Source organism: Ruania albidiflava DSM 18029, assembly GCF_000421225.1.
GTDB lineage: Bacteria > Actinomycetota > Actinomycetes > Actinomycetales > Beutenbergiaceae > Ruania > Ruania albidiflava.
Genome location: NZ_ATWL01000008.1, coordinates 57,672 through 173,014, shown reverse-complemented (window position 1 = coordinate 173,014; position 115,343 = coordinate 57,672). Strand labels below are relative to the sequence as shown.

Genomic DNA, 115,343 nt, shown 5'->3' with positions numbered 1-115,343 from the left:
GGGCGTGCGCTGGTTCCCGCTGGTGCAGTGGGCCGAGCGCGGCGGCTACCTCGCTGGCGGGCACGGCAACACCCTTCCGCGGTTCCATGTCACCTGGGGCACCGGACCGGGTGTGCTCGCCCCGTTCCTCAGAGCGGCTCGATTCGCCAAGTCCGAGGGGCTGCTGGAGATCCGGTTCCGGCACCGGGCCAGGGAGCTGGTAATCACCGACGGTGCGGTGACCGGGGTGCGCGCCGACGTGCTCGCACCCACCACTGCCCGGCGCGGCGAGCCGACCAGCCGGGAGGTGACCGACCAGGTGGAACTGGCCGCGGGCGCCGTGGTGATCGCCACCGGCGGCATCGGTGCCAACCACGACCTGGTGCGCTCCTCCTGGCCGGAGGCGGCCGGCACCCTGCCGGCGCAGCTGCTCTCCGGGGTGCCGGACAGCACCGACGGCTCCGGGCTGTCCCTCGCCCGAGAGGCGGGTGCCGCGGTGGTGCACGCCGACCGGATGTGGCACTACCCGGAGGGCATCCCGATGCCAGAGGGGATCTGGTCCCGGCACGGGGTGCGCATCCTGCCCGGGCCGAGCTCGCTGTGGCTGGACTCGGAGGGGCAGCGGCTGCCGGCACCGCTGTTCCCCGGGTTCGACGCGCTCGGCGCCCTGGAGCACCTGACCGCCGGCGGGCACGACCATTCCTGGTTCGTGCTGAACAAGGCGATCATGGAGACCGAGTTCGCCCTGTCCGGCTCGGACCAGAACCCGGACCTGACCGGGAAGGACCTGCGGTTGCTCGCCCAGCGGGTGCTGCCCGGAGCGGTCGGGCCGGTGGCGAAGTTCGCCGAGCAGTCTCCGGAGTTCGTCTGGGCCGAGACGCCGGCCGAGCTCGCTGCGGGGATGAACGCCCTCACCGGCAGCCAGGACATCGATGCCGCCGACCTGGCCCACCTGATCGCCCTCCGTGATGCGCAGATGGCCTCCGGTCTGGGCAAGGACCCACAGGTCGCGGCGATCCACCACGCCCGCGGGTACATCGTGGACAAGCGGATGCGGGTCGCCCCACCGCGGCCGCTGACCACTCCGAAGGACGGCCCGCTGCTGGCGGTGCGGCTGCAGCTGCTCACCCGCAAGACGCTCGGCGGGGTGCACACCGACCTCTCCGGCCGGGTGCTCGGCCCCGGCGGCAGCGTGATCGATGGGCTGTACGCCGCCGGGGAAGCAGCCGGGTTCGGCGGCGGCGGGGTGCACGGGCGCCGCGCCCTGGAGGGCACCTTCCTGGCGGGGTGCCTGTTCAGCGGACGGGTGGTCGGCGCCTCGATCTGAGCGTCCGGTGCTCGACTCCGGCGGGCGAGCGGGCGGGCCGGGCCGGATACAGTGTGGGCGTGAGTTCTGATGCCCCCACTGCCGACATCCTGCCCGAGGCCGACGAGAACGAGCTGAGCACCGAGGCGACCGCCCACCGCAGCCTGGACCGGGCCGTGGCCCGCAGCGCCGGCATCGAGGCGGACCTGACCGGCAACGCCAGTGCCTACCGCGTGCTCACCGGCGACCGGCCCACCGGGCGGCTGCACCTGGGCCACTACCTGGGCACGCTCGCCAACCGGGTGCGGCTGCAGGACCTCGGGGTGCAGACCATGCTGCTGGTGGCCGACTACCAGGTGATCACCGACCGGGACGACGCCGGCCCGGTCGCCGAGCGGGTCCGCGACCTGGTCACCGACTACCTGGCCATGGGCATCGACCCCGGCCGCACCACGATCTTCGCCCACTCCGCCGTACCGGCGCTGAACCAGCTGATGCTGCCGTTCCTGTCCCTGGTGACCGACTCCGAGCTGCGCCGCAACCCCACGGTGAAGGCCGAGCTCGAGGCGAGCGGCGGGCGGCCGATGAGCGGGCTGCTGCTCACCTACCCGGTGCACCAGGCCGCGGACATCCTGTTCTGCAAGGCGAACCTGGTGCCGGTCGGCAAGGACCAGCTGCCGCACCTGGAGCTCACCCGGGTGATCGCCCGCCGGTTCAACGAGCGCTACGCCGGCGGGAAGACCGTGTTCCCAGCCCCGGATGCGCTGCTCAGCCAGGCCACCAACGTGCTCGGGGTGGACGGGCACAAGATGTCCAAGTCCCGGCACAACACCATCGACCTGGCGATGACCGAGGACGAGACGGCCAAACAGCTCAAGCGCGCGGTCACCGACTCCGACCGGCACATCACCTACGAGCCGGATCGCCGCCCCGAGGTGGCGAACCTGCTGCTGATCGCTGCGGAGATGACCGGCCGGGCGCCGGAGGAGATCGCCGCCGAGGTCGGCGACGGCGGCGGTGGCGGGCTGAAGAAGCTGGTCACCGAGGCGGTGAACGAGCGGCTGCGCCCGATCCGGACCCGCCGCCGCGAGCTGGAGGCCGACCCCGCCGTGGTCGAGCAGGTGCTCGCGGCGGGCAACGCGCGCGCCAACGAGATCGCCGACGCCACCCTGGCCGAGGTCCGCTCGGCGATGGGCATGGTCTACGCGTCCTGACCGAAGGAGCCCAGCATGTCCGAAGCACCCCAGCAGATGGTGACGGCGGAGGGCCACCTGGTCTCCGCCGTCGGGCAGGGCACGTGGTACCTCGGGGACGACCGGGAGGCCCGCGAGGAGGAGGTGGCGGCGCTGCGCGCCGGCATCGAGGCCGGGATGACCCTGGTGGACACTGCCGAGATGTACGGCGGCGGGCGCTCCGAACGGCTCGTCGGTGAGGCGATCGCTCCGGTGCGGGAGAGCGTGTACCTGGTGGACAAGGTGCTGCCGAGCAACGCGTCCGCAACCGGCACGATCGAGGCCTGTGAGCGGTCGCTGCGGGCGCTGGGCACCGACTGGATCGACCTGTACCTGCTGCACTGGCCCGGACCGCACCCGGTGGCCGAGACCGTGGACGCGTTCGAGTCGCTGGTGCAGCGCGGCTGGATCCGTGCCTGGGGGGTGAGCAACTTCGACCCTGCCGACCTGGCGAGCCTGCCGGCGACGCCGCTGGTGAACCAGGTGCTGTACAACCCGTCCCGGCGTGGGGTGGAGGTCGACCTGCTGCCCGCGCACCGGGAGGCAGGGATCACCACGATGGCCTACTCCCCGATCGAGCAGGGCCGGCTGCTGGCCGACCCGACGCTGACCGCAGTGGCCGAGCGGCACCAGGTGAGCGTGGCGCAGGTGCTGATCGCCTGGGCGGTGCGCGAGCCGGGCACGATCGCGATCCCGAAGGTCTCCTCGGTGGCGCACGCGGAGGAGAACGCCGCCGCGCTGGAGGTCGCGCTCACGGCCGAGGACCTGGCCGAGATCGATGCCGCGTTCCCGGTGCCGACCGACCCGGTGCCGCTGGAGATGCTCTGAACCTGCCGGTGGTCGACCCCAGGCGGTAGCGTCCAGGTCATGAACCACGAAGACATGATCGCCGCGGAGTCCGAGCAGCTGGCGAGCGTGCTGGCCACCGCCCACCCGCGGGCGCAGGTCCCCACCTGCCCGGAGTGGAACGCCGCCGACCTGCTCTGGCACCTGACCGGGGTGCAGCGCTTCTGGTCCGCCGTGCTGGAGCAGGACGTGCGTACCGATGACGCGGCCGAGTCGCTCGAGAGTGCCGCCCCACCGCAACCCTCGGCCATCTCCGAGATGCTGCCGGTCCGCAAGGTGGCCACCCAGGAGCTGGTCGATCAGCTGCGCCAGCTGGGCGACGACGAGCCCCGCTGGACCTGGTGGGAGGCCGACCAGACCGTGGGCTTCACCCGCAGGATGCAGGTGTGCGAGGCGGTGATGCACCGGATCGACGCGGAGCTGACCGCCCAGATGGACGTGGGGCCGATCGCCGCGGAGGTGGCGACGTTGTGCGTGGACCACTGCGTGGACGTGATGTGGGGCTGGATGCCGGACTGGGCCACCTGGACCCCACAGGCCGTGGTGGAGCTCGTGGCCGAAGACACCGGCGGCCGGTGGCTCATCGAGGTGGGCCGCTGGCGCGGTACCGGCCCGGAGTCCGGCCGGAACTTCGACGTGCCGCGCGCGGTCCGCGCCGGCACTGACGCTCCCGCGCCCACCGCCCAGGTGAGTGCCCCGGTCGACCACCTGGCCCGGTGGGCCTGGACCCGCCGGGGCGAGGCGGAGGTGACCGGCCAGACCGAGGCGACCTCCGCCGTCGAGCAGCTGCTGGCCCAGGGCATCCAGTAGCAGCCGCCCCCTCCGATACTCGCCGAGGGTGTGGTTGACGTCGGTTATGGCCGGAAAAACGACGGAAACTCCACCGCCGGTACTCAGGTCGGCTCGGTCACTCGGCCAGAGCGCGCCGGACCGTGGCGACCGCCACACCGTTGGTCAGGTCCCTGCCGGTGAAGCGAAGCATCGTCACCCGTCCGCGGGTCTGCAACAGGTTCTGCCGACTCCGGTCCCGGTAGACGGCTTCTGGCGCCGCATGCACATCGCGACCATCCAGCTCGGCGATCACCCAGGAACCGTCCGGTCTTCGCCAGCCCATGTCCCCTCGCGCCACCAGCACGCCGGCCCGGTCTCGAAACGCCACCTGGAGTGTCGTGGGCGCCAGACCGGCATCGCTGAAGCACAACCGCGCCCGGGTCTCCAGCGGTGACTCCGCTCGACCGTCGGCCAGTGCCAGGTAGGTGCGCGCCCTGGGCGCGCCCGGCCGGCGGGCGAGGAGCCGGTGCACGGCCACCAGGTCGTCCGGAACGGCTCGGCCCAGGTGCAGCGCGGAGTCGAGAACAGCAACGCCGTGCTCCCGGTCCAGCTGGGGCAGCGCCTGCACGAGCGCCGGCACCACCTGGGCCACCGGGAACCCGTTGACCATGACCGCCGGGATCGGCCGGCGATAGCGACGCACCCGGACCCCCGTCGGACCCTGGACGCTGCTGCCTCCGGGCACGCAGACCTCGCTGGGAATCCGGGTCGGCAGCCCCCAGAGGCCGTGCAGCGCGAGCGCGCTCATCCCTGTGGCCATCGCTCCCGGGACCGCGAGGAGCCCCGCCCACGCCGCTTGCTGACGACGCTCGTCGAACGCGTCCAGGCGGGTGTCCACCGGTGTCCGGTACACGGCCCGGGTCACCCGGTGCCACTCACCTCGGCCGACCAGCGTGCGCACTGCTCGTTCGGTCAGACCTGCAGCCAACGCCTGGGACAGGCTGATCAGACCGGCCTGGCGCCCGGAGAGCGCCTCGGCACGGACAAGGACCTGTCGTTGGGGCACCCCTCGATCGGACCACAGCAGCGCCGGACCGGTGAGTGGCCCTGTGGACAGCGCTGAGCGCCCCGCCGGCGGTGTGGTTGACGTCGATTATGGCCGGAAAATCGACGGTAACCGCACCCCCGGCGGGCTTGGTTAGGTGCCGGCGGGCTTGGTTAGGTGCCGGCGGGCTCGGTCAGGCGGTCGCGACCAGGCCTAGCTCGGTGTAGCCCGCGAGTCCGGCGTGCACCGGCACGATCCGCACGGTGTACCCGAACGGTCCGGACCGGCCCAGGGTCAGCGTCCGGGAGAACTGGTACCGGGAGCCCTCGTAGGTATCGGTCAGGCTCAGCGGCTCGGTCTCGAACTCGTCGATCTGGTCGTCGTCGCCCACGCGCCCGTGCACCACCTGCACCTGCACGTCCTCCGGAGAGAGCCCGTCGAGGCTGACGAAGGCGCGCACCGTGACCGCGTCCCCGACCTGCACGACCTCGTGCAGCCCCTCGGACTCCACGTGCTCCACCCGCACCGCCGGCCACGCCTGCTGCACCCGGGCCTTCCAGTCCGCCAGCGCGATGGCCGCGGCGCCGCCGTCGGCGTTCAGCTCCCGGGAGGACTCGGCCACCGGTGTGTACAGCTCGGTGATGTACTCCCGCACCATCCGGGTGGCCTGGACCTTCGGACCCAGGGTGGCCAGAGTGTGCCGCACGTTCGCCAGCCACTGCACCGGCAGCCCGTCGGTGCGGTCGTAGAACCGCGGGGCCACGGTGTTCTCCAGCAGGTCGTAGAGTGCCGCAGCCTCCAGGTCGTCGCGCCGGTCGGCGTCCTGGACCCCGTCGGCAGTGGGGATGGCCCAGCCGTTCTCACCGTCGTACATCTCGTCCCACCAGCCGTCCAGGATGGACAGGTTCAGGGCGCCGTTCAGTGCTGCCTTCATCCCCGAGGTGCCACAGGCCTCGAGCGGCCGCAGGGGGTTGTTCAGCCACACGTCGCAGCCCGGGTAGAGCGTCTGGGCCATCTCGATGTCGTAGTTCGGCAGGAACACGATCCGGTGCCGCACGTCCACGGCATCGGCGAACTGCACCAGCTGCTGGATCAGCCGCACGCCCTGCTCGTCGGCGGGGTGGGACTTGCCGGCCACCACGATCTGCACCGGCCGCTCCGGGTGCAGCAGCAGCCGCCGCAGCCGGTCGGTGTCTCGCAGCATCAGGGTGAGCCGCTTGTAGGTGGGTACCCGGCGGGCGAAGCCGATGGTGAGCACGTCCGGGTCCAGGATGCCGTCCACCCAGCCGAGCTCGGCCGGGGAGGCACCGCGCTGCAGCCAGGACTTGCGCGACCGCACCCGGGCATCGGCCACCAGCCGCTCTCGCTGGGCCCGGCGCAGCTGCCAGAGGGTGGCGTTGTCGATGCCGCCGTCGGTCTTGTACCAGCCGGAGCCGTCGGCGATCTCGGCGGGGGTGAAGTACTCGGCCTGCGCCTCGGCGAACTCCGGGTCGGTCCAAGTCTCGGCGTGCACGCCGTTGGTGATCGAGGTGATCGGCACCTCGGCGGTGTCGAACCCGGGCCAGAGTGCGGCGAACATCCCGCGGGACACCTGTCCGTGCAGCTGGGCCACACCGTTGGCACGCTTGGCCAGCCGCAGCCCCATCACCGCCATGTTGAACACGGCCGGGTCGCCGCCGGCATAGTCCTCCCGGCCCAGGGCCAGCACCTGATCCACGCTGATACCCGGCACCTCGTTGCCGCCGCCGAAGTACTCGGCGATCAGGTCCGCCCCGAACCGGTCGATCCCGGCCGGCACCGGGGTGTGCGTGGTGAACACCGTGCCGGCGCGCACCGCCTCGCGGGCGGCGTCGAACCCGAGCTCGCTGCCGGCGAGCAGCTCCCGGATCCGTTCCACGCCGAGGAACCCGGCGTGCCCCTCGTTGCAGTGGTACACCTCGGGCTCCGGGGCGCCGGTGAGCCGAGAGTGCAGCCGCAGCGCCTTCACACCGCCCATACCGAGCAGCAGCTCCTGGTTCAACCGGTGCTCGCTGGTGCCGCCGTAGAGCCGGTCGGTGACGTGCCGGGCCAGGTCGTCGTTCTCCGGCACGTTCGAGTCCAGCAGCAGCAGCGGCACGCGGCCCACGTCCGCACGCCAGACCTGCGCGTGCAGCATCCGCCCACCGGGCAGCGGCAGGGAGACCCGCGCCGGGGTGCCGTCGGTCTCGCGCAGCAGCGACAGCGGCAGGCTGTCCGGGTCGAGCACGGGGTAGGTCTCCGCCTGCCACCCGTCCCGGGTGAGCGACTGGCGGAAGTAGCCGGCACCGTAGAGCAGACCGACGCCGATGATCGGGGCGCCCAGGTCGGAGGCGGACTTCAGGTGGTCGCCGGCGAGGATGCCGAGCCCTCCGGAGTACTGCGGCAGTGCCCCGGTGATGCCGAACTCGGCGGAGAAGTAGGCGATCGCACCGGGCAGCGCTGCCGCGCCTTCTGATTCCCGACGGCGTTGCTCGCCCTGGTACCAGCGCTCGTCACTCAGGTAGGTGCTCAGGTCCGCGCCCAGCTCACGGACCCGGGCGACGAACGCGTCGTCGGCGGCCAGCTCGGCCAGCCGCTCCGGGGAGAGCGAACCGAGCAGGCGCACCGGGTCGCCGTGCACGTCCTTCCACCGCTGGGCATCGATACCGGCGAACAGCTCCCGGGTAGGGGTGTGCCAGGACCAGCGCAGGTTCAGTGCCAGGTCGTCCAGTGCTGCCAGCGGCTCGGGCAGGACAGTGCGCACAGTGAATCGTCGAATCGCTCTCACGTCGCGAGCATAGGCCACTGTGCCGGGCCCGCTGCACACCGGGATCGGCCCCGGATGAGACGCTCACCACCAGCCCGGGAGCCCATCGAGATGTACTGCACCGCCACGATCGGTAGGTTCGACCTGTGACTACTCCCAGCCCCACTCCCGCTGCCCCGATCGGTCGCATCCCGGTGCTCGACGTCGGCCCGTCCGCGGAGAACGGCCGCTGGCCCACCAAGGCCGTGGTCGGCGAGGCCGTGCCCGTCCGGGCGACCGTGTTCCGAGAAGGACATGAGGCGGTGGCCGCCACCGCTGTGCTCGTCGCCCCGGACGGCACCGACCACTCCTGGGCTCCGATGGTGGACGTCTCCCCCGGTAACGACCGGTACCAGGCGCACCTGGTACCGGATGCGGAGGGGAGGTGGGGCTTCCGGGTGGAGGGCTGGTCCGACCCGTACGGCACCTGGCGCCACGACGCGGTGCTGAAGGTGCACGCGGACGTGGACACCGAGCTGATGCTCACCGAGGGCGGCCTGCTGCTGCAGCGTGCGCTGGCCGAGCTGGAGCTGTCCGAGGCCCAGGCGCAGGTGCTGCGCGATGCGGTCACCGCCCTGGACGACCGGTCCCGGCCGGCGCTGGCCCGGCTGGCTGCCGGCACCTCACCGGAGGTGCAGCAGGTACTGGCCGAGGTGCCGTTGCGCGAGTACGTCTCCGCCTCGGCCACCTACCCGCTCGTCGTGCACCGGGAGCGGGCACTGTACGGCTCCTGGTACGAGCTGTTCCCCCGGTCGGAGGGTGCCTACCGGGACGAGCAGACCGGCCAGTGGGTCTCCGGCACGTTGCGCACCGCGGCCGAGCGGCTGCCCGGGATCGCGGCGATGGGCTTCGACGTGGTCTACCTCACCCCGGTGCACCCGATCGGCACCACGAACCGCAAGGGCCGGAACAACACGCTCACCGCCGAACCAGGCGATCCGGGCTCCCCGTACGGGATCGGCTCGGCCGAGGGTGGGCACGAGGCGATCCACCCGGACCTGGGCACTTTCGATGACTTCGACCACTTCGTGGCCCGCGCCCGCGAGCTGGGCATGGAGGTGGCGCTGGACATCGCGCTGCAGGCCTCCCCGGACCACCCGTGGGCGAAGGAGCACCCGGAGTGGTTCACCACCCGCGCGGACGGGTCGATCGCGTACGCGGAGAACCCGCCGAAGAAGTACCAGGACATCTACCCGCTGAACTTCGACAACGACCCGGAGGGCATCTACGCCGCGGTCCGGGACGTGCTGCAGGTGTGGATCGACCACGGCGTGACGCTGTTCCGGGTGGACAACCCGCACACGAAGCCATTGACGTTCTGGGAGCGCATCCTGGCCGACGTCGCCGCCAGCCACCCGGAGGTGATCTTCCTCGCCGAGGCGTTCACCCGGCCGGCGATGATGCGCACCCTGGGCATGCTCGGCTTCCACCAGTCCTACACCTACTTCACCTGGCGGCACTCCAAGGAGGAGCTGACCGAGTACTTCACCGAGGTCAGCGGCGACCTGGCGGCGGTGATGCGCCCGGCGTTCTGGCCCACCACGCACGACATCCTCACCCCGTACATGCAGCAGGGTGGCCCGGCGGCGTTCGCGATCCGGGCGGTGCTGGCCGCCACCGCCTCCCCCACCTGGGGCATCTACTCCGGGTACGAGCTGGTGGAGAACGTGGCCCGGCCCGGTGCCGAGGAGCAGATCGACAACGAGAAGTACGAGTTCAAGCCACGGGACTGGGAGGAGGCCGCGCGCACGCACGGGATCACCGAGCTGCTCACCCGGCTGAACCAGATCCGCCGCGCGCACCCGGCGCTGCAGCGGTTGCGGAACCTGACCGTGCACCCGACCACGGACGACGCCACGTTCTGCTTCTCCAAGCGCGTGCCCGCCGAGCACTCCCCCACCGGGCAGGCGGACACGGTGATCGTGGTGGTCAACCTGGACCCGTACACCACCCGGGAGTCGCTGGTGCACCTGGACATGGCTGCGCTCGGTCTGGATGACCAGGACGAGTTCACTGCGCACGACGAGCTCACCGGGGAGACCTACGCCTGGGGTCCGGTGCCGTTCGTGCGGTTGGACCCCTACGGGCGGTGTGCGCACATCATCACCGTGAGGCACCGGTGAGCACCGCGTTCGCCGGGACGTTCACCGGCGCCAGCCCGTTCACCGAGACTGCCCGGCCGGGACTGAGCGAGGACCCGCAGTGGTACCGCACCGCCGTGTTCTACGAGGTGCTGCTGCGGGCGTTCGCCGACTCCGACGGGTCCGGCACCGGCGACCTGCGCGGGCTGATCGACCGGCTGGACTACCTGCAGTGGCTCGGCGTGGACTGCCTCTGGCTACCGCCGTTCTACCCCTCCCCGCTGCGGGACGGCGGCTACGACGTGTCCGACTACACCGCAGTGGCCGACGAGTACGGCACCATCGAGGACTTCACCGAGCTGGTCGAGGCGGCGCACGCGCGCGGCATCCGCATCATCATCGACCTGGTGATGAACCACACCAGCGACCAGCACCCATGGTTCCAGTCCTCCCGGTCCAACCCGACCGGCCCGTACGGGGACTTCTACGTCTGGGCCGACGAACCGGACGCCTACGCCGACGCCCGGATCATCTTCGTGGACACCGAGGTGTCGAACTGGACCTTCGACCCGGTGCGCCGGCAGTACTTCTGGCACCGGTTCTTCTCCCACCAGCCGGACCTGAACTACGAGAACCCGCGGGTGGTGGAGGCGATGTTCGACGTCATCCGGTTCTGGTTGCGCACCGGCGTGGACGGTTTCCGGCTGGATGCGGTGCCGTACCTGTTCGAGGAGGAGGGCACCAACTGCGAGAACCTGCCCGCCACGCACGAGCTGCTCGCCCAGGTGCGGGCGATGGTGGACGCGGAGTTCCCGGGCCGGCTGATGCTCGCCGAGGCGAACCAGTGGCCGCAGGAGGTGGTCGCCTACTACGGCAGCGAGGACGCGCCGGAGTGCCACATGTGCTTCCACTTCCCGGTGATGCCGCGGATCTTCTACGCGCTGCGGGAGCAGTCCGCCCGCAGCATCGACCAGATCCTGGCCGACACCCCGGCGATCCCCGCCGGCGCGCAGTGGGGCACGTTCCTGCGCAACCACGACGAGCTCACCCTGGAGATGGTCAGCACCGAGGAACGTGCCGCGATGTACGGCTGGTACGCCCCGGAGCCACGGATGCGCGCGAACGTGGGCATCCGCCGCCGGCTCGGCCCGCTGCTGGACAACTCCCGGGCGGAGGTGGAGCTGGCGCACGCGCTGCTGCTGTCCCTGCCGGGCAGCCCGTGCCTGTACTACGGCGACGAGGTCGGCATGGGCGACAACATCTGGCTGCCGGACCGGGACGCGGTGCGCACCCCGATGCAGTGGACCCCGGACCGCAACGCCGGCTTCTCCCCCGCCACCGACCCCGGGCGGTTGTACCTGCCGGTGGTGCAGAACCTGACGAACCACTACAACCACCTGAACGTGGAGGCCCAGCTGGCGATCCCCACCTCGCTGCTGCACTGGGTGCGCGGGATGCTGGAGGTGCGCCGTGCCCACCCCGTGTTCGGCATCGGCGACTATGTGCCGCTGGTCTGCGACAACGAGGCGGTGCTGGCATTCCTGCGGCGCAGCGAGGAGGAGACGATGCTGTGCGTGGCGAACCTGGCTGCCACCCCGCGCTCGGCCACCGTGCAGCTGCCCGGTCTGGCCGGGTGGGGCGTACGGGACGTGTTCGGGGGCGGGCAGTTCCCAGCCGTGGGGGTGCAGGGCACCGCTGCCAGGTCCAGGCCGACGACGGCGCAGCCTCCGGGCGAGAGCTCCTCGCCTGAGCCGGGTTCGGCTGGGCAGCACGCCCCTGGTCTCGACCCACCCGGTCACGATGCGGTCACCGGAGCTGCGTCTCTGGCCGACCCTGGTGCGGTCACCCCGCCCGCAGCCAGCGCTGCCGACGATGCTGACGTCGACGGTGAGCTCACCCTCACCCTCGGCTCCCGGGACTTCTTCTGGCTGGCGCTGGAGCCACGATGAACCGGCCGGACCGCTCCCTGCTGCTGGACCTGATCGAGGGCTGGGTGCGCAGCCAGCGCTGGTTCCCAGCGAAGGACGACCCGGATGCCACACTGCACACGCTCACCTCGATCGACCTGCCAGATCCGCAGCAGGAGGCGGCCTGCACGGTGGTGCTGCTGGAGCTGCGCCGCACCGGCACCGCCCGCACCGTGCTGCAGGTGCCGCTGGTGGCGACCACCGCGTGGCCGCTGGACCAGGGGGTGGTCGCCCGCCTCGGTGCGGACGAGGTGCTGGTGGACGGGCCGCACCACCCGGCGTTCCTGCGCGGCTGGCTGGCGGCCGCCGCACCGCGGCCGGGAGCGAGCATCACACCAACGGACCTGGACCCGGCCGCCGGTCAGGTGCACACCGGGGAGCAGTCGAACACCTCGGTGCGCATCCCGGGACGCGATGCCGGGCCGGCGGCACAGCTCAAGCTGTTCCGGGTGCTCGCCGCGGGACCCAACCCAGAGATCGAGGTCGCTACGGCGCTGCGCGACGTCGGCTGGCGGCACGTCCCGGACGTGCTGGCCACCCTCGACGGCACCTGGCCCGGTACCGACACCGGGCAGGTGCACGGCGACCTGGGCGTGCTCACCGCATTCGTCGCAGGCGCCCGGGACGGGTTCGAGCTGGCCTGCGAGCATGCCCGCACCGGACGGGACCTGACCCCGCTGGCGGCCGACCTGGGCACCTGCGTGGCCGAGCTGCACACCCACCTGACGGCCGCGCTGCCGACTGCAGGCAACCACAACGGCGCCGGCGGGGACGCGGCGGACGCAGCATCCCTGGCCGACCAGCTGCGCGAGCGCGCCCGGTGGGCACTCGCGCAGGTACCAGCGCTGCAGGTGTTCGCTGCGGGGATCGAAGCAGTGCTCGCACGCGTACCCGATACACCGACCGGGTCCGTCCAGCGCATCCACGGCGACCTGCACCTGGGTCAGGTGCTGCACGCTGACGGCACCTGGTACGTGCTCGACTTCGAGGGCGAACCGCTGCGCCCGCTGGCTGAGCGGCGCCGCCGCGACCAGCCGCTGCGGGACGTGGCCGGGATGCTGCGTTCGTTGGACTACGCCGCTGCGGTGGGTCGCGCGGCCGCCCCCGCCTGGGCGGAGGAGGCCCGGGGGGCCTTCCTCGCCGGATACCGTGCCGCCCGCGGTGATCTCGACCAGACTGTGCTCAGAGCGCTCGAGCTGGACAAGGCGCTCTACGAAGCCGTGTACGAACAGAAGAACCGTCCCGACTGGCTGCCCATCCCGCTGGGCGGCATCCGTCGACTCACCGAGGAGCAGACTGTGGCCGAGAACTCCCCGCCGGACGGCGAGCGGCTGCTCGCCGGCATCTTTCCCACCCCGGGCCCCCGCCCCGGCGGACCGGACAGACCCGCCCCGGCTGCGCCGTCATCGGCAGAAGCACGACCGGCACCTGTGCCGCAGAGCGTGCTGGTGGCCCTCGCGGACGGCTCCCACTTCGCCCCGCACGACGTGCTCGGACCACACCTGGACACCCAGACCGGGGTACTCACCATCCGGATGGTGGCCCACCTGGCCACTGCGGTGACCGTGCGCACGCCCACCGGTGAGCACCCCGCGCAGCACGTCTACGACGGCATCTGGGTGGCCGCGTTCCCCGCCGAGGAGGTGCCCGACTACCGGCTGCGGGTGAGCTACGCCGACAACGAGGTGGACCGGGACGACCCGTACCGGTTCCTGCCCACGCTCGGGGAGGTGGACCAGCACCTGATCGCCGAGGGTCGGCACGAACGGCTCTGGCAGGTGCTCGGCTCCCGGGTGCGCCGCTACCCGTCGGTGCTCGGGGAGGTGGCCGGTGTCTCGTTCGCCGTCTGGGCCCCGAACGCGCGGGCAGTGCGGGTGGTCGGGGACTTCAACGGCTGGGACGGTCGCGGTGCGATGATGCGCTCCCTGGGCAGCACCGGGGTGTGGGAGATCTTCATCCCCGGCCTGGTGGCGGGCCAGCGGTACAAGTACGAGATCTGCCTGTCCGACGGGTCCTGGCACATGAAGGCCGACCCGATGGCCCGAGCCACCGAGGTGCCGCCGGCTACCGCGTCCGTGGTCACCGAGAGCAGCTACGAGTGGGCCGACCAGGACTGGATGGCCGCCCGCGCCGACACCGACCCGCACTCCGGCCCGTTGAGCATCTACGAGGTGCACCTGGGCTCCTGGCGGCAGGGGCTGGGCTACCGGGAGCTGGCTGAGCAGCTCGTGGAGTACGTCACCTGGATGGGCTTCACCCACGTGGAGCTGCTGCCGGTGGCCGAGCACCCGTTCGGCGGCTCCTGGGGCTACCAGGTGACCTCCTACTACGCGCCCACGTCCCGGTTCGGCAGCCCGGACGACTTCCGGTACCTGGTGGACCGGCTGCACCAGGCCGGTATCGGGGTGATCGTGGACTGGGTGCCGGCGCACTTCCCGAAGGATGCCTGGGCGCTGGCCCGGTTCGACGGCACCCCGCTGTACGAGGACCCGGACCCGCTGCGCGGGGAGCAGCAGGACTGGGGCACCTACGTGTTCAACTTCGGCCGCAACGAAGTGCGCAACTTCCTGGTGGCCAACGCGCTGTACTGGCTCACCGAGTTCCACGTGGACGCCCTCCGGGTGGACGCAGTGGCCTCGATGCTCTACCTGGACTACTCCCGGGAGGCCGGGCAGTGGCGGCCGAACGTGCGCGGCGGTCGGGAGAACCTGGAGGCGATCCAGTTCCTGCAGGAGGCGAACGCCACCGCCTACCGGGTGGCGCCGGGCACGATGATGATCGCCGAGGAGTCCACGGCGTGGCCGGGTGTGACCACCCCGACCTCCCACGGCGGCCTCGGTTTCGGGCTGAAGTGGAACATGGGCTGGATGAACGACACGCTGCGGTACCTGGCGGAGGAGCCGATCAACCGCCGCTACCACCACGGGGAGCTCACGTTCTCGCTGGTGTATGCGTTCTCCGAGCAGTTCGTGCTGCCGCTCAGCCACGACGAGGTGGTGCACGGCAAAGGGTCGCTGTGGCAGAAGATGCCCGGTGACCTGTGGGCCAAGCTCGCCGGGGTGCGGCTGCTGCTGGCCTACCAGTGGACCCACCCGGGCAAGAAGCTGCTGTTCATGGGCGGCGAGTTCGCGCAGAACACCGAGTGGAACGAGGCGCAGTCGCTGAACTGGGAGCTGGGTGACACCCCCTCCCATGCCGGGGTGCGGCAGATGCTGCGGCAGCTGAACCGGGTCTATCGCGAGCACCCGGCGCTCTGGGCCGAGGACTTCACCCCGGCCGGGTTCGAGTGGTTGGAGGCCAACGACGGTGACCGCAACGTGCTCGCCTACCTGCGCAAGGGCGGGGACGAGGAGCTGGTGGTGGTGGCCAGCTTCTCCGGCACCCCGCACGAGGGGTACCGGGTGGGTGTGCCTGGGCAGGGCGACTGGGTGGAGCTGCTCAGCACCGACCATCCGGACTTCGGTGGTTCCGGGGTGGTGAACACCGGTGCGCTGACCGCCGAGCCGGTGCCCTGGCACGGCCGCACCCACTCAGTGCAGCTGCGGGTGCCCCCGCTCGGGGTGACCATCCTGCAGCGCGCCTGACTGAGGCGCCGGGTGGGCGGTCAGTACAGGGCGATCGCCAGGTCGCGGCGGGCCTTGACCACCGCCGGGTCGTCGTCCGGGGCGATCCGGAACAGCTCGAGCAGCCGCACCCGGGCCCGCTCCCGGTCGTCCCCAGCGGTGACCCGCACCGCCTGCAGCAGCCGGGCATACCCCTCGGCGAGCCGGCCGCCGGCGACCTCGAGGTCCGCAGCAGGGAGCTGGGCGTCCAGGTCACCGGCCTTCGCCTCGGTAGCGCGCTGGAGCACCTGTGCCGGGTCCAGGCCGGCGATCCGCTTGAGCAGCTGCACCTGGGCCAGACCGGCCGCGGCCTCAGCGTCCGCGGGGTTCTCCTTGATCGCCTGCTCGAACGCCGCCACTGCACCGTCTAGGTCGTCGGCCTCGATGGCGTCGTAGGCGGCCTGCAGGTGCGGCGGCAACGGCGGCTCCGCCGGCTCCTCGGACTCCTCCGGCTGCTCACCGGCGTCCACCTCGCCGGTGACCCCGTTCTCCTTCGCCAGCTGCAGCAGCTGGTCCAGCACCGGGCGGATCTGCTCGGCCGCAGGTGCCCCTTGGAACAGCGGCACCGGCTGGCCCTTGATCACCGCCATCGCGGCGGGCACGGCCTGAACCTGGAACGCCTGCGCCAGTCGCGGGTTCGCCGCCACGTCGATGCGGGCCAGGACGAACTTGCCGCGCTGCTCGGTGACCAGCGTCTCCAGCGTGCTGTTCAGCTGGATGCTCTGCCCTTCCCCGACCTGCCAGAGGAGCACCAGGACCGGGACCTGGTTCGACTGCTGGACGACGTCGTTGAAGTTCTCCTCGGTGACGTCGGTGACCAGACCCTCGGGGGTGGCCGCGTTCGGCGGCGGAGGTGGCGGGGCGGCAAGTGCGGACAGGTCCACGGCGCCGTGCAGGTTGATCGACGGAGGGGGCTGCTGACTCATGCTCTCGATCCTAGTTCGCAGTCAGGGGTCTCAGGCACACCGGTCCGGATCCCGAGGACACTCCCGGGAGACACCGGTGAGCACCCGTTCAGCACCCAGCACGGTCACCTGCCCGTCCTCAGCGTCCTCACCGGGCACGTACATGGCGACCATGGTGCGGAACGAGGCGATCAGCGAGTCCTCGAGGTAGACCAGGGTGCCGTCCTCGTCGTCGAGTGCATCGATGTGCGGAGACGGGACGGTGATCTCCGACTGGGAGACGGTCTTGGTGAACTTCTGCCGGGTGCGCATCTCTCCGACGACGATGTAGCCGCCGTCCTCGGTGGCGAGGGCGATGACCGGGGAGTCCGAGGGATGGGTCCGGTGCGCGAAGGTCCCGGCCTCGTCCACCACGTCCAGGTTCTCCGCCTCGTCCCGGAACAGGGTGTAGAACTCGTCGTCCTCGAGGGCGAAGCTGTCCGCGAAGTCGCTGTCCTCGCCGTTGGTGAGGACGTCGGCGTACTCGGTGATCGCCTCGCCCGGGGCGACCAGGAAACCGGAGGCATCGTCCGGTATCTGCTCGGTGCCGGTGGCCGGCACTGCAGTCGGGGGCATCTCGGTGCCCGGCAGCAGCCGCACCCAGTGGTGCAGCTTGTACGGCGACCGCGGGTCCTCCTGCTCCAGGGTGAGCAGCAGCGGCACGTTCGCCCCGTCGGGGATCTCGGTGACCACCAGCATCGTGCGCGGCCAGTCCTGGGAGACGGAGACCACCTCAGCCTGCGGGGAGGTGATCAGGGTGCGCGGGCTGTACGCGCTGTCCCCGTCGGCGGTCGCCTCGGCCAGCCGGTACTCGGCGCCTCGGATCCGCAGCGCGGGGTTGGCCACTCGTGGGGAGAGCAGGTCGGTGTCCTGCTCCTCGTCTGCTGCGGCGACCACCTCGTCCAGGTCGGCGAGGATCCGGTCGATACGTGGTTCGTCGAGCACCGGCATGGTCTCCGGTGCCTCGGGCTGAGCCTCCGGTGACGGCACCGGGATGGCGCACCCGGCGAGGAGGCTCAGCGCGGCCAGTGCGGTGAGCCCTGCGCTCGCGCGGCGGGTGGTGCTGCGCTTCATCGGTCTCCCTCCTCGTCGCCCGGGGCGGGGTCGGTCTCGGTGCGGTCCGGCTCCGCGTCGGCGGGCATCGGGCTGACGGCGGTCGTCAGACCCCAGGTCTGCCGCCACGAGGCGCCGGAGGCTTGTGGGTTCGGTTCGTCGACGGCGTCGCTCGCCTGGCCAGCATCGCCGCCGCTGTGGTCGTCGGCCGGGTCGTCGTTCGCCACCGGCGCACTGCCGTGGGTGGGTCGGGCGGCACGGGCTCCGGCGTCCTTCCGCTTGCGGCGCTGCCACCAGCGGCGGGGTTGTCCCGCGGCGGCGTCGGCTGCTTCGCTGGGGGTCTCGTCCGGTGCGGTCTCGTCGCCGGACGTGGGGGTGCCCTCCCAGGTGCGGCCGAGGTCACCGGCAGGCTCAGCACCCAGCCCGCGGCCGGGGGCCGGGGACTCGTAGGTGCTGACCGGGCCCGCCTCGTCACCGGTGCGGCCGCTGCGGACCCACTCGTCCAGGTCCGTGGCACCCGAGCCGGCTGCTGTGCTGTCACCCTCCCCGGTCTGCTCGGTCTGCCCGGTCTGCCCAGGCTCCTGCGGCGGCTCGGTACCCGCTCGCGGCTGGTCACTGTCGGCGGACCCGTCGGCTGCCTGGCCGCTGATGATGGCGCTCCAGTCGCTGGGCGCCTCCTCGTCGGCCGCGCCGGTCCCCGGGGTGGAGGTGTCCTCCGCAGAGGGCGCCGTGGCGCTCGTCGCGGACGGGGCACCGCCCTTACGAGCCGCTGCCCGGGCGGCTTCGCGGATCTCACGGCGGGTCAGCGGGGTACCGTCCTCAGCAGTGGTGGGCACGACCGGCGTCTGCTCCTCACCGGAGTCGGCCGACCGCGCTCGGCGCGCGCGCCGCTCCTCCCGGTGCACGAGCAGCTCGACGATCAGCCAGACCAGACCGATGAGGAAGAGCACACCACCCACGATGAGACCAGGGACCACCAACGGGGTGGTGACCTCGCGGGTCCAGGTCATGGAGACGTCCGGCGCCGGCTCGGTGCCGTCGGTGGCGACCAGCATCATCCAGCGGCCCTCCACCTGGGACCAGTCGTAGGTCAGCTCGCCGGTGCCGGTGACCTCCTCGATCCACAGGTCGGACCCGGCCGGGTCCGGCACCGTGGCATCGGCCGGAGTGTCCTCGGCTCCCTCGTCCCCGGTGGCGTCCTCGGTCGGTTCCGCGCTGGCGTCGTCCGTGGCGCTCTCGTCGTCCGTGGCGCTCTCGTCCTCGGTGGCGCTGGGCTCCTCGCTCTCCGCCGGCCCTTGCGCGACCGCCAGCGTCTCCCAGTCGGTCAGCCCGGTGACCTCTTCGTAGGGAGAGCCGTCCAGCCAGGCGCGCACGTCTGCCTCCCGGCCCATGGCGAGCACCAGCGGGGTGTCCGCGTCAGGCGCGGTGAGCGTCACCGTCACGTTCGGGTTCACCGTGGCCAGCACGTTGCCGCCGGCGACCACGACCGGGACGTCCGGTTCCTGTGGCAGAGTGGCAGTGACCACTTCAGCAGGCCGCCAGATCGTGCCGGAGGCGAGTGCGGCGCCGGCCGTGCCAAGACCGAGCACGATGAGCACGATGGCGAAGATCCGTCGTAGCACCAGCTCTTGAGCCCTTCTCGTCGAGGTCGACCGTTCGCCGACGACCCCCCAGAGTACGTGACCTTTCCGTAACATCTCACGTCGTGGGTGATCCAGCACACCTGCGGAGGGGCTCGCAGCACCAGTTACGCTGAGTGCGTAGAGCGGTCCGTCATGTGCCGTCGGACTCTCTCCGGCGGAAGACCGAGCCTGGTCTTCGCCCCCAACTACACCCCCAAAGCTCATCGCGAGGAGCACCCGTGGCTGACGACTCATCGACCTTCCCCGTAGTGATGCGTGGGTACGACCGTGCGCAGGTCGATCAGCGGATCCACTCCCTGGAGCGACAGCTCAAAGAGGCGCGCACCCAGGTGGAGTCCCTGGATGCGAGCACGATGCAGATCTCTGGCGAGCTGGCCGATGCCCAGGCGCAGCTCCGGGAAGCGGAGAAACCGAGCTATGCCGGGCTCGGCGCCCGGATCGAGCAGCTCCTCCGCTCGGCTGAGGAACAGTCCGCGGACGTGCTCACCCAGGCGAACCGGCAGGCCAAAGACATCACCGCTCGGGCCCAGGGTGCTGCTGACGAGCTGACCTCCCAGGCGGAGAACGAGGCTGCCGAGCTGCTGGCCAACGCCCGACGTGATGCCGACAGCACCATGCAGGCGGCGGCCAGCCAGGCAGAGGGCACTCTGCTCGCCGCCCAGCGGAAGGCAGAAGAGCTGGTGGCCTCCTCAGAGCGGGAGGCCGCCCGGATCTCCAGCGTCGCCCGGACCGAGCAGAGCGAGAAGCACGCCAGCCTGGAGCGAGAGCTCGGCACCGCCCGGGCCGCTGCGGAGAAGGAGATCGCCGAACGAAAGGTCGCCTCCGAGCGCGCCGCTCGAGAGCTGAAGGCCAGCAGTGAGGCCGAGGCCGAGGAGATCCGCAACCGCACCAGGAGCGAGGCGGAGGCGCACCGGGAGGAGGCTCGCCGGGAAGCGGCCACCACGATCGCGCAAGCGGAGGAGGAGGCGGCCGAGCTGCTCCGGCAGGCCAATGCGGACGCCGAGGAGATCCGTCAGTCGGTGGCGCAGCTGCGAGAGGACGCCGAGCTCGAGATCGCCCAGCGACGAGCCGCCTCGGAGGAGTCGGACGCCGCGCTGCACGCGCAGGCGAAGGCGGACACCGACGAGATGATCGCCCGTGCGCAGGCGCACGCCCAGGAGGCGGAGGCCCGGGTCGCAGAGGCGTTGACCAAGGCGGAGGAGCTGCGCTCGGCCGCCGAGGCCCAGTCGGCCGAGATCCTGGCCGACGCTCGGTCCAGTGCGGACCGGATCACCCGGGAGGCGCGCGAGGCGGCGGACCGGCTGCGTTCGGACACTGCGGCCGAGACCGACCGCGACCGCCGCACCGCGCAGCGGCAGGTGGACGAGCTGAACCAGCAGCGCGAGTCGATCACCGGGTACCTGGACGAGCTGCGCACCCTGCTCGGCTCCGGGCAGATCGCCGATGCCGCCACGCTGGTTGCCCAGGCAGAGGCGGCGGACGGCGACACCGATGAGATCGATGCGTCCGAGTCCGACGACGTTGAGCTGGGCGAGGCCACCCCGGCAGACGCTCCGGAGGACCGCAGCCCCCAGACCCCGCAGGACGCGCAGGAGCCGGCGACGCCCGAGACGGACAGCAGCGACAGCGCCGAGAGCGCCCCAGAAGCTGTCGAGGGATCGCAGGACGCCCAGGACGATGGTGCGCAGGACGCTGCAGACGACGCCGCGGCCGCTGCTCCGGCCGACGCGGAGGATGCCGCCACCGGCGACACCGAGGTGCTGGACGCCGTCACCGACGAGCAGCGCGTGGGCCCGAACCCGCGCTGATCTCGGTCAGCGCACCATCCGGACGGTCGTCAACCCGCCCCAGTGCGCCACAGTCTCGGTCGACCCGTCCGGCTCGAACCCGTGCTTGCGGTAGAACGCCAACGCCCGCGGGTTCTCCTCCGCGACCCAGAGGAAGCACGGTGCGTCGCCGACCGCCAGCTGGAGCAGGTTCGCCGCGGTGCCCTGCCCGTACTCGCTGGTGCGCACGTACAGCGCCTGCAGGCACAGCGGGCGCGGCCCCTCGGTGCCGGCGGCGTGCGCAGTGGCGAAGCCGACCGGCACCCCGTCACGGTGGGCCAACCAGACGGCATCACCGGCAGGGTCGCTGAGCCTCTCCAGCCAGTGCCCGGAGCCCCGCTCCTCCCGCTGCCGGAACACCGTCTCGGGCACCAGGCCGGCATAGGCCTCCCGCCAGGTGACGCAGTGCAGCTCGTGCAAGGCGTCGGCGTCGCCCGGGTGGGCTTGTCGGATCCGTGCAGCGGTCATGGTCGCCCAGCATAGGAGCACCGCCGCGGGCCGCGAACCTCGACGCCGAGCGGTCGCACCAGGCACGTTGTCGGTGCACCTACCCTGGGACGGTGAGCACTCCCGCTGACTGGGCCGCACAGCGTACTGAGGCCGCCCGCGAGCACGAACGCCGGCTGGCTCAGCGCCGGCAGGCGGAGGTGGACCGGGCCCGGCAGATGCTGCACACCTTCGCCGCCGCCGCCCGCGCCGCGGACCTGCCCACTGAGCCCTTGGTGGTCAAGGGCTACGGCAGCCGCGGTTCGGCGCGCACCCCGCTGCGCGGCTGGTACCTGCGGGTGGACCGCACCGCCGCGCTCACCCCGGACGGGCAGTTCTACGTGCTCACCGCCCCGTTGACGGCGTGGGAGCGGCTGCGCGGCACCAGACCTGAACCTGCCGACCCGCCGCTCGTGCTCGGCGCCGGCGGCAAGGACGGCGACTCCATCCCGCTCGTAGATGCGCTCACCCGTCTGCTGCCCGACTGGGATGCCGCGCCGAGCTGACGGTCAGCGCGATACCTGCTCCGCGGGTGCGATACCCGGGAGCACGACTGCGCGGGCCAGGTATCGCCTGCATCGATTCACGCGACGGCGGGTGCGGGTGAGGGGGGAATGGGTCAGCGGGCGCGGGCGTGCAGGTCGGCGAGGGCGGTCGCCACCTGGTCCGGCGCCTCCACCGCGCTGAGGTGGCCTGCACCGTCCACCTCGACCACGTCGGTGCCCAGCGCGGCGGCCATCTCCTCGTGGTCGGCCAGGCTCGCGGTGGCGTCCTGAGCACCGCGCAGCACCAGCGCCGGCACGTCCAGCTGCCGCAGCGTGGCGAGCCGGTCCTCTCGTGCCGCCATCGCTCGTTGCGCCCAGGCGATGCCCGACGGCGGAGCCTGGGTGAGCCATCCGCTCACCTCGGTCCGCACTTCTTCCGGCGGGGTCTGCCCGAGCAGGGTGTCGATCATCGGTGCGACCACCTGCGCGCCCTGCTCACCCAGTGCCGCCTCGGCCATCTGCAACCGCGCGGCCCGTGCCTGCGGCGGGTCCACCCGTGCCTTGGTGTCCAGCAGCCCGATCCCAGCCAGGAGCCCGGGCTGCCGCTCGGCCAGCGCCAGGGTGGTGTAGCCGCCCATGGACAGCCCGGCCACCACCGCCCGCCGTACCCCGACGGCGCCGAGTGTGCCGGCGACGGCGTCGGCGTACTCCTCCAGGCCACCGCCCAGGTCCGGGGAGTCCCCGAAGCCGGGCGCGTCGATGGTGAGCACCGGCACCTGCGGCAGCGCCGCGATCGTGTCCGTCCACATCCGCGAGTCCAGCGGAAACGCATGCAGCAGGACCAAGGGTGGGCCGCCGCCGTCCGACCCCGGTCCGTACCGACGCCAGGCAAGCTTGTGCACGTCTGCCTCCTTCGTCCCTGCTGAGCCTACCCACCGCGCACCCCTGCACCGCCGAGCAGCTGCGGATCCGAACCTGTGGCGGAGCCAGCCCAACGATGGTGGGATAGGCCTCATCGCCGCCGCCACACCCGGCCCCGCGCGCAAGGAGACGCCTGTGGGAGATGAGATCAACACCCAGACCTTCAGTCGGGAGCAACGGCTGCGCTACCGGCAGAAGGTACGTCGGTGCCTGGACGTGTTCTCCGAGATGCTCGCCCACCACCACTTCGACTCCCACCCTGCCCTGACCGGCCTGGAGATCGAGCTGAACCTGGTGGACTCGGCGATGCAGCCGTCGATGAAGAACGCCCAGGTGCTCTCCGAGATCGCCGACCCGGCGTTCCAGACCGAGCTGGCGCGGTACAACATCGAGCTGAACGTGCCCCCGCAGCCGTTGCCCGGGGAAGCGGTGCTGGACCTGGAGCGGGACCTGCGTGATGCGCTGAACCACGCGGACGACCGGGCGAAGCAGCATGGCGCGCAGATCGCGATGATCGGCATCCTGCCCACGCTGCGGCCCGAGCACCTGTCCGGGGACTGGATGAGCCCGAACCCGCGGTACCAGGCGCTGGAGGACGCGGTGTTCGCCGCCAGGCGCGAGGACATCGAGCTGGACATCTCCGGTCCGGAACCGCTGCGGATGCTCACCGCCACGATCGCCCCGGAGTCGGCGTGCACGTCGGTGCAGCTGCACCTGCAGGTCTCCCCCAGCGAGTTCGCCCCGCACTGGAACGCCGCGCAGATCCTCGCCGGCCCGCAGCTGGCGCTCGGTGCGAACTCCCCGTTCCTGTTCGGCAAACAGCTCTGGGCGGAGACCCGCACCGAGCTGTTCCTGCAGGCCACCGACACCCGCTCCCCCGAGCTGCGCAACCAGGGGGTGCGCCCGCCGGTGTACTTCGGCGAGTCCTGGATCACCTCGATCTTCGACCTGTTCGAGGAGAACGTGCGCTACTTCCCCGCCCTGCTGCCGGAGACCACCGACGAGGACCCGGAGGCGGAGCTGGCCGCCGGACGCACGCCGAGGTTGCAGGAGCTGCGGTTGCACAACGGCACGGTGTACCGGTGGAACCGGCCGGTCTACGACGTCGTGCACGGCAAACCGCACCTGCGGGTGGAGAACCGGGTGCTCCCGGCTGGGCCGACAGTCAGCGACATCCTCGCCAACGCCGCCTTCTACTACGGTGCGATGGAGATGCTCGCCCACGAGGACCGGCCGATGTGGTCACGGATGAGCTTCTCCGCCGCCGAGGCGAACTTCACCGCCGGCGCTCGGGACGGTGTGGAGGCCACCATGTACTGGCCCGGGTACGGCGAGGTCGGTTGGGACGAGCTGGTACTGCGGCACCTGCTGCCACTGGCTGCCGAAGGTCTGGCGCGGCGACATGTGGCCAGCACGGTGGTCGACCGCTTCCTGGGCATCATCGAGGCGCGGTGCAAGCTCCGACGCAACGGGGCCTGGTGGCAGACCGAGACCGTCGCGGCCCTGGAGGCTACGGGCATGGACCGGGATCAGGCGCTCACCGAGATGCTGTTGCGGTACATGGACGGGATGCACTCCAACCAGCCGGTGCACACCTGGGAGCTGCCGGGCTGACCTCAGCGGCGCGGGCCGCGCCGGTCCCGGGCGCGCCAGCAGGACGTGTGCCAGTGCCGCCGGTCCGCGAGCGCGGCATCGGCCCCGAACAGGTGCTCTTCGCTCCAGGCGACCACGTGCGCCACACTGGGCGGGATGGTCTGCTGGCAGCCGGGGCAGGTGTAGCTCTTCGCCGAGCCGGCCACGCTCCGCACGTTCCAGCGCCGCCCGTCGGCCCCGGACTCGCGCCGGGCGCCACCGCGCAGCACGGCGTCGACGTCGAGCTCCGGGTGGGGCTCGCCGTACGGACGCTTGCGGGATCGACGGGCCATCAGGCCATTATGCGTGCGGGACGGCGGAGGGTTGCCTGCCCGGCTGCTCCCCCGCCGGCAGCGCTCCGGCAGCCACCACCTGGGCGTACCAGCGGGCAGAGTCCTTGAGCACCCGCTCCTGGGTGTCGTAGTCCACGTACACCACCCCGAACCGCCGGTCGTAGCCGAACGCCCACTCGAAGTTGTCGAACAGGGACCAGACGAAGTAGCCGCGCACGTCCGCCCCGGCCGCGCGCGCCTCGGCGACGGCCTCCAGATGGCCGCGGAGGTAGTCGATCCGCTCCGGGTCGTGCACGGCCCCGTCTGCCGAGCACACATCGTCGAAGGCGGCCCCGTTCTCGGTGACCATCAGCGGCAGCTGGTACTCGGTGTGCAGGCGCAGCAGCAGCTCGGTCAGCCCGCTCGGGTCGATGTTCCAGCCCATCGCGGTGTGCGGGCCCGGTTCGGGCAGGAACTCCACGTCCTCAGCGCCCACCCACGGGCTGTGCGCGGAGTCGCCGTGCTGGGTGGAGGCCGGCAGCGGGTCCTCCGGTCGTGGCGCCCGCGCCCGGGAGGTGCAGTAGTAGTTCACCCCGAGCAGGTCCACGCGCTGGCCGATCAGCGCCTCGTCGCCGGGCTGCACGAAGGAGAAGTCGCTCAGGTGCGCCACGTCCGCCCGCAGGTCGGCCGGGTAGGCCCCGCGCAGCATCGGGTCCAGGAAGATCCGGTTGCCCACAGCGTCCAGGCGACGCACCGCGTCCCGGTCTGCCGCCGAGTCCGGGTCGGCCGGACGGTGCACGTGCGTGTTCAGCGTGACCCCGACCTGTGCTTCCGCACCCAGCTCCGCGCGGATCGCGGCCACGGCCAGCCCGTGCGCCAGGTTCAGGTGGTGGGCGGCGCGCAGCGCAGCCACCGGGTCGGTGCGGCCCGGTGCGTGCACCCCGGAGGCGTAGCCGAGGAAGGCCGAGCACCACGGCTCGTTCAGCGTGGTCCACAGCGCCACCCGGTCACCCAGGGCGCGGGCGATCGCCCGGGCGTAGTCGGCGAACGCGAACGCGGTCTCCCGCACGGTCCAGCCACCGGCCTGCTCCAGCTCATCAGGCAGGTCCCAGTGGTAGAGGGTGACCACCGGGCGGATACCGCGCTCGATCAGCCCGTCCACCAGGTCGGAGTAGAACGCCACCCCCTCCGCGTTCAGCTCCCCGGTGCCACCCGGCTGCACCCGCGGCCAGGAGATGGACAGCCGGTAGGCACCCAGGCCGAGGCCGGCCATCAGGTCCAGGTCCTCGCGCCACCGGTGGTAGTGGTCGATCGCCACGTCCCCGGTGTCCCCGTTCAGCGTGCGGCCCGGGGTGTGGGAGAAGGTGTCCCAGATCGACGGGCCGCGACCACCCTCTCGCGCTGCCCCCTCCACCTGGTAGGCGGCAGTGGCCGCACCCCAGAGGAACTCGGGCGGAAAGGTGCTCACCGCATCGGTCACGTCGCGTCCTCCTCCAGGTCGATCGAGACGGTCTGCCCGTGCGCCGGATGGTCGCGGCCCCGCCAGTACAGCGACCACGGTGCCACGCCGGAGTCGGTGCTCGCCTCCAGGCGAGACCCTACCCGCCGCACCGTGAACTGCCCGGCCGAGCCTGCGCCGTCGGCGGTGGGGACCTCCAGGACCACCTGCTCGCCCTCGGCGAGCTCGTACACCCGCAGCTGCACACCCTCGGCATAGTCGTAGTCCGGGCGGTCGGTGCGGGCACCGAACGGGACCACGCTGCCGGGTCGGGCCAGCAGGGGCACCGAGTCGAAGCCGTGCTCCTCGCGCACCCAGCGCGGTCCGTGGACCACCTCGTCGGTGAGCACCTTGGTCCACGCCCCCTCGGGCACGTAGTACTCCACCCAACGCTCGTCGAACACCGGCGCCACCAGCAGCGAGGAGCCCAGCATGTACTGCGTGTCCGCGGCGGCCACCGACCGGTCCCGCGGGAACTCCAGCATCATCGGGCGCATCACCGGCACCCCGGTGCCGCTGGCCTGCTGACCGGCCGCGGCCAGGTAGGGCATCAGCCGGTACTTCAGCTGGGTGAAGAGGCGGGTCACCTCCACCGCCTCCTCGTCGAACGCCCAGGGCACCCGGTAGGAGTCCGACCCGTGCAGCCGGCTGTGCGAGGAGAGCAGCCCGAAGGCCACCCACCGCTTGAACACTGCGGGGTCCGGTGTGCCCTCGAAGCCGCCGATGTCGTGGCTCCAGAAGCCGAACCCGGAGGCGGCCAGGGACAGCCCACCGCGCAAGGACTCGCTCATCGCGGAGAACGTGGACTCGCAGTCCCCGCCCCAGTGCACCGGGAACTGCTGCCCGCCGGCGGTCGCCGAGCGGGCGAAGACCACTGCTTCCCCGGTGCCCCGCTCCTTCTGCAACAGCTCGAACACGCAGGCGTTGAACAGGTGGGTGTAGTAGTTGTGCATCCGCTGCGGGTCCGACCCGTCGTGCCAGCGCACGCTGGTGGGGATGCGCTCGCCGAAGTCGGTCTTGAACGCGTCCACCCCCTGGTCCAGCAGCGTGCGCAGCTTGTCCTGGTACCAGGTCCAGGCGTCCGGGTTGGTGAAGTCCACCAGCGCCATCCCCGCCTGCCACATGTCCCACTGCCACACGTCCCCGTCGGGTGTGGTGACCAGGTAGCCACGTTCGGCTCCTTCGGCGAACAGGTGCGAACGCTGGGCGATGTAGGGGTTGATCCACAGCGAGACCTTCAGGTCGCGTGCGTGCAGCCGGTCGAGCATCCCCTGCGGGTCGGGGAACGTGGCCGGATCCCAGACGAAGTCGCACCAGTGGAACTGCCGCATCCAGAAGCAGTCGAAGTGGAACACGCTCATCGGCAGGTCCCGCTGCGCCATCCCCTCGATGAAGGAGGTGACGGTCTCCTCGTCGTAGCGGGTGGTGAACGAGGTGGACAGCCACAGCCCGTAGGACCAGGTGGGCACCCGGGCGGGCAGCCCGGTCAGGGCGGTGTAGCGACGCAACGCGTCCTTCGGCTCCGGCCCGCCGACCACGTAGTACTGCAGGTGCTGACCGGGCACGGAGAACTGGGCCCGGGAGACCACCTCGGTGCCGATCTCGCAGGAGACGCGTTCCGGATGGTCCACGAACACCCCGTACCCGCGGTCAGAGAGGTAGAAGGGTACGTTCTTGTACGCCTGGTCCGAAGCGGTGCCGCCGTCCTGGTTCCAGATGTCCACCGACTGCCCGTTCTTCACCAGCGGCCCGAACCGCTCCCCCAACCCGTAGACGCGCTCGGCCACGTCCAGGGTGAGCTGTTCGCACACGTACGGTCCGTCGTCGGCCACGGAGATGATGCCCACGGACCGGTCGGTCGAGGAGGTGAGCACGCGACCGGACTCGTCGACGAACTCCACCTGCCAGGACCCGCGGGTGCGCACCCGCGCGGTCAGCGACCCGGAGGTCAGCGAGGCCACGCCGTCCCCGATGTGCACCTGCACCGGTGCCTGCGCCCGGTGCAGCTCGAAGTGTGGCCCACGGTCGCGCACCCCCTGGAAGTGCTCGATCCGCACCCCGATCACCCCTTCAGCCGGGGAGTCCAGCCGCACGGTGATCATCGGCCGGTTCAGCGTGTCCCCGCGGGTGCCCAGCGGTGCGGTGGCGGCGTAGACGGTGAGGTGGTCCCCGCCGTCGGCCACCGACTCCACGAACCGGGGCCGCAGGATCTGCACACCGGGCAGCACCTGCCAGTAGCCATCGGTGAACTTCATCAGGTCTCCTTCAGGACGACAGCGCCCGCTGCGGGCACGGTGAGCTCGCCTGCACGCTCGGCGCCGGTGAGCGCATCCGTGCAGGGGTGGGTGAGCGTGGTGGTGACGGGTGTCGAGCCCGGGTTGAACAGGAACAGGTGGTCACCGCGGCGGGCGGTCTCCAGCGCTGCGGGACCGGTCACCGGCGACTCCGGCGGGGCCAGCCCGGCGGCACCGGTGAGCAGGCCGATCCAGGTGGTCATCGTCTCCTCGTCGACGACGGCACCCAGGTGGAACAGGTCCGCCCCCGGGGCGCGCAGCACGGCCGGGCAGCCGTCCAGGTCGGCGCCGGTGAAGGTGGCCAGCACGGTGGCACCGTGGGGACGCAGCCGTTCGGCGAAGGTGTGCGCGTGGCCCCTCAGGCCGGTGCCGGCGCCCCGGGCGGTCAGACGCGCACCATCGGGCCCGAGCGGGCACCACTCCTCCACCTGCGCGCCGAGCAGGTCGGCAAGTCCGGCGGGCAGCGGCGCCGGGCGCACCGCACCGTTCGGGTCGGCCACTGCGGTGAACGGGCCGAGGGCGAGCACACCGGTGCCGACGGCGGAGCGCAGGTTGGTCAGGGCTCGGTCGGTGACCGTGTGCAGGGTCGGGGCGAGCAGCAGGGCGTAGCCGGTCAGGTCTGCCTCACCGGTCACGATGTCGACGGCGTACCCCGCCCGCCACAGCGGGCGGTACCAGGCGAGCAGCTGCTCGAGCGGGTCGAGACGGCTGGTGGGCAAGCCTCGTCGGGTGGCGGTCCACCAGCTGGGCCAGTCGAACAGCAGCGCGATGCGCGCAGTGATCGGTGTGCCGGCCAGCGGGGCGAGGGCGCGCAGGTCGGCGCCGAGTGCACGGACCGCCCGGTGCACCCGGGTATCGGTTCCGGCGTGCGGGAGCATCGCGGAGTGGAACCGCTCGGCACCGGAGGCCGAGGCGCGCCACTGGAAGGACAGCACCCCGTCGCTACCGTGCGCGATCGCCCGGAGCGCGTCCGAGCGCATCTGCTCGGCGGTCTTGGGCAGGTTGTGCTCGCGCCAGTTCACGGCGGAGACCGCCTGCTCCATCAGCAGCCAGGGGCCGCCGTCGGCGAGCGAACGCATCAGGTCGTGGGTGAGCGCAGCACGCACCGGTGCCTCGGGATCGGCGGGGTCGGGGTAGGAGTCGTCGGAGACCACGTCCAGCTCCCCCACCCAGGTGGTCGGGTCCAGCCCAGGGAAGAACCCCATGAAGTTGGTGGTGATCGGCTGGGCGGCACCGGCGCCGCGGATCGCGTCCCGCTGCTCGGTGTACAGCTGCAGCAGCATGTCCGAGGTGAAGCGGCGGAAGTCCAGGTCGGTGCCGGGGTTGGGCAGGTACGGGGCGGCCCGGGGTGGGACCACCTGTTCCCAGCTGCTGTAACGCTGCCCCCAGAACGCGGTGCCCCAGGCCTCGTTCAGACCCTCGAGGTCCCGGTACCGGGTGGTGAGCCAGGTGCGGAACCTAGCCGCGCACCCGTCGCACCAGCAGACCTGGCCGAACTCGTTGCCCACGTGCCACAGCACCACGGCCGGATGGTCGGCGTACCGAGCGGCCAGGTCGGTAGCGATCCTGCGGGCACGGTCCCGGTAGACGACGGAGGTGGGGCAGAAGTGGTTCCGGGACCCGTGCCACAGTCGCACTCCGTCGGCGGTGACCGGCCGGGTCTCCGGATAGCGGCTGGCCAGCCACGGCGGTGGGCTGGCGGTCGGGGTGGCCAGGTCCACGGCGATGCCCCACTCGTGCAGCACGTCGAGCACCTCGTCCAGCCAGGCGAAGTCCCGCTCGCCCTCGGCCGGTTCGATGCGGGACCAGCCGAACACGTTCACGGTCACCAGGTTCACCCCGGCGGCGACCATCAGCTGCGCGTCCTCGCGCCAGGTCTCGGCAGGCCACTGCTCCGGTGCGTAGTCGCCACCATAGAGCAGCCCACGGACCGAGGTGAGCCGAGCCAGGGCGTTCCCGCCCGCCCGGGTGCTGGGTGCCACATCGCCTCCTGTGCGGACTCGGTCCGTGCACGTCTCGTTCGTTCCGGGTCCTGCCGAGGCTGGTCCCGCGCTCCTCGACCTGGTCTCTCCACCGGCGGTCCTGACCGCTCGTGACCGTCGCGTTGTCGAAGCGGTTCAACACTGTATCCAGAGGCGAGCGGCTGTGTAAAGTGGTCGTGGCGAACCACTGCCGATCCGCACGAACGGAGCAGTTCCATCGACGCGACCGACGATCTCACCGGGTTCCGACGACCCACGGACCGTGGCACGCACACGCTCTGGTACCGGAACTCTTCGACAGCCTTTGTCGAATCGCTTCCGGTCGGGAACGGGCATTCCGGTGCCACCCTGTCCGGCCTGCACGGTGGAGAGCGGATCCAGGTGAACGAGGGCTCGGCCTGGTCCGGACCAGCAGGCCTGCGCCCGCAGCTCACCGCCGAGACCGGGCCTGGTCGGCTCGCCGAAGTGCGCCGGAAGCTGGCGACCGGCGAGCTGCGGGCGGCCGAGAGGCTGCTCACCGGGTTCCACACCACGCACGCCCAGGCGTTCTTGCCGTTCGCAGTGGTCGAGGTGCGCACCGACGGCATCAGCACCGACCCGCCCGGGCGCGCGGTGGAGCGCTGGCTGGACCTGAGCACCGGGATCGCCGGCCACTGCTACCAGCTCGGGACCACCGCTGTGGCGCACCGCAGCTATGCCTCGCACCCACACCAGGTGCTCGTGCACGAGGTCACCGCCAGCGCACCGCTGGACCTGCGCCTGGCCGTGGCTCCGGACCGGCTGCGCGGCGGTCCGGCCGAGGCCCGGGCACTGGCCGCCACCTCCGGTGCGCTACGCCTGGACCTGGAGCTTCCTGCGGACGTCCCACCCGGACCGGACGGTTCCCCGGTGCTCTACGACGAGCGCTCCCGCAGCGCTGCCCTGCTGCTGCACGTGGACACCGACGGCACCGTCGCCACCGACGAGGGCACACTCGTGGTCCGCGCCGCCCAGCGGGTGCGGCTGCTGGTCGCCACCGGCAGCGTGCTCCCACCAGGGACCGCAGCAGCGGCTCCGGGCGTGCGGCATGCGAACCTGGCGCCAGACCGGGACAGGCTGCAGCAGCTGCTCACCGACCGGGTGCACGCCGCCGCGGCGCTGTCCCCTGCCGCACTGCTGGCCGCCCACCTGGCCGACCACCGCGAGCTGTACCGGCGCTGCGAGCTGGACCTGGGGTCCGCACCCGGGCTGCCCACCGACGAGTGGATCACCGAGCACGAGGCCACCGGCACCGGGGAGGGACCGCTGGCCGCGCTGCTGTTCCACTACGGCCGCTACCTGCTGATCGCCTCCTCCCGCCCCGGCGGGTTCCCGGCGAACCTGCAGGGGATCTGGAACGACCGGCTGCCCCCACCGTGGAACAGCGACTACACGATCAACATCAACACCGAGATGAACTACTGGCCGGCCCTGGTCACCGGCCTGGCCGAGTGCCTGGTGCCGTTGACCGACCTGCTCGGCACGCTGGCCGAGACCGGCCGGGCGGCGGCCGCGCTGTACGGTGCCGGCGGGTGGACCGCGCACCACAACACCGATCCGTGGGGGCATGCCTACGCCGTGGGCGGGTCGACCGCAGCGATCGTGTGGGCGAGCTGGCCGCTCGGCGGCACCTGGTTGTGCCGTGCGCTGCGGGACCACCTGGACTTCACCGGTGACCTCGCGGCAGCACGGCGCAGCTGGCCGGTGCTCGAGGGGGCGTGCCGCTTCGCAGCTGATTGGATCGTCGACTCCGGGGAGCACACCGAGACCAGCCCGTCGACCTCACCGGAGAACCAGTACCTCGCCGGCGACGGACAGCCCACGGCCCTGGGCCGAAGCAGCACGATGGATGTGGCGCTGCTGCGCGACCTGACCGAGACCGCTGCCCTGGTGGCCAACCGTCTGGACCGGCACCCGGACTGGCTGCCCGCCCTGACCCGGAAGGTCGCCGCGCTGCCCGACCCGCGCGTGGGCAGCCGTGGCGAGCTGCTGGAGTGGTCGGCGCAGGTGGTGGAGGCAGAGCCGACGCACCGGCACACCTCACACCTGGTCGGCCTGTACCCGCTCGGCCGGTGGACCCCGGAGGAGCAGCCGGAGCTGACCGCTGCCGCGGCGCGCACCCTGGACCTGCGCGGCCGGGAGTCCACCGGGTGGGCGCTGGCGTGGCGGCTAGCGCTGCGCGCCCGGCTGCGGGATGCCGCCGGCGCGCACGACCAGCTCGTCCTGTCCACCCGGGCCGCCACCGGCAGCGGGCAGCGGGGCGGGCTGTACCCGAACCTGTTCAGCGCCCACCCTCCGTTCCAGATCGACGGGAACTTCGGGCTGACCGCGGGGATCGCCGAGCTGCTGCTGGGCTCCCACAGCGGTGTGCTCGAGCTGCTGCCGGCGCTGCCGCAGACGTGGCCGGCGGGGCGCGTGCGGGGGTTGCGCGCCCGCGGTGGTCTCGAGGTGGACGTGAGCTGGCGCAGCGGTGCACTCACCGAGGCCAGGTTCCGTGCCGCTGAGCCCACCCGGTTGGCGGTGCGCTGGCCCGGTGGGCAGGATGAGCTGACCCTGCTGGCAGGGGTGGAACAGGTGCTGACCCCCGGACCAAGGAGATCCGATGACGACGATCGATGATGTGGCGCGGCGCGCGGGGGTGTCCGCATCCACCGTCTCCTATGCGCTCAGCGGCAAACGGACGATCTCCGCTGCGACCCGGCTCCGGGTGGAGAAGGCGATCGCCGACCTCGGCTACACCCCGCACGCCGGTGCCCGTGCCCTGGCCTCAGCGCGCACGAACGTGCTGGCGCTGATGGCGCCGCTACGCCCGGATGTGGACGTGAGCGTGATCATGCAGTTCGTCACCGGCGTGGTGACCAAGGCACGCAGCCACGACTACGACGTGCTGCTGCTCACCCAGGAAGACGCCGCCGGACTGTCCCGGGTCGCCTCGGGCATGGTCGACGGGCTGATCCTGATGGACGTGGAGGCCCAGGATCCGCGGATCCCGGTGGTGACGACGCTTCGGCAGCCGACCATCCTGATCGGCTTGCCCGAGGACTCCCGCGGCATCAGCTGTGTGGACTTCGACTTCGATGCTGCTGCCCGGATGGCGGTCCGGCACCTGCGCGGCCTCGGCCACCGCAACCTGGCGCTGCTCGGGCCGCCGCCGGCGGTGCTGGAGCGGCACACCACGTACGCCGACCGGTTGTTCACCGGGTACCGCGCCCAGTGTGCGGCCGACGGCCTGGAGCCGGTGATCGAGGCCACCGGCACCTCGCACGCTGCTGCGCTGGCTGCGCTGGACGCTGTACTGACCCGCAGCCCGGGACTGACCGGTCTGGTGGTGCACAACGAGGCAGCGCTCGCCTCTGTCGTCTCCGGGCTGCGCGACCACGGCCGTCACGTGGGTGAGGACGTCGCCGTGCTGGCGCTCTGCCCGGCGTACGTGGCGGAGTCCCAACCCATCCCGATCACCTCGATCGACATCCCAGCGCTGACCATCGGCGAGGTGGCGGTGGAGATGCTGCTGGAGCGGATGGCTGCCCCGCACGCCACCGAGACCCGGCTGCTGGCGCCCACGCTGCACGAACGGCAGTCCACGTTCCCGTTGCAGCCGCCCGCTCCTACCGGTCGCTGATCGCTGCACCACCGGATCGCGCTGCGCCTCCTTGGTCGCAGTGCTCAGCCCTTGATCGCCCCGAAGATGACGCCCTTGGTGAAGTGCCGCTGCACGAACGGGTAGACGATCAGTACCGGGACGATGGCCATCACCACGACCGCCATCTTCACCGGCAGCCCGGTGACCGCACCGGAGGCGACGTCCACCTGCCCGACACCCGACCCGGGCAGGGTGACGCCCTGGAGCACATAGGAACGCAGCACCAGCTGCAGCGGCCACTTGGAGTTGTCGTTGATGTAGAGCATCGCGTTGAAGAACGCGTTCCAGTAGCCCACGCCGTAGAACAGCGCCACCACGGCAGTGACCGCCTTGGACATCGGCAGCACGATCTGGCCGAGCACCCGCCACTCCCCCGCACCGTCGATCCGGGCGGCATCGGTGATCGCCTGGTCGATACCCATGAAGAAGTTGCGCACGATGAGCACGTTGAACGCTGAGACCGCAGTGGGCAGGATCAGCGCCCAGTAGCTGTCGATCAGCCCGAGGTGGCTGACCAGCAGGTAGGTCGGGATCATGCCCGCGCCGAAGAACATCGTGGCCAGCAGCAGGAAGAGGATCGGCCGGTGGGCGAAGGAGTTCGGTCGGGACAGCCCGTAGGCGCACAGCACCGAGACCGTGGTGGACAACAGTGTGCCGACGGCGGTGATACCGATGCTCACCAGCGTGGCGCGGGTGACGATGCCGCCGGAGAGGATCTGCCGGTAGGCGGCGAAGGTGATCTCACCGGGGACGGTGACCAGTCCACCGGCGGCGTTGATCGTCGCCTGGGTGGAGATGGAGGTGAGCACGATCGTGTACAGCGGGTAGAGCACTGCGAGCACGATCAGCGTCAGCGCCACGGTCTTGCCGACGTACCCGGCGATCGTGGGCTGCTCCTCCCAGATCGGCCGGTGCTTGGACCTGCGGACTCGTCGTACCGGGCCGGCGACTGTGGCCGACCGTTGCAGTTGCACTGTCATGCGCGCTGGTACACCCCCGCCTCACCGAAGACGTGCGCGAGCTTGTTCGCGCCGAGCACGAGCAGCATGCTCACCACTCCTTTCACCAGTCCGGCAGCCGCGGCGAAGGACCAGTCGCCGGCGATCACGCCCTGGTAGTACACGTAGGTGTCGATCACCTCGGCCGCCCCCGGCCCCACCGCTCCGCGCTGCAGGATGAGCTGTTCGAAGCCCACGGTCAGCGCATCCCCCAGCCGCAGGATGAGCAGCAGGATGATCACCGGCCGCAGCGCCGGCAGGGTGACGTGCCAGGTGCGCCGCCGGCGGCTGGCACCGTCCACCACCGCCGCCTCGTACAGCGCCGGGTCGACTGTGGACAGCGCCGCCAGGAAGATGATGATCCCCCACCCAGCGTCCTTCCAGACCGCCTGGCTGGTGATCAGGATGAGGAAGGTGTCCGGGTCGGTCATCAGGTCGAAGTGCACACCGTGGCCCGCCAGGATCCGGTGCAGCTGGCTCGCGCCCCCGAAGATCTGCTGGAACACCGTGACCACGATCACCCAGGAGAAGAAGTGCGGCAGGTACACGATCGACTGGATGGTGGTGCGGATCGCCGGTGTGATCACGCTGTTCAGCAGCAGGGCCAGCGCGATCGGGATCGGGAAGAAGAACACCAGCTGGAATGCGGTGATCAGCAGCGTGTTCTTCACCGCGTTCAGGAACAGCGGGTTGGTGAACACCCGCTCGAAGTTGTCCCAGGCCACGAACGGTGAGTCGACGATGCCCACGTAGGGCGAGTAGTCCTGCCAGGCGATGATGTTCCCGGCCATCGGCACGTAGGCGAACACCGCCAGCAGCACGATCACCGGCACGGTCATCAGCAGCAGCGACCGGTCCCGCTTGATCTGCGCCCACATGCTCACCTTGCGCACCGGCACCGACGCCGACGTGCGACGGTGCGCGGTGCCGGTCACCGGCCGGCGCCGTCGGCCGCCTGGCCCCCCGTCCGCGGTGCCGCGCTGTGCGGTGCCCGCCGGGCGCGCCGGTGCCGCATCGGCCACCTGCTTGCTCACTGCGCGTCCAGGATGTCCTGGTAGAACGTGCGCAGCTCGTCACCGCCCGAGCTCCGCCAGGTCTCCACGGCCGCGTCCAGGTCGTCCAGGCTCTTCCGCCCGCGGGCGATGCTCTTCTCCAGGTCCTCGAACGGCTGGTCCAGGCTGGCGTACTCGTTCGGTTCGGTGATCTGCATCCCGTAGAAGGCCGGGTCCTGCACATACTCGGCAGCCTCGGCCATCCAGGTGCAGAACGCCTCCACGAAGCCCGGGTACTGCACGTAGGCGTTCACCACCGGCGGGTCGGTGAGGAAGGTGTAGGTCGGCTGCACCTCGGTGGTGGCCAGCTCGGTGGGCTCGGGCAGGCCCTGGTGGCCGAGGGTGTAGTGCACCCCTTCGAGGCCGTAGTTGATCAGCTGGTACTCCACGGTGCCGAACGGGGAGGCGAGGAAGTCCGCGACGGCGAGCAGCTCCTTGATCTTCTCCTTGTCCTCGTTCTTCTTCACGAAGGAGAAGATGTTCGCCGGGTTGCCCTTGAACAGCACAGGCGTCCCGCCGTCGGCGGCGAACACCGGGAACGGCGCCTGGGAGTAGTCCGGGTTCGACCCGAGCTGACGCCCGAGCGCCTCGTGCCAGCCACCGATGCCGTCCGCGGTGATCAGCACCTGGCCGGACTCGAACCGCTGCTTGCCGTCCCCGGTGTCGGCCACCGCGTCCGGGTGCACCGACCCCTGGGCGTACAGCTCGGCGATCCACGCCAGAGCGGCCCGGTACTCCTCGGTCTCCACCCGGTGGGTGAGGGTGCCGTCGTCGTCGATCCGCCACTTCGGCGGCACGGCATGGATGATCGTGGCCGTGGTCCACAGGTCGTTGGCGCCCCACTGGTTGCCGCCGGTGAGCTCCTTGGCCAGGTCGAGCAGCTGCTGACCGTCGGTGGGCAGGTCGGTGATGTTCTGCTCCGCGAAGAGGTCGTCCCGGTAGAAGGTGGCGTCGGTGATGATCTCGCCGGGGAACGGCAGCGCCTTGATCTGGCCGTCGAACACGCAGAACTTCCACACGTCGGTGGCGATGTTCGCCAGGTTCGGGTAGTCCTGGACCGCGTCCCCGCCCAGGTAGGGGGTGAGGTCCTCGAACAGCGCCTCGACCGCCTGGTCGAAGCGCGGGGGCACGTTCCAGGTGGGGATGGAGACCCAGTCCGGCACGTCGGCCTCAGAGGCGAGCACCGCGGCGAGCTTGTCCCCGTAGGTGTTCCCGTCGCTGATCTGGAACTCGATGGTGGAGCCGATCGCCTCGTTCACCGCATCGAAGTACGCGTTCCCCTCAGTGGGTGGGATCGTGCCCCACAGCGGGGTCATCGCGGTGAACGTGGATCCGGAACCGGGCGGGGTGTCGAAGACCTGGACGAGCTCCTCGGGGATCGTCGCATACCCGGCGGTAGAGCCGTTCACGCTCGGGAAGTCCGGTTCCACGTAGTCGATCGGGATGTAGCTGGGCAGCACCGAGCTGACATCGCCGGGTCCGGCGGACGCAGTGCCCGGGGCGGTGGTGGCATCGCCGGTGCGGCAACCGGCCAGCAGCGGTGCCGCAGCGACGCCGGCACCCACCATCGTCAGGAACGTCCGCCGGTTCAGCGGGAGGGCCGGCCGCGGGGCTGAGGTGTCGTACTTCATCGTCGCCTTCACTTCCTCGTGTGACTGGTGAAACGCTGCGAGTACCGGTTCGGCAAGAAAATTGTCGAAGCGGTTCGAATGCGTCGATCGTAACCACCGAGACCACGACACGCAAGACCAGGCACCGGCCACCAGCGGCCTCCCAGCAGCACCGAATGCTCCTTGGCCGGCCACTCGACGGAGCGATGTTCAAAGTTCCAGCCAGTTCTTGGTCCGCTCCACCGTCGTGGCACCAGGAGCGGCCGAACTACCACCGACGTTCCTCCAGCGCCCAGCGACCCGCGGCACACCACCTCGACCCGCAGCACCTGGCTGACTACACTCCCCGGTAAGTCGAACCGTTTCGAACTTCATCTCCATCTACGAGGACGTACCTGATGAGCCAGCACCACGCGGCACCGGCCGGCGCGGCGCCGACCGCTGCCCTTCCCCGGCAGGTGCAGGACCTGCTGACCGCCCTGGACCCCGAGGAGCGGCTGGCACTGCTGCACCAGGCGACCCCCGCCGTCCCGCGCCTGGGCCTGGCCGCGTTCCACACCGGGGCGGAAGTGCTGCACGGGGTGGCCTGGCTGGGCACTGCGACCGTGTACCCGCAGGCGGTGGGTCTGGGCGCGACCTGGGATCCGGACCTGTTGCGCCGCATCGGCGAGCAGGTGGGCACCGAGCTGCGTGCCAAGCACGCGGCCGACCCGGCAGTGAGCCGGAACGTGTGGGCACCGGTGGTCAACCCGCTGCGCCACCCGCGCTGGGGCCGCAACGAAGAAGGCCTGTCCGAAGATCCGCACCTGACCGCAGACCTGGCCGGAGGCTATGCCCGCGGGCTGCGCGGTACGCACGAGGTGTGGCGCACAGTGCCCACGCTCAAGCACGTGCTCGGCTACAACAACGAGACCGACCGGGCGGTCACCTCGTCCCAGCTGCCCGCCCGGGTGCTGCACGAGTACGAGCTGCCGGCCTTCCTCGGTCCGCTGCAGGCCGGCGTGGCCGGGGCCCTGATGCCGGCCTACAACCTGGTCAACGGCCGCCCGTGCCACATCAGCGGTGAGCTGCTGGAGGAGCTGCGCCGGCAGGCAGCCCTCGAGCTGCTGGTGGTCTCCGACGCGGGCGCCCCGACCAATCTCACCGAGTGCGAGCGGTACTTCGACGACCCGGCCACCGCGCACGCGGCTGCGCTGCGCGCCGGGGTGGACTCCTTCACCGACAACGGCCAAGACCCCGAGCCCACGCTGACGCACCTGCGCACCGCTCTGGCTGAGGGCCTGATCAGCCAGGAGGACGTGGACCGGGCTGCCGCACGTGTGCTGCTCACCCGGTGGCGTACCGGCGAGCTGGACGCCGCGGCCGACCCCTACGCCGGCACCGGTCCGGACCAGGTGGACGCCCCGGAGCACCGGGCGCTGGCCCGGGAGGCAGCCGCGCGGGCGACCGTGGTGCTGGGCAACGACGGGCTGCTGCCGCTCACCGGCAGCGGCCGGGTGCTGGTGGTCGGTCCGCTGGCCGACCGGGTGCTGCCGGACTGGTACGCGGGCGAACCGCCCTACACCGTCTCGCTGGCCGATGCCGTGCGGGCCCGGTGGGCCGGCCCGGTGCAGGTGGACGACGGCGCCGACCACCTCCGGCTGAGCACGGCCGCAGGCGTGCCGGTGGTGTGTGCCGCCGACGGACAGCTGCTGGCCGAGCCGGGCGGGCAGCCGGACGAGTGGCACGTGACCGACTGGGGGCACGGTCTGCTCACCGTGGCGGCGGCTGGCACCGGGCTGCTCTGGCGGCCGCGCGGTGATGGTGCGGTGCGGGCGGACTCCCCGCGCCCGCACGGCTGGGTGGCGCAGGAACCGTTCCGCACCCACCGGCACGAAGACGGCTCGTTCTCCTACCTGCACGTGGCCAGCGGGCGATGGCTGCGCACCGAGAGCTACGGCGGGCGGGTGGTGGCCACCGCAGCCACCCTGGCTGAGGCGGAACGTTTCACCGTGGCCGTGGTCTCCTCCGGGCCCGCGCGCGCCCGCGCCCGGGCGAGGGACGCGGACCTGGTGGTCTGCGCCGTCGGGAACGACCCGCACCTGCTCGGTCGGGAGACCGAGGACCGCCCTGGTCTGGCGCTGCCGGCGACCGCCACGACCCTGTGGCGGACCGTGCGCGCCGAACAGGACGACGCAGTGCTGGCGCTCATCTCCTCCTACCCGTATGCACTGGCGCCGGCAGAGGCCGGCGCCCGCGGGCTGGTGTGGTCCAGCCACGGCGGGCAGGAGCTGGGCCACGGGCTGCTGGACGTGCTGCTCGGTGAGGTGGAGCCGAGCGGCCGGCTGTCGCAGACCTGGTGGCGCAGCGAGGCGGACGCCGGCGACCTGCTCGACTACGACATCCTGTCCGCACGCAGCACGTACTGGTACTCACCGGCCGAGCCACTGTTCGCATTCGGGCACGGGCTCACCTACTCCCGCGTGGTCTACCGGGAGCTGCAGGTGATCGAGGACGGCGGAGCGCACCGGGCGCAGGTCACCCTCGCCAACACCGGTGCTCGCCCGGCCACCGAGGTGGTGCAGGTGTACACCGACGCTCCCGACCATCCGCTGGTCTTCCCCCGGCGGCTGGCCGGCTACACCCGCGTGCTGCTCGCACCGGGTGAGGAGCAGGTGGTGCACATCGACATCCCGCCAGACCGATTCCAGCACTGGGACGCCGGTGCGGGCGCGATGCGCACCGAGGCCGGTCGCTACCGGGTGCTCGCCGGGCCGAGTGCCGCCGGCTGCCCGTTGCTGGCCGAGGTGGAGCTGGCGGCACCGCCGCGGCCGGAGCGCACGCTGCCACTGCTGGCGGTGGCTGCGGACAGCTGGCACGGCACCCGGATCGAGGAGGCGCTGCCGGAGCGCGGACATGTGCTCACTGTCCCCGGCGGACGTGGCAGGCTGGGCTTCGAGGACGTGCGGCTGCCGGCGGCCGGGGACCGGGACGACCAACTGCACGCGGCTGTCCGGCTGGTGGCGCAGGTGGCGCGCACCCGTCCGGACGCCCCGGCCGGGCTCCGGGTGGAGATCCTGTCCGCAGCCGGCGAGACGCTCGCGACCCTGGCGGCCGACGTGCCTACCGGCACCGGCCGGCACGAGCTGGTCGACCTGCCGCTCGGCGCCCTCCCCGCCGGTGAGGAGCCGGTGCGGGTGCAGGTGCACCTGTCCGGAGTGGTGCGGCTGGTGCATCTGGACACACAGCAGTAGGGCAGCGTGCGGCTCAGGGCTCGGCGACCACTGCGAGCGCGTCGGTCTCCACGAGCACCTCCTCGCGCGGCAGCCCGCAGACGAGGGTGGTGCGGGCCGGGAACACCGCGGTGCCGCACCGTTCGACGACGAAGTCCGCATAGGCCTGGTTCATCGCGGCGAAGTGGTGCCGGTCGGTGAGGAACACGCGCAGGGAGACGACGTCGGCGAAGGTGGCACCGGCTGCCTCGACGATCGCGGCCACGTTCGCCAGCGTGCGCCGGTGCCGGTGCGCTCGTGGTGCGGACGGCGGTCTTGGTCATCGTCTCTCCTCGGTCAGAAGTCGGTGGTCACCACGTCCAGGACGCGCAGCTGGTCGTCGACGGTCACTGCTGCGCGCCACGTGCAGCGCCAGTCCGAGGTGCTGCCACGGGTTCGCGCGGGCGCACAGCCCGTGGTCGTGGGTGAGGTGGGCGCCGGAGCGGATGATGCCCTGCACCGGACGGGGCCCGGTGCACCGAGCTCGGCCAGGACCACGTCCACCAGGTCGCTGCCGCCCACGCTGACCACCGGCAGTCTGGCCGTCGCCGGTGCCCACTGCCGCAGCCCTTCCTGCTCGACGGCGCAGGCCAGGGTGCGTAGGTTCCGCACGTACTCGACCACTCGCCGGGCGCGCGGGCGTTCGCTGTGGTCCACCAGCGGTCCCTCGTAGCCGGTCACCCCGAGCAGCGGCAGGCCGGCCGCGTGCACGTCCCGGGCGAGCTGCAGGGCTTCCTCCGGGGTGCGGGCACCGGTCCGCCCTCCGGCGACACCGAGCTCGACCAGCAGCCCGAGCCCCCGGGGGGCGGGCCGTGGCTGCCGAGGCCCAGGTACGCGGCGGCCAAGTACAGCTTGCGGGACAACGCGGCCTTCACGTGCGGGGCGTGCGCCACCCGGTGCTCGGCGCAGACGCGGGCCATAGTGGTGATGTCGTGCTGCAGGGCGCTGTCGTCGAGGGTCAGCAGCGGCCAGGAGAAGGCTTCGGAGAAGATCGACGGACAGGTGGCCTCGATCGGTGGACTCAGCTGCCGGGGAGCCGGAACCGTGCCGCAGCGGCACCGGAGAGGTGCCAGGCCGCCTCGGCCCAGTGATGCCGGCGGCATGCACCAGCACGTCGATCGGGCCGACCTCCTGGTGCGTCCAGTGCTGCAACGCGTGCACCCGGTGCGGGTCACGTCGGCAGCGCAGGTGCGCCGCTGGGAGACCGGTGCACCGGTCTCGGTGGCCATCGCACCGAGGCCGTCGCGGCTCGTCGCGGTCGCCACCACGGTGGCCCCCTCGGCCAGGAGCGTGGTGACGGTGGCGCGCCCGATGCCGGAGTCCGCTCCGGTCACGAGTGCTGTGCGTCCTGCGACGTCCAGATCCATCAGTCCTCCGGTTCTGTGCGTGCACGCCGGGCGTGCCGGGCCGGCAGGGCCCGCCCCGGCGCGTGGTGTGGAGTCACTGCCTGCTGCCGAAGCTGGTGTGGCGGGCCAGTGCGCGTGCGATGAGCACGTCCAGCCCGCTGACCAGGAGGTAGCAGGCGACGGCTCCGCCGCCGGTCGACGGCCAGGCCCAGAATCCGGGGAGGAGGGACAGCCCGTAGGCAGCAGCGATCGCGGCCCCTACGGAGAGCATGTCCACACCACCGCTGATCGTCAGGGCCTGTCGGCTCTCCGGCAGGCTCCCGCGGGAGGTCGCGGCTACGAAGATCGCACCGACCAGCACGAACCCCACCGCCGCACCGAGCCCGAAGGCGATCGTCTTGCTCGCCGTGATGGTGCTCTGGGTGCCGCTGACCAGACCGTAGGCGACGGTCACGGTGATCGAGAATCCGTACGCGGAGGCGTTGTTGCGCAGTGCCGTGCGGACGCCGCGGGCATAGGTGGTCGGCTCCGGTCCGGAGGCAGAGACATCTGCAGCGTCCTCAGTCACGGCGTTCTCCCCCGATGGTCGTGGCGGCCACGTGCAAGCCCTGCTCCTCTCTGTGCCCTTCTGGACCGGTCGGCTGGGCCGGCGGCTCAGCCGGCCTCCTGCCACGGCACGATCCAGCTCCGCAGCTTGGTCAAGATCTGCTCGAGCAGCCGGGAGACCTGCATCTGGCTCACCCCCAGGGCCGCACCGATCTCTTTCTGGGTCGACCCCTGCACGAACCGCAGCCAGAGGATCTTCCGCTCGCGCAGCGTCAGCGCGCGGACCGCCGGCAGCAGCACGAGCCGGGCCTCGGTCGCGGCGAAGTCGTCGCTGCTAGGAAGCCGTGCCTCCGCCCACCGCCCGCTGGTCTCACCCAGAGCCTCCACGGAGACGGTGCGAGCCACCTGCTCGGCCACCCGCACCTCGCGCAGGGCGTGCTGCTCGATCCCGCTGGCGGCCGCCAGCTCCTCCTCGGACGGAGGATGCCCCAACCGCTGGGTCAGCACCGCCTCGCACTCCCTCAGCTCCAGCTGCAGCTCTTGCAGCCGGCGCGGTGGACGCACGTTCCAGGCCAGGTCGCGGAAGTACCGCTTCAGCTCCCCGGTGATCGTCGGCACGGCATGAGCCAGGAACGACGGGCCCCGGTCGGCCTGGTAGCCACAGATGGCCTTGCACAGGCCGAGGCTTGCCACCTGGACCAGGTCGTCCCTCTCCGTGCCCTTCCCGCGGTACCGGGCTGCGATCGTCTCGACCAGCGGCAGGTGCATCGCTACCAGGCGCTCGTAAGCAGCCGAGCGCGCTGCCGGCTCTGCTGTCGTACGCAGCTGCTCCAGAAGCCGCTCCGCAACCGGGCCGGAGGTGGGACCACCGGTCGCCACCTGGTCCTCGGCCGCGACGACGTGCTGCTTCGAAGCAGTCATAGGTCGACCCATCACACGACGGTCGCGAGCCGGCTGCTTGACCCGCTCACCTCGCCCTCATCGAAGCACCAGACCTCGTGCTCGGCAACGCGAGCGGGTCAGAACACCGGTTTGCCACCAGTGACCCCGAGCACCGTTCCAGAGACATAGCTTGCTTCCGCTGGTGCCGCCAGGAACACGTAGGCGGGGGCCACCTCACCCGGTTGCCCGGCACGGCCGAGCGGGGTGTCTCCGCCGAAGCTCTCCAGGTGGTCGCCGTCCTGGGTGGCCGGCTGCAACGGCGTCCAGATCGGTCCCGGGGCCACGGCGTTCACCCGGATGCCCCGGGGCCCGAGCTCAGCGGCGAGGTTGGCGGTGAAGTTGTTGATCGCCGCCTTCGTCGCCGCGTAGTCCAGCAAGGTGACCGAGGGCAAGTAGGCCTGGATCGAGGTGGTGTTGATGATGCTCGCGCCGGGCTCCAGCAGCGGCACCGCCGCGCGCGTGAGCCAGAACAACGAGTACAGGTTCGTCTTCAGCACCCGGTCGAGCTGCTCGGTGCTGATCTGCTCGATCCCGGTGGTCCGGGCCATCTGGTACCCGGCGTTGTTGACCAGCACGTCCAAGCCACCGAGGGCAGCAGCGGCCTCGCCTGGGAGCCCGGCACAGTGCTCCGCCTCCGTGAGGTCACCGGGGAGCAGCACCGCCTGCTGGCCGGCCTCCCGCACCCATCGGGCGGTCTCCTCGGCGTCCTGTTGTTCGCTGTCCAGGTAGGAGATCGCCACGTCGGCACCTTCCCGGGCGAACGCGATCGCCGTGGCGCGCCCGATTCCGGAGTCGCCGCCGGTGATGAGGGCACGCAGCCCGTGCAACCGATGGTGACCTACGTAGGACTTCTCGCCGTGGTCCGGGACAGGGTTCATAGCACTCGTCAGGCCTGGGGGCTGCTGCTCCTGGGCAGGGAAGCCGCCCTCGGAGTTGACGAGCTCGGCGGCAGAGGTGGCGATGGACTCATGTTCGGCACTCATACCGTGCGTAGTACCCGTTGCCGCCAGACGTACACCCCCAGGGCGGGTGCTGGGCAGGTTTTGGTCCGCGGCCTTTCGGGTAGCAGGAGGGCATGGACCGCGCCGACGAGGACAGGGAGACCCGGCAAGGAGCTCCCACGGGTAGAGGTGACCGACCATGACCGCCGCGGACCCCGAGACCGTCTGCACCACGCGCAGGCTCCAGATCGGGACCGACCAGGCCGGGGACGCGTGGACCACCCCGGGCGGGCTGCAGGCGTGGTGGTGGTCCGACGAGCCGGCCGACCGGGGCACCCACGCGGGCGTGCCAGTGCTCGTGGAACACGGTGCTGGACGCACTCGCTGAGCTCGAACCACACGTCAGCGGAAAGGAGAGGCGATGACCAGCGCAGCGCACAAGGTGGCCGTGGTGACCGGAGGGACGGCAGGGGTGGGGCGCGCGGCGGTGCACGCGTTCGCCGACGCCGGCTACGACGTGGCCATCCTCGCTCGCGGCCGCGCAGGACTGGAAGCGGCCGAGGCAGCCGTGCGGCGGCGGGGGCAGCGCGGGCTGGCGGTGCGCACCGACGTCGCGGACCCCGACGCGGTGCACCAGGCCGCAGCACAGGTGGCCGCCGAGCTGGGTGTGATCGACATCTGGGTGAACGTCGCGTTCGTCGGTTCGCTCGCCTACTCCTGGGACACCAGCGCCGAGGAGGTGCGCAGGATCACCGAGGTGACCTACCTCGGGCAGGTGCACGGCACACAGGCCGCACTGGCACACATGCGCCCCCGCGACCGGGGCGTGATCGTGAACGTCGGCTCTGCGCTGGCCTACCGGTCCATCCCGCTGCAAGCCGCCTACTGCGGCGCCAAGCACGCAGTCGTGGGGTACACCCGGTCCGTGGTCACCGAGCTCGCCAGCGAGCACAGCAACGTGAAGCTGTGCACCATCCAGCTGCCCGGGCTGAACACTCCCCAGTTCTCCTGGAACCTCAACCGCATGCCCGGCCACCCCATGCCGGTCCCGCCGATCTTCTCCCCCGCGGTGGCCGCGCGGGGCATCGTGTTCATCGCCGAGCACCCCCGGCGGAACATGTGGGTCGGTTTCTCCACGGCCTACACGATCCTCGGCGACCGGCTGGTGCCCAGGCTGGCGGACCTGTACCTGGCCCGCACCGGCATCGGTGCACAGCAGAGCGATGCTGACCTGCCCCGCTGGGGGTCCAACCTGTTCGAAGCCAAGGACGAGCAGGAGGACCGAGGCCAGGACGGGCCGTTCCTCGCACAGGTCCGCAGCCGGGACCCGTGGTCGTGGTTGACGATGCGACGCGACCTGGTGGCGGCCTCTTTGCTGTCGGCGACTGCCGCTGCCGTCGCGGGCGTCACCTGGCGCCGAAGCAGAAGGAGAGGATGACGATGGCCGAGCTGGTCTGCCCCAGGTGCGGGTACGCCGTCACCGGGGAGCCACCGCGCTGCACGAGCGCTGAGTGCCCGCTGGCGCAGCCACAGGCGTGGCGCACAGGTGAGCTGCCGGTACGCCCGATCGACTACTGACCAGGGTCGCCGGCCAGGTCGATCGAGGTCTGCAGCAGCAGCGCGTGCACGAACGCCTGCGGCAGGTTGCCACGCAGCTGGCGCTGGGTGACGTCGTACTCCTCGGAGAACAGCCCAGGTGGCCCGCACGCGGCCCGGTTCCGTTCGAACCAGGCGCGCGCCTGAGCGTGCTCCCCTTGCTGCTCGCAGGCCAGTGCCGTGACGAAGCCGCAGAGCAGGAACGCGCCCTCCGCCTCCCGCAGCGGACGCTGGTCGTGGCGGAACCGGTAGACATAGCCGTCCTCGGTCAGCTCCGCGCGCACCGCAGCCAGAGTGGCCCTGGTGCGCGGGTCCTGTGCGGGCAGAGCGCCCCGGACCGCCGGCAGCAGCAGGGCACCATCGACACCTTCGTCCACGTCGGAACGCTGCCACCGGCCGGACGGGTGCAGACAGTCCGCGGCCGTGTCCACGACGATCGACTCGGCCAGCCTGGTCCACTGGGCAGCCTTTGCTGCTGGCGCTACCGCAGCGACTGCCCGCAACCCGGCGGCACAGATCAGCCGCGAGTGCGCCCAGTGCTGCGGTTCGAGCTCCCAGATGCCGGCATCCTTCTGCCCGTCGTGGTCCCGGATGGCGCTGACCGCCACGTCCACGGCGCGCCAGCCTGGCAGGTCCAACCGGTCGTGCCGCGCGGCCGTGCCCAGCAGCAGCAGCGCCTCACCGAAGATGTCCAGCTGGAACTGGTCGTGGATCTGGTTGCCCACGACCACCCCGGCGCCGGGGTAACCGACCAGATGATCGAGCGGTTCCTCCCGGGGCACCGGCCCGCCGTCGACCGTGTAGGCCGGCATCAGCTGCGGTCCGTCGGTGAGCAACCGCTCGGTGACGAACCGGACCGCCTGGTCGAGCACCGGCCATCCGCCGGCGACTGCGGCTGCCTGCCCGGCAAGGCTCTGGTCTCGGATCCAGCTGAACCGGTAGTCATAGTTGCGTCCTGCTTCGCTGCGCTCCGGCAGCGAGGTGGTGGCTGCTGCGACCATGCCACCGTGGTCGCTCGTCAGCCCGCGCAGCACAGCGTAGGCGTGCCGGGCGTCCCGGGGCGTGAGCGAGGTCACCATCGCGGGAACCTCCTGGTGCCAGCGTTCCACCGTGGCTGACCAGGCCCGGGCGGCATCTGCTGCCGGCTCGGTGAGCGGCTGGTCCGCGACCTCCAGGACCAGGTCGTGGCTGCTCCCGGCCGGGACGCTCAGCTCCAGCTGCAGCCCACGCTGACCGAGCCGGGCCCCCTCGACCCCGGTCAGCCTCAGGTGCAGGGGGCCGCTACGTGCGGTCCAGGTGCCCGCCTCGAGCCGGCTGTCCTGCACCGGGCAGCGGCCGAAGTCCGCTCGTGGGTCCAGCCGGAGGAGCACCTCTGCGTCCCGGTCGACGGCCAGCACCTGGCGCATCAGCACGGCCCGGTGCTCCTCGCCGGGGAACGCCAGCGCCTCCCGGCACTCGATCACACCGTCGGCAGTCATCCACCGCGAACGCCAGACCAGTGTGCCTTCCTCGTAGTATCCGCCCCAGACGAACCACCGGTCCTCGGGGGTGAGGGCATACAGCCCGGCGCCGCCGACGAACGAGGAGAACAGTGCGGCAGAGTCCCAACGTGGGGCGCACAACCAGCCGATCTCACCGCGGGGTCCGATCAGCGCCCCGCGTTCCCCGTCGGCCAGCAGCGCGTACTCTCGCAGCACGTGCGGTTGGCTCTGCGCCGGTTGGTCGGCTGGTCCCTGGTCGGGCATGTACTCCTCGTCACGCTTCCGACCGGGCGTCGAACCGCTGCCAGACGCGGTGCTCGGCGAGCAGCTCCAGCACCTGCGGCAGCACCCGGTCCGCTGCTTCCTCGAGCACCACCCCGGGGCGTTCCGTCCCCGGGACCAGGTCGGTGAGCACGCTGCGGCCCGCACCCCAGGCTCCGATCGGCTTGCAGTGCCGCCAGCACTCGCCGACCAGCAGGCCCAGGCGTGGCTCCACCCCAGCCGGGGCCAGGCCGCCCGCCTTGGCGTCGAGCGGTGGCGCAGCGTCGGCCGCGGGCGCTCCACCAGCCGCGACGAGCAGCGCATCGAACTCCACCGAGCGGGCGGTCAGATAGCTGCGTTGCAGCACCACCTCGTAGTTCCCGTCGCTCAGCCGACCACCGTGCGGGCCGACAAGCAGCGCGAGCACGCCCTGCTCGTCCAACGATGCCTGGGCACGGGCGGCTGCTCCTAGGTCGGTGCCTGCGTCGATCACGATGCCGACCACGCGACCATCCACCGGCCAGCGTTGCCCCACCTGAGACAAGGCTGGGCTGGTCTGCACCGGCAGGGCGTGCTGGTCAGCGGGAACGCTCGGAACAGGCAGACCCAGCCCTGCGGCGACCCGCTGGCAGAGGCCGGTGTCGATCCGCGCCAACGACTCCAGCTGCCGCTGCTTGACCACCTCCTCGTAGCACCGTCCCAGCTCGAAGGTGTACCCGGCGACCAGGTGGTCCTGCTCCACCGGGGACAGGCTGTGCCAGAAGAGACGCGGCTGGCTGTGGTGGTCGTCGAACGAGGCAGGTGCAGCGCGCTCCTTACGACCAGCGGCTACTTCCTGCGGGACGTCGATGAACGCAGCCTCCTGCCCGGCCACGAACGGGCAGCCGGCATCGAGCGAGTTCGGCTGGTAGGGCGCCACACCGCGGTGGACCGCGTCCTGGTGGAAGCCGTCCCGGAGCATGTCGTCCACCGGCGCATGCGTCCGGTTCACCGGGATCTGGGCGAAGTTCGGCCCGCCGAGCCGGGTGATCTGGGTGTCCAGGTAGGAGAACAACCGGGCCTGCAGCAGCGGGTCGTCGGTGACGTCGATCCCGGGTACCAGGTGCCCGGGGTGGAAGGCCACCTGCTCCACCTCGGCGAAGAAGTTCTCCGGTGCAGCAGTCAGGGTCAGCGCGCCGATCGGCTGTACCGGCGCCAGCTCCTCCGGCACGATCTTGGTCGGGTCGAGCAGATCGATACCCTCGAACGTCTGCTCGGGGGTGTCGGCAAAGACCTGCACGCCCAGCTCCCACTGTGGGTAGGCACCGGCCTCGATGGCGTCATAGAGGTCGCGACGGTGGAAGTCCGGGTCGGCACCGTTGACCAGCTGCGCCTCCTCCCAGACCAGGGAGTGCGCACCCAGGCGCGGCTTCCAGTGGAACTTCACCAACGTCGTCCCGCCGTCGGCATCGACCATGCGGAAGGTGTGCACACCGAACCCCTCCATCATCCGGAACGAGCGCGGGATGCCCCGGTCGGACATCTGCCACATCACGTGGTGCTGCGCCTCGGTGTGCAGGGAGACGAAGTCCCAGAAGGTGTCGTGGGCGCTCTGCGCCTGCGGGATCTCCCGGTCCGGGTGCGGTTTCGCGGCATGCACGATGTCGGGGAACTTGATGCCGTCCTGGATGAAGAACACCGGCATGTTGTTGGCGACCAGGTCGAAGACACCTTCGTCGGTGTAGAACTTGGTGGCGAACCCGCGGGTGTCCCGCACGGCATCGGCTGAGCCACGGCTGCCCACCACTGTGGAGAACCGGGTGAAGACAGGGGTCTCCTGCTCTGCGGTGAGGAACCTCGCGCGGGTGATGTGCGCAGCGGTGCCGTAGGAACGGAACACCCCGTGCGCTCCCGCTCCTCGAGCGTGCACGACCCGCTCCGGGATGCGCTCGTGGTCGAAGTGCATGATCTTCTCGCGCAGGTGGTGGTCCTGCAGCAGGATCGGGCCCCGTGGTCCCGCCTTCAGCGAGTGGTCGGTGTCCCGCAGCGGCAGCCCCTGTGCGGAGGTGAGCCGCCTTCCAGCCTGGGCCCGCGGCTCACCATCGCCGGGTGGTCGGCCGGTCGCGGACACCGGTCGTGGCGGCTGCTGGTCCGGTTTGGCGGGTGGGGGCTCCCGTGCTGCGGTCGGCTCGGCAGACGGCGCGATCGCGCCTGGCGCACCCGGGATGGTCACCTGCACCACCGGGTCATCTTTGCGGTTCTGCTCGTCACTGCTCATGGTCTCGGCCTACCCGGTCCGGCACAGAGCATGCATCGGCGCTCGCCGGAGGTGAGGATCACGGCTTGAGCAGGACCTTCGTCCAGCCCTCGAGGCGGCGGTCGAACTGGTCGTACCCGTGCGCAGCCTCGTCGAGGGACAGCGGGTACGAGACGATCCATCGTTCCTGCCTCCGCTCGGTCGGGGACGCCGATGACGACCGGCCATGCTGGGTGTCCTACCCGCTCGGCTGCCGACCACGCCTCCCGGTCCTGGCGCATGCGCTGCGCTCGGACGGGTAGGTCCCCATCATGGAGAGCGACGACACGAGCCGACTGGACGAGCTGCAGGCCGACTACTCCCCGGATGAGCACCGCCCGCTAGGCGGGTACCTGGCGCTGCTGGCTGCGTATGGCCTGGGTACGGCCGCCCTGGCCACGATCGTCTGGCGGAAGCGGCCGGCACCCATCCGCCCAGGCGACCTGGTCCTCCTGACGGTGGCCACGCACCGGCTGAGCCGGACCCTGGCGAAGGACTCGGTCACCAGCCCGCTGCGAGCACCGCTGACCAGGTATCAGAGCCCTGCTCTGCCGTCGGAGGTCGACGAGGAGGTGCAACCGCAGCCGGCGCCGATGCGCTGCAGTTCGGGTATGCGGCGCTGCAGCGGCTGGAACCGTCGTGACCGCTCAGCTCGCCTGGTCCAGCGGCGCGATGCGCTGCCGGAGCTTGGCCAGGATCTGGCTGAGCAGACGCGAGACCTGCATCTGGCTCACGCCGAGCTCGTCGCCGATCTCCTGCTGCGTCCAGCCTCGCACGAACCGCAGGTAGACCACCCGGCGCTCCCGACGGGACAGCTCACGCACAGCAGGGCGCAGCACGAGCCTGGCCTCCACGACGGCGTAGTCGTCACGCTGCGTATCGAGGCGCTCCGACCACGCCACCCCGGAATCACCTGGTGCATCGATGGACACCTTCCGCGCGGCATGCTGCGCCACCTGCGCCTCGCGCAGCTCTGTCTCCTCGACCCCGGCGGCCGCGGCCAGCTCGCTGTCCGAGGGGGCACGTCCGAGGTCCTGCTCGAGCTCGACCTCCCGTTCCCGCAGCTCCAGCTGGATCTCCTGCAGCCGGCGTGGTGGGCGGACCGCCCAGACGGTGTCCCGGAAGTGACGTTTGATCTCTCCGGAGATCGTCGGCACCGCGTAGGCGACGAACGGCCGCCCCCGCGCCGGTTCGTACCCGCAGATGGCCTTGCACAGCCCGAGTCGGCCCACCTGGACCAGGTCGTCCCAGTCCACCCCCCGGCTGCGGTACCGCGCGGCGATGGCGTCGACCAGGTGCAGGTGGTCGGCCACCAGCGCCGCGTACAAGGGAGCTCGCCGGACGGCGTCGGTCTCCGCGCGCAGCTGCACCAGCAGGTCCTCCGCCGCGCGAGGGTGAGCACGCTCCCGTTCGCCGGCGGGACGAGGAGTTCCAGCAGGTCGTCGCGCACGAGTCGTCAGGCTTCGCCCCATCTGTGGCGGGACACGAGGGCCGACGGCTTGACCGGCTCGCCTGGGGCCATGGAAGCACCGACCAGCAGGACCGGCAACGCGAGAGCGGCGGCGGCACCACCGCAGGAACGAGGCAGGGGGCCACACCGCTCGACAGCACGTGCTCACCGGGGCCCACGACCTGCGGGACGTGCCGGACGCGTCTAGCGTGGGCACCCTGACGCACGGTTCAGGGGGGAGCCTGCGCCGCGCACATCCCGATCGCGCGACCGTGGAGGTCGTGCCGTGGAGGTGGCCAGTTGACGGACACGCTCGGTGTCACAACAAGGACGACGCAGGAGGACCTGGAGCGCGACCTGCGCCAGCGGGTCGATGGTGAGGTGCGGTTCGACGACGGCAGTCGAGCGGCGTACTCCACCGACGCCTCGAACTTTCGGCAGGTGCCGATCGCAGTGGTCGTCCCGCGCACCGTGGCCGCGGCGGCCGAGGCCATCGCCGTCTGCCGGGAGCACCAGGTACCGGTGCTCTCCCGCGGTGGTGGGACCAGCCTGGCCGGCCAGTGCACGAACACCGCCGTGGTGCTGGACTGGACGAAGTACTGCCACCGGCTGCTCAGCGTGGACGAGGAGAACCGGACCTGTGTGGTGGAGCCGGGGATCGTGCTGGACGACCTGAACCGGCAGCTCGCCTCCACCGGCCTGCGGTACGGGCCGCAGCCCTCGACGCACCGCAGCTGCACGCTCGGTGGGATGATCGGCAACAACTCCTGCGGCGCTTCTGCCCAGCGCACCGGCAAGGTGGTGGACAACATCGCGGCGCTGGAGGTGCTCACCTACGACGGCGCCCAGTTCTAGTGCGGGCGCACCAGCGACTCCGAGTACCGGGAGATCGAACGGCACGGCGACCGGCGGGCCACCATCTACCGCTCGCTGCGCCGGCTGCGGGACGACTACGCCGAGGAGATCCGCACCCGCTACCCGGACATCCCGCGCCGGGTCTCCGGCTACAACCTGGACTCGCTGCTGCCCGAGCACGGCTTCGACGTAGCCGGTGCGCTGGTGGGCAGCGAGTCCACCCTGGTGACCGTGCTGCACGCCGAGCTCACGCTGGTGCCGGTGCTGCAGGCCCGCTCCCTGGTCATCCTGGGGTACCCGGACATCGCCACGGCCGCGGACGCCGTCCCGACGATCCTGCGGCACGAGCCGGTGGCGCTGGAGGGTGTGGACCACTACCTGGTGCACGACGAGCAGGTCAAGGACATGAACGCCGAAGCGCTCAGCGAGCTCCCCCGCGGCACCGGCTACCTGCTGGTGCAGTTCGGTGGGGAGAGCACCGAGGAGGCTGACCGGGCCGCCCAGGAGCTGCTGGCGGACCTGGACGGCACCGAGCACGAGCCGTATGCGAAGACCTTCGACGACCCAGAGCGCGAGGACGAGCTCTGGGCGGTGCGCGAGGCCGGTCTGGGCGCCACCGCGCACCAGCCGGGCCACCGGGACACGTTCGAGGGCTGGGAGGACTCGGCAGTGCCGCCGGAGCGGCTCGGCGACTACCTGCGCGACCTGCGAGCGCTGTACGAGGAGTTCGGCTACGCCTCCGAGGCGGGTCCCAGCCTGTACGGGCACTTCGGCCAAGGGTGCGTGCACACCCGGATCCCGTTCGACCTGTTCACCGCCGACGGGGTGGCCACCTACCGCCGGTTCATGGAGCGGGCCGCCGACCTGGTGGCCTCCTACGGCGGCTCGTTCTCCGGTGAGCACGGTGACGGGCAGAGCCGCGGCGAGCTGCTCCCCCGGATGTTCGGGGAGACGATCATGGCCGCCTTCGGCGAGCTGAAGCACATCTTCGACCCGCAGAACCTGATGAACCCGGGCAAGGTGGTCCACCCCTACCACCTGGACGAGAACCTCCGGCTCGGTGCGCACTGGTCACCGCGGGCACCGCAGGACCTGTTCTTCGCCTACCCGGAGGACGGCGGCTCGTTCGTCAGCGCCGCCTCCCGGTGCGTGGGGGTGGGCAACTGCCGCGTCTCGACCCCTCAGGGCGGGCAGGTGATGTGCCCCTCCTACCAGGTCACCGGGGAGGAGGAGCACTCCACCCGGGGACGTGCCCGGCTGCTGTTCGAGATGATGAACGGGCACTCCGACGGCAGGATCACGGACGGCTGGCGCTCCACGGAGGTGCGCGACGCCCTGGACCTGTGCCTGGCCTGCAAGGGGTGCAAGACCGACTGCCCGGCGGACGTGGACATGGCCACCTACAAGGCCGAGTTCCTCGCCCACCACTACGCCGGCCGGCTGCGCCCGCGTGCGGACTACGCGCTCGGCTGGTTGCCGGTGGCCGCCCGGGCGGTCTCCCGGCTGCGTGCCGCACCGGTGGTGAACGCGATCAGCCACGCACCGGTGCTGCGGGAGGTGATCCCGGCAGCGGCCGGGCTGGAGCGCCGGGAGATCCCGGTGTTCGCACGCCCCACGTTGCAGCAGTGGTGGGCCGGCCGCGGCCCCCTTGGCAGCGGTGAGCGTGGTGAGGTGCTGCTCTGGCCGGACACGTTCACCAACACCTTCCACCCCAGCGTCGGCCAGGCGGCGGTGGAGCTGCTGGAGGACGCCGGCTGGCAGGTGCGCATCCCGACCGAGCCGCTGTGCTGCGGTCTGACCTGGATCTCCACCGGGCAGCTGACCACCGCGCGCCGGGTGCTGTCCCGCACCACCCAGATGCTTGCCGAGCACGTGCAGCGCGGCGGGTACGTGGTCGGTCTGGAGCCGAGCTGTACCGCCGTGTTCCGCAGCGACGCACCGGACCTGCTCGCCGGTGACCAGGACGTGCTCCGGCTGCAGCAGGCGACCGTCACGCTCGCCGAGCTGCTGATGGACCACTCCCCCGGCTGGCGGCCCCCTCGTCTCGACGACGCCGGCACCACCCGTGCGCTGGCGCAGGTGCACTGCCACCAGCACGCGATCATGGGCTTCGACGCCGACACCCGCCTCCTGCAGGCCGCCGGGGTGGACGCCGAGGCGCTGGACTCCGGCTGCTGCGGGCTGGCCGGGAACTTCGGGTTCACCGCCGGGCACGGTGAGGTGAGCGAGGCGTGCGCCGAGCAGGTGCTGCTGCCCCGGCTGCGGGCGGCGGACCCGGACACCGCTGTGCTCGCTGACGGGTTCTCCTGCCGCACCCAGATCCACGAGCTCGACAGCGGCGGTCGGGAGGGGCTGCACCTGGCCGAGCTGCTCGCGGCCCGTCTCGACGGCGGGACCTCCCCGGCTAGCAGCAGCGCACCTGCCGCAGGGGGGCACCTGCCGAGCCGGCCGCCGGTACCGGGGGCGCCGGCCCGGTACGCCGCCCTGGCCGGGGCAGGGCTGCTGGCTGCCGGGACGCTGCTGGGGATCGCGGGAGCGACCCGCAGCCTGCTGCGTGGCCGCAGCTGATCGACAGAGCACTCCAGGGACCGACAGGCACACGAGCTGGAAGGAACGGACGATGGCACAGAACGTAGGCGACTACCTGCTGCACCGGCTGCGCGAGTGGGGGGTGCAGAAGGTCTTCGGGTACTCCGGTGACGGGATCAACCCCCTGATGGCCTCCTGGTACCAGGCCGGCAACGACCCGAGGTTCATCGAGGCGCGGCACGAGGAGATGGCTGCTTTCGAGGCCTGCGGGTACGCCAAGTTCAGCGGTCGGCCCGGGGTGTGCGTGGCCACCTCCGGTCCGGGAGCGATCCACCTGCTGAACGGCCTCTACGACGCCAAGCTGGACCATCAGCCGGTGGTGGCGATCGTCGGTCAGACGAACCGGACGGCGATGGGTGGCTCCTACCAGCAGGAGGTGGACCTGCACACCTTGTACAAGGACGTCGCCAGTGCCTACGTGCAGACGGTGAACACCCCGGAGCAGCTGCCGAACGTACTGGACCGCGCGATGCGGGTGGCGATGTCCGAACGGACCGTGACGGCGCTGATCGTTCCGGCAGACGTGCAGGAGCTGGAGTACAGCCCGCCGCAGCACGCGTTCAAGATGGTGCCCTCCTCGATGGGGGCGGAGTGGCCGACCACCGTGCCGGACGACGAGGCGATCCGCCGCGCTGCCGAGGTGCTGAACGCTGGGGAGAAGGTGGCGATGCTCGTCGGTCAGGGGGCCCGCGATGCGCGCCAGGAGGTCATCGAGGTGGCCGACCGGCTCGGTGCCGGGGTCGCCAAGGCGCTGCTCGGCAAGGATGTGCTGCCCGACGACCTGCCGTTCGTCACCGGGGCGATCGGGCTGCTCGGCACCTGGCCCAGCTACGAGATGATGCGCGAGGCCGACACGCTGCTGATCGTCGGGTCGAGCTTCCCGTACTCGCAGTTCCTGCCCGAGTTCGACCAGGCACGGGCGGTGGAGATCGACATCGACGCCAAGTTCATCGGGATGCGCTACCCCACTGAGGTGAACCTGGTCGGCGATGCGGCGACCACGCTGCGGGCCCTGGTCGGCCACCTGGAGGCCCGCGAGGACAGCTCGTGGCGGGAGAAGATCGAGAAGGACGTGGCCGACTGGTGGCACACGATGGACGAGCAGGCGCACGTCGAGGGTGACCCGGTGAACCCGATGCGGATCTTCACCGAGCTCTCCGCCCGGCTGCCCGAGGACGTGATCGTCTCGGCCGACTCCGGGTCCTCGGCGAACTGGTACGCCCGGCACCTGCGCTTCAGGACCGGGATGCGCGGCTCGCTCTCCGGCACGCTGGCCACGATGGGCCCGGGGGTGCCTTACGCGATCGGCGCGAAGTTCGCCCACCCGGACCGCCCGGCGATCGCGATGGTCGGCGACGGGGCGATGCAGATGAACGGCCTCGCCGAGCTGATCACGATCAAGCGCTACCAGCGGGAGTGGACCGACCCGCGCCTGGTGGTCTGCGTGCTGCACAACAACGACCTGAACCAGGTCACCTGGGAGATGCGCGCGATGTCCGGCTCGCCGAAGTTCCTGGAGTCCCAGCAGCTGCCGGATGTGGACTATGCGGGCTGGGCACAGAGCCTGGGCCTCGGTGCCCGCACGGTGACCAGTGCGGAGGAGCTGGGCGAAGCCTGGGACTTTGCGCTGTCGGCGGACAGGCCGGTGGTGCTGGACGTGCACTGCGACCCGAACTTCCCGCCGATCCCGCCGCACGCCACCCTGGACCAGGCGGTGAAGTCGGCCAAGTCCATGATCGCAGGGGACCCGGACCGGTGGGGTGTGATCAAGCAGGGAGTGAAGACCAAGGCCCAGGAGTTCATCCCCGGGCTCGGCTCCGACAAGTGAGCGCCCCGGTCGACGGCCCGGCCGGTGGTCCGGTGATCGAGGCGCTGTCCGCCCGCGCCTACACCATCCCGACCGATGCACCGGAGGCGGACGGCACCCTCGCCTGGCAGGCGACCACGATGGTGGTGGTCCAGGCCGAGGCCGCCGGTCGGGTCGGCCTGGGCTGGACCTACGGCCCGCCGGCCTGCGCGGACCTGGTCTCCGGCACGCTGCGCGCCGTGGTGGAAGGTCGCGACGCGCTGGCGGTACCGGGCACCTGGGAGCAGATGGTGCGCGCGGTGCGGAACGCCACCCGCGCTGGGGTGGCCGGGTATGCGATCTCCGCTGTGGACGTGGCGCTGTGGGACCTCAAGGCCCGCCTGCTCGGGCTGAGCCTGGTCGACCTGTTCGGCGCCGCGGGTGAGCAGGTCCAGGTCTACGGCAGCGGCGGCTTCACCAGCTATGACGACGCGCGGATGGTCCAGCAGCTGACCTCCTGGGTGGCAGGTCAGCAGATCCCGCGGGTGAAGATCAAGATCGGCCAGGACCGCGGCACCCGGACCGACCGGGACCTGCAGCGCATCCACCGGGCCCGGGAGGCTATCGGCCCACAGGCGGAGCTGTTCACCGACGCCAACGGTGCCTACTCCGCCAAGCACGCGATCCGCCTGGCCCACGCAGCGGCCGAAGCCAACGTGACCTGGCTGGAGGAACCGGTCAGCTCCGGCGACCTGCCCGGTCTGCACCTGGTGCGCGAGCAGGTGACCGCGGACGTGACCGCCGGGGAGTACGGCAGCGACGTGGGCTACTTCCAGCGCATGTGTGCCGCCCGGGCGGTGGACTGCCTGCAGGTGGACGCCACCCGGTGCGGCGGGTACACCGAGTGGCTCCGTGCTGCGGCCGTGGCGCAGGCGCACGAGCTGACCGTCTCCGGCCACTGCGCCCCGCACCTGCACGCCCCGGTGGCCGCGGCCACCCCGAACCTGCGGCACCTGGAGTGGTTCCACGACCATGTCCGGATCGAGAACCTCGCCTTCGACGGAGTGCTGGATCCGGGCGGTGGTGCGATCACTCCGGACCGGACCGCCCCGGGGCACGGGCTCACGCTCCGGGCGGCGGACCTGGAGACCTACCGGGTGCGCTGACTGCTCAGGCGACCGGCTGGCCGGCACCCTCGACCGGCTGCCCGTCCCGCCACACGGCCTGCACCCGCAGGTCGGCGTCGGTGACCAGCACGTCCGCCCGGTAGCCGGTGCGCAGCGCCCCGAACGGTGCCCCGTCGACCACCGGGGCGATCACCTCGGCCGGAGTGAGCGAGGCGGACCGGACCGCTGCCACCAGGTCCACACCACCGGCGACCGTGGTGCGCACCACGTCCACCAGGTGCGCAGTACCGCCGGCGATCGAGCCACCGTCGGCCAACCGGGCGACACCACCGGCGACCTCCACGTCCAGGCTGCCCAACCGGTAGCGACCATCGCTCATCCCGGCGGCGGCCATCGCGTCGGTGACCAGCGCGATGTTCTGTGCCCCCACCAGGGTGAAGATGTCGCGCACCAGCTCCGGGTGCAGGTGCACCCCGTCGGCCACCAGCTCGATGACCACGTCCCCGGCTGCGGCCGCCGCCAAGGCCACCGGGACGGGCCCGGGAGCGCGGTGGTGCATCGGAGGCATCCCGTTGCACAGGTGCGTCACAGTGGCCCGCCGCCCGGAACCGTCCATCAGGTCCCGACCACGGTGCACCGCGCCGCGCATCACCTCTGCAGCTGCGTCCGTGTGCCCGTAGGACGGTAGGGAACCAGCGCCGACGAGCGCCTCGATGACCGCTGCCGCACCGGGGACGTCCGGGGCCACGGTCATCGTGACCAGACGCCCGCCGAGGACCTCGGCGAGAGCGGAGACCAAGGCGGGATCGCCGTCGCGCAGGAATGCGGGGTTCTGCGCACCGCACCGAGCCGCAGCCAGGAACGGCCCCTCCGCGTGCACCCCCTCGACCTCGCCGGCATCGACGAGTCCGGCGAGCAGCTGCGCCCGGTCCAGCAGCACCTCCTCGGACGCGGTGACCAGGGAGGCGAGCATCCGGGTGGTGCCGTGCCGCCGGTGCTCGGCGACCGCCTGCTCGGCCTGCGCCCGGTTGTCGGCATCCGGGAAGCTCGCTCCCCCGCCACCGTGGTTGTGCACGTCCACCAGCCCGGGCAGCAGGAGCTGTTCCGGCGCCGGCTCCGGCAGCTCACCGGACCAGGTGGTGGGCAGTGCCGCTGCTGAGCCGACCCAGGCGATCAGCCCCTCGTCACAGACCACCACCCCGTCATCGATCTGCGCCTCCGGGGTGATCACGCGGCCACGGACGAGCTGAGGCATCTGGGCATCCTCTCCTGCAGCGGGTCAGAACAGGCGGGAGTCGACATCATCGAGCCCGCGCATGGCGTCGTAGTCCAGCACCAGGCATCGGATCCCACGGTCGGTGGCCAGCACCCGGGCCTGTGGTTTGATCTCCTGGGCAGCGAACACTCCGCTCACCGGTGCCAGCAGCGGGTCGCGGTTCAGCAGGTCCAGGTACCGGGTGAGCTGCTCCACACCGTCGATGTCGCCACGGCGCTTGATCTCCACCGCCACAGCCGTTCCCTCGCCGGTGCGGGCGAGGATGTCCACCGGCCCGATCGCCGTGGGATACTCGCGGCGGACCAACGAGTGACCGTCCCCGAGCAGGTCGATCTGCTCGGCGAGCAGCTTCTGCAGGTGTGCCTCCACCCCGTCCTTGACCAGACCAGGATCCACGCCGAGCTCGTAGCTGTGGTCGTCGATCAGGTCATAGATGGACACCACCAGCTGGTCATCGGTCTTCGTGCTGGCCACGGTCCATACTGCCTGCACCCCGACCTCACGCTGGGCGTCGGTTGGCTCGCTCTCCCTCAGCACGCACGGTGGGCTCATCCAGTTCAGCGGCTTGTAGGAGCCGCCGTCGGAGTGCACCAGCACCGAGCCGTCGGACTTGAGCATCAGCACCCGCCGAGCCAGTGGCAGGTGCGCGCTGAGGCGTCCGCTGTAGTCGACGGCGCACTCGGCGATGACGAGCCGCATCGCTGCTCCTTCCTGCTGGGAGGGCCGACCCGGTACCCGGCCGGCGGTCTGCTCACACGATCCGCGAGGTGCTGGGGTCTGGTGGCGCTGCTTCCAGCCAGGACCGCAACCCGTCCAAGGCACCGTCCTCGGCCGCGATCTGGAACTCGGTGCCCGCATAGCTGCACCGGGCCTCGGCCAGTGCTCCGGGACCGTCGTCGACCGGTCGTTCCCGAGCGAGGATGTCCATCTCCCGCCGGGCCCACCGCCGTGAGGGCCGCAACGACAGCGAGACCACCTCGTAGAAGTCGAGGTGGTCCCGGGTGTAGGTGACGATACCGGAGGCCCAGCGCTTGCCCTCGAACAGCGCGCACTCGAAGGAGCCGACCCGGTGGCTGAGCGTGCGCAGACGCCAGAAGAACAGCACGAGGAGTCCCACGGCGACGACCGCCACCACGATGAGCACGCTCCACGCTCCCGGCACCGGCGCCCTCAGCTCTCCTGCGTGTCGGCCGCGGCCTCCGCAGTGGTGGGGTCGACAACGATGGTGATCTCGTCCTGGTCGACCGAGAGGAAGCCACCGCTGACCTCGAGCTCTACGGTCTGGCCTCCCTCGAGCGGACGCACCCGGACGGCACCGGGGCGCAGCACGGCGAGCACGGGCTGGTGACCGGGCAGCACGCCCATGTCGCCGTCGGCAGCGGGCGCAGCGACGCTCAGCGCCTCCCCGGACCAGACCGTGCGGTCGGCGGAGACCATCTCCACGTTCAGCGGCACGCCGCCTCCTTCTCCTTGCTCGTTCAGTGTGCGGACCGGCTGCGCCAGGACCTCCCGGCGCAGCCTGGTCGGCTCAGTCCAGCTCGGACTGCAGGTTGTGCCAGTTGCGCTCGAGGTCCTCGAGGCCACCGATGTTGAAGAATGCCTGCTCTGCCACGTGATCGTACTCGCCGTCGGCGATCTTGCTGAACGCCTCGATCGTCTCGCTCAGCGGCACGGTGGAGCCAGACACACCGGTGAACTTCTCCGCCATGTAGGTGTTCTGGGAGAGGAACTGCTCGATGCGGCGGGCCCGGTTCACGGTGACCTTGTCCTCTTCGGACAGCTCGTCGATACCGAGGATGGCGATGATGTCCTGCAGCTCCTTGTTCTTCTGCAGGATCGCCTTGACCTGGTTGGCCACCCGGTAGTGGTCCTCGCCCACGTACTGCGGGTCGAGGATCCGGGAGGTGGAGGCCAGCGGGTCGATCGCCGGGTACAGCCCGCGGGAGGCGATCTCCCGGGAAAGCTCGGTGGTGGCGTCCAGGTGCGCGAACGTGGTCGCCGGAGCCGGGTCGGTGTAGTCGTCCGCAGGCACGTAGATCGCCTGCAGCGAGGTGATCGAGTGCCCCCGGGTGGAGGTGATCCGCTCCTGCAGCAGCCCCATCTCGTCGGCCAGGTTCGGCTGGTAGCCCACTGCCGAGGGCATCCGCCCGAGCAGCGTGGAGACCTCCGAACCGGCCTGGGTGAACCGGAAGATGTTGTCGATGAACAGCAGCACGTCCTGCTTCTGCACGTCGCGGAAGTACTCCGCCATCGTCAGCGCGGACAGCGCCACCCGCAGCCGGGTGCCCGGCGGCTCGTCCATCTGGCCGAAGACCAGCGCGGTCTTGTCGAAGACGCCGGCCTCCTCCATCTCGTCGATGAGGTCGCCACCCTCACGGGTGCGCTCCCCCACCCCGGCGAACACCGACACACCACCGTGGTCGGCGGCCACCCGGTAGATCATCTCCTGGATGAGCACCGTCTTGCCCACACCGGCACCACCGAAGAGACCGATCTTTCCACCCTGCACGTACGGGGTGAGCAGGTCGATCGACTTGATGCCGGTCTCGAACATCTGGGTCTTGGACTCCAGCTGGTCGAACGCCGGCGGCTCACGGTGGATCGGCCACCGCTCGGTCACCTCGAGGGTCTCCCCTTCGGGCAGGTTCAGCGCTTCACCGATGACGTTGAACACCTTGCCGCGGGTGATGTCGCCGACCGGCACGCTGATCGGGGCGCCGGTGTCGGTCACCTTGCCGCCGCGGACCAGGCCGTCGGTGGGCTTCAGCGCGATCGCGCGGACCAGGTTGTCGCCGAGGTGCTGAGCCACCTCGAGAGTCATCTCGCTGCTCTCCCCGGCGAGGGTGACCGTGGTCTTCAGCGCGTTGTACATCTCCGGGATGGCGTCCGGCGGGAACTCGATGTCGATCACGGGGCCGATGACGCGGGCGATCCGGCCCACGCCCGGCTCGCCGGCCTCGGCAGCCGGAGTCTCGGATGCGGTGGTAGTCATGTCGATCCTTCGGTGTGGTTGGTGCTCAGCTGGCGGCAAGGGCGTCGGCACCCGAGACGATCTCGCTGATCTCCTGGGTGATCTCGGCCTGCCGGGCCTGGTTGGCGAGCCGGGTGTAGTTGCGGATGATGTCCTCGGCGTTCTCCACCGCGGTGTGCATGGCGCGCTGCCGGGCAGCGAGCTCGGAGGCGGCCGCCTGCAGCAGCGCGTTGAACATCCGGGCGCGGATGTAGCGCGGCAGCAGCGCGTCCAGCACGGCCTCGGGCGAGGGCTCGAACTCGTACAACGGCAACGCTTCCTCGCCCACGGGTGCCACGCCGTCGACGACCTCCAACGGGAGCATGCGCACGACCTGCGGCTCCTGGGAGACCATCGACCTGAACCGGGTGAAGACGAGGTGCAGCTCGCTCACCCCGCCCTCGTCGACCGGGGCACCGAACGCCTCCAGCAAGGTGGTGCCGATCTCCTCAGCGGTCTGGACCGCCGGGTTGTCGGAGTTGCCGGTCCAGCTGCGCACGATCTCACGACGCCGGAACTGGTAGTAGCTCACCCCACGGCGGCCGGCCACGTACAGGGCAACCTCCTTGCCCTCCTCCTCCAGCTCCAGCCGCAGCTGCTCCGCCTCGCGCAGCACCGACGCCGAGTAGGCACCGGCCTGGCCACGGTCGGCGGTGACCACCAGCATCGCCACCCGGTTGGTGTCGGTGCGCTCAGTGGTCAGCGGGTGGTCGACGTCCCCGTGGGTGGCCACGGCCGAGACGGCGCGGGTGATCGCGCGCTCGTACGGGCTCGCCTGCACCGCCCGGTCCCGGGCCTTGCCGATCCGGGAGGCGGCGATCAGCTCCATGGCGCGGAACATCTTCTTGAGCGTCTGGGTCGACCGGATCCTCTGCTTGTAGATCCGCTGTTGGGCGCCCATACCTCAGCCCCGCTTCTGCCGGACGATCTGCTCCTGCTCGATGTCGACGTCCTCACCGGAGGCGACGTCGCTCGGCGGCTCCGCCCCCTCGGAGGCCAGGAACGTCTCCCGGAACTTCTCCACCGCGGAGCGCAGTGCCTGCTCCGTCTCGTCCTCGAACTTGCCGGTCGAGGAGATCTGGGAGACCACGTCGGTGTTCCGGCGCACGTAGTCCAGCAGCTCGCGCTCGAACCGGCGCACGTCGGACAGGTCGACATCGTCGAAGTAGCCGTTGGTGCCGGCCCAGATGGAGACCACCTGGTCCTCCACGTCGTACGGGCTGTACTGCGGCTGCTTGAGCAGCTCCATCAGCCGGGCACCACGGGTGAGCTGGCGGCGGGAGGCCGGGTCCAGGTCGGAGGCGAACATCGCGAACGCCTCCAGCGACCGGTACTGGGCCAGGTCGATCTTCAGTGTGCCGGAGACCTTCTTCATCGCCTTGATCTGTGCGTCGCCACCCACGCGGGAGACCGAGATACCCACGTCGACGGCGGGCCGCTGGCCGGCGTTGAACAGGTCCGACTGCAGGAAGATCTGCCCGTCGGTGATGGAGATGACGTTGGTCGGGATGTAGGCGGACACGTCGTTCGCCTTGGTCTCGATGATCGGGAGACCGGTCATCGAGCCGGCACCCAGGTCGTCGGAGAGCTTCGCGCAGCGCTCCAGCAACCGGGAGTGCAGGTAGAACACGTCACCGGGGTAGGCCTCACGGCCCGGCGGGCGGCGCAGCAGCAGGGAGACCGCACGGTAGGCCTCGGCCTGCTTGGACAGGTCGTCGAAGACGATCAGCACATGCTTGCCCTGGTACATCCAGTGCTGCCCGATAGCGCTGCCGGTGTACGGGGCGATGTACTTGAAGCCGGCGGCGTCCGAGGCCGGGGCGGCCACGATGGTGGTGTACTCCAGCGCGCCGGCGTCCTCCAGGGCGCCGCGCACCGAGGCGATCGTGGAGCCCTTCTGCCCGACGGCCACGTAGATGCAGCGCACCTGCTGGTCCGGGTCGCCGGTCTCCCAGTTCGCCTTCTGGTTGATGATCGTGTCCAACGCGATCGCGGTCTTACCGGTCTGTCGGTCACCGATGATCAGCTGCCGCTGGCCACGACCGATCGGGATCATCGCGTCGATGGACTTCTGCCCGGTCTGCAGCGGCTCGTGCACGCTCTTGCGCTGCATCACACCAGCAGCCTGCAGCTCCAGGGCGCGTCGCCCCTCGGTCTCGATCTCACCGAGCCCGTCGACCGGGTTGCCGAGCGGGTCGACGACGCGGCCCAGGTAGCCGTCGCCCACCGGGACGGAGAGCACCTCGCCGGTGCGGCGCACGCTCTGCCCCTGCTCGATCCCGCTGAAGTCACCGAGGACCACCACACCCACGGAGCGTACGTCCAGGTTCAGCGCGAGGCCGAGCGTGTCGTCCTCGAACCGGAGCAGCTCGTTGGCCATCACGCCCGGCAGACCCTCGACCTCGGCGATGCCGTCAGCGGCCAGGGTGACTGTGCCGACCTCCTCGGCCGCGCTGGTCGCCGGCTCGTAGGAGTTCACGAAGCTGTCCAGCGCCGCCCGGATCTCCTCGGGCTTGATCGTCAGTTCAGCCATCTGTTCGTCCTTCTCCTTAGACCGCCGAAGCGATCGATTCGCATGTGTGTGGGGCTTGTCAGCCGGCCAGGCGCCGGCGGGCCTCGTCGAGCCGGGTGAGCATGGTGGCATCGACCACCTCGTCGCCGATCTGGATCCGTACGCCACCGACCACGCTCGGGTCCACGGCGACGTTGATGTGGACAGCACGACCGTAGGCGCGCTCCAGGATGGCGTCCAGGCGGTCGGTCTGGGCCTGGCTGAGCGGACGTGCCGCCGTCACGGTGGCCACCAGCTGCTGGCGCCGCTCGGCGGCGGCCTCGATCAGGTGGGTCAGCGCTGCCGCCAGGGACGGCTCGTGGCTAGAGCGGAGCGCGCGTTCGGTCAGCTGCAGCGTCTGTGCGGTGACCCGCTCACCGATCAGGGAGGTGAGCAGCCGCACCCGGGCGGCGACCGATCGGTCCTTGTCCGCCAGTGCGAGCCGCAGCTGGCGGTTGTCCGCCAGCAGACGCTGCACGGTGAACAGCTGCGACTCCACCTCCAGCAGCACGCCGTCGGCCTCCGCACTGGCCAGCACTGCGTCGGTCCCCAGGAGCTCCACCGCTGCGCGCAGGTCGTCATCACCGGACCAGCGGGACCTGCACATCCCGCTGAGCAGGTCGAGCACGTCCGGACGGACCCTCCCGGACAGCAGCCGGTCCACCAGCTCCGCCTTGTCGCTGCCGTCCCGCGCCGGGTCGGTCAGCGAGCGACGCAGGCTCCCGTTCGCACTGAGCAGGTCGGCGACCTCGAACAGCTCGGCACCCAGCTCGTGGGCGCCGGCGCCGGCCTGGCGCAGCACCGGGTCGAAGCTGCTGCGCGCGGCCTGCGCTGAAGACTGGCTGCTGGCCCGCATCACGCCTCCGACTCACGGGCGCCGGCGGTCTGCGCGGCACCTCCGGCGGCCTCGGCGGCCGGCTGCTCACCGGCGGGCGCGGTCATCGTCTCGTCCAGCTCGTCGAGGAACCGGTCGATCACCCGGGACTGGCGTGCGTCGTCGGCGAGGGACTCCCCGACGATCCGGGAGGCGAGCTCGGCTGCCAGTGCACCCACGTCCGCACGCAACGAGACCACGGCGGACTTCCGAGCCGCCTCGATCTGTCGCTGGGCGTTCTCCGCGATCCGGGTGGCCTCGGACTGTGCCTTGGTCTTCGCCTCGGTGACGATCTGGGAGGCGTCGGAGTTGGCCTCTTCCCGGATCCCGGCAGCCTCCCGGCGGGCGGCGGCGAGCTGACGCTCGGTCTCCGCCCGGGCCTCAGCCGCCTCGGCCTGGGCCTTGTCGGCCAGCTCCAGACCGCCTTCGATCTTGGCCGCACGCTCGTCGAGGATCGCAGTCATCTTCGGCATCAGGTACTTGATGATGAAGACCGCGAAGATCGCGACGAAGACGAGTGACCAGATGATCTCGAACGGCGCAGGGATGAACGGGTTCGAGGGCGTTTCCGCTGTGATCATGACAACTCCCGGTGGCGCTGGATCAGGTGGATCAGAAGATGAACCCAGCAACCAGACCGATCAGCGCCAGCACCTCGACGAAGCCGATACCGATGAACATGTTGGTGGTCAGCTTGCCGGACAGCTCAGGCTGACGGGCAATCGCGGTCTGGGTCTGACCGATCAGCACACCGAGGCCGAGTCCCGGGCCGAGTGTGGCGAGACCATAGCCGATGGTTGCGATGTCGCCTTCCATGTGTATTCCTTCCTGTGGCGCTCAGGTGAGCGTCGGGGTTTTCTGGGTGTGTCAGTGACCGCGGGTCACGGCCTGGGGCCTTCGGGAGGTCAGTGTTCCTCTTCGAGGGCGAAGTTGAGGTAGATGGCGGACAGCAGGGCGAAGATGTAGGCCTGCAGGGCGGCCACGAAGATCTCGAAACCGGTGATGAACAGTCCGCCGGCGAACGTGGCGATCCCCGCGAGCTTGAGCAGCCCGGCACCCTCCAGGATGAGGAAGTGGGTGGCACCGATGGCCAGGACCATCATGATGTGCCCGGCCATCATGTTCGCCACCAGCCGGATGACCAGCGTGGCGGGCCGGATGATCAGCACCTGCAGCAGCTCGATCGGCGTGAGCAGGAGGTACATCACCTTCGGCACGCCTGGGGGGAACAGCTGGGACTTCACGTAGCCGACGAATCCCTGCTTGCGCACACCGGCGGACAGGTAGACCAGCAGCAGCCAGACCGCGAGCACCAGCGGCACACCGAGCCGCGCGGACCCGGCGATGTTCAGCCCAGGGATCACCCCGCCGATGTTCATCGCCAGCACGGTGATGAAGATCGTGGCCAACAGCGGGACGTACGGCTTGGCCCGCTCCTTGCCCATCACCTGCTCGGCGATCTGCACGCGGATGAAGTCCAGGCCCATCTCCAGCACGCTCTGCCCCCGACCGGGGACCAGCTTCGCGTTCCGCGCTCCGAGCCAGAGCAGGCCGAGCACCACGATGGTCAGGACGATGCGCACGAAGATGATCCGGTCGAAGCCGAACCAGGAGTCGGCGGCCACGCTGCCGAAGATCGCGTCCGGGAAGAACTCGCTCAAGCCAGGGACGTGGAATCCCCCGCCGTCATCGCTCCCGCCGTCGGCGAGAACAGGCGCGGCGATCGCTGTGGTAAACAGGGCTCACTCCCCAGTGTCGTCGGTCGATCCTCGCCATCGGCTGCATCCACGTAGCACCGATGCGGGCCACACGTGCGAAGTGCGGATCGGATCGCGATCAGCCTACAGGATGTGTGCGGCTCCAGTGACGAACCTGTGATCGTCCGTGGCCAAGATCACTGTCCGCCGGCACCGGGTTCCACATACGGGATCCGCGCCTTCAGCACGGTGATCGTCTCCACCACCAGGGCGGCCACCACGACCACCACGAGCGTGGCGAACAGGACACCGCGATGGTAGAAGGTCTGGTGCTGCAACCAGCTCAGCAGGACGAACACCAGGACCATCTTCACCAGCCAGCTGCCGAGCATCACGATCTGCAGCAGCTCCGCTGACCGGCCGACCACCAGGTACAGGCAGCCGACCGTCGCGCCGGTGAACGCCAGGCTCAACCCGGCCCCGATCAGTGCGGCCCACACCCCTGGCACGCCGGCCACCAGGTAGCCGACCCCGCTGGCCAGCGCGGCGATCACAGCGGAGACCAGCAGCAGCCGCAGACCAGCGGTGCGGATCATGGTGAGCACCGCAGCGGTGCTCGTCGGGCGGTCGGTGGGTTTCTCGGGCACGCGGGTGTCCTTAGCTGGTGTGGTCGGCGGTACGCCGTCGGCCGAGGCGTGGGGTGGGGATGGGCACCACGGTAATGACGATCGCCACAGCGGTGCCAATCGCTGCTCCGACCAGCACCTGACCCACCGGGAACAGCACCAGGGCGGCGGCGCTGCAGGAGACCACGAAGGTCCACACGTACATGATCGCCACCGCCCGCCGGTGCGAGTGCCCACGGTCCAGGAGCTTGTGGTGCAGGTGGGTACGGTCGGCATGGAACGGGGACTTGCCGGACAGCAGCCGTCGCAGGATGGTGATGGTCACGTCCGCCAGCGGCAGGATCAGCACGGCCAGCGGCAGGATGAACGGGACGAATGCGGGAAAGGCCACCCGGGTGGTGATCTGTGCCGGGTCCAGCCGGCCCGTGACCGCGATGGAGGCACCAGCGATGGTCAGCCCGAGCAGCATCGCCCCGGAGTCGCCCATGAAGATCCGCGCCGGGTGGAAGTTGTGCGGCAGGAAGCCCAGGCAGACCCCGACCAGAGCGGCCATCACCACTGTGGCCAGGTCGGAGTAGTCGGCCGGGCTGTTGGTGCGGGTGAGCACATAGGTGTAGACGAAGAACGCGGTGCCACCGATCGCGACCACCCCGGCGGCCAGCCCGTCCAGACCGTCCACCCAGTTCACCGCGTTGATCGCGACCACCACCACGACCACGGTGACCACGAGGGACATGCGCGGGGAGCCGATCGTCAGCCCGAAGATCGGGAAGCTGATCATCTGCACCCCCTGCCAGGCCATCGCACCGGCGACGATCACCTGCCCGACCAGCTTGGTGAACCAGTCCAGGTCCCAGATGTCGTCGGCCACACCGAGCAGGCAGATCGCTGCCCCGCAGCCGAGGATCGCCCAGGGCAGGTTGTTGTCGAAGACCGGTTGCAGGAAGTCGATCTGGGACGCGATCGCCAGGGCCACGGCGAGCCCGATGAGCATCGCCACCCCGCCCAGGCGTGGGGTGGGCACGCGGTGCACGTCCCGGTGCCGCACCGGGGTCACCGCTCCGACGCGCTGGGCCAGGAGCCGCGCCACCGGCGTCACCAGGTAGGTGACTGCTGCGGCGATGGCCAGCACCAGCAGGTAGATCCTCACGGCAAGCGGCCACCGGGGCTGTCGTCGGACTGCTGGCTGCTCTGCTCGGCGACGGCGTCGCTCGCCGTGTCCGGACTGCTCGCCGCGGTCTCCGGCTGCTCGGCGACGGCGTCGCTCACCGGGCTCTGCTCGGCTCCCGGGTCCTCGGTCTCGGTGTCGCCAGCCTGGTCCTGGGCCGGCTCCTCGACCGTCTCCGGGACGTGCACCGGCAACAGCTCCGGGGCGATCGAGCCGAGCTCGGTGGCGGTGAGCGCCCCCTCCCGGACGATCCTCAGCTGGTCCCCGGTCGCGTCCACGATGGTGGAGGCGACCCCGCCGGAGACAGTTCCGCCGTCGAGGTACACCCGGACCGAGCGGCCGAGCTGGGCGGCCGCGTCAGCGCAGGTGAGCGCCGGCGCCTCGCCGCTGCGGTTCGCGCTGGAGACCGCCAGCGGCCCGGTGCGGCGGAGCAGCTCCAGGGTGATCTCCTCGTCGGGCATGCGTAGCGCCACTGTGCCGTGGGTGTCCCCCAGGTCCCAGCGCAGGCTGCCGTGGGCGTGCAGGATGACGGTGAGCGGACCGGGCCAGAACTCTTCCACCAGGTCGCGCACCGCGTCCGGCACGTCTGTAGCGAGCCCGTCGAGGGTGAGCGCGTCGCCGATGAGCACCGGCGGCGGCATCTGCCGGCTGCGCCCCTTCGCGGTGAGCAGCGCGGTCACTGCACGCGGGGTGAACGCGTCCGCGGCGATCCCGTACACCGTGTCGGTGGGCAGCACCACCAGGCAGCCTTCGGCGAGCTGGCGCACCGCCTCCGCCAGGTGGTCCGCCCGTACGGCGGCGTCGCGACAGTCCAGGAGTTCTAGATCAGGCACGTGGTGAAGTCTCTCACGACCACAGCAGCAGTCCGCCCGTGAGATCGTGTCCAGGTGAGGTCCGAGCCCGCCCGCGCCGCCGCTGTGGCACGCCGCGCCGCGTTCGCCGTTGCTGTCGCCCTCCAGCTGCTGGTGCTGTACCTGCCGCGTGCACAGGTGCCCGGCGGGATGGACGTGCCCGGGTCGGACAAGGCGCTGCACGTGGCCGTCTTCGCCCTCGTGATGCTGACCGGGGTGCTCGCCGGACTGCCCGCGAGAGGGCTCGCAGTGGTGCTGGTGGCCCACGCGGGGATCAGCGAGCTGGTCCAGCACCTGCTGCTGCCAGGCCGTACCGGGGACCTGCTGGACGCGGTGGCCGACCTCGGTGGCATCGCACTCGGGTGGTACCTGGCGTCCATGCTCGACCGGCACCGGGCACCGGCAGCCGCGCGTCGCGCTGAGCGCCGGTAGCACCGCGCAGCGGGCAGGCTCGTACCCTGCAGACCATGACCTCCGCACACCCACCGCCCGCCGCGGCCGCAGCGACGCCAGAGCCACGACGACAGCTGGTCGCCCTGGGTCTGGGCACCGCCATCGTGCTGGCCGGGTTGGCCGCGTCGACCTGGCCGCTGCGGGCCGTCGTCTACCGTGCTGTGGCTCCGGCGGTGGCCGGTTCTCCGGTCGGGGCGCCGGTGGCCGGCGCTGCGGCCCGCTACGGACCGTTGCTGCTGGTCGCCCTCGCAGCCGTCCTGGCCGTCGTCACCCTCCTGCGGGACCGACCGGCCTTCTGGTTGCTGGTTGCCGGCGGGGTGGGGGTGATCATCGCCTACCTGCTCAGCGCGGTGGTGAAGATGCTGGTCGGCGAGGAGCGGCCCTGCCGGGTGTGGGACGTGCCCACCACGGTGGCCTGCCCTGCGGTCGGCGACTGGTCCTGGCCGTCGAACCACTCGCTGGTGGCGGCCGCACTGGCCACCGCCTGCATCATCGCCGTGCCGCGCACCGCCTGGTTCGCAGTGCCGGCTGCGCTGCTGGCCGGTCTGGCCCGGCTCGCGGCCGGGGTGCACTACCTGCACGATGTCGCCTCCGGGCTCGCGCTGGGCACCGCGGTGGTCGTGGTCGTGGTGCTCTTGCTGCGCCGGGCTATCCGCTCCGGGTGGCCACCACCATCCGGTCCCGCCCGGTGAGGTCGACCCGGGTGTGCACGTCGGTGTACGCCCCGGTGGCACCGACCAGCGCGCGCAGCGCGGCCGCCTGCACCTCAGCGTGCTCCATCACCAGCACTCCGCCGGGTCGCAGCAGCCGGGTCGCGGTGGCGAGCACACCGCGCGGGACGTCCAGCCCGTCCGGGCCACCGCCGTAGAGGGCGAGGTCTGGATCATGGTCGCGCACCTCCGGCTCCTGCGGCACTGCGTCCGGGGGGATGTACGGCGGGTTGGCCGCCACCACGTGCACCTGGGCGCCCAGGTCGGCCAGCGTGGTCGCGGCAGTGGCGTCGGCCCGCAGCACCTGCACCGGCAGACCGAGCCGCTCAGCGTTCGTGCCGATCGCGTGCACCGGCTCCTCCCCTAGCTCCACGGCCACCACCTGAGCACCGGGCACCTCCTGGGCGACGGCGAGGGCGATCGCCCCGGATCCGCTGCACAGGTCCACCACCAGCGGCTGCGGGCCACTGCTGCGGGCGGCCTCGATCGCCGCCTCGGCGACCAGCTCGGTCTCCGGACGAGGGACGAACACCCCAGGCCAGACGGACAGCTCCAGGTAGCGGAACGGGGCCCGCCCGGTGATGTGCTGCAACGGTTCGCGCAGCCGGCGGCGCTCCACGAGCTCGGCGTAGCGGGCGATGAACTCTGGGCCCGGCTCGGGTGGGTTGATCAGGTCGAGCCGCTCGGTGCCCAGCAGGTGGGCCGCCAGCACCCGGGCGTCCACGCCCGGGGACGGCACGCCCGCCCCGGTGAGCACCGCCGTCGCCGCCTGGACGAGCTGGCGCAGCCCGGCAGTGCGTGGGAGGTCGCCGGGACCGGGCTCAGTCACCGGCCGCGGCCAGACGCTCGGCCTCGTCCAGCTCGATCGCGGAGGCGATCACCGGGCCCAGGTCGCCGTCCAGCACCTGGTCCAGGTTGTAGGCCTTGTACCCGGTGCGGTGGTCAGCGATCCGGTTCTCCGGGAAGTTGTAGGTGCGGATCCGCTCGCTGCGGTCCACAGTGCGCACCTGGGACCGGCGCAGCTCGGCGGCCTCCGCCTCCGCGGCCTCCTGCTGGGCGGCGAGCAGCCGGGCCCGCAGCACCCGCATCGCCTGCTCCCGGTTCTGCAGCTGGGACTTCTCGTTCTGCATCGAGACCACGATGCCGGTGGGCAGGTGGGTGATCCGCACGGCGGAGTCGGTGGTGTTCACGCTCTGCCCGCCGGGTCCGGAGGACCGGTACACGTCGATGCGCAGGTCGCCTGCCTCGATCTCCACCTCACCGGGGTCGTCCACCTCGGGGAAGACCAGCACACCGGCAGCAGAGGTGTGGATCCGGCCCTGGGACTCGGTGACCGGCACTCGCTGCACCCGGTGCACCCCGCCCTCGTACTTCAGGTGCGCCCACACCCCCTCGGCGGGGTCGGTGGCGCGGGACTTGATCGCGACCGAGACGTCTTTGAAGCCGCCCAGGTCTGAAGCGGTCTCGTCGAGCACCTGTGCGCTCCAGCCCTGCCGTTCGGCGTACCGCTGGTACATCCGCACCAGGTCGGCAGCGAACAGCGCGGACTCCTCCCCGCCCTCCCCGGCCTTGACCTGCAGGATCACGTCCCGCCCGTCGTCCGGATCCCGGGGCACGAGCACCTCGTGCAGGTGGGTGGCGGCGGACTCGGCGGCCCGCTGCAGCGGTTCCACCTCGGCGGCGAACGCGGGTTCGTCGGCAGCGAGCTCGACCGCGGCCTCAGCGTCCTCGACCGCGGCGCGCCAGGCGCGATAGGCGGTCACGATCCGGCCCAGCTCGGCGTACCGGCGGCCCAGGGTGCGCGCCCGGCCCTGGTCGGCGTGCACCTCCGGGTCGGCCAGTGCGGTCTCGACCTCCTGGTACTCGGCCAGCAGCGGCTGTACCGCCTCGAACTCCTCCGTCATGCCCACTCCCTGCGCCTGTTGGTCCACCTCGATCCGGTCGGCCTGGTAGGCCGACCTGCTGCTGTTGGTGGCGGCGCTAGTCCCGGTCGCCGGACAGGCGACTGGGGGTGGTCTTCTGCACGGTGAGCAGGAACTCGGCGTTCGAGGAGGTGGCGCGCAGCTTGGACTGCAGCAGCTCGATCGCCTGCTGCTGGTCCAGCGAGCTCATCAGCCGGCGCAGCTTCCAGACGATCTTCAGCTCGTCGGCCTCCACCAGGATCTCCTCCCGGCGGGTGCCGGAGGCGTTCACGTCCACGGCGGGGAAGATGCGCTTGTCCGCCAGCTGGCGAGACAGCCGCAGCTCCATGTTCCCGGTGCCCTTGAACTCCTCGAAGATCACCTCGTCCATCTTCGAACCGGTCTCCACCAGCGCGGAGGCCAGGATGGTGAGGGACCCGCCGTGCTCGATGTTCCGGGCGGCGCCGAAGAACTTCTTCGGCGGGTACAGCGCTGAAGCGTCCACACCGCCGGAGAGGATCCGGCCCGAGGCGGGGGCGGCGAGGTTGTAGGCGCGGGACAGCCGGGTGAGGGAGTCCAGCAGCACGACCACGTCCTGGCCGAGCTCGACCAGCCGCTTGGCCCGTTCGATCGCCAGCTCGGCCACGATGGTGTGGTCGGTAGCCGGGCGGTCGAAGGTGGAGGCGATCACCTCACCCTTGACGGTGCGCTCCATGTCGGTGACTTCCTCGGGACGTTCGTCCACGAGCACCACCATCAGGTGCACGTCCGGGTTGTTCGTGGTGATCGCGTTGGCGATCTGCTGCATGATGATCGTCTTGCCGGCCTTGGGCGGGGCGACGATCAGCCCGCGCTGGCCCTTGCCGATCGGTGCGACCAGGTCCACCACCCGGGCGGTGAGCTGCCCCGGAGTGGTCTCGAGCCGCAGCCGCTCCTGCGGGTACAGCGGGGTGAGCTTGGCGAACTCCGGGCGGCCGTTGGCCTCTGCCAGGGGCACGCCGTTGATCGAGTCGAGCCGCACCAGCGCGTTGAACTTCTGCCGGTGGTTGCTCTCCCCGGGGCGCGGCTGGCGCACCGCACCGGTGACCGCGTCCCCACGGCGCAGGCCGTACTTCTTCACCTGGCCGAGGGAGACGTAGACGTCGTTGGCACCCGGCAGGTAGCCGCTGGTGCGCACGAAGGCGTAGTTCTCCAGGATGTCCAGGACACCGGCCACCGGGAGGAGCACGTCGTCCTCGGTGATCTCGATCTCTTCTTCCGGCTCGCGGCCGCGACGCTTGCGGTCTCGGTCCCGGTAGCGGTCCCGCCCGCGCCGCCGGCGGCCGCTGGGTCGGTCGTCGTCGTCCCCGCGGCCGGGGCGCGAGTCGTCGGACCGGTCCGCCTCGGCGGGTCGCCCTTCGGGCAGCTGGATGTCGTCCAAGGACGGGCGCCGGGACTGGTTCTGGTTCTGCTGGCCGCGTCCGGAGCGGTCGACGGCGGCGGTCGAGCCGTCGTGGCGACGGTCGCCGTCCTGCTTCGGCTGAGCAGGACGCTGCTGGGCGGACCGCTGCTGGTCCCGGTGGCCGTGCTGGTCGTCCGGCTTGCGGTCCGGGCGCTTCTGCTGCTCGCCGCGCTGGTCGGTCTTCGGCAGGTCCTGCCCGGTGCGGCGCTCGTTCGGACGGCTGGCGCCCTCCCGCGCGTCCCGCTGGGCGGTCAGCTCGGACAGGTCGAGCTGCGGCTGGCCACCCTCGGAGCTGGCCCGGCGGTTGCCGCGGGGAGCTCGGGTGCTGGGCTGCTCAGCGGCGGCAGTCGCCTGCTGGCTGTCCTCGGCACGAGGTGTCCTAGGTGGAGCAGTGTCCTTGGTCGGGCGCTCCTGAGCGGGTGCCGCTTCCTTGGCCGGGGCAGCACTCTTCTGCTGCTTGCGCGCCGGTTGCTGCTTGCTCGCGGGCTGCTGCCCACCAGGACCGCCGTCGCGTGCGGCACGGATGGCGGTCACCAGGTCGCTCTTGCGCATCTTGCTGGTCCCGCGGATGCCGAGCTCTGCGGCGACTTCTTGCAGCTCGGCGAGGCGCAACGTGGACAACGCCTTGCTGCGGCCCGTGCTGGTCGTGCTTTCGGTCACGAGGTTCCTTCCCTCGACACAGCCCGACCCAGATTCGTCAGGCTGGAGATGTCACCGGATCGAACGCCGGAGTGGAATAGGTCACGCAGGCGCATCAACGAGGATGCTGCGTGGGAGGCGCCGTCGTGGCGATCAGGTCACCGACGAGTCATGGCGCGTCAGCAAGCCTACCATCGCGTACCACCTGTGCCGGCTCGGGGACGCTGACCTGTCCGCCGTCGAGGTCGACCGCAAGGTCGAGCACGTGCCAGGTCTCGCCGACCACCGAGCGCTGGGCCTCGGTGAGTGTGACGAGCACCAGCGCCGTCGGTCCCGCCCCGGAGATCACCGCCGGTGCCCCGACCTCTCGCAGTCGCTGCACGAGCGCCGCGGTGGCCATCATCGCGTCCGCTCGCTGCGCCTGGTGCAACCGGTCCTCGGTCGCCGGCAGCAGCAGGTCCGGCCGGGAGCTGAGGGCGAGCACGAGCAGCCCGGCACGCCCGGCATTGAACGCGGCGTCGGCGTGCGCGACCGTGGCGGGCAGCGCGGCGCGGGCCCGCTTGGTCGGTAGCCGCTCGGCGGGCACCAGAACCGTCGGGCGGATATCCGGGTGCAGCGGGACCTGGGCTGCACGCGCCCGCGTGCCCTCCATCCAGGCGACCGTGGCGCCGCCCAGGAGCGCCGGGGCGGCGTTGTCGGGATGTCCCTCGAACGAGGTGGCCAGGTCCAGCACCACCTCGTCGTCCAGCGCCTCCGGCTCGCTGATCAGTCCACGGGCGGCGAGCAGCCCGGCGACCACGGCCCCAGCGCTGGAGCCCAGGCCGCGCCCGTGCGGGATCGCGTTGTGGCAGTGCAGGCTGAACCCAGCCTGCGGTGCACCGGCATGGTCCAGCCCGGCCCGCAGCGCCTGCACCACCAGATGGTCGTCGCCGGTGGGCACCTCACCGGCTCCCTCGCCGGTGACCTGCACCTGCGTGGCACCGGTGGTGGCCCGCACCGTGACCACGTCGTGCAGAGCGTGCGCGATCCCGAACGCGTCGAACCCCGGCCCCAGGTTGGCGCTGGTGGCCGGGACCTGGACGGTCACCTCGTCCCGCTGCAGACGCATCTCAGACCAGACCGAGCACGCGGGCGGCGTCAGCGGTCGTCGGGGCGATCACGTCCGGGTCCACCTGGGCGTCGCCCAGCGCGGTGGCCGTGTCCTTGAGCCCGTTGCCGGTGACTGTGCACACCACCGTCGCCCCGGCCGGGACGTCTCCGGTCTCGGCGCGAGCGAGCAGACCGGCCACACTGGCCGCCGATGCCGGTTCCACGAACACGCCGACACTGCGGGCGACCAGGGCCTGGGCGTCCAAGATCTGGGCGTCGGTGACCGAGTCGATCCGGCCACCGGAGTCGTCCCGGGCGGCCACGGCCAGCGACCAGGAGGCTGGGTTACCGATCCGGATCGCCGTAGCCACGGTCTCCGGGTGCTCCACCGGTTCGCCCTTGACCAACGGTGCGGCGCCGTCGGCCTGCACCCCCCACATCGTCGGGGTACGGGTGGCCGGACCGTCGGTGGCGTACTCTCGGTAGCCCATCCAGTAGGCGGAGATGTTGCCGGCGTTGCCCACCGGCAGCACGTGCAGGTCGGGGGCGTCACCGAGAGTGTCGACCACCTCGAACGCTGCTGTCTTCTGACCCTGCAGCCGGAACGGGTTCACCGAGTTCACCAGGGCGACCGGGTAGGCCTCGGCGAGCTCGCGCACGATCCGCAGGCAGTCGTCGAAGTTGCCGTCCACGGCGAGCAGCTGGGCGCCGTGCACGATCGCCTGGGCCAGCTTGCCGGCAGCGATCTTGCCGTGCGGGAGCACCACCGCGCAGGTCAGTCCCGCGTGGGCGGCGTAGGCCGCGGCAGAGGCGGAGGTGTTCCCGGTAGAGGCGCAGACCACAGCCTGGGTCCCCTCGCCGAGCACCTTGCTCATCGCCACAGTCATCCCGCGGTCCTTGAACGACCCGGTCGGGTTCGCACCCTCCACCTTCAGGTAGACCTCGGCGCCGGTCGCTGCGGACAGGGCGGGGGCCGCCACCAGCGGGGTGCCACCCTCACCGAGGGTGACCACCGGGTCGCCGTCGGTGAACGGGAGGCGGTCGAAGTACTCGGCGATCACGCCGCGCCAGGGCTGGGCCATCAGTTTCCTTCCACGCGCAGGATCGAAGTGATCCGCTTGATCACCTCGAGGGTATCGAGGTCGACGACGGTCGCAGCCAGAGCGGACTCGCTCGCCTCGTGCGTGACGATCACCAGCTCGGCGACGTCGTCAGCGGAGGCGTGCGCGCCCTGCCGGACGGTCTCGATCGAGACCCCGCGGCGGGCGACCAGGGCGGCGACCTCGGCCAGCACACCAGGCTGGTCGGCCACCTCGATGCGGATCTGGTACCGGGTGCGCACCGCCTCTGCGGGCATCGCGGGCAGCGCGGCGTAGGCGGACTCCGCCGGCGCCTTGCCACCGTTGACGAAGTTCCGGGCTGCGGCGACCACATCCCCGAGCACGGCGCTGGAGGTGGCCACTCCCCCGGCGCCGGCGCCGTAGAACATGAGCGTGCCGGCAGCAGCCGCCTCCACGAACACGGCGTTGTACGGACCGCGCACGCTGGCCAGCGGATGGTCGATGGGCACCAGTGCGGGGTGCACCCGCACCGCGATGCCGGGCACAGTGCCGTGCCGGCCGACCTCGGCGATCGCGAGCAGCTTGATCACGTGCCCGGTCTGGGCGGCCGAGGCGATGTCGGCCGGGGTGATCTCCCGGATCCCCTGGACCGGCACATCGGCCAGCGCGGTACGGGAGTGGAACGCCAGCGAGGCGAGGATCGCGGCCTTGGCTGCGGCGTCCAGGCCCTGGACGTCGGCGGTGGGGTCGGCCTCGGCATAACCGAGCTGCTGGGCCTGGGCTAGTGCGGTCTCGAAGTCGAGGCCGGAGGTGGTCATCTCGTCAAGGATGTAGTTGGTGGTGCCGTTGACGATCCCGAGGATGCGGGTGATCCGGTCGCCGGCGAGCGACTCGCGCAGCCCGCGGACCACCGGCACCGCACCGGCGACAGCAGCCTCGAAGAACAGGTCGGCGCGGGCGGCGTCGGCGGCCTCGTAGAGCTGCGGTCCGTGCGCGGCCAGCAGCGCCTTGTTCGCCGTGACCACGCTGGCGCCGGAGCCGACGGCATCCAGGATCAGCTGTCGGGCCGGCTCGATCCCGCCGAGCAGCTCGATCACCAGGTCGGCACGGCGCACCAGGCCCGGCAGGTCCTCGGTGAGCAGCTCGGTGGGGACCACCGGGTCCCGCGGGGTGGCTGTGGAGCGTACACCGATGCCCACCAGGTCCAGGCGCGTCCCGGTGCGGGAGTGCAGCTCGTCGGCGTGCTCGACCAGCGAGCGAACCACCTCCGTGCCGACCACGCCGCAGCCGAGCACTGCTACGCGTGCCATGCGGGCACCTTCGTTCATGGGCGTCCTTCCGGGGTCGAGACTGGCGCAGGCCGTCCCACCCACGCCCGCTCCACAATAGACGCAGCCGCCTGGTCGTCTCGGGCTGTGCCGCAAAGTGGACGCCGCCGCCCGCGCGGGCAGGTGGGCGCACTGGGGCAGGGTCAGCCGAGGTCGAGGGCGAGGATGTCCGCGACGGTCTCCCGGCGGACGATCTCGCGCGGCGCACCGTCGCCCACGGCCACGACCCCGGGTCGCGGCAGCAGGTTGTACTGGCTGGCCATCGAGCGCCCGTAGGCCCCGGTGGCGGGCACGGCGAGCAGGTCACCGGTGCGCACGTCGCCGGGCAGCTGGACCTGGTGCACCACGATGTCTCCGCTCTCGCAGTGCTTGCCGACCACCCGCGCCTGCACCGGCCCTGCGTCCGAGGGCCGGACCAGGGCGGCGTGGTACTCCGCGTCGTAGAGCGCCGGTCGGATGTTGTCGCTCATCCCGCCGTCCACGGACACGTACCAGCGGGTCAGCTCGGCCGAGACCGGGACCGGCTTCACGGTGCCGACCCGGTACAGGGTGAGCATGCTGGGGCCGATGATCGCCCGGCCCGGTTCGAAGGAGAACGCCGGCATCGGTGTGCCCAGCCGTGCGCACTCCTCGGTGCAGGTGCGGGCCAGCGACCGGGCCAGGGTGGTGATGTCCACCTCGTGCTGCCCGGGCAGGTAGGCGATGCCGTACCCGCCACCGAGGTCCAGCTCGGCGAGCAGGGTGCCGCTGCGCTCGGCGTGCTCGGCGCGCAGGCCGAGCAGCGCGCGCGCCGCGGCGGCAAAGCCGGCCGGGTCGAGGATCTGGGAGCCGATGTGGGAGTGCAGCCCGAGCAGGTCGAGGTGGTCGCTCGCCTCGATCCGGGCCAGCGCCTCGGCAGCGGCCCCGCTGGCCAGGGAGAGGCCGAACTTCTGGTCCTCGTGCGCTGTGGCGATGAACTCGTGACCGCCGGCGTGCACGCCGGTGGTCACCCGGACCATCACCGGGGCACGCACTCCCCGCGCGACTGCGAGCGCCTGCACCCGGTCGATCTCGTCCAGGGAGTCGATCACGATCCGGCCGACGCCGACCTGGAGGGCCTGGTCGATCTCCGCGTCGGACTTGTTGTTGCCGTGCAGACCGATGTCCGCCCCGGGGACTCCCGCAGCCAGTGCGGTGGCCAGCTCACCACCGGAGGCGGTGTCGATGCGCAGCCCTTCGGCGTGCATCCACCGGGCGACGGCGATGGACAGGAACGCTTTGCCGGCGTAGTACACCTCGGCCGGCGCGGGAGCGAACGCCTCGGTGAACGCGGCACGGTAGCGCGCGGCGCGGGCGCGCAGCCCGGGCACGTCGAGCAGGTAGGACGGGGTGCCGAACTGCTCTGCGAGCTCGGTGAGGGGAACACCGCCCAGGCGCCAGACGCCGTCGACGACGGTGAGGTTCTCCGGCCACAGGCCGCTCTGCTCGGGATGGGTCACAGGTGCTCCGGGGCGGGGACGCCGAGGGCGGACAGCCCGGTGGCCAGCGCCACTGACGTCGCCTCGGTCAGGGTCAGATGGGTGCGGTGGGTCGAGGTTACCGGCTCTGTGCCGCGCGGTGCGCAGCGGGTGCGGGTGTAGAAGTCCTGGTAGGTGGCGGCCAGCGTGCGCAACAGGATGCTGCGTCCGAGGCGCTGCGCGCTACCGGTGCTCTGGGCTCCACCGGCAGCCCGCTCGGGCCGGGCGGGGGCGAAGGCCCCGAGCAGCACCAGCAGGTACCGGGCAGTCCGCTCCTCGACGACGGCGGTCAAGGCGGGTTCCAGCTCGTCGCCTGGCAGCGGTCGTACGCCGTGCGCGCGGGCGGTGCGGGCCACGTTCCGGGAGCGGGCGTGGGCGAAGGCCACCGGGTGCAGCTCGGCTGGGCAGCCGCAGCCCGAACCAGGCTGCGCCGCCGACCGGGGCCCCATCGTGGCACCGGCACGGACCTGTAGCAGGCGCCGCACCGGGCCGGCCAGACCGGTCAGGGACAGGGTGAGCGTGAGGTGACCACTGTCGGCGTGCGCTCCGGCCACCTCCTCGCGGTGGCGGAGCCGGTCGGCGAGCGCAGCTGCGACCCGGGCCGCGCCCTGCCCGGTCGGGGCGACCTGGTGGGCGAGGGCGGTGGACCAGTCACCGGGTGACCGGGGTTCGACCGGGCGCAGCGGGATCTGCTCGGGTGGGGTCAGGCCGAGCTCCTGCGCGCACGCACGCAGCAGACCGGTGAGCTCCTCGGGCACCGGGTCAGAAGCTCAGCGAGCCGTAGAAGTCGGATGCGGTGGCCTGGTCGGCAGCGTCCACCTGGTAGACCACCGCCGTGTCGTCGTACCAGTAGATGCTGTACCCCTCGTCACTGGCGTAGCTGATCCGGCTGCCGCGGCCCTGACCGTAGTCCTCCTGCCAGACCGGACCGGTGGTGTCCGGGTCGCCCCGCTCCTCCTCGACGCCGGCGACGTAGCTGTCCGCCGCGTCCACGTCCGGGAAGGAGACAGCGGTGAAGGTGAGCTCACCGTCGTCGGAGGTGTAGGTGGCGGTGTAGGCCTCCGATGCCTCCGCACTCAGCTCGCTGGCGTCGGCCCAGCTGCCCTGCACCGTCCAGGTGCTTCCGTCGATGTCCACCTGGGCGGCCTCGGTGGTGAGCAGGTCGTAGAGCTCGCCACCCTCTGGTTCGGGCTGGTCGCCGGGCTGCTCGGACGAGTCCTCACTGGCCGGGTCGGACGGATCGGTCGCGGTGGGCGTCGGCGTCGGGATGGTGTCGTCGCGGCCGTCGATCAGGGTGATCGCACCCCACAGGAGCAGTGCCAGCACCACCAGCCCCCCGATGATGATCCCGGCGATGATCGGTCCGTTGCCGCGCTGGCGGCCCCCGCCGGGCGGGGACCCCATCGGGCTTGCCGGCTCGGCCGGGCCGGTGCCACCGGAACCGTAGGCGTGCTGACCGCCCGGTCCGCCCTGCGCCGGGTCGTACGCCGGTTGAGACGCACCATAGGGCTGCTGCCCTCCTGGCTGCTCCGGTGGGTTCTGCGTCACCACGCCCTCCTCTGGTCGACAACGGCTGCGGCAACTACGGTCAGCCATGCTACGGCGCCGCCCCCGCAACCGACGACTAGAGCGGATTTCGATCCGGGGCCTGACCCCTGGTAGGCTCACGCAGCGGCGAAAGCCCCTGTAGCTCAGTGGATAGAGCGTCTGCCTCCGGAGCAGAAGGTCGTGGGTTCGAATCCCGCCGGGGGCACCAGCTCGGTGCCGGTCCGCTGCCAGATCGCGTGCGCCCACCTCTGGTACCCGGTGGCCGACGGGTGAAATCCGTCACGGGCGAAGAACTCTGCATCGTCGGCCAGCAGCCCGGCCGAGTCGATCCACAGCACTTGTTCCTCGTCCCGACAGAGCCGTTCTGCGACCTCGTCCAGGCGGCGTCCCCGACCGGTCAGGTACCGGCCGAGCGTGCGCGGCATCGACGGGAACCGGTCAAAGGGCGGGAGCCCTGTCATGACGACCAGCCCGGCCCGTGCGGTGACCCCGGCGAGCACGGCGGCCACGTCCTCCTGCCACTGGTCCAGATGACGGCGGGCCAGCACGTCATTGACCCCGACGAGTACGACGGCCAGGTCGAAGGGGTCGCTGCCCTCCAGCTCTGGTAGGAGCGAGTGGCGCACGCGGCGCGAGGTCGCTCCGCTCTGGGCGATGACGCGCCACTGGACCGCAGCTCTCACGTCCTCGGCGGCCAGCCGCGCGAGAGAGCCAGCGATGGCCTCCTCGTGGTTGGCGGCACCGACACCCGCGGCCGTGGAGTCTCCGATCACCAGGAGCCGCACAGCGGCGCTGTCGCCGGGACCAGGAACGACTCCGCCGGTCGGGCCAGCGGCCGGCGGGAGAATCTCGGTGGCCCGGCGCAGCCGAGCGCCCTGGGCGGCGGCGAGGAGGAGCGCGACGGGATTCACGCCTCACCACGCTCCAGCAGCGATTCGACCGCCTGCGTGCTGGAGACCTTCGCCACGTCGACGCCGAGGGCCTGCAGCTGCACGACCAGGACACCACGGGCCAGGAAGAGGGTGAGCTCCTCGGTGCTGGCGCCGGTCCGCTCGCCGACCGCCCGCAGCGTGGTGGCGAGCATGCGCAGATAGCGCTGCGCTACCTCCGGGTCACGACGTGCGATGGCCAGCGCCTGGATGGAGAACCCGGCGAGCGTCCCGTCCCCGACCAACGACCGGAACACCGCCCCCATCTCGTCGAACGACTCCCCGGTCCGCTGACCCTCACCAGTGAATGCCGCGAGCTCGCGCGCCTCGAGCTCGTCCATGCAGGCAAGGAAGAAGGCTCGCTTGCTGCCGAACAGCCGAAAGATGTACGGCTGCGAGAGCCCTACCTCTCTGGCCACCTGGGTCACTGCAGTCGTCGTCAACCCGTGCTCGCCGAACGCGCGCAGCCCTGCGTCCACGGCCTGTGCTCGACGAGCCTCCGCCGTCCCTCTTGTGGTAACCATACGCCCAGGCTACCGTATGCAGTAACTACTTACTACCTAGATGAGGAGCTCGACACGTGGCACCGCACGACCCTGGAGGAGCGCTCCTCATCCGCAGCGCACACGTCGTCACCGGTGACGGCCGCGAGATCCACGACGCCGACGTCCTGGTCCGGGACGGACGTATCCACACGGTCACCGAGGAGCGCCTGACGGCCCAGGATGCGACAGTCGTCGAGGGCGAGGGCAAGACGGTCGTCCCGGGGCTGGTCGACGCCCACGTCCACCTGGACTTCCTCTCCGTGCGCGGCCCCTTCCGCAGCTGGCTGCAGACCCGGCGCACGCTGCCGCGCGCGCTGGGCCGCCTCGCCCGCAACGGCGTGACAACGATCCGGTGCATGGCCGATCCGCTGACCCCCGTCACCCGGCTGCGCCGAAAGGTGGAGCAAGGACGCATCACCAGCCCGAGCATCGTCACGGCCGGACCTGCCCTCACCGCTGTCGGCGGGCACCCCGACGTCACGCTCGCGAAGGACAACAGATGGCTGCGTCGACAGATCGCACGGACCGTGGACGATGCTGCCGACGCCCGGGCTGCGGTCCGGGACCTGCACCGCAAGGGTGCCGACCTGATCAAGGTGGTCTACCAGGGCGGTCTGTACGGCCCGGACCGTGTCCTGCTGCACCAGCTGTCCCGCGAGATCGTGCGGGCCATCGTCGACGAAGCACGTCACCGGAACCTCCCGGTCAGCGCACACACCCACTACCAGGACGACGTGGCCGACCTGCTCGAGCTGGGCATCGACAGCATCGAGCACGGGGTGATCGAGCACGAGATCCAGGGCGACGACGCGCTCCGGGCATGGGCGCACGCCGGCAGCTGGCTGGTGCCGACGCTGACCATCGCCGCCGTGTTCCCGAACCCCGACGGCACCCTGTACATCGACACTGCTCGCCGGAACCTCACCCGCGCGTACCAGGCCGGCGTGCGGATCGCCGCCGGGACAGACAGCATGATCGGCGCGATGCCCGCGAGCTCGCTGCACGACGAGCTTCGCCGGATGGTCGAGGCCGGGATGAGCGAGGCCGCTGCGATCCAGGCCGCCACCGCCGACGCCGCCGAGCTCCTCCGGCAGCCCGACCGCGGTGTGGTCGAGCCGGGACGCAGAGCCGATCTGGTGCTCCTTCGCTCGGACCCGCTGGTGCAGATCGAGAACCTCGCCGACATCGACCTGGTCGTGCAAGACGGCACGATCATCTACCGGGCGCCTGCGCCCCCGCGCGCGCCTGCGCTGGCTACCTACACCTGCCCGAGCCCACCGGTGCTGGAGTACCTCGACCGGACGAGAGGCGCTGTCCCGCACGAAGCACTTCTGCGCTACGACCGCAGCCGCTTCGTCCAGGAAGGCATCCGTACCCTCACCTACCACGACCCACGCACCGGGCAGACTCTGCGGTCCGAGACCGTTCGCTCCGGCCCGGACCTGGTCACCCGGGAGTGGCGGTGTGAGATCCCGGCCGAGCAGACCACCCTGCACGCCGTCGCGCAGGGGCACACCATCACGCTGACGGGAGTGCTCGGCGGCGAGCCAGTCAGCCGTAGCCACCCGCTGCGCGGCCGGACGTGGCTACAGCTCCTGCTCTACGACCCGGCCACCTTCATCACCTCCGACGAGGCCCAGCTCACCCTGGTGGCGATCGGCGCGAGCGGCCGCGGCGCACTCCAGCTCACCGACTTCGAGCTCACCAAGAAGGTGACCACGACCGGTCCAGGTGGCCGCACGGTCGAAGCCGAGCTCGTCATGCCCCAGTGGCGCCGCTTCTGGGGCGCACGCATCATCTTCGACGCCCACACCGGCGACCCGGTCCGACAGCAGGTCCGTGGCAGGAAGAACCAGACCATCGAGCGAACAGGAGGCACCCGGTGATCACCTTGCCGCCCCGGCCATGGCTCGTCGCCGGCACCCTGTCCGTCGCCGCGACGGCGGTCGGCGTCCTCTGGCTGCTCCGACCAGAGGCGTATCCCTACGGACCGCACGCCACCGTACGGACCGGGCTCAATGCGCTCCTGCCTGCCTCTGCCGGCGCGGTGGCCCTGCTTGTACTCGGCGCGCTCGGGATCGCTCTGCTGCTGTGGAAGTGGGCGGGGGGCCGGGCCGCCATCGGCGCCGCGCTCCTGGCCGCCGGCTTCGCCATCGTGCTCGGCGACACCAGCCTGTTCTCCTCGCTCGGCTACTTCGTCGGCCTCCTCCTGCCCTTCGTCGCCCTGACGCTGCTGGTGGTCCTGACCAAGGCCCGCCCACGGACCGGGGCACCGGTGCTGCTGCTCGCCGTCGTGGGCACGGTCGTCCTCTGGGCGTCCGGGCAGCTGTCCAGCCTGCTCACCCTCTACGGCACGTATGTCACGAACACGATCGGCAGCCTCGGGCACTACCTGTCCCCGATCGCATGGTCGTGGGCCATGGCGGCGACCGCCGCCTGCTGGTGCTGGGCGGCCGTGGCGGAGCTGCGGGAAGCGTTGAGGCAGCGAGCCGCGTGGACGAGGCCACCGCAGCTGGTGCGTTGGGCGCGTCCGGTGACCATCGTCGCTGCGCTCGGCGCCGCCCCCTACGATCTGCTCCGCCTGACGTGGCTCACGCCCTGGCCGATGGGCGGCGGCAACGCGGAGATCTTCATCGACGAGCTCGACGCCACCACCCGCATCACCGGCGCCCTGTTCGTGCTGCCCTGCGCCGCGTCGGTGCTCCTGGTCCTCGGGCTGATCTGCGAGTGGGGCAGGGTGTTTCCTTCCTGGCTGCCGGTGGTCGGCGGCGCGCGAGTACCGGTCCGGCTGGTCACCACAGTGGGGGCGGCGGTCGCTGCTGCGATCACCATGTCCGCACCCGGGATGCTGCTCATGCCGTTCATCCACGGGGACGGTCTGGCCACGGCACTCCTGTGGCAGCTCGTCTTCCCGTTCTACCTGTGGGGTCCGGCGTTGGCGGCGGCAGTGCTGGGGTACTGGCTCCGAAGCACGAACGTCGATGGCGTGGCACCTGCGGTCAGCACGCCACCCGGTCCCAGGCCCGCAGCACGTCCTGCGGACGCTCTGGCCACGGGGCACACCGCGGGGACGACCGACGATGCGCTCGAACGCTGAGGAGACCCATGCTCACCCTGTGTGGCCCGTGATCGCCTTGGCTCTCCTCACTGCCATCGACGCCGTCCTGTGCCTCAAGCCCGCCGCCTTCATCGCCGCCTGCTTCGAAGCCGTCCGGTGGCCGCGCCGGCTGTGGTGGACGATGCCGATCATCAAGCTCGCCGCCGTGGCCGGGCTCGTCGCGGGGATCTGGGTCCCCTACCTCGGCGCGACGACGTCCCTGGCGCTGGTGCTGTACTTCCTCCTGGCCGTGGCAGCACATCTGCGCGCCCACGACCTCGGCCGGAACCTCTTCGTGAACGCCTCCGGCATGCTCCTCGTCTGTATCGCCGTCAGCGTGTTCTGCTTCCTCCGGTGACCGGTGTGCTCGCCCGCTCGTTCCAGCTGCCTGCGCGCCGATCGCGGCGATGGTCATCCGCCGTGCGGGGACACAGCGCGCTGCAGGCCGTCGATGAGTGCGCGCAGGCCCAGACGGAAGTGCCCATCGGGCTGGAGCTCTGCGGCAGCCGCTGCGAGCACGGTGAAGCCGGTCGAGCCGGGTTCGGGGGCGCGGCTGCGGTGGGACGCGGTCAGATCGGCGCTCCTGGCGATGGTGTGGCCGATCACGTACTCGTTGACACACAGCGCGACCTGGAGCGCCGAGCCACTGGGCACCCCCTCGTCGGCCATCTTCAGCAACATGCGCACACCCCACTGGGTGACCTCCTGGGAGCGGACCGGCCGCGTGCCGTAGAGCGGAAGGGCGTTCGGGTGCGCCAGCAGGGCGTCGTGCAAGGCAGTGCCGTAGGCATACAGGAGATCTGGCCAGGCAGCGTCCCACGGCAGGCCGTCGACCGGCACGCCACGGAACAACTCCACCGCGACCTCGTCGAACAGGTCCTCCTGGTCCTCGAACCGTCGGTAGATCGTCATCGGATCGGTACCCAGCCGCGATCCGAGCCTGCGCATGGAGAACGCGGCCAGCCCGTCTGCGTCGATCAGCTCAACGGCAGCACGAGCGATGTCGCGCCGGGTCAGCGCGGTCCGTCGTCGTGGCATCGGGGCCATCCTCCCACCTACACCCTCTCGCTACAGTGTAGACGAAATATGTCTACACTGTAGACTCGTCCGATGGAGTCTTCGCCATCGACGCGCCTGCGCCGGTACTCGACCTGGTTGTGGGCGCTCCGCGTCGCGGTGACCGTGGCGGCGGTCGCCTACCTGTTCCAGGCCGTCTCAGCCGGGCAGTTCCTCGCCGGGGACTACGCCTTCTTGCGCCTGCACCAGCTGGGTACGACGACCGCTGACCTGCTGATGGTCCTCGCCCTGGTCTCGGCTGCGGGCCTGAAGTGGATCGCCCGTGGCCCCCGTGCACCGTTTCTGATCACCCTCGCCGCGATGCTCGTCTCGCAGGCGCAGGCGGCGACCGGTGCGGGCCGGATCCTCTGGCTGCACGTGCCGCTCGGGGTCGCGCTGATCGGTCTGGTGTGGGCGCTGGCCTGGGGTACGTGGACCTCTGCCGCGTGGCGAGAGGTGCCCCGATGAGCGCGACGCCACCAGAGCGGGGCCGGTGCGGGGTCAGCCGGCGCGGACTGCTCGCAGGCGGAGCGGCAGTCCTTGCCGCGGGTGTGGTCGGGACACCCGTCCTGGCGGGCTGGCGAGGGCAGAGCTCTACCGGGACCGTGCTGGCGAGCCGCATCCCGCTACCCGAGCCGTTCGGTTGGCCGCTCACCATCCCGCCGGTGCTCGCGCCGGTCCGGTCGAGCGCGAACGCCGACCACTTCGAGCTCGTGCAGCAGGTCAGCCGCGCTGAGCTCGTTCCCGGATGGCGCAGCGAGGTCTGGACCTACGGTGGCAGCTTCCCCGGCCCGACGATCCGCTCCCGGCGGGGTCGACAGGTGCTCGTGACACATCGCAACGAGCTGCCCGTACCTGTGGCGGTTCATCTGCACGGCGGTGTCACCCCACCCGAGCACGACGGCTACCCGACGGACCTCATCCTGCCCGACGAGCCCTGGGAGGACCGCGGGCCCGGTCACCACGACGGGGACGTGACCGTCGGCACCCGGGTCTATGAGTATCCGAACGACCAGCGCGCGGCGACCCTCTGGTACCACGACCACCGGATGGACTTCACCGCGCCTGCCGTCTGGAAGGGGCTGGCCGGTCTGCATCTCGTCACCGATGACGAGGAATCATCCCTCGACCTCCCGGACGGGGACCGGGACATCCCGCTGGTGATCGTGGACCGCACCTTCGACGCACGCGGACAGCTCTTCTACCCGAGCCTCGACCCCACGCTCACGCACACACCAGGTGTGACACCGCCGTATGAAGGTGGGGTGCTCGGCGACGTCATCTTGGTCAACGGGCGCAGCTGGCCGCGCCACGAGGTGGACACGGCGTTGTACCGGTTACGCATCCTGAACGCCTCCAACGCGCGGCGCTACCAGCTTCGCTTCGAGGTCGAGGGCGGCACCGACCTGCCGATCGTCCAGATCGGCTCCGACCAGGGTCTTCTGCCCGCACCGATCATGCACGACCACCTCACCCTCGCCTCCGCCGAACGGTTCGACGTGCTCGTCGACTTCCGCGATCTCACCGTCGGCAGCCGGGTCCGGGTGGTCAACGACCTCGGCGACGGACAGACCCGTCTGGTGATGCGTTTCGATGTCACCGGTTCGACCCGCGACGACCGTTCGGTCCCGGACACGCTCAGCCCGTCCTTCGAACGTCTCCGCGAGGCGGATGCCACCACGGTACGCTCCATGGTGTTCCGCTCTCAGAGCATCGGCGACCAGCACGGCTGGGTGACCAACGGTGAACCATTCAGTCCCGATGTGACACAGGCGCACATCCCCCTGGGCAGCACCGAGATCTGGGAGCTCACTGCTGACCTGCACCACCCGGTCCATCTCCATCTCGCCCACTTCCAGGTGCTCGGTCGTGGCACCGGCGGGCCCGGCGCCTTCGATCACGGCTGGAAGGACACCATCGACCTGCGCCCGGCTGAACGCGCCCGGATCCTCGCCCGCTTCGATGGCTACCGTGGCAGGTACGTCTTCCACTGCCACAACCTCGAGCACGAGGACATGATGATGATGGCCAACTTCGACGTCATCTGAGCCCTGGAGACGGCGCGGTCGGCCCGGGGTGGGCCGGGTCGACCTGGGCCTGCCCCGACTTCGGGAGGAACAGCCCGGCCAGCGCAGCCGCCATGGTCATGGCCACGGTCCACCAGAACGCGGCGTCGAACCCTGCCGCGGACGCACCGACCGAGGCGTGCGCCGCGAGCAGCACCGCTACCAGGGCCGTGCCGAAGGCGCCGCCAAGCTGTTGCACGATCCGGGTGATCGCCGAGGCGTGCGCCATCTTCTCCTGCTCCAGGTCGACGTAGGCGACCGTCATGATCGGGATGAGCAGGATCCCGTTGCCCAGACCGCGCACGAACAGCACCGCCCCGAGCAGCCACAGGCTCGTACCGGGACCGGCCAGGGCGAACGGCACCGTTGCACCGGCCATGACCAGGGCCCCGGTGACCGCCATTGTCCGGGCACCGAACCGGTCGGTCAGCCGACCGACCACGAGCCGGACGAGTAGCGTGCCCACTCCCTGCGGGATCAGCAGCAGCGCGGCGCCCAACGGGCTGTAGCCGCGCAGCGACTGGAAGAACAGCGGCAGCAGGAAGTTCCCTGCGAACAGCACTCCCCCGGCGAAGGTCAGCGCCACCGTGGCCGTGCGCACCGAGGGCACGCGCAGCAGGCGAAGGTCCACGAGCGACGCCTCGCGCCGGCAGGCCGCCCTGAGCACGAACACCCCCAGCAGCACTGCACCGCCCAGACAGGGCAGCAGCACCTCGGCGCTGGCGAAGCCGGCGGCGCCGTAGGCGTTGGACAGGCCGTAGAGCAGGCCGGCCAGTCCCGGGATCATCAGCGCTGCCCCGCCCACGTCCAACCGGTCGCGGGCTGCACCGGGCGCCGGTGCATCTGTGGCGACGAACCGCACGGCCAGCACCAGGCCGACGATGCCGACCGGGACGTTGATGAGGAACATCCAGCGCCAGTCCAGCCAGCTGAGCACGATCCCGCCGAGCAGCGGACCGAGGATCGGACCCAGCGCGATCGGCAGGCTCGCAGTGGCCATCACCCGGGTGCGCGACTCCGGCACCGTGTGCTGCATCGCCAACGTCTGCAGCAGCGGGAGCATGATGCCCCCGCCCAGCCCCTGCAGCACCCGGAAGGCGACCAGCGCCCCGGCGTTCCAGGCACAGGCCGACAGCGCCGACCCGAGCACGAACAGCCCGAGCGCGAACAGCCACAGCCGCTTGCCGCCGAACCGTCCCTGCGCCCAGCTGACGAACGGGATCGCCACCGCCAGCGCGAGCAGGTAACCGGTGCTCACCCACTGGATCGTCGAGATCGGGGCGTGCAGTGCCGTGGTGAGGGTGTGCAGCCCGATCGCCACGATCGTGGTGTCCAGGATGGCGGTGCTACCACCGACGATCAGTGCAGCCAGCAACCTGCCCGTCGACTGGGCGGAGGCCGGCGGTGCGATCTGCGACTCGGTCATCTTCTCCTCCAATAGTGAACGCCTCCGTTCTCTACAGTAGGTCCGCTACAATAGAGAACGCAAGCGTTCCTAACGAGGAGGGGCATGACCAGCATCCGACGACGCGGCCCGGCGCTGGAGACAGCGATCCTGTCTGCCGGGTGGGAGCAGCTGCGCGAGGCCGGCTACGGCGGCTTCACCTTCGAAGCGATCGCCGAGCGTGCCCAGACCGGCAAGGCCGCCCTGTACCGACGCTGGCCGGACAAGGAGTCGCTGCTGCGCGCTGTGCTCACCCACTCCTACCTCGGGGCACCGCGCGAGGTTCCGGACACCGGTGAGCTGCGCGGCGACGTGCTCGCCCTGCTGCGCTCAGCCAACCGGCTCGGCGACGACGCGCCGGCCGTGCTCAGCACGGTCTTCGGGTCCTTGTTCGACGACACCGGCGCCACCCCGGCCCAGCTGCGCACCCGCCTGCTCGGCGACCGCGAGCTGGCCATGCCTCGCATCGTCGAGCGCGCTGTGTACCGGGGCGAGATCTCCACGCTGCCACCGGCCCGAGTGGTGAACCTGCCCTTCGACCTGTTCCGACACGAGCTGATCATGAACCTCGGCACCGTGCCGGACCAGGCCATCGTGGACATCGTGGACACAGTGTTCCTGCCGCTGGTCAGCGGGACGGCCGCGGCTGCGGACCGGTCAGCCGCCAGCCGGGGAACGCGCTGACCTCGGCCGGGTGACGTCGAGCCCCCGCCAGCGCGTTCCCGAGCACAGCAGTTCGTCAGCCGCTGCACCCCTTGGTTATCGTGCTGGTGGCGTGCTGGGCGACAGGTGTACAACCTCGCCTGTGCACACGGTGACCACCAGCCCACGAGCGAGGACATGAGCGTGACCGAGGACTCCTCCGCACCCGCGATGGCCCACGACCTGGACCACGATCCCCTGGACCCGGGCGACACCGCCGAGCTGCCCGAGCAGTCCGCTGCGCACGAGCCAGCCGATCCGCTCGACGCGGACGACTCGGTGGGGCTGCTGCGGTCCTGGCAGCTGCGGGCCGGGGCGATCATGCGCGCAGTCCGGGAGCCCACCCAGCGGATCATGGTGACCGACCCGGACGAGGAGATCTCCCAGCGGCACGCCCGCAGCGTGATCGACCTGTGCCTGCGCACCGGCGAGGCGATGCTCGCCGCCGGCGCCTCCGCCGCGGACGTCGTGGCCACTGTGCTCCGACTCAGCGAGACCTACGAGCTGGCCGGTATGCAGGTGGACATCACGTTCACCTCGATCACTGTCTCCGTGCGCCGCGGCCTGGACGAGGACCCGATCTCCGTGATGCGGGTGGTCAAGGCGCGCACCACCGACTACACCCGGATCCAGGGGGTGTACAAGCTCATCGCCGAGCTCACCAACGCGACCGAACCGGTGGACATCGCCGAAGCGCGCCACCGCCTACGCCGCATCCTCACCCAACCGCACCCCTACCGACGCTGGGTGGTCACCCTCGGCAAGGCCATCCTCGCCGGCGGGGTGGTGGTGATGTACGACGCGAGCTTCGTGCTCATCCTGGTCGCCGCCCTCGCCGCGGTGGCGGTGGACCTGATCACCCGGCTGATGGACCGGTGGGGCATCGCCACCTTCTTCACCCAGATGGGCGCGGCCGCCGTCACCACTGGGATCGCCACGGTGATGTACTGGCTGCAGTCCCAGGGCATCGAGCTCCCCGGCGCGAACCGGCCCACCGTGATCGTGATCTCCGGCATCATCATGCTGCTCTCCGGGATCGGCCTCACCTCGGCCGCACGGGATGCGATCGACGGGTACTATGTGACCGCCTCGGCCCGCATGCTCGAGGTGATCATGCTCACCCTCGCCCTGGCCGTGGGCATCTCCGCCACCCTCGGCCTCGTGCTGAAGATCGGTGTCCCGATCCAGGTGGGCACCTCCCTGGGGCCGGACGGCGGACTGGCGGCGGGCACCCTCGGCTCCGCCCTGATCGGTATCGGTTTCGCACTCACCTCCTACATCCGGCTGCGGATGGTCCCGCTGCTGGCGATCGTGGCCGGTCTCGTCTTCGCCGCCTACTACCTGCTCCGCCCGATCACCGACCAGCCGGGGCTGGTCCCCGGGATGGCTGGCGTCGTCGCCGGCGTGCTGGGCTACCTCACCTACCGGTGGTTCAAGGTGCCCGAAGCGGCGATGACCATGGCCGGTCTGATCGGCCTGATCCCCGGGCTGGCCGTCTACCGGGCGCTGTACGCGCTGATGGGCACCGAGTACGGGGTGATCCAGGCGCTGCCTGCGCTCGTGCTCGCCTTCGCCACCGGTCTGGGGCTGGCCGCCGGCTCGACCATCGGCGGATACCTCGCCCGCCGCTTTTTCGGTCAGGACCGCGCCTCTCAGAAGGCCTCCCGGCGCACCCAGGAAGCCACCTGACCGAGGCGATAGGCTCACTGGCTGTGAACCCACTGACCGGCCAACAGTTCGAGATCCGCCACGGCAGCTCCTACGCCGTCATCACCGAGGTGGGCGCGCACCTGCGCCTGTTCCAGACCGACGCACGTGACGTCGTCGTACCGTTCGCCGAGGACGAGCTGCCACCGGCGTCCAACGGCGCTGTGCTCGCGCCCTGGCCGAACCGGCTCCGGGACGGGCAGTACCACTTCGACGGCACCGACTACCAGGTGCCGCTGACCGAGCCCGCCCGGCGGACGGCACTGCACGGGCTGGTGAGCTGGTTGCGTTGGGGGGTGCGCTCGCACACCGCCTCGGCCGTAGAGCTAGCCGTCGACCTGCCACCCACGCCCGGCTACCCGTTCCCGCTGACCGTCTCCACCCGCTACGAGCTGAGCCAGGCCGGTCTGGAGGTGACCACCACCGGCACGAACACCGGCCAGACCGACGCACCCTACGGCGTCGGCTTCCACCCCTGGCTCTCCCCCGGCCCCGGCGCACTGGACGATGCCGAGCTGGAGCTGGACGTGGCCCGCTGGGTCACCACCGACGAGCGGCTGCTACCCACCGGCGCAGAGGAGCTGCCGCAACAGTTCGACTTCCGCGCCCGCCGCGCCCTGGGCAGCACCGACCTGGACGATGCGTTCCTCGACCCCGCCTTCGACGCCGACGGCCGCTCTTGGCTCCGCCTGCACGGCAGCGACGGGCGCACAGTCGAGGTGTGGATGGACTCCTCGCTGCGCGCCTGGCAGCTGTGCACCGGGGACCACGTCAGCGCCCCGGCCGCCCAGCGCACCGGGCTGGCCGCCGAGCCGATGAGCTGCATCGCGGACGCCTTCCGCACCGGCGACGACCTGGTGCGCCTGTCCCCCGGCGACCGGTACACCGTGCACTGGGGGCTACGGCTGCGCTGAGGGCCTCGGCACCGTCGGCGGCAGGTGTGCCGCCGCGGCGTGCGGCGACGGTTCAGGGGCGCCTGCGGGCGGTCAGCCCTGCGTGCAGCGCAGCGTCTCGCTGTCCAACGGCACCGCGTTCTCGGCGAGCCAGCTCTCCGGGTCGACCGTGGTCAGGTCCTGGTCCAGGTGCACCTCGAAGTGCAGGTGCGGTCCGGTGGAGTTGCCGTAGGAACCGACGGCGCCGATCACGTCGCCCGCGTTGACCTGCTGCCCCTCGGAGACGTACACCCCGTCCGGGTACATGTGCACGTACCAGGTCCAGAAGAGCTGCCCGTCCACCTCGTGCTCGATGATCACCAGCATGCTGGAACGCCCGTCCATCCCGGCACCGGCGTGCACCACTGTGCCCTCGGCCGCGGCGTGGATCGGGGTGCCGGCGGCAGCGGCCATGTCCAACCCGGTGTGCTCGCCATAGCCGCCGAAGATCGGGTGGCTGCGCAGCCCGTACCGGGAGGTGTAGTGGAAGGACCCCTCGGCCAGCGGCATGACGATCTCCGGCGGGGCCATCTCCACCTCGCTGGCGAGCACCCCGTTGGCCTCCATCGCCCCGGCCCCGCAGGTGGTGGTGTCGCGGTCGTTGCTGCGGCTGGTGGCGACCATCGACCGCAACGAGGCCAGCGGGTCGGCCGCCAGCGCCGCCGAGGTGTCCGAGGACAGCTGCGTGCCGCCGGCGGAGAACACCTCCAGCGCGCTGGTCGCACCGAGGGGGGCGCCGGTGGACTCGTCACTGGAGGAGCCGGGCAGTGCGGCACCGGTCAACGGCACCACTGTGGTGACCGCAGCGAGGGCGCCGAGCACCGCCAGCCGCGGGAGCCACCGACGGGCCGGAGCCTTCTGCACCGGCTTGCGCCGCTCCTGCTTCGGCTGGTCAGCCGCACGGGCCGCGACCTGCTCCGGCAGCACCGGCTCGTCGCCGGTCGCGCCCGGGTGCTGCAGTGCGTCGGGCGGCGCACCAGCACTGCCCGGGCTGCCCGCTCCGGCATCGCGTTCGACAGCGGCGGACCGTGCCCGGCGGCGGGCTCCTTCGGCACGTTCTCGCTCGCGGATCTGGCGTCGGGTGAGCGGGGCCGGGGCGTCCGACGGCGCAGCCTCTCCCGCCGAGGTCGCACTCACCGGGGTTCCGGTGGTGCTGGCGGAGCCGGCCGGTGGGGTCGGGGTGGCAGCGGTCTGCGCAGCGCGGGCCGCTGCACGGAGCTGGCGACGGGTCACGTAGCCGTCAGCGGACCACTCACGCTGCGTACTCACACAACCTCCGGGCACAACAAACAGGGCAGGGCAAAGGGACGTTCACACGGGTACTGCACGGGGAAGGTTCCGCATCAGGCCGCCACGCAGCGGTAGACGACCGAGCAGATTACGGAATCATAACGGACCGCCAGCAGTGGATCCACCACCGCAGAGGCCGAGACGACGGCATCGCGGGAGGCACCACCCGCATCTTTCACGACATCCTCACATCCCGAGGGTAGAGACCGGCAGTTCCGCCTACCGGACCGGCGACATCCAGGTGCGGGACCTGCCGGGCCGGCGGGCTGCGCCGTCACCGGCTGCGCTGCATCGAGTCGCGCACCTCACCGACCAGCTCCTCGAGGATGTCCTCCAGGAACACCACCCCCAAAGACTCTCCCGCCGGCCCCTTCACCCCGGCCACGTGCGCACCGGTGCGCTGCATCGCCCCGAGCACCGTCTCGATCTCGTCATCGACGCGGGCCACTGCGAGCGGGCGCACCCGCCACGGCGGGACCGGCGCCTGCCGCTGCTCGTCGGTCTCGGCGTACAGCACGTCCTTGACGTGCAGATAGCCCACGATGGTCACGCCCTCCATCACCGGGAACCGGGAGAAGCCGGTGCGCGCCACCGCATGCTCCACATCCGCCGGGGTGCACCCGATCGGCAGCGTGGTCAGCGCAGTGCCGGAGACCATCACGCTGCCGGCGTCGGAGGTGGAGAACTCGATCGCCCCGGTGAGCAGACCCAGCTCGTCCTGCAGCAGCCCCTCAGCGCGGGAGCGTTCCACGATCGCGGCGACCTCTTCGGCGGTGAAGGTGGAGGTGACCTCGTCCTTCGGCTCGATCCCCACCAGCCGCAGCAGCAGGTTGGCCACCCAGTTCAAGAACCGGATCACCGGGGAGACTGCACGGGACACCCACACCAGCGGTGGTCCGAACCACATCGCGGCGCTGCCCGGAGCGGCGACGGCCAAGTTCTTCGGCACCATCTCGCCGAGCACCACGTGCAGGTAGACCACGATCGCCAGCGCGATCACCAGCGCGACGGCGTGACTAGCTGCAGCAGGCAGCCCGAGCGCGCCCAGGGGCACCTGGAGCAGGTGCGCGATCGCGGGCTCGGCCACCGCCCCCAGGCCCACCGAGCAGATGGTCACCCCGAGCTGGGCGCAGGCGAGCATCAAGGACACGTGCTCCAGCGCCCAGAGCACGGTCTTGGCGGACCGGGACCCCTCCTCGGCCAACGGCTCGACCTGCGCGCGCCGCACCGACATGATCGCGAACTCGGCACCGACGAAGAACGCGTTGCCCAGCAGCAGCAGCGCGGCCACCAGCAGCGCCATACCCGAGCTCACTGCGCCTCCTCCGGCTCCACGCGCGGCAGCACCCGCACCCGCAACGTGTCCACCCGGCGACCGTCCATGGTCTCCACCCGGAGCAGCACCCCGGGCACCTCGACCTCGTCCCCCACCTGCGGCATCCGGCCGAGCGCGGTCATCACCAGCCCGCCGAGCGTCTCGTAGGCGGCCTCGTCCGGCACCCGCAGACCGGTGCGCAGCACCAGCTCGTCCGGCCGCACGGTGCCGGGCACCAGCCAGGACTCCTCCGGCCCGGCGCGCACGTCCCGACGCCGCCGGTCGTGCTCGTCGGCCACCTCACCGACCAGCTCCTCGACCACGTCCTCCAAGGTCACCACGCCGGAGGTGCCGCCGAACTCGTCCACCACGACCGCCATCTGCAGCCCGTTGCGCAGACTCACCAGCAGCGGCGCCAGCCGGGCGGTCTCGGGCACCTGCGGTGCCTCGTCCATCAGCGCCCCGACGGGCACCTCTGCGCGGCGTTCGTGCGGCACCCCGATCGCCCGGCGCAGCTGCACGATGCCGACCACCTCGTCCGGGGAGTCCTCGATCACCGGGAACCGAGAGTGCCCCGTGCTGCGCGCCAGCGCGACCAGCTCCTCAGCGCTGGCGTCCCGAGCCACCGTCTGCATGCGCATCCGGTCGGTCATCACGTCCAGGGCGGTGAGCTCACCGAAACCGATCGAGCGGGTGAGCAGCAGCGCCGTGGACCGCTCCAGGGTGCCGGCCTTGGCCGAGTGCCGCACCAACGCGGCCAGCTCGGTGGCCGACCGGCCCCCGCCGAGCTCCTCGCGCGGCTGCACCCCGAACAGGTGCAGGATCTTGTTCGCCGACCCGTTCAGCGTGGCGATCATCGGCCGCAGCGCGGTGGTGAACGCGTGCTGTGGCCGGACCACCACCCGAGCCACCCGCATCGGGTCGGAGATCGCCCAGTTCTTCGGCACCAGCTCCCCGAACAGCATGGAGAAGGTGTTCACGATCAGCAGGCTGAGCACGACGGCGATCGCCCCCGTGGCCGCCTGCGCCCACGTGGTCAGCTCCAACCCGCGAGCGAGCAGGTTGGCCAGTGCTGCCTGCATGGTGTACCCGAGCAGCACCGTGGTCAGCGTGATACCGACCTGCGCCCCAGAGAGCTCGGTGGCTAGCTGACGCAGCGCACGTTGCACCAGCTGAGCAGTTCGGTCCTTGCCGTTGGCAGCGCGCTTGTCCACGGCGGCAGGGTCCAGGGCCACGAGGGAGAACTCGGCGGCGACAAAGAGAGCGGTGCCGGCGGTGAGGAGCACGCCGAGGGCAACCAGGAGCCAATCGGTGATCATCGCGCCGGTCTGTACCTCGAGGCGCTGGTATGGCCAGACATGATGGTCGCAAGGGTAACCGCCCTCGCATGCTGTCGACAACGAATCGCACCGGCGAGTGCCACCGGGTCTGGCCTCCGATGTGCCAGGCTTTGCCGCATGAACACCTCGAGCACTGTGGTCCTGGTCGTGGAGGACGAACCGGAGATCGCAACCCAGATCGCCCGCCGGCTGGAGGCCGAGGGCTGGCAGGCGCACACTGTCGGCGACGGTCTGGCGGGGGTGAGCGCTGCGGCCCGCCTGCTTCCCGACCTGATCGTGCTGGACGTGATGCTTCCCGGGATCGACGGGCTGGAGGCGTGCCGGCGGATCCAGGCGGAGGCCACCAGTGCGGGCCGGCACGTGCCGCCGATCATGATGCTCACCGCCCGCGACGACGAGACCGACATGCTGGTGGGTCTGGGCGTGGGCGCCGACGACTACATGACCAAACCGTTCTCGATGCGCGAGCTGCTCGCCCGGCTGAAGGTGCTGCTGCGCCGGGTGGAGCGGTCCCAGGCCGCACCTGCAGGCAGCGGGGAGACGCCGCTGCAGCTGGGTGACCTGACCATCGACAAGGCCGCGCGCCGGGTCCGCCGGGCCGAGGAGGAGGCGCACCTGACCCCCACCGAGTTCGACCTGCTGGTCTGCCTGGCCTCCAGCCCGCGCACCGTCCTCTCCCGGGAGCGGCTGCTCGCGGAGGTGTGGGACTGGGCGGACGCCTCCGGCACCCGCACCGTGGACTCGCACATCAAGGCGCTGCGCCGCAAGCTCGGCTCGGACCTGATCCGCACCGTGCACGGGGTCGGATATGCGCTGGAGCCCACACAATAGCCTGATGAGCACTCCCCCGCGCCCGTTCCGACATGCCCGTACCGAGAGCGGGTGGCAGGAAGCGCGGCACGCGCTCTACCGGGACCTGCGTCCGCTGGATCCGCTGCGCTCGATCAAGATGAAGCTGATCGTGATCATCGGGGCGATGGTCGCGCTGTTCACCTTGGTCACCTGGGCCGGGGACCGGCTCGATGTCGGTGTGCTGCGCACGTTCCCGGTGGCGCTGGTCTGCTCGCTGGTACTCACCCAGATCCTCGCCCGCGGGATGACCCGCCCGCTGCGGGAGATGACCGCGGCCGCCCAGGCGATGGCCCGCGGCGACTACAGCCAGCAGGTGCACACCAACAGCCAGGACGAGGTGGGCGAGCTGGCGGCGGCGTTCAACTCCATGGCCCAGGACCTGGACACGCAGGACACCCAGCGCCGCGAGATGGTCGCGAACGTCTCGCACGAGCTGCGTACCCCGGTCGCCGCGCTGCGGGCGCAGCTGGAGAACCTCGCCGACGGCGTGGTCCCGCCTTCTCCGGAGGCGCTGGAGTCTGCGCTCGGTCAGGTGGAGCGGCTCTCCCGCCTGATCGCCTACCTGCTCGACCTGTCCCGGCTGGAGGCAGGGGCCGCCGACCTGGAGCTCGCCGAGATCGAGGTCGGCCCGTTCCTGGCCGAGGCGGCGACCCAGTCCCGGCACGCGGTCAGCGAGTCCGGTCGGGAGCTGGACTGGGAGGTGAGCACCACACCGGCGGACCTGCGGGTGGTCGCTGACTCCGAGCGGCTGCACCAGGTGGTGGCCAACCTGCTCGGCAACGCTGCCCGGCACTCCCCGGCCGGCGGCAAGATCTATCTGGGTGGCCGGTACGAGTCGGTGCCCGACACTGTGGTGATCGAGGTGCAGGACGAGGGACCGGGGATCCCGGTGCAGGACCGGCAGAAGGTGTTCGAGCGGTTCGAACGCGGCAACGCCCCCGGTCAGCACGGTGGCCAGTCCACCGGTGGCACCGGGCTGGGCCTGGCGATCGCGCGCTGGGCGGTGAGCCTGCACGGCGGCACGATCGAGGTGGTCGACCCCACCCATGGCACCGGCGCGATGATCCGCGTCACGCTGCCCGCCCGCGGACCGGCCGCGGGCGACCGCTGACCACCCGCACCGCTGCCTGCCACCCCCGCACCGCTGCCTGCCATCCATCGGAGGTACACGCGGCGGACTGGGGTGGTGCGCACCGACCTCAGACCGCCGCACGTGCCTCGGACTCCGGAGGAAGGTCGCTGCTCGCCCCTGCGCGTGCGGTGGGAGCACACCCGCGGCACATGCTCCACAGCGGCGCTGCTGACCGGCTGTTTGCCCAGGCTTGAACCGGTGCGCCCCGCAGTGCCTCCTTGACCACACCGATCACTCGAAACGCGCAGTTCTTCAGGCTGTTGTGGCACTGGTCGCCTAGGCTGGTAGTACGCATCCAGCACGCACATCTTTCGGAAGAGGGCGATCCCCGAGTGTCCCAGCAGGCACCCCACGACTCCACATCCGCGGCGGAGATCTTCGGTGGGAACGAGTGGCTCATCGAAGAGCTGTACTCCCAGTACAAGAAGGACAAGAACCTGGTCGACGAGTCCTGGTGGGAGTTCTTCGAGACCTACTCCCCTGCCGATCTGTCCGGCAGCAACGGCAGTACGGCCGCGTCCGCGCCGAGCCAGGCTGAGCAGGCCGAGTCCGCGGCGAGCGCTGCCATCGCACCGGCCCAGCAGCCGCCGGCGAGCGCCGCCTCCGAGCCTGCCTCGGAACCGGCCACCGCACCCGAGGAGGAGCCGGCGGCACCGGCTCGCCAGACCTCTGGTGCTACTGCCGCCCAGCAGCGCGACACCAACCCGGAGCCCGCCGAGGTGCGCGCCGACGTGCCGCCGGAGGCTCCGGTGGCTACCGCGGTGGCTCCCACTGCCCCCTACACCCGGGCTGTCACCGGCGGCGGTCCGCGAGATGCGGGCGGCGAAGGCGAGGCCACCCGGCTGCGTGGTCCTGCTGCCCGGGTGGTCACGAACATGGAGACCTCCTTGGAGGTGCCCACTGCCACCAGTGTGCGCACCATCCCGGCGAAGCTCCTGGTGGACAACCGGATCGTGCTGAACAACCACCTGGCCCGCAGCCGCGGCGGGAAGGTGTCCTTCACCCACCTGATCGGCTTCGCCGTGGTCGAGGCGCTCGGTGACATGCCGGAGATGAACGCCGGCTACCGGGAGGTGGACGGCAAGCCGGGCATCGTGCGCCCGGCACACGTGAACTTCGGGCTGGCGATCGACCTGGCCAAGCCGGACGGGACCCGTCAGCTGCTGGTGCCCTCGATCAAGGGCGCCGAGGAGATGAACTTCGCCGAGTTCTGGCACGCGTACGAGGAGGTCGTGCGCAAGGCCCGCGGGAACAAGCTGACCGTGGACGACTTCGCTGGCACCACGATCTCGCTGACCAACCCCGGCACCATCGGCACAGTGCACTCGGTGCCACGGCTGATGTCCGGGCAGGGCACGATCATCGGTGTCGGAGCGATGAACTACCCGGCCGAGTACCAGGGGGCCTCGCTCGAGACGGTCTCGCGGCTGGGCATCTCCAAGGTGCTCACCCTCACCTCCACCTACGACCACCGGATCATCCAGGGCGCCCAGTCCGGGGACTTCCTGCGGATCGTGCACGCCAAGCTGCTCGGTGAGGACGGCTTCTACGACCGCGTGTTCGCCGCACTGCGGGTGCCGTACGAGCCGGTGCGCTGGACCACTGACGTCACGCCCAGCGAGGAGGAGGACTTCGGCAAGCCCGCCCGGGTGGCCGAGCTCATCCACGCCTACCGGTCCCGCGGCCACCTGCTCGCCGACACCGACCCGCTGGCCTACCGACAGCGCAAGCACCCCGACCTGGACGTGCAGACGCACCGGCTCACCCTGTGGGACCTGGACCGGACGTTCCCCACCGGCGGGTTCGGCGGCAAGCCGAAGATGCTGCTGCGGGACATCCTCGGGCTGCTGCGCAACTCCTACTGCCGCACCATCGGTGTGGAGTACATGCACCTGCACGACCCGGCCCAGCGCCGGTGGCTGCAGGACCGCTTGGAGTCGGGGTGGTCCAAGCCTGAGGCCGACGAGCAGAAGCGCATCCTGCGCACGCTGAACGCGGCGGAGGCGTTCGAGACCTTCCTGCAGACCAAGTTCGTCGGGCAGAAGCGGTTCAGCCTGGAAGGTGGCGAGGCGCTCATCCCGCTGCTGGACCGGGTGCTGGACCGTGCCGCCCAGGAGGGCCTGGACGAGGTCGGCATCGGGATGCCGCACCGCGGCCGGTTGAACGTGCTGGCCAACCTGGCCGGCAAGTCCTACGCGCAGATCTTCGCCGAGTTCGAGGGGAACCAGGACCCGCGCACCGTGCAGGGCTCCGGGGACGTGAAGTACCACCTTGGCACCGAGGGCACGTTCACCGCCCTGAACGGGGCCACCACGAAGGTGTACCTGGCGGCCAACCCCTCCCACCTGGAGGCGGTCAACGGCGTGCTCGAGGGCGTCGTCCGGGCCAAGCAGGACCGTCTCGACCTCGGCGGCGCCGGCTACTCGGTGCTGCCGGTGCTGATCCACGGCGACGCCGCGTTCGCCGGTCAGGGTGTGGTCACCGAGACCCTGCAGCTGTCCCAGCTGCGTGGCTACCGCACCGGTGGCACAGTGCACATCCTGATCAACAACCAGGTCGGGTTCACCACCGGTGCCGCCTCCTCGCGGTCCACGATGTACGCCACCGATGTCGCCAAGGGGCTGCAGATCCCGGTGTTCCACGTGAACGGGGACGACCCGGAGGCGGTGGCGCACGTGGCCGAGCTGGCCTTCGACTACCGGCAGGAGTTCAACCGGGACGTCATCATCGACATGGTCTGCTACCGCCGCCGCGGGCACAACGAGGGCGACGACCCGTCGATGACGCAGCCGGTGATGTACTCGCTGATCGAGAAGAAGCGCAGCGTCCGCAAGCTGTACACCGAGGCGCTGGTCGGCCGGGGTGACCTCACCCAGGAGGAGGCCGAGGAGGCGCTGCAGCACTACAAGTCCGAGCTGGAACGGGTGTTCACCGAGACCCGGGAGGGCAGTGCTCGCACCGACTCCCAGGTCCAGGGTCTAGAGCTGCCGGAGTCTCAGCAGGAGGACGCCGGGATGATGGTCGGCTGGCAGACCGCCGTGCCGGCCAAGGTGGTCGAGCACATCGGTGCCGCGCACACCCGCCCGCCAGAGGGCTTCACCGTGCACCCGAAGCTGACCCAGCTGCTGGAGAAGCGCGAGCACATGGCCACCGACGGCGCCATCGACTGGGCCTTCGGTGAGCTGCTCGCCTTCGGTTCCCTGCTGATGGAGGGGATGCCGGTACGGCTGGCCGGGCAGGACTCCCGCCGGGGCACGTTCGTGCAGCGCCACGCCGTGCTGCACGACCGGGTCAACGGTGCGGAGTGGACACCGCTGATGTACCTGTCGCCGGACCAGGCGAAGTTCTGGGTCTATGACTCCTCGCTGAGCGAGTACGCGGCGCTGGCTTTCGAGTACGGCTACTCGGTGGAGCGGCCCGACGCCCTGGTGGCGTGGGAGGCGCAGTTCGGCGACTTCGTCAACGGTGCCCAGACGGTGATCGACGAGTTCATCTCCTCCGCAGAGCAGAAGTGGGGGCAGACCTCGTCGGTGGTGCTGCTGCTGCCGCACGGCTACGAGGGGCAGGGACCGGACCACTCCTCGGCACGCAAGGAGCGGTTCCTGCAGCTGTCCGCCGAGGACAACATGATCGTTGCCGAGCCCTCCACGCCGGCGAACTACTTCCACCTGCTGCGGCGTCAGGCCTACCAGCGCCCGCGCCGGCCCCTGGTGGTGTTCACCCCGAAGCAGCTGCTCCGGCTGCGGGCCGCCACCTCGACGGTGGAGGACTTCACCTCCGGCACCTTCCAGCCCGTGCTCGGGGACACCACTGCCGACCCGGCGAAGGTGAACCGGGTGCTGCTGTGCAGCGGGCGGGTCTACTACGACCTGCTCGCCGAGCGCAGCAAGCGCGAGGACGACGGCACCGCACTGGTCCGGCTGGAGCAGTACTACCCGCTCGAGGCAGAGGCGCTGGACGCCGAGCTGCAGCGCTTCCCGGACGCCGAGCTGGTGTGGGCACAGGACGAGCCGGCGAACCAGGGGGCCTGGACGTACCTGCGGGTACGGGCGGCCAAGGCGGTGCCCGCGATCGCTGAGCGGGGTCTGCGGCTGGTCTCCCGGCCGGAGTCGGCTGCCCCCTCGGCCGGCACCGGCAAGAAGCACCAGGCCGAGCAGAAGGTGCTGATCAGTGAGGCCTTTGCCCGGTGAGCGCAGCGGCGACGCACGAGGAGCCGACGCGCAGGCGCATCTGCGTGGTCGGGGACGAGCTGGTAGCCGGGGTCGGTGACGCCCGGGGACTGGGCTGGACCGGGCGGGTCGCCGCCCGCACGGTCAGCGAGGAACCGATCGAGTGGTACCCGCTGGCCGTGCCCGGAGAGTCCAGCACCGCCCTGTCCGGGCGGTGGGAGTCGGAGTGCAACCGGCGCTTCGGCACCGGGGACAACCGGCTGGTCGTGGCGCCCGGCGCCGCGGACCTGAACCATGGGGTGTCCCTGGCCCGCAGCCGGCTGAACCTGGCGAACGTGCTGGACGATGCCACCAACCGGCGCATCCCGGTGTTCGTGGTCGGCCCGGCACCGCGCAACGACGTGGACGCCGACGCGCTGGCAGAGCTGTCCACAGCGTTCGCGGACGTCTGCGGACGCCGCCGGCTCCCCTACGTGGAGACCTACCAGCCGCTACGCGACCACGAGCAGTGGGTCGCCGACCTGGCCTCGACCGACGGCCACCACCCGCAGCAGGCCGGCTACGGTCTGCTCGCCTGGCTGGTGCTGCACAACGGCTGGCACGAGTGGCTCGGCCTCCCGCAGGAGACCTGACCACCATCACCTGACCGCGAAGGTGTGGTTGTGGTCGTTGTGAGCCTCGATCACGACCACAACCACACCTTCGTGCGGAACGAGCGGGTCAGCTGCAGCCGCTGGTGGCCCCGCACCCCTCGCACACGTGGCAGGAGCCGGAGGGGCGCATCGTCGCCCCGCAGGTCAGGCACAGCGGGGCGTCCGCCCGAGCAGCCGCAGCCTGGGCAGGCTCCGGGGTGGACGGGGTGACACCAGCGGCAGGAGAGGCCTGCTCCCCCGCCACGGTTGCGCCGTCGTCGGGCTGGGTGAGCTCACCTGTGTCCAGCTCCCGGGCCCGCTCCTGCGTGCTGCGCACCCCGAGTGCGCCGCGGGTGTCGGCGTCCAGGTAGTCCAGCGCCAGCCGGCGGAACACGTAGTCCATGATCGAGGTGGACATCCGCAGGTCGGCGTCGTCGGTCAGTCCCGAGGGCTCGAAGCGCATGTTCGTGAACTTCTCCACGAACGTCTCCAGCGGCACGCCGTGCTGTAGCCCGATCGAGACCGCGATGGAGAACGCGTCCATCACCCCGCCCAGGGTGGAGCCCTGCTTGCCGAACCGCAGGAAGATCTCGCCGAGGCGGCCGTCGGCGTAGGTGCCGGCGGTCAGGTATCCTTCCGCGCCGCCGACGGCGAACGAGGTGGTCTGCGAGGCACGTCGCCGGGGCAGCCGCTCACGTACCGGCCCCAGGGACGCGGTCGCGGCCGGCGTGTCCGGCTCACCGGAGCCCGTCGCTGCCTTCTTCTTGCCGTCGGAGAGCGGCTGGCCGACCTTGCAGCTGTCCCGGTAGATGGCGATCGCCTTCAGACCGAGGTGCCAGCCCTGCTGGTAGATGTCCGCGACGTCGGCCACAGTGGCCTCCGCGGGCATGTTCACGGTCTTGGAGATCGCCCCGGAGAGGAACGGCTGCACGGCGGCCATCATCCGCACGTGCCCCATCGGGGTGATCGAGCGGGTGCCCACTGCGGTGTCGAAGACCGGGTAGTGCTCGGTCTTCAGCCCGGGCGCACCGACCACGTGTCCGGTCTCGGTGATCGACTCCTCGATCGCCTCGATGGTCTCCTCCGCATAGCCGAGCGCCCGCAGCGCCCGCGGTACGGTCTGGTTGACGATCTGCATCGAGCCACCGTCGCTGAGCTTCTTGTACTTCACCAGGGAGAAGTCCGGCTCGATCCCGGTGGTGTCGCAGTCCATCATGAAGCCGATGGTTCCGGTGGGCGCCAGCAACGAGACCTGAGCGTTGCGGAAGCCGTGCTCCGCGCCGAGCCGCACCGCCTGCTGCCACTCCTCGGCGGCGGCCCGGTGGATCGCGGTGTCCATCGTGCAGTGGGTGCGCAGGTCGTCGTCGGCGGCCTGGTGCTTGCGCACCACCCGCTGGTGCGCACCGGCGTTGCGCGCGTACCCGGTATACGGGCCGAGCGCCTCGGCCATCTGGGCAGAGCGCCGGTAGGCCACACCGCTCATCATCGAGGTGAGCGCACCGGCCAGCGCCCGGCCCTCCTCGGAGTCGTACGCACGACCGGTGGCCATCAGCAGGGCACCGAGGTTGGCGTAGCCGATGCCGAGCTGGCGGAAGTCCCGGGTGGTGCGCCCGATCGCCTCGGTGGGGAAGTCGGCGAAGCAGATGGAGATGTCCATCGCGATGATCACCAGCTCCACCACGGCGCGGTAGCGGTCCACGTCGAAGCTGCCGTCCTCGTCGAGGAACGCGAGCAGGTTCACCGAGGCCAGGTTGCAGCTGGAGTTGTCCAGGGACATGTACTCCGAACAAGGATTTGATGCCGTGATCCGGCCGTCCTCGGGCGTGGTGTGCCAGTCGTTGATGGTGTCGTCGTACTGCAGCCCGGGGTCGGCGCACTCCCAGGCAGCCTGGGCGATCGAGTCGAACAGGGCCCGGGCGTCCACCGTCTCCACCACGGAGTGGTCCTGGCGGGCACGCAGGGCGAACTCACCGCCGGCCTCCACCGCACGCATGAACTCGTCGGTCACCCGCACGGAGTTGTTCGCGTTCTGGTACTGCACCGAGCTGATGTCCGCCCCGCCGAGGTCGACGTCGAAGCCGGCCTCGCGCAGCACCCGGATCTTGTCCTCCTCGCGGGCCTTGGTGGCGACGAACTCCTCGATGTCCGGGTGGTCCACGTCCAGCACCACCATCTTCGCCGCGCGGCGGGTGGCGCCGCCGGACTTGATGGTGCCGGCCGAGGCGTCCGCGCCCCGCATGAACGACACCGGTCCCGAGGCGGTGCCCCCGGAGGAGAGCAGCTCCTTGGAGGAGCGGATCCGGGACAGGTTCAGCCCGGCACCGGAGCCGCCCTTGAAGATCAGCCCCTCCTCCCGATACCAGTTCAGGATCGATTCCATCGTGTCGTCCACGGACAGGATGAAGCAGGCGGACACCTGCTGCGGCCCGTCTGTGCCGACGTTGAACCACACCGGGGAGTTGAAGGCGAACACCTGGTGCAGCAGCAGGTAGGTGAGCTCGTGGGAGAACACCTCGGCGTCCGCTTCTGCTGCGAAGTAGCCGTGCTCGCGTCCGGCGCGGGTGTAGGTGAGCACCACGCGGTCGATGAGCTGCTTCAGGCTGTGCTCGCGGGTCTGGCTGTCGAGCGCACCGCGGAAGTACTTGGTGGTCACGATGGTGGCTGCGTTGTCGGACCAGAAGTCCGGGAACTCGACCCCGCGCTGGGTGAAGATCGTCTCCCCGGTGCGCCAGTTCTGCTGCACCACGTCCCGGCGGGTCCAGGTGACCTGTTCGTAGGGGTGCACCCCGGGCGTGGTGAAGATCCGATCGATCGTCAGGCCCGCGGGTGTCTGCTCGGTCTTGGTCTCGGCGGGCGCCGTCTGCGTCATGACACTCCTCGCTCCGTTGTCACAACCACAATATCTTGTCGAACTACATGCTTGCAACTACTAGATGTTGTGCCTTTGCTGGCGTCGTGTCAGATGCCGGATGACCACTGGAGCGCAGCGGGCCCTGAGGTACCGGAGCGGGAGGAGACACCGTTCCGCGACCGGGGCGCGCGGCCTGACGGTCGGTGTCGGATCGGCTGGTACCCGCACAGCGGCGAGGGTGGCCTCGACGCCGCTGCACAGCAGGTCTTCGACGTCGAGGCCACCCCCGGCCCCAGGTGCGGTGCTGCTCGTACCTACTGGTAGCCCGGTCCGGGCTGTGCGGTGCCGGCCGGCTCGTCGGGATCCTCCGGGTCCGGGTTCCGGCGCAGATGGATCAGTGCGGCCACCAGGCCACCCCAGACCAGCACGATCGCGATGATCATCATGATGATCGCCGAGAGATCCATCACCGCTCACCTCCTGTTGTCAGCAGCTCGCGTTCGCGTTCGACCACTCCCTTGGGCCAGGGCACGAAGGACAGGATGATGGCGATCACGATCAGCCCGATCGCCACCCCCCAGCCGAAGATGCCCACATAGCTGCTGGGCATCCCGCCGTAGCCCTCCTGGATCCGGTCCACCACCTCGCTGATGAACATGAACCCGAGCACGATCGGCGTCACGACCGTCAGCATCACCAGCCAGCCCCAGTTCAGCTTGAACGAGGAGATGGCGTTCAGGTGACCGGACAGGTCGCGCAGCCTGCGCAGGCCCCACCCGAGGGTGATCACCGAGACGAGCCCGGCACCGACGATGCCGAAGTTGTTCGCGAAGTTGTCCACGATGTCCAGCAGGTTCAGGCCGGTGGTGGTGGGGAACAGCACCAGGGACACCACTGCCATCAGCCCGCCGACGACTGCCACGGAGGCGGTCCGGCCGAGGTTGAACTTGTCCTCGAAAGCATCGATGACCACCTCCACGATGCTCACCAACGAGGTGATACCAGCCAGCACCAAGGAGGCGAAGAACAGCACACCGAGCAGCGCCCCGCCGGGCATCGTGGAGATGATCGCGGGGAACGCGATGAACGCCAGCCCGATGCCGCTCTCCACGACCTCGCCGACCGGCACCCCGGAGGCGTGTGCCATGAACCCGAGCGCTGCGAACACGCCGATGCCGGCGAGGATCTCGAACCCGGAGTTGGAGAACGCCACCACCAGGCCGGAGCCGGTCAGGTTGGTCCTGCGCTTCACGTGTGCGGCGTAGGTGATCATGATGCCGAACGCGATGGACAGGGAGAAGAAGATCTGCCCGTAGGCGCTGACCCAGACATCGGAGCTGGCCAGTGCGCCCCAGTCCGGGGTGAACAGAGCGTTCAGGCCGTCCAGGGCACCGGGCTGGCGCAGCGCCTGGATCACGAAGATCACGAAGATCACGATGAGCACCGGGATGAACACCTGGGCCAGTCGGGCGATCCCGGACTGGATGCCCATCCGCAGCACGATCAGGGTGAACAGCCAGATGAGCAGGAGCGGAACGAACACACCGGCCACGAAACCGCCACCGATGCTGAAGTCACCGCTCTGCTGCAGGAACTCGCCGCCGAAGAACCCCTCCGGGTCCTCGCCCCAGTCCTGGCTGATGGAGAACCCGATGTAGCGCACCGCCCAGGCGATCACCACCGCGTAGTAGACAGCGATCACGAACGAGATGCCGACCTGCCACCAGCCGATCGCCTCGGTCCCCCGGCTGAGCCGGCGGAAGCTCAGCGGCGCCGAACCGCGGTACTTGTGCCCGATCGCGTAGTACATGAACAGCAGCGGGATACCTGCGGTCAGCAGCGCTACCAGGTAGGGCACGATGAATGCCCCGCCGCCACCTTCGTAGGCGACGTAGGGGAAGCGCCAGATGTTCCCCAGGCCGATGGCGGAGCCCATGGCCGCGAAGATGAATGCGCTCCGCCCCTTGAACTGTTGTCGTTCACTCATCTCTGAGCCTCCAAGATCGACATGTCTGTGCGGACGTCCTCGTCCACCCGCTCATCTGCTCGGTTGCCCACACCGTAGCGACTCCGCGTCGTCGAGTCACGCACCTGCCCCCTCGTGGTGCCAGTGCGTACCGGACACCTCAGCCCTCGCGGGTGAGCACCACCTTGCCGAACACCTCGCCCGAGGCAAGACGGGCGAATGCGGACCGGACGTCGTCGAGGGAGTCCAGGTCGAAGCGGGAGTCGATCACCGGCCGCACCCCGGTGGTCAGCAGCATGGCGACCACTTCGTGCAGCTGGTCCAGGGTGCCCATCGTGGTGCCGATCACCCGCAGGCTGCGGAAGAACACCCGGTTCAGGTCTGCCGAGGGCGCCGGGCCGCTGGTGGCGCCAGCGACCACGACCACCCCGCCGGGGCGCAGCGAGCGCAGCGAGTGCTCCCAGGTGGCCTCGCCGACGGTCTCCAGCACCACGTCCACCGGGGCCACCCGGGTGCCGGTAGGGACCGCCTCGTGGGCACCGAGCGTCTCGACGGCGGCAGCTCGTCTGGTCTCGCTGCGGGAGGTGGCGAGCACGTAGCAGCCGGCGGCGCGGGCGAGCTGGATCGCGGCGCTGGCTACTCCCCCGCCGGCGCCCTGCACCAGCACCCGCTGCCCGGGCCGCACGCCCGCCGCGTGGAAGAGCATCCGGTAGGCGGTCAGGTAGACCGTGGGCACGCAGGCCGCCTCGGCGAAGGTCAGCTCGGCGGGCTTGGGCACCAGGTTGCGGGCCGGGACCCAGACGGTCTCGGCGAGCGTCCCCGGGTGGAGCTCGGACAGCAGGGTGCGCTTCGGGTCCAGAGTCTCCTCCCCCGACCAGGTCGGCGAGGCGATCACCGAGTGCACGAGCACCTCGTTGCCGTCCGGGGCGGTGCCGGCGGCGTCGGTACCGAGCACCATGGGCAGCCGGTCGGCCGGCAGTCCTACCCCGCGCAGGCTCCACAGGTCGTGGTGGTTGAGCGCGGCAGCACGCACCTGGACGGGGACCCACCCCTGCGGTGGGGCAGGATCTGGCAGCTGGCCCAGCTGCAGTCCGGACAGCGGATCCTGGGCATCCTGGCTGGCAGCGTAGACGGCTCGCATACCCCCACCGTACGGGCGGGCCAGCCAGGCAGCCAGGGGTGACCGTTCGGTGCGGACCGTCAGATGTGGAACGATAGGGGGCGGTCCACATCCGTCACCAGCAAGGAGACACCGATGAGCAAGCGCGGTCGCAAGCGCAAGTCCCGTAAGCACAGCGCCGCCAACCACGGCAAGCGCCCCAACTCCTGATCGCGTCCGCAGCACGGACGCCAGCGATCCTCCGGTGCCGAGCCCTCTCCTGGGCTCGGCACCGTCGTCTCTGCCCGGAAACCGGCCGTGAGCAGCTCTCCGGTCAGCGGGTGCGGGTCTGCCGCAGCAGCGTCAGCTGGGTGCGCACCCGCATGCGCAGTGCGTCCGGGGCGACCTCCGCACAGGAACGCTTCAGCACGATGCGCAGCTCACGCTCCCGGCTGACCTCGTCCAGGCACGTGGTGCACTCCTCGATGTGTGCCCGCAGCCGGTCGAGCTGGATCTCGGACATCTCCGCGTCCAGGTACTCGTACAGGTGCTCCAGCGCCTCTTCGCACCGGCACCCTTCAGGGCCGATCTCCTCGGTCATACCTTCTCCACCTTCATCCCCAACGACCGAGCGTGATCGGCCAAGAGCTGCCGCAGCTGGCCGCGACCACGGTGCAGCCGAGACATCACTGTGCCGATCGGGGTGTCCATGATCTCGGCGATCTCCTTGTAGGCGAAGCCCTCGACGTCGGCAAGGTACACGGCCAGACGGAAGTCCTCCGGCAGCTGCGCCAGCGCGTCCTTCACCTCGGTGTCGCCGAGCGCGTCCAGGGCCTCGGTCTCCGCCGAGCGCAACCCGGTGGACGTGTGCGACGCCGCCCGGTGGATCTGCCAGTCCTCCACCGAGTCGGAGTCCGACTCCTGCGGCGCGCGTTGCTTCTTGCGATAGGTGTTGATGAACGTGTTCGTCAGGATCCGGTAGAGCCAGGCCTTGAGGTTGGTGCCCGGCTTGTACTGGTGGAACGCAGCGAACGCCTTGGCGAACGTCTCCTGGACCAGGTCCTCGGCGTCGGCCGGGTTGCGGGTCATCCGCAGCGCGGCTCCGTAGAGCTGGTCGAGATAGGGCATCGCGTCAGTCTCGAACCGCCGCTCCCGCTCCAGGGCGGTCTCGTCCCGCGGCGCGCGCTCAGTCTCTTCCGTCATCACCCTCGAGCCTAGCCTGGCCTGGCCGCTGTGCATCACGGCGTCGACGCCCTCCCCGTGCTGGGGTGAGAGCATCGTGCGCGGACCGGCCGCAGCATCCCAGGGCTGCGTGGCCGTCGCGGACACGGGCACCGCGGCCGGAGTCGTGCAGGAGTCCGGACCGCACACCATGCCGAACGCTGGTGTCGAACCGGGACCGAGGGCAGTCTGCATGCTCATCATCCAGGCACAACCGCATCGGCCACCGATCCATTCCGACGGCGCAGCCCACTGTGCCTACCTCGCTGACCAGGCTCTTCTCGACGGCGTAGCCCGCTGTGCCCAGTCCGGGCACCGTGGTCGGGAGCGCGAGCGGAGACTCCTCACCTGCCAGAGTTCGCACCTCGGCCCGATCTGCGGTAGCAATGGAGCATGGATCCTGTGCGCGCACTCGCCCGCCCCCTGCTCGCTTCTGTCTTCGTGGTCGACGGCGTCGACGCCCTCCGTCACCCGGAGAAGCACACCGCCATGCTCGAGCCGTACGGCCCCGCCCTGGACAAGGCGGCCGAGACCGTTCCCGGTGTGCCCACCAGCCGCACCACGCTGGTGCGGGTCAGCGGCGGCGCCTCGGTGGCCGCTGGCCTGCTGCTGGCGCTCGGCAAGGCGCCGCGCCTGGCCGCGGCGACCCTCGCCGTCATCGGCCTGGGCTCCACCGTGGTCCGGCACCCGTTCTGGTCGAAGAAGGGGGAGGAACGCCGCGAGGAGCTCAGCGCGTTCCTCAGCCGCGGTGCCGTGACCGCTGGCGCCGTGTTCGCCGCCACGGACCGGCGTGGCAAGCCGTCGCTGGCCTGGCAGTACCAGAACTGGCGCGAGCACCGTGAGGACCTCGCCCAGGTCAGCGACGACTTCGAGGAGCAGCTGGCCGAGGTGAAGGCCAAGGCGAAGGAGAAGGTGGCCCGCGCGAAGTCCTGACCGCTGAGCGCGGCTCCGGCCTCGCCGCGTACCGGCCGGTGGGCGACGCGCTCCCACTAGGCTGGGAGGGTGTCGAACCTCACCGAGTCCGTCGAGCCTGCCTGGCCTGCACCCACTGCGGCCGGCCCGCTGGACGCCACCATCACCATCCCCGGGTCGAAGTCGCTGACGAACCGCGCTCTGCCGCTGGCTGCCCTGGCGAGCGAACCCACCACGGTCCGCGGCGCGCTCACCTCCCGGGACAGCGACCTGATGATCGGCGCGCTCCGGTCGCTGGGCACCCAGGTCGAGGTCAGCGACCACGGCCACACGCTGCGCATCACCCCGGGCCCGGTGACCGGTGACGCACAGGTGGACTGCGGCCTGGCCGGCACGGTGATGCGGTTCATCCCGCCGATCGCCGCCCTGGCCGACGGTCCGGTCACCCTCGACGGCGACCCGGCCGCGCGCCAGCGCCCGATGGGACCGGTGCTGCGCGCCCTGGTCGACCTGGGCGTAGGGGTCACCGCGAAGGATGCGCCCGGTGCCGGGGCTGGTGCTGCTGACGTGCCGGAGTACCTGCCCGTCGTCGTGCACGGCACCGGCCAGGTGCGCGGCGGGGAGATCGAGGTGGACTCCTCCGCCTCCTCCCAGTTCGTCTCCGCGCTGCTGCTGGCCGCGCCCCGGTTCACCGAGGGGCTGACCGTACGGCACGTGGGCGAGGTGCTGCCGAGCAAGCCGCACATCGACATGACCATCGCCTGCCTGCGCGAGCGCGGTGTGCAGGTGACCGAGCCGGCCGACGGCGTGTGGCGCGTGGCCCCGGGCGCGATCGCCGGTGGCGAGGTCACCATCGAACCGGACCTGTCCAACGCCGCTCCGTTCCTCGCCGCGGCGCTCGCCGCTGGCGGCACGGTGCGCATCCCCGGCTGGCCTGCCCAGAGCACGCAGCCCGGGATGCTGCTGCCCGGCTTCCTGGAGCAGCTCGGTGCCCAGGTCGAGCACGCCGGCGGCGTCCTGGCGGTCACCGGCACCGGTACCGTCTCCCCGGTCGACCTGGACCTGTCCGCGGCCGGTGAGCTCACGCCTGTGATCGCTGCACTGGCGGCGCTGGCTGACGGCGTCACTCACCTTCGCGGGATCGCTCACCTGCGCGGGCACGAGACGAACCGGCTGGCAGCCCTGGTCACCGAGATCACCCGCCTGGGCGGACAGGCCGAGGAGCTTCCGGACGGGCTGGTGATCCGTGGCGGGCACCTGCACGGGGCCCGGGTGGAGACCTACGCCGACCACCGGATGGCCACGTTCGCCGCGGTGATCGGCATCGCAGTGCCGGAGGTCGGGGTGGTCGACGTGGCCACCACGGCCAAGACGATCCCGGACTTCCCCGGGCTCTGGCGCGAGCTGTTCGGCGGCAGCGGGCGCTGATGCCCCGGCGGTTCCAGCACTACACCGAGGAGGACGTGCGCGTCCGCCCGAACAGGCGCGGGACGCGCCCCCGCTCCAAGCAGCGCCCGGACCACGCCGACGCAGCTCCGGGACTGGTCACCGCCGTCGACCGTGGCCGCTACCACGTGCTCACCGACGCCGGGACACCGGTGGTGGCGATCAAGGCACGGGAGCTCGGACGAGGTGCGATCGTGGTCGGCGACCGGGTGGACCTGGTCGGCGACGTCTCCGGCGCCGAGGGCAGCCTGGCGCGGGTGGTGCGGGTGCACGAGCGCAGCACGGTGCTGCGGCGCAGCGCGGAGGACAGCGACTCTCATCAGCGCGTGATCGTGGCGAACGCCGACCAGCTGGTGATCGTCACCGCGCTGGCCGACCCGGAGCCCCGCCCGCGGATGGTGGACCGGTGCCTGGTCGCCGCCTTCGACGCGGGGATGGACGCGCTGCTGTTCCTCACCAAGGCGGACCTGGCCCCGCCGGAGCCGT

The 115,343-nt window shown here is 70.9% G+C and carries 95 protein-coding genes, 1 tRNA gene and 3 pseudogenes (2 of these 99 cut by a window edge); 40 read left to right on the top strand and 59 right to left on the bottom strand.

What is annotated here, in order from left to right; genetic code table 11:
* The 4 genes in view from K338_RS0111335 to K338_RS0111320 are tightly spaced (at most 59 nt apart) and all read left to right on the top strand, a layout consistent with a single transcriptional unit that may run on beyond the window.
* Positions 1-1,306 carry the 3' portion of an FAD-binding dehydrogenase gene (locus K338_RS0111335; RefSeq protein ID WP_022918292.1) on the top strand. Its footprint begins 350 nt before the window's first position, so the window shows 1,306 of its 1,656 coding nt (coding positions 351-1,656); the start codon falls outside the window, past its left edge; it ends in the stop codon at positions 1,304-1,306.
* 59 nt (positions 1,307-1,365) lie between these two features.
* Positions 1,366-2,499 carry a tryptophan--tRNA ligase gene (gene trpS, locus K338_RS0111330; RefSeq protein WP_084481052.1) on the top strand — a complete coding sequence of 378 codons (1,134 nt, stop codon included), beginning with the start codon at positions 1,366-1,368 and terminating at the stop codon, positions 2,497-2,499.
* Between the two features lie 15 nt (positions 2,500-2,514).
* Positions 2,515-3,345 (top strand): aldo/keto reductase, encoded by an 831-nt coding sequence (locus tag K338_RS0111325; RefSeq protein WP_022918290.1) that lies wholly within the window; start codon positions 2,515-2,517, stop codon positions 3,343-3,345.
* 39 nt (positions 3,346-3,384) lie between these two features.
* A complete protein-coding gene (locus tag K338_RS0111320; protein WP_022918289.1) occupies positions 3,385-4,173 on the top strand; it encodes a maleylpyruvate isomerase N-terminal domain-containing protein in 789 nt (262 codons plus the stop codon).
* 97 nt (positions 4,174-4,270) lie between these two features.
* Here K338_RS0111320 and K338_RS25560 read toward each other — a convergent pair whose 3' ends face one another.
* A complete protein-coding gene (locus K338_RS25560) occupies positions 4,271-5,200 on the bottom strand; it encodes a type IV toxin-antitoxin system AbiEi family antitoxin domain-containing protein (RefSeq protein ID WP_022918288.1) in 930 nt (309 codons plus the stop codon).
* A gap of 172 nt (positions 5,201-5,372) precedes the next feature.
* A complete protein-coding gene (gene glgP, locus K338_RS0111310; protein WP_027286743.1) occupies positions 5,373-7,964 on the bottom strand; it encodes an alpha-glucan family phosphorylase in 2,592 nt (863 codons plus the stop codon).
* Positions 7,965-8,089: 125 nt separating this feature from the next.
* On the opposite strand from glgP, the gene K338_RS0111305 reads away from it, so the two are divergent.
* Genes K338_RS0111305 through glgB form a run of 3 tightly spaced genes read left to right on the top strand, consistent with a single transcriptional unit; the run spans position 8,090 to position 15,614 of the window.
* On the top strand, positions 8,090-10,105 hold the full coding sequence (locus K338_RS0111305) for an alpha-1,4-glucan--maltose-1-phosphate maltosyltransferase (RefSeq protein ID WP_022918286.1): 2,016 nt from the start codon (positions 8,090-8,092) through the stop codon (positions 10,103-10,105).
* Positions 10,102-12,012: a maltose alpha-D-glucosyltransferase gene (gene treS / locus K338_RS22120; protein WP_022918285.1), complete on the top strand. Its 1,911-nt coding sequence runs from the start codon at positions 10,102-10,104 to the stop codon at positions 12,010-12,012. Before K338_RS0111305 ends, treS begins: the two co-directional genes overlap by 4 nt.
* Positions 12,009-15,614 (top strand): 1,4-alpha-glucan branching protein GlgB, encoded by a 3,606-nt coding sequence (gene glgB / locus K338_RS0111295; RefSeq protein WP_022918284.1) that lies wholly within the window; start codon positions 12,009-12,011, stop codon positions 15,612-15,614. Before treS ends, glgB begins: the two co-directional genes overlap by 4 nt.
* A gap of 20 nt (positions 15,615-15,634) precedes the next feature.
* On the opposite strand, the gene K338_RS0111290 is transcribed toward glgB, so the two are convergent.
* The 3 genes from K338_RS0111290 to K338_RS24500 are packed head-to-tail and all read right to left on the bottom strand — an operon-like array spanning position 15,635 to position 19,251.
* A complete protein-coding gene (locus K338_RS0111290; protein ID WP_022918283.1) occupies positions 15,635-16,558 on the bottom strand; it encodes a tetratricopeptide repeat protein in 924 nt (307 codons plus the stop codon).
* 30 nt (positions 16,559-16,588) lie between these two features.
* On the bottom strand, positions 16,589-17,650 hold the full coding sequence (locus K338_RS22115) for a DUF8094 domain-containing protein (protein ID WP_022918282.1): 1,062 nt from the start codon (positions 17,648-17,650) through the stop codon (positions 16,589-16,591).
* Complete coding sequence (locus K338_RS24500; protein WP_022918281.1) at positions 17,647-19,251, bottom strand: hypothetical protein; 1,605 nt, start codon at positions 19,249-19,251, stop codon at positions 17,647-17,649. Before K338_RS24500 ends, K338_RS22115 begins: the two co-directional genes overlap by 4 nt.
* A 239-nt stretch (positions 19,252-19,490) precedes the next feature.
* Here K338_RS24500 and K338_RS22105 point away from each other — a divergent pair, with 239 nt between their 5' ends.
* The gene (locus tag K338_RS22105) at positions 19,491-21,080 is read left to right on the top strand and encodes a hypothetical protein (RefSeq protein WP_022918280.1); all 1,590 of its coding nucleotides are present in this window, start codon (positions 19,491-19,493) and stop codon (positions 21,078-21,080) included.
* 6 nt (positions 21,081-21,086) lie between these two features.
* Here the strand turns inward: K338_RS22105 and K338_RS0111270 are convergent, their stop codons facing one another.
* On the bottom strand, positions 21,087-21,566 hold the full coding sequence (locus K338_RS0111270) for a GNAT family N-acetyltransferase (RefSeq protein WP_022918279.1): 480 nt from the start codon (positions 21,564-21,566) through the stop codon (positions 21,087-21,089).
* 92 nt (positions 21,567-21,658) lie between these two features.
* On the opposite strand from K338_RS0111270, the gene K338_RS22100 reads away from it, so the two are divergent.
* Complete coding sequence (locus K338_RS22100; RefSeq protein WP_022918278.1) at positions 21,659-22,090, top strand: hypothetical protein; 432 nt, start codon at positions 21,659-21,661, stop codon at positions 22,088-22,090.
* 113 nt (positions 22,091-22,203) lie between these two features.
* Here the strand turns inward: K338_RS22100 and K338_RS0111260 are convergent, their stop codons facing one another.
* Positions 22,204-22,971, bottom strand: a complete 768-nt coding sequence (locus K338_RS0111260; protein WP_022918277.1) for an alpha/beta fold hydrolase — start codon at positions 22,969-22,971, stop codon at positions 22,204-22,206.
* A 154-nt stretch (positions 22,972-23,125) separates the two neighbouring features.
* Here K338_RS0111260 and K338_RS0111255 point away from each other — a divergent pair, with 154 nt between their 5' ends.
* Positions 23,126-24,604, top strand: coding sequence for a glutamate-cysteine ligase family protein (locus tag K338_RS0111255; RefSeq protein ID WP_022918276.1), 1,479 nt, complete (start codon positions 23,126-23,128; stop codon positions 24,602-24,604).
* Positions 24,605-24,606: 2 nt separating this feature from the next.
* Here K338_RS0111255 and K338_RS0111250 read toward each other — a convergent pair whose 3' ends face one another.
* From K338_RS0111250 to K338_RS0111235, 4 genes are read right to left on the bottom strand one after another with little or no spacing between them, the layout of a single operon-like run.
* On the bottom strand, positions 24,607-24,915 hold the full coding sequence (locus K338_RS0111250) for a hypothetical protein (protein ID WP_022918275.1): 309 nt from the start codon (positions 24,913-24,915) through the stop codon (positions 24,607-24,609).
* A gap of 7 nt (positions 24,916-24,922) precedes the next feature.
* Positions 24,923-26,374, bottom strand: a complete 1,452-nt coding sequence (locus tag K338_RS0111245; RefSeq protein ID WP_022918274.1) for a GH1 family beta-glucosidase — start codon at positions 26,372-26,374, stop codon at positions 24,923-24,925.
* Positions 26,371-28,647, bottom strand: a complete 2,277-nt coding sequence (gene yicI, locus K338_RS22095) for an alpha-xylosidase (protein WP_022918273.1) — start codon at positions 28,645-28,647, stop codon at positions 26,371-26,373. Before yicI ends, K338_RS0111245 begins: the two co-directional genes overlap by 4 nt.
* Positions 28,647-30,668, bottom strand: coding sequence for a beta-galactosidase (locus K338_RS0111235; protein ID WP_022918272.1), 2,022 nt, complete (start codon positions 30,666-30,668; stop codon positions 28,647-28,649). The genes yicI and K338_RS0111235 overlap by 1 nt, the downstream gene beginning before the upstream one ends.
* A 216-nt stretch (positions 30,669-30,884) precedes the next feature.
* Between K338_RS0111235 and K338_RS22090 the strand changes: the two genes are divergently transcribed.
* On the top strand, positions 30,885-33,305 hold the full coding sequence (locus K338_RS22090; protein WP_051154776.1) for a glycosyl hydrolase family 95 catalytic domain-containing protein: 2,421 nt from the start codon (positions 30,885-30,887) through the stop codon (positions 33,303-33,305).
* The gene (locus K338_RS0111225) at positions 33,289-34,308 is read left to right on the top strand and encodes a LacI family DNA-binding transcriptional regulator (RefSeq protein ID WP_022918270.1); all 1,020 of its coding nucleotides are present in this window, start codon (positions 33,289-33,291) and stop codon (positions 34,306-34,308) included. Before K338_RS22090 ends, K338_RS0111225 begins: the two co-directional genes overlap by 17 nt.
* A gap of 44 nt (positions 34,309-34,352) precedes the next feature.
* On the opposite strand, the gene K338_RS0111220 is transcribed toward K338_RS0111225, so the two are convergent.
* From K338_RS0111220 to K338_RS0111210, 3 genes are all read right to left on the bottom strand, one after another.
* The gene (locus K338_RS0111220; protein WP_022918269.1) at positions 34,353-35,309 is read right to left on the bottom strand and encodes a carbohydrate ABC transporter permease; all 957 of its coding nucleotides are present in this window, start codon (positions 35,307-35,309) and stop codon (positions 34,353-34,355) included.
* Positions 35,306-36,205 (bottom strand): ABC transporter permease, encoded by a 900-nt coding sequence (locus K338_RS0111215; protein ID WP_084481046.1) that lies wholly within the window; start codon positions 36,203-36,205, stop codon positions 35,306-35,308. Before K338_RS0111215 ends, K338_RS0111220 begins: the two co-directional genes overlap by 4 nt.
* 152 nt (positions 36,206-36,357) lie before the next feature.
* On the bottom strand, positions 36,358-38,010 hold the full coding sequence (locus tag K338_RS0111210; RefSeq protein ID WP_027286741.1) for an extracellular solute-binding protein: 1,653 nt from the start codon (positions 38,008-38,010) through the stop codon (positions 36,358-36,360).
* 377 nt (positions 38,011-38,387) lie between these two features.
* Here K338_RS0111210 and K338_RS22085 point away from each other — a divergent pair, with 377 nt between their 5' ends.
* The gene (locus K338_RS22085; protein ID WP_022918266.1) at positions 38,388-41,222 is read left to right on the top strand and encodes a glycoside hydrolase family 3 C-terminal domain-containing protein; all 2,835 of its coding nucleotides are present in this window, start codon (positions 38,388-38,390) and stop codon (positions 41,220-41,222) included.
* 13 nt (positions 41,223-41,235) lie between these two features.
* Here the strand turns inward: K338_RS22085 and K338_RS22080 are convergent.
* The 6 genes and pseudogenes from K338_RS22080 to K338_RS0111175 all read right to left on the bottom strand — a co-directional run.
* Positions 41,236-41,478 (bottom strand): annotated as a pseudogene (locus tag K338_RS22080) (RidA family protein); the annotation flags it as partial.
* A 59-nt stretch (positions 41,479-41,537) separates the two neighbouring features.
* Positions 41,538-41,951: a hypothetical protein gene (locus tag K338_RS0111195; protein ID WP_022918264.1), complete on the bottom strand. Its 414-nt coding sequence runs from the start codon at positions 41,949-41,951 to the stop codon at positions 41,538-41,540.
* A complete protein-coding gene (locus K338_RS0111190) occupies positions 41,918-42,607 on the bottom strand; it encodes an SDR family NAD(P)-dependent oxidoreductase (protein WP_022918263.1) in 690 nt (229 codons plus the stop codon). Before K338_RS0111190 ends, K338_RS0111195 begins: the two co-directional genes overlap by 34 nt.
* Positions 42,608-42,680: 73 nt before the next feature.
* Positions 42,681-43,154: a hypothetical protein gene (locus K338_RS0111185; RefSeq protein WP_022918262.1), complete on the bottom strand. Its 474-nt coding sequence runs from the start codon at positions 43,152-43,154 to the stop codon at positions 42,681-42,683.
* Between the two features lie 86 nt (positions 43,155-43,240).
* Positions 43,241-44,053, bottom strand: coding sequence for a sigma-70 family RNA polymerase sigma factor (locus tag K338_RS22075; RefSeq protein ID WP_022918261.1), 813 nt, complete (start codon positions 44,051-44,053; stop codon positions 43,241-43,243).
* Positions 44,054-44,151: 98 nt separating this feature from the next.
* Positions 44,152-45,057, bottom strand: a complete 906-nt coding sequence (locus tag K338_RS0111175; RefSeq protein ID WP_022918260.1) for an SDR family oxidoreductase — start codon at positions 45,055-45,057, stop codon at positions 44,152-44,154.
* 157 nt (positions 45,058-45,214) lie between these two features.
* On the opposite strand from K338_RS0111175, the gene K338_RS0111170 reads away from it, so the two are divergent.
* From K338_RS0111170 to K338_RS25555, 3 genes are read left to right on the top strand one after another with little or no spacing between them, the layout of a single operon-like run.
* Positions 45,215-45,403, top strand: coding sequence for a hypothetical protein (locus K338_RS0111170; RefSeq protein WP_022918259.1), 189 nt, complete (start codon positions 45,215-45,217; stop codon positions 45,401-45,403).
* A 33-nt stretch (positions 45,404-45,436) separates the two neighbouring features.
* Positions 45,437-46,453 (top strand): SDR family oxidoreductase, encoded by a 1,017-nt coding sequence (locus tag K338_RS0111165; protein ID WP_022918258.1) that lies wholly within the window; start codon positions 45,437-45,439, stop codon positions 46,451-46,453.
* Complete coding sequence (locus K338_RS25555; RefSeq protein WP_022918257.1) at positions 46,450-46,593, top strand: hypothetical protein; 144 nt, start codon at positions 46,450-46,452, stop codon at positions 46,591-46,593. Before K338_RS0111165 ends, K338_RS25555 begins: the two co-directional genes overlap by 4 nt.
* Here the strand turns inward: K338_RS25555 and K338_RS0111155 are convergent.
* Both K338_RS0111155 and K338_RS0111150 read right to left on the bottom strand, forming a co-directional pair.
* Positions 46,587-48,356, bottom strand: coding sequence for a glycoside hydrolase family 15 protein (locus K338_RS0111155; protein ID WP_022918256.1), 1,770 nt, complete (start codon positions 48,354-48,356; stop codon positions 46,587-46,589). The genes K338_RS25555 and K338_RS0111155 overlap by 7 nt on opposite strands.
* A 10-nt stretch (positions 48,357-48,366) precedes the next feature.
* Positions 48,367-50,610, bottom strand: a complete 2,244-nt coding sequence (locus tag K338_RS0111150) for a catalase (RefSeq protein WP_022918255.1) — start codon at positions 50,608-50,610, stop codon at positions 48,367-48,369.
* Positions 50,611-50,900: 290 nt separating this feature from the next.
* Here K338_RS0111150 and K338_RS26605 point away from each other — a divergent pair.
* Positions 50,901-51,221, top strand: a pseudogene (locus K338_RS26605) (DUF1360 domain-containing protein); the annotation flags it as partial.
* Positions 51,222-51,275: 54 nt separating this feature from the next.
* Here K338_RS26605 and K338_RS22070 read toward each other — a convergent pair.
* On the bottom strand, positions 51,276-51,998 hold the full coding sequence (locus K338_RS22070; protein WP_051154775.1) for a sigma-70 family RNA polymerase sigma factor: 723 nt from the start codon (positions 51,996-51,998) through the stop codon (positions 51,276-51,278).
* Positions 51,999-52,378: 380 nt separating this feature from the next.
* Here K338_RS22070 and K338_RS25985 point away from each other — a divergent pair, with 380 nt between their 5' ends.
* From K338_RS25985 to K338_RS0111130, 4 genes are all read left to right on the top strand, one after another.
* Positions 52,379-52,933, top strand: coding sequence for an FAD-binding oxidoreductase (locus K338_RS25985; protein WP_211218223.1), 555 nt, complete (start codon positions 52,379-52,381; stop codon positions 52,931-52,933).
* 204 nt (positions 52,934-53,137) lie between these two features.
* Entirely contained in the window at positions 53,138-55,501 is a 2,364-nt protein-coding gene (locus tag K338_RS22065) for an FAD-binding and (Fe-S)-binding domain-containing protein (RefSeq protein WP_211218222.1), read from the top strand.
* 52 nt (positions 55,502-55,553) lie between these two features.
* Positions 55,554-57,350 carry a thiamine pyrophosphate-requiring protein gene (locus K338_RS0111135; protein ID WP_022918253.1) on the top strand — a complete coding sequence of 599 codons (1,797 nt, stop codon included), beginning with the start codon at positions 55,554-55,556 and terminating at the stop codon, positions 57,348-57,350.
* Complete coding sequence (locus tag K338_RS0111130) at positions 57,347-58,474, top strand: enolase C-terminal domain-like protein (protein WP_022918252.1); 1,128 nt, start codon at positions 57,347-57,349, stop codon at positions 58,472-58,474. Before K338_RS0111135 ends, K338_RS0111130 begins: the two co-directional genes overlap by 4 nt.
* Before the next feature lie 4 nt (positions 58,475-58,478).
* Here K338_RS0111130 and K338_RS0111125 read toward each other — a convergent pair whose 3' ends face one another.
* The 14 genes from K338_RS0111125 to K338_RS22050 form a co-directional block, all read right to left on the bottom strand.
* Positions 58,479-59,690 carry an N-acetylglucosamine-6-phosphate deacetylase gene (locus tag K338_RS0111125; protein WP_022918251.1) on the bottom strand — a complete coding sequence of 404 codons (1,212 nt, stop codon included), beginning with the start codon at positions 59,688-59,690 and terminating at the stop codon, positions 58,479-58,481.
* Between the two features lie 24 nt (positions 59,691-59,714).
* On the bottom strand, positions 59,715-60,410 hold the full coding sequence (nucS, locus tag K338_RS0111120; protein ID WP_022918250.1) for an endonuclease NucS: 696 nt from the start codon (positions 60,408-60,410) through the stop codon (positions 59,715-59,717).
* A gap of 52 nt (positions 60,411-60,462) precedes the next feature.
* Entirely contained in the window at positions 60,463-60,873 is a 411-nt protein-coding gene (locus tag K338_RS0111115) for a DUF2550 family protein (RefSeq protein WP_022918249.1), read from the bottom strand.
* A gap of 8 nt (positions 60,874-60,881) precedes the next feature.
* Positions 60,882-61,166: a F0F1 ATP synthase subunit epsilon gene (locus K338_RS22060; RefSeq protein WP_022918248.1), complete on the bottom strand. Its 285-nt coding sequence runs from the start codon at positions 61,164-61,166 to the stop codon at positions 60,882-60,884.
* Between the two features lie 73 nt (positions 61,167-61,239).
* A complete protein-coding gene (gene atpD / locus K338_RS0111105) occupies positions 61,240-62,703 on the bottom strand; it encodes a F0F1 ATP synthase subunit beta (RefSeq protein ID WP_022918247.1) in 1,464 nt (487 codons plus the stop codon).
* Positions 62,704-62,728: 25 nt separating this feature from the next.
* The gene (locus K338_RS0111100) at positions 62,729-63,622 is read right to left on the bottom strand and encodes a F0F1 ATP synthase subunit gamma (protein ID WP_022918246.1); all 894 of its coding nucleotides are present in this window, start codon (positions 63,620-63,622) and stop codon (positions 62,729-62,731) included.
* 3 nt (positions 63,623-63,625) lie between these two features.
* Positions 63,626-65,254 (bottom strand): F0F1 ATP synthase subunit alpha, encoded by a 1,629-nt coding sequence (gene atpA, locus K338_RS0111095; protein ID WP_022918245.1) that lies wholly within the window; start codon positions 65,252-65,254, stop codon positions 63,626-63,628.
* Positions 65,255-65,312: 58 nt separating this feature from the next.
* Positions 65,313-66,128 carry a F0F1 ATP synthase subunit delta gene (locus K338_RS0111090; RefSeq protein ID WP_027286737.1) on the bottom strand — a complete coding sequence of 272 codons (816 nt, stop codon included), beginning with the start codon at positions 66,126-66,128 and terminating at the stop codon, positions 65,313-65,315.
* Complete coding sequence (locus K338_RS22055; protein ID WP_022918243.1) at positions 66,128-66,727, bottom strand: F0F1 ATP synthase subunit B; 600 nt, start codon at positions 66,725-66,727, stop codon at positions 66,128-66,130. Before K338_RS22055 ends, K338_RS0111090 begins: the two co-directional genes overlap by 1 nt.
* Positions 66,728-66,758: 31 nt before the next feature.
* Positions 66,759-66,962: an ATP synthase F0 subunit C gene (gene atpE, locus K338_RS0111080; protein ID WP_022918242.1), complete on the bottom strand. Its 204-nt coding sequence runs from the start codon at positions 66,960-66,962 to the stop codon at positions 66,759-66,761.
* A gap of 89 nt (positions 66,963-67,051) precedes the next feature.
* On the bottom strand, positions 67,052-67,807 hold the full coding sequence (gene atpB, locus K338_RS0111075) for a F0F1 ATP synthase subunit A (protein ID WP_022918241.1): 756 nt from the start codon (positions 67,805-67,807) through the stop codon (positions 67,052-67,054).
* A 233-nt stretch (positions 67,808-68,040) separates the two neighbouring features.
* A complete protein-coding gene (locus K338_RS0111070) occupies positions 68,041-68,490 on the bottom strand; it encodes a Cg1360 family ATP-synthase-associated protein (protein ID WP_027286735.1) in 450 nt (149 codons plus the stop codon).
* 10 nt (positions 68,491-68,500) lie between these two features.
* On the bottom strand, positions 68,501-69,619 hold the full coding sequence (locus tag K338_RS0111065) for an MraY family glycosyltransferase (protein ID WP_022918239.1): 1,119 nt from the start codon (positions 69,617-69,619) through the stop codon (positions 68,501-68,503).
* The gene (locus K338_RS22050) at positions 69,616-70,470 is read right to left on the bottom strand and encodes an L-threonylcarbamoyladenylate synthase (protein ID WP_022918238.1); all 855 of its coding nucleotides are present in this window, start codon (positions 70,468-70,470) and stop codon (positions 69,616-69,618) included. The genes K338_RS0111065 and K338_RS22050 overlap by 4 nt, the downstream gene beginning before the upstream one ends.
* Before the next feature lie 54 nt (positions 70,471-70,524).
* Between K338_RS22050 and K338_RS22045 the strand changes: the two genes are divergently transcribed.
* Together K338_RS22045 and K338_RS22040 are read left to right on the top strand one after the other, a co-directional pair.
* On the top strand, positions 70,525-70,920 hold the full coding sequence (locus tag K338_RS22045) for a VanZ family protein (RefSeq protein ID WP_022918237.1): 396 nt from the start codon (positions 70,525-70,527) through the stop codon (positions 70,918-70,920).
* A gap of 35 nt (positions 70,921-70,955) precedes the next feature.
* Positions 70,956-71,633: a phosphatase PAP2 family protein gene (locus K338_RS22040; RefSeq protein ID WP_022918236.1), complete on the top strand. Its 678-nt coding sequence runs from the start codon at positions 70,956-70,958 to the stop codon at positions 71,631-71,633.
* Here K338_RS22040 and prmC read toward each other — a convergent pair.
* The 9 genes from prmC to K338_RS0111005 form a co-directional block, all read right to left on the bottom strand.
* Positions 71,590-72,480, bottom strand: a complete 891-nt coding sequence (gene prmC / locus K338_RS0111045) for a peptide chain release factor N(5)-glutamine methyltransferase (RefSeq protein WP_022918235.1) — start codon at positions 72,478-72,480, stop codon at positions 71,590-71,592. The genes K338_RS22040 and prmC overlap by 44 nt on opposite strands.
* Entirely contained in the window at positions 72,473-73,555 is a 1,083-nt protein-coding gene (prfA, locus tag K338_RS0111040) for a peptide chain release factor 1 (protein ID WP_022918234.1), read from the bottom strand. Before prfA ends, prmC begins: the two co-directional genes overlap by 8 nt.
* 76 nt (positions 73,556-73,631) lie before the next feature.
* Complete coding sequence (gene rho, locus K338_RS0111035) at positions 73,632-75,653, bottom strand: transcription termination factor Rho (RefSeq protein ID WP_022918233.1); 2,022 nt, start codon at positions 75,651-75,653, stop codon at positions 73,632-73,634.
* 148 nt (positions 75,654-75,801) lie between these two features.
* The gene (thrB, locus tag K338_RS22035; protein WP_022918232.1) at positions 75,802-76,740 is read right to left on the bottom strand and encodes a homoserine kinase; all 939 of its coding nucleotides are present in this window, start codon (positions 76,738-76,740) and stop codon (positions 75,802-75,804) included.
* A gap of 1 nt (position 76,741) precedes the next feature.
* Positions 76,742-77,803, bottom strand: a complete 1,062-nt coding sequence (gene thrC / locus K338_RS0111025; protein WP_022918231.1) for a threonine synthase — start codon at positions 77,801-77,803, stop codon at positions 76,742-76,744.
* Entirely contained in the window at positions 77,803-79,092 is a 1,290-nt protein-coding gene (locus K338_RS0111020) for a homoserine dehydrogenase (RefSeq protein ID WP_245542948.1), read from the bottom strand. Before K338_RS0111020 ends, thrC begins: the two co-directional genes overlap by 1 nt.
* A 161-nt stretch (positions 79,093-79,253) precedes the next feature.
* Positions 79,254-80,588 (bottom strand): diaminopimelate decarboxylase, encoded by a 1,335-nt coding sequence (lysA, locus tag K338_RS0111015; RefSeq protein WP_022918229.1) that lies wholly within the window; start codon positions 80,586-80,588, stop codon positions 79,254-79,256.
* On the bottom strand, positions 80,585-81,364 hold the full coding sequence (locus K338_RS0111010) for a DALR anticodon-binding domain-containing protein (RefSeq protein ID WP_022918228.1): 780 nt from the start codon (positions 81,362-81,364) through the stop codon (positions 80,585-80,587). The genes lysA and K338_RS0111010 overlap by 4 nt, the downstream gene beginning before the upstream one ends.
* Before the next feature lie 4 nt (positions 81,365-81,368).
* Positions 81,369-82,154: a hypothetical protein gene (locus tag K338_RS0111005; RefSeq protein WP_157612366.1), complete on the bottom strand. Its 786-nt coding sequence runs from the start codon at positions 82,152-82,154 to the stop codon at positions 81,369-81,371.
* A gap of 132 nt (positions 82,155-82,286) precedes the next feature.
* On the opposite strand from K338_RS0111005, the gene K338_RS0111000 reads away from it, so the two are divergent.
* A tRNA-Arg gene (locus K338_RS0111000) sits at positions 82,287-82,362 on the top strand.
* 82 nt (positions 82,363-82,444) lie between these two features.
* Here K338_RS0111000 and K338_RS26600 read toward each other — a convergent pair.
* A pseudogene (locus tag K338_RS26600) lies at positions 82,445-82,927 on the bottom strand (SGNH/GDSL hydrolase family protein); the annotation flags it as partial.
* Between the two features lie 134 nt (positions 82,928-83,061).
* Positions 83,062-83,607: a TetR/AcrR family transcriptional regulator gene (locus K338_RS0110990; RefSeq protein ID WP_027286732.1), complete on the bottom strand. Its 546-nt coding sequence runs from the start codon at positions 83,605-83,607 to the stop codon at positions 83,062-83,064.
* A gap of 56 nt (positions 83,608-83,663) precedes the next feature.
* Here K338_RS0110990 and K338_RS0110985 point away from each other — a divergent pair, with 56 nt between their 5' ends.
* From K338_RS0110985 to K338_RS0110975, 3 genes are read left to right on the top strand one after another with little or no spacing between them, the layout of a single operon-like run.
* Entirely contained in the window at positions 83,664-85,514 is a 1,851-nt protein-coding gene (locus K338_RS0110985) for an amidohydrolase family protein (RefSeq protein WP_022918225.1), read from the top strand.
* Complete coding sequence (locus K338_RS0110980) at positions 85,511-86,725, top strand: hypothetical protein (RefSeq protein WP_022918224.1); 1,215 nt, start codon at positions 85,511-85,513, stop codon at positions 86,723-86,725. The genes K338_RS0110985 and K338_RS0110980 overlap by 4 nt, the downstream gene beginning before the upstream one ends.
* Positions 86,726-86,744: 19 nt before the next feature.
* A complete protein-coding gene (locus tag K338_RS0110975; RefSeq protein ID WP_027286731.1) occupies positions 86,745-87,083 on the top strand; it encodes a DoxX family protein in 339 nt (112 codons plus the stop codon).
* Between the two features lie 53 nt (positions 87,084-87,136).
* Here K338_RS0110975 and K338_RS24495 read toward each other — a convergent pair whose 3' ends face one another.
* On the bottom strand, positions 87,137-87,763 hold the full coding sequence (locus tag K338_RS24495) for a TetR/AcrR family transcriptional regulator (protein WP_022918222.1): 627 nt from the start codon (positions 87,761-87,763) through the stop codon (positions 87,137-87,139).
* Positions 87,764-87,835: 72 nt separating this feature from the next.
* Between K338_RS24495 and K338_RS0110965 the strand changes: the two genes are divergently transcribed.
* Positions 87,836-88,249, top strand: a complete 414-nt coding sequence (locus K338_RS0110965) for a hypothetical protein (protein ID WP_022918221.1) — start codon at positions 87,836-87,838, stop codon at positions 88,247-88,249.
* The gene (locus tag K338_RS0110960) at positions 88,246-89,829 is read left to right on the top strand and encodes a multicopper oxidase family protein (RefSeq protein ID WP_051154772.1); all 1,584 of its coding nucleotides are present in this window, start codon (positions 88,246-88,248) and stop codon (positions 89,827-89,829) included. Before K338_RS0110965 ends, K338_RS0110960 begins: the two co-directional genes overlap by 4 nt.
* Here K338_RS0110960 and K338_RS22025 read toward each other — a convergent pair.
* On the bottom strand, positions 89,822-91,273 hold the full coding sequence (locus K338_RS22025; protein WP_022918219.1) for an MDR family MFS transporter: 1,452 nt from the start codon (positions 91,271-91,273) through the stop codon (positions 89,822-89,824). The genes K338_RS0110960 and K338_RS22025 overlap by 8 nt on opposite strands.
* 84 nt (positions 91,274-91,357) lie before the next feature.
* Here K338_RS22025 and K338_RS0110950 point away from each other — a divergent pair, with 84 nt between their 5' ends.
* The 3 genes from K338_RS0110950 (at position 91,358) to K338_RS0110940 (ending at position 94,614) form a co-directional block, all read left to right on the top strand.
* Positions 91,358-91,975 carry a TetR/AcrR family transcriptional regulator gene (locus K338_RS0110950; RefSeq protein WP_022918218.1) on the top strand — a complete coding sequence of 206 codons (618 nt, stop codon included), beginning with the start codon at positions 91,358-91,360 and terminating at the stop codon, positions 91,973-91,975.
* A 156-nt stretch (positions 91,976-92,131) separates the two neighbouring features.
* Positions 92,132-93,682: a threonine/serine exporter family protein gene (locus K338_RS0110945; protein ID WP_245542947.1), complete on the top strand. Its 1,551-nt coding sequence runs from the start codon at positions 92,132-92,134 to the stop codon at positions 93,680-93,682.
* 23 nt (positions 93,683-93,705) lie between these two features.
* Positions 93,706-94,614, top strand: a complete 909-nt coding sequence (locus K338_RS0110940; RefSeq protein ID WP_022918216.1) for an aldose 1-epimerase family protein — start codon at positions 93,706-93,708, stop codon at positions 94,612-94,614.
* Positions 94,615-94,686: 72 nt separating this feature from the next.
* Here the strand turns inward: K338_RS0110940 and K338_RS24490 are convergent, their stop codons facing one another.
* The 3 genes from K338_RS24490 to K338_RS0110925 all read right to left on the bottom strand — a co-directional run bounded on the left by K338_RS24490 (position 94,687) and on the right by K338_RS0110925 (position 98,556).
* The gene (locus K338_RS24490) at positions 94,687-95,901 is read right to left on the bottom strand and encodes a peptidoglycan DD-metalloendopeptidase family protein (RefSeq protein ID WP_022918215.1); all 1,215 of its coding nucleotides are present in this window, start codon (positions 95,899-95,901) and stop codon (positions 94,687-94,689) included.
* A gap of 295 nt (positions 95,902-96,196) precedes the next feature.
* Positions 96,197-97,237, bottom strand: a complete 1,041-nt coding sequence (locus tag K338_RS0110930) for a hemolysin family protein (protein ID WP_022918214.1) — start codon at positions 97,235-97,237, stop codon at positions 96,197-96,199.
* A complete protein-coding gene (locus K338_RS0110925) occupies positions 97,234-98,556 on the bottom strand; it encodes a hemolysin family protein (RefSeq protein WP_022918213.1) in 1,323 nt (440 codons plus the stop codon). The genes K338_RS0110930 and K338_RS0110925 overlap by 4 nt, the downstream gene beginning before the upstream one ends.
* Positions 98,557-98,694: 138 nt before the next feature.
* Between K338_RS0110925 and K338_RS0110920 the strand changes: the two genes are divergently transcribed.
* The 4 genes from K338_RS0110920 to K338_RS0110905 all read left to right on the top strand — a co-directional run bounded on the left by K338_RS0110920 (position 98,695) and on the right by K338_RS0110905 (position 105,362).
* Positions 98,695-99,408 carry a response regulator transcription factor gene (locus tag K338_RS0110920; protein ID WP_022918212.1) on the top strand — a complete coding sequence of 238 codons (714 nt, stop codon included), beginning with the start codon at positions 98,695-98,697 and terminating at the stop codon, positions 99,406-99,408.
* A gap of 4 nt (positions 99,409-99,412) precedes the next feature.
* Positions 99,413-100,540: a HAMP domain-containing sensor histidine kinase gene (locus K338_RS0110915; protein ID WP_022918211.1), complete on the top strand. Its 1,128-nt coding sequence runs from the start codon at positions 99,413-99,415 to the stop codon at positions 100,538-100,540.
* A gap of 353 nt (positions 100,541-100,893) precedes the next feature.
* Entirely contained in the window at positions 100,894-104,751 is a 3,858-nt protein-coding gene (locus K338_RS0110910; protein ID WP_022918210.1) for a multifunctional oxoglutarate decarboxylase/oxoglutarate dehydrogenase thiamine pyrophosphate-binding subunit/dihydrolipoyllysine-residue succinyltransferase subunit, read from the top strand.
* A complete protein-coding gene (locus tag K338_RS0110905; protein ID WP_022918209.1) occupies positions 104,748-105,362 on the top strand; it encodes a GDSL-type esterase/lipase family protein in 615 nt (204 codons plus the stop codon). The genes K338_RS0110910 and K338_RS0110905 overlap by 4 nt, the downstream gene beginning before the upstream one ends.
* An 88-nt stretch (positions 105,363-105,450) precedes the next feature.
* On the opposite strand, the gene K338_RS0110900 is transcribed toward K338_RS0110905, so the two are convergent.
* The 4 genes from K338_RS0110900 to K338_RS0110880 form a co-directional block, all read right to left on the bottom strand.
* A complete protein-coding gene (locus K338_RS0110900; RefSeq protein ID WP_022918208.1) occupies positions 105,451-108,231 on the bottom strand; it encodes a vitamin B12-dependent ribonucleotide reductase in 2,781 nt (926 codons plus the stop codon).
* A gap of 296 nt (positions 108,232-108,527) precedes the next feature.
* Entirely contained in the window at positions 108,528-108,680 is a 153-nt protein-coding gene (locus K338_RS25125) for a methionine/alanine import family NSS transporter small subunit (protein ID WP_022918206.1), read from the bottom strand.
* The gene (locus K338_RS22015; protein WP_022918205.1) at positions 108,680-110,200 is read right to left on the bottom strand and encodes a sodium-dependent transporter; all 1,521 of its coding nucleotides are present in this window, start codon (positions 110,198-110,200) and stop codon (positions 108,680-108,682) included. The genes K338_RS25125 and K338_RS22015 overlap by 1 nt, the downstream gene beginning before the upstream one ends.
* A gap of 139 nt (positions 110,201-110,339) precedes the next feature.
* The gene (locus K338_RS0110880) at positions 110,340-111,320 is read right to left on the bottom strand and encodes a zinc-binding dehydrogenase (RefSeq protein WP_022918204.1); all 981 of its coding nucleotides are present in this window, start codon (positions 111,318-111,320) and stop codon (positions 110,340-110,342) included.
* 114 nt (positions 111,321-111,434) lie between these two features.
* Here K338_RS0110880 and K338_RS26595 point away from each other — a divergent pair, with 114 nt between their 5' ends.
* Positions 111,435-111,509 carry a 50S ribosomal protein bL37 gene (locus tag K338_RS26595; protein ID WP_423817685.1) on the top strand — a complete coding sequence of 25 codons (75 nt, stop codon included), beginning with the start codon at positions 111,435-111,437 and terminating at the stop codon, positions 111,507-111,509.
* Between the two features lie 103 nt (positions 111,510-111,612).
* On the opposite strand, the gene rsrA is transcribed toward K338_RS26595, so the two are convergent.
* Positions 111,613-111,879, bottom strand: coding sequence for a mycothiol system anti-sigma-R factor (gene rsrA / locus K338_RS0110875; RefSeq protein ID WP_022918202.1), 267 nt, complete (start codon positions 111,877-111,879; stop codon positions 111,613-111,615).
* A complete protein-coding gene (locus K338_RS22010) occupies positions 111,876-112,556 on the bottom strand; it encodes a sigma-70 family RNA polymerase sigma factor (protein ID WP_084481034.1) in 681 nt (226 codons plus the stop codon). The genes rsrA and K338_RS22010 overlap by 4 nt, the downstream gene beginning before the upstream one ends.
* 336 nt (positions 112,557-112,892) lie before the next feature.
* Between K338_RS22010 and K338_RS0110865 the strand changes: the two genes are divergently transcribed.
* The 3 genes from K338_RS0110865 to rsgA form a co-directional block, all read left to right on the top strand.
* Positions 112,893-113,432: a DoxX family protein gene (locus K338_RS0110865; protein WP_027286723.1), complete on the top strand. Its 540-nt coding sequence runs from the start codon at positions 112,893-112,895 to the stop codon at positions 113,430-113,432.
* Between the two features lie 69 nt (positions 113,433-113,501).
* The gene (gene aroA / locus K338_RS0110860; protein WP_022918200.1) at positions 113,502-114,839 is read left to right on the top strand and encodes a 3-phosphoshikimate 1-carboxyvinyltransferase; all 1,338 of its coding nucleotides are present in this window, start codon (positions 113,502-113,504) and stop codon (positions 114,837-114,839) included.
* A protein-coding gene (gene rsgA / locus K338_RS0110855) for a ribosome small subunit-dependent GTPase A (RefSeq protein WP_022918199.1) crosses the window boundary here: on the top strand, positions 114,839-115,343 show its 5' end (the start). It continues 539 nt past the right edge of the window; 505 of the gene's 1,044 nt are visible here — the first part of the coding sequence; it begins with the start codon at positions 114,839-114,841; the stop codon falls past the right edge of the window. The genes aroA and rsgA overlap by 1 nt, the downstream gene beginning before the upstream one ends.

Excerpts from the sequence above, each read along its gene's own strand:
- K338_RS0111325 (WP_022918290.1), top strand. The coding sequence starts at position 2,515 with ATGTCCGAAGCACCCCAGCAGATGGTGACGGCGGAGGGCCACCTGGTC.
- K338_RS0111320 (WP_022918289.1), top strand. The coding sequence starts at position 3,385 with ATGAACCACGAAGACATGATCGCCGCGGAGTCCGAGCAGCTGGCGAGC.
- glgB (WP_022918284.1), top strand. The coding sequence starts at position 12,009 with ATGAACCGGCCGGACCGCTCCCTGCTGCTGGACCTGATCGAGGGCTGG.
- K338_RS0111290 (WP_022918283.1), bottom strand. The coding sequence starts at position 16,558 with ATGAGTCAGCAGCCCCCTCCGTCGATCAACCTGCACGGCGCCGTGGAC.
- K338_RS22115 (WP_022918282.1), bottom strand. The coding sequence starts at position 17,650 with ATGAAGCGCAGCACCACCCGCCGCGCGAGCGCAGGGCTCACCGCACTG.
- K338_RS0111270 (WP_022918279.1), bottom strand. The coding sequence starts at position 21,566 with ATGACCGCTGCACGGATCCGACAAGCCCACCCGGGCGACGCCGACGCC.
- K338_RS0111250 (WP_022918275.1), bottom strand. The coding sequence starts at position 24,915 with ATGGCCCGTCGATCCCGCAAGCGTCCGTACGGCGAGCCCCACCCGGAG.
- yicI (WP_022918273.1), bottom strand. The coding sequence starts at position 28,647 with ATGAAGTTCACCGATGGCTACTGGCAGGTGCTGCCCGGTGTGCAGATC.
- K338_RS0111225 (WP_022918270.1), top strand. The coding sequence starts at position 33,289 with ATGACGACGATCGATGATGTGGCGCGGCGCGCGGGGGTGTCCGCATCC.
- K338_RS0111220 (WP_022918269.1), bottom strand. The coding sequence starts at position 35,309 with ATGACAGTGCAACTGCAACGGTCGGCCACAGTCGCCGGCCCGGTACGA.
- K338_RS0111215 (WP_084481046.1), bottom strand. The coding sequence starts at position 36,205 with ATGTGGGCGCAGATCAAGCGGGACCGGTCGCTGCTGCTGATGACCGTG.
- K338_RS0111210 (WP_027286741.1), bottom strand. The coding sequence starts at position 38,010 with ATGAAGTACGACACCTCAGCCCCGCGGCCGGCCCTCCCGCTGAACCGG.
- K338_RS22085 (WP_022918266.1), top strand. The coding sequence starts at position 38,388 with ATGAGCCAGCACCACGCGGCACCGGCCGGCGCGGCGCCGACCGCTGCC.
- K338_RS0111190 (WP_022918263.1), bottom strand. The coding sequence starts at position 42,607 with ATGGATCTGGACGTCGCAGGACGCACAGCACTCGTGACCGGAGCGGAC.
- K338_RS22075 (WP_022918261.1), bottom strand. The coding sequence starts at position 44,053 with ATGACTGCTTCGAAGCAGCACGTCGTCGCGGCCGAGGACCAGGTGGCG.
- K338_RS0111175 (WP_022918260.1), bottom strand. The coding sequence starts at position 45,057 with ATGAGTGCCGAACATGAGTCCATCGCCACCTCTGCCGCCGAGCTCGTC.
- K338_RS0111170 (WP_022918259.1), top strand. The coding sequence starts at position 45,215 with ATGACCGCCGCGGACCCCGAGACCGTCTGCACCACGCGCAGGCTCCAG.
- K338_RS0111165 (WP_022918258.1), top strand. The coding sequence starts at position 45,437 with ATGACCAGCGCAGCGCACAAGGTGGCCGTGGTGACCGGAGGGACGGCA.
- K338_RS25555 (WP_022918257.1), top strand. The coding sequence starts at position 46,450 with ATGACGATGGCCGAGCTGGTCTGCCCCAGGTGCGGGTACGCCGTCACC.
- K338_RS0111155 (WP_022918256.1), bottom strand. The coding sequence starts at position 48,356 with ATGCCCGACCAGGGACCAGCCGACCAACCGGCGCAGAGCCAACCGCAC.
- K338_RS0111150 (WP_022918255.1), bottom strand. The coding sequence starts at position 50,610 with ATGAGCAGTGACGAGCAGAACCGCAAAGATGACCCGGTGGTGCAGGTG.
- K338_RS0111135 (WP_022918253.1), top strand. The coding sequence starts at position 55,554 with ATGGCACAGAACGTAGGCGACTACCTGCTGCACCGGCTGCGCGAGTGG.
- K338_RS0111125 (WP_022918251.1), bottom strand. The coding sequence starts at position 59,690 with ATGCCTCAGCTCGTCCGTGGCCGCGTGATCACCCCGGAGGCGCAGATC.
- nucS (WP_022918250.1), bottom strand. The coding sequence starts at position 60,410 with ATGCGGCTCGTCATCGCCGAGTGCGCCGTCGACTACAGCGGACGCCTC.
- atpD (WP_022918247.1), bottom strand. The coding sequence starts at position 62,703 with ATGACTACCACCGCATCCGAGACTCCGGCTGCCGAGGCCGGCGAGCCG.
- K338_RS0111100 (WP_022918246.1), bottom strand. The coding sequence starts at position 63,622 with ATGGGCGCCCAACAGCGGATCTACAAGCAGAGGATCCGGTCGACCCAG.
- atpA (WP_022918245.1), bottom strand. The coding sequence starts at position 65,254 with ATGGCTGAACTGACGATCAAGCCCGAGGAGATCCGGGCGGCGCTGGAC.
- K338_RS0111090 (WP_027286737.1), bottom strand. The coding sequence starts at position 66,128 with ATGCGGGCCAGCAGCCAGTCTTCAGCGCAGGCCGCGCGCAGCAGCTTC.
- K338_RS22055 (WP_022918243.1), bottom strand. The coding sequence starts at position 66,727 with ATGATCACAGCGGAAACGCCCTCGAACCCGTTCATCCCTGCGCCGTTC.
- atpE (WP_022918242.1), bottom strand. The coding sequence starts at position 66,962 with ATGGAAGGCGACATCGCAACCATCGGCTATGGTCTCGCCACACTCGGC.
- K338_RS22040 (WP_022918236.1), top strand. The coding sequence starts at position 70,956 with ATGACCTCCGCACACCCACCGCCCGCCGCGGCCGCAGCGACGCCAGAG.
- prfA (WP_022918234.1), bottom strand. The coding sequence starts at position 73,555 with ATGACGGAGGAGTTCGAGGCGGTACAGCCGCTGCTGGCCGAGTACCAG.
- thrB (WP_022918232.1), bottom strand. The coding sequence starts at position 76,740 with ATGCGTCTGCAGCGGGACGAGGTGACCGTCCAGGTCCCGGCCACCAGC.
- thrC (WP_022918231.1), bottom strand. The coding sequence starts at position 77,803 with ATGGCCCAGCCCTGGCGCGGCGTGATCGCCGAGTACTTCGACCGCCTC.
- K338_RS0111020 (WP_245542948.1), bottom strand. The coding sequence starts at position 79,092 with ATGGCACGCGTAGCAGTGCTCGGCTGCGGCGTGGTCGGCACGGAGGTG.
- K338_RS0110990 (WP_027286732.1), bottom strand. The coding sequence starts at position 83,607 with ATGGTTACCACAAGAGGGACGGCGGAGGCTCGTCGAGCACAGGCCGTG.
- K338_RS24495 (WP_022918222.1), bottom strand. The coding sequence starts at position 87,763 with ATGCCACGACGACGGACCGCGCTGACCCGGCGCGACATCGCTCGTGCT.
- K338_RS0110965 (WP_022918221.1), top strand. The coding sequence starts at position 87,836 with ATGGAGTCTTCGCCATCGACGCGCCTGCGCCGGTACTCGACCTGGTTG.
- K338_RS0110960 (WP_051154772.1), top strand. The coding sequence starts at position 88,246 with ATGAGCGCGACGCCACCAGAGCGGGGCCGGTGCGGGGTCAGCCGGCGC.
- K338_RS22025 (WP_022918219.1), bottom strand. The coding sequence starts at position 91,273 with ATGACCGAGTCGCAGATCGCACCGCCGGCCTCCGCCCAGTCGACGGGC.
- K338_RS0110950 (WP_022918218.1), top strand. The coding sequence starts at position 91,358 with ATGACCAGCATCCGACGACGCGGCCCGGCGCTGGAGACAGCGATCCTG.
- K338_RS0110945 (WP_245542947.1), top strand. The coding sequence starts at position 92,132 with ATGAGCGTGACCGAGGACTCCTCCGCACCCGCGATGGCCCACGACCTG.
- K338_RS0110925 (WP_022918213.1), bottom strand. The coding sequence starts at position 98,556 with ATGATCACCGATTGGCTCCTGGTTGCCCTCGGCGTGCTCCTCACCGCC.
- K338_RS0110920 (WP_022918212.1), top strand. The coding sequence starts at position 98,695 with ATGAACACCTCGAGCACTGTGGTCCTGGTCGTGGAGGACGAACCGGAG.
- K338_RS0110915 (WP_022918211.1), top strand. The coding sequence starts at position 99,413 with ATGAGCACTCCCCCGCGCCCGTTCCGACATGCCCGTACCGAGAGCGGG.
- K338_RS0110900 (WP_022918208.1), bottom strand. The coding sequence starts at position 108,231 with ATGACGCAGACGGCGCCCGCCGAGACCAAGACCGAGCAGACACCCGCG.
- K338_RS25125 (WP_022918206.1), bottom strand. The coding sequence starts at position 108,680 with ATGGATCTCTCGGCGATCATCATGATGATCATCGCGATCGTGCTGGTC.
- K338_RS22015 (WP_022918205.1), bottom strand. The coding sequence starts at position 110,200 with ATGAGTGAACGACAACAGTTCAAGGGGCGGAGCGCATTCATCTTCGCG.
- K338_RS0110880 (WP_022918204.1), bottom strand. The coding sequence starts at position 111,320 with ATGCGAGCCGTCTACGCTGCCAGCCAGGATGCCCAGGATCCGCTGTCC.
- rsrA (WP_022918202.1), bottom strand. The coding sequence starts at position 111,879 with ATGACCGAGGAGATCGGCCCTGAAGGGTGCCGGTGCGAAGAGGCGCTG.
- K338_RS22010 (WP_084481034.1), bottom strand. The coding sequence starts at position 112,556 with ATGCTCTCACCCCAGCACGGGGAGGGCGTCGACGCCGTGATGCACAGC.
- K338_RS0110865 (WP_027286723.1), top strand. The coding sequence starts at position 112,893 with ATGGATCCTGTGCGCGCACTCGCCCGCCCCCTGCTCGCTTCTGTCTTC.